127 protein-coding genes, 3 pseudogenes and 2 riboswitches (1 of these 132 running past the window's edge) are annotated in these 115343 nt (G+C 39.8%); of the genes and pseudogenes, 108 read left to right on the plus strand and 22 right to left on the minus strand.

Annotated elements, in window-relative coordinates; translation table 11 throughout:
• Window positions 1-87 (plus strand): IS3 family transposase (locus AC3WR0_RS10445; protein ID WP_492552393.1); only part of this gene is annotated, 87 nt, incomplete at its 5' end.
• A 64-nt stretch (window positions 88-151) separates the two neighbouring features.
• Here the strand turns inward: AC3WR0_RS10445 and AC3WR0_RS10450 are convergent.
• Together AC3WR0_RS10450 and AC3WR0_RS10455 are read right to left on the minus strand one after the other, a co-directional pair.
• Window positions 152-628, minus strand: a complete 477-nt coding sequence (locus tag AC3WR0_RS10450; RefSeq protein ID WP_492552265.1) for a hypothetical protein — start codon at window positions 626-628, stop codon at window positions 152-154.
• On the minus strand, window positions 621-1013 hold the full coding sequence (locus tag AC3WR0_RS10455) for a hypothetical protein (RefSeq protein WP_492552266.1): 393 nt from the start codon (window positions 1011-1013) through the stop codon (window positions 621-623). Before AC3WR0_RS10455 ends, AC3WR0_RS10450 begins: the two co-directional genes overlap by 8 nt.
• Before the next feature lie 326 nt (window positions 1014-1339).
• On the opposite strand from AC3WR0_RS10455, the gene AC3WR0_RS10460 reads away from it, so the two are divergent.
• The 8 genes from AC3WR0_RS10460 to AC3WR0_RS10495 all read left to right on the plus strand — a co-directional run bounded on the left by AC3WR0_RS10460 (window position 1340) and on the right by AC3WR0_RS10495 (window position 6816).
• Window positions 1340-1975, plus strand: a complete 636-nt coding sequence (locus AC3WR0_RS10460; protein ID WP_051270439.1) for a hypothetical protein — start codon at window positions 1340-1342, stop codon at window positions 1973-1975.
• Between the two features lie 56 nt (window positions 1976-2031).
• On the plus strand, window positions 2032-2181 hold the full coding sequence (rpmG, locus tag AC3WR0_RS10465) for a 50S ribosomal protein L33 (protein WP_081679947.1): 150 nt from the start codon (window positions 2032-2034) through the stop codon (window positions 2179-2181).
• 59 nt (window positions 2182-2240) lie between these two features.
• Complete coding sequence (locus AC3WR0_RS10470) at window positions 2241-2807, plus strand: 5-formyltetrahydrofolate cyclo-ligase (RefSeq protein ID WP_492552267.1); 567 nt, start codon at window positions 2241-2243, stop codon at window positions 2805-2807.
• 14 nt (window positions 2808-2821) lie between these two features.
• Window positions 2822-3586 (plus strand): DUF92 domain-containing protein, encoded by a 765-nt coding sequence (locus AC3WR0_RS10475; protein WP_492552268.1) that lies wholly within the window; start codon window positions 2822-2824, stop codon window positions 3584-3586.
• A gap of 25 nt (window positions 3587-3611) precedes the next feature.
• The gene (locus tag AC3WR0_RS10480) at window positions 3612-4562 is read left to right on the plus strand and encodes an L-lactate dehydrogenase (protein WP_492552269.1); all 951 of its coding nucleotides are present in this window, start codon (window positions 3612-3614) and stop codon (window positions 4560-4562) included.
• 94 nt (window positions 4563-4656) lie between these two features.
• Window positions 4657-4851, plus strand: coding sequence for a protein YqgO (gene yqgO, locus AC3WR0_RS10485; RefSeq protein ID WP_027320048.1), 195 nt, complete (start codon window positions 4657-4659; stop codon window positions 4849-4851).
• Between the two features lie 401 nt (window positions 4852-5252).
• Entirely contained in the window at window positions 5253-5870 is a 618-nt protein-coding gene (locus AC3WR0_RS10490; protein ID WP_492552270.1) for a hypothetical protein, read from the plus strand.
• Window positions 5871-5985: 115 nt separating this feature from the next.
• Window positions 5986-6816 (plus strand): rhomboid family intramembrane serine protease, encoded by an 831-nt coding sequence (locus tag AC3WR0_RS10495; protein WP_492552271.1) that lies wholly within the window; start codon window positions 5986-5988, stop codon window positions 6814-6816.
• Here AC3WR0_RS10495 and AC3WR0_RS10500 read toward each other — a convergent pair.
• Entirely contained in the window at window positions 6779-7645 is an 867-nt protein-coding gene (locus AC3WR0_RS10500; protein WP_492552272.1) for a hypothetical protein, read from the minus strand. The genes AC3WR0_RS10495 and AC3WR0_RS10500 overlap by 38 nt on opposite strands.
• Before the next feature lie 190 nt (window positions 7646-7835).
• On the opposite strand from AC3WR0_RS10500, the gene AC3WR0_RS10505 reads away from it, so the two are divergent.
• Both AC3WR0_RS10505 and AC3WR0_RS10510 read left to right on the plus strand, forming a co-directional pair.
• Window positions 7836-8039: a YqgQ family protein gene (locus tag AC3WR0_RS10505; RefSeq protein ID WP_492552273.1), complete on the plus strand. Its 204-nt coding sequence runs from the start codon at window positions 7836-7838 to the stop codon at window positions 8037-8039.
• A gap of 20 nt (window positions 8040-8059) precedes the next feature.
• Entirely contained in the window at window positions 8060-9040 is a 981-nt protein-coding gene (locus tag AC3WR0_RS10510) for an ROK family glucokinase (RefSeq protein WP_492552274.1), read from the plus strand.
• 132 nt (window positions 9041-9172) lie between these two features.
• Here AC3WR0_RS10510 and AC3WR0_RS10515 read toward each other — a convergent pair whose 3' ends face one another.
• Complete coding sequence (locus tag AC3WR0_RS10515; protein ID WP_492552275.1) at window positions 9173-9415, minus strand: hypothetical protein; 243 nt, start codon at window positions 9413-9415, stop codon at window positions 9173-9175.
• 48 nt (window positions 9416-9463) lie between these two features.
• Here AC3WR0_RS10515 and AC3WR0_RS10520 point away from each other — a divergent pair, with 48 nt between their 5' ends.
• The 3 genes from AC3WR0_RS10520 to AC3WR0_RS10530 all read left to right on the plus strand — a co-directional run bounded on the left by AC3WR0_RS10520 (window position 9464) and on the right by AC3WR0_RS10530 (window position 12652).
• The gene (locus AC3WR0_RS10520) at window positions 9464-10690 is read left to right on the plus strand and encodes a M14 family metallopeptidase (RefSeq protein WP_492552276.1); all 1227 of its coding nucleotides are present in this window, start codon (window positions 9464-9466) and stop codon (window positions 10688-10690) included.
• 180 nt (window positions 10691-10870) lie between these two features.
• The gene (locus AC3WR0_RS10525) at window positions 10871-12010 is read left to right on the plus strand and encodes a YqgU-like beta propeller domain-containing protein (RefSeq protein ID WP_492552277.1); all 1140 of its coding nucleotides are present in this window, start codon (window positions 10871-10873) and stop codon (window positions 12008-12010) included.
• 327 nt (window positions 12011-12337) lie between these two features.
• Entirely contained in the window at window positions 12338-12652 is a 315-nt protein-coding gene (locus AC3WR0_RS10530; protein ID WP_492552278.1) for an MTH1187 family thiamine-binding protein, read from the plus strand.
• Window positions 12653-12702: 50 nt separating this feature from the next.
• Here AC3WR0_RS10530 and AC3WR0_RS10535 read toward each other — a convergent pair whose 3' ends face one another.
• Together AC3WR0_RS10535 and AC3WR0_RS10540 are read right to left on the minus strand one after the other, a co-directional pair.
• Window positions 12703-12879, minus strand: coding sequence for a DUF2759 domain-containing protein (locus AC3WR0_RS10535; protein ID WP_492552279.1), 177 nt, complete (start codon window positions 12877-12879; stop codon window positions 12703-12705).
• 109 nt (window positions 12880-12988) lie between these two features.
• Window positions 12989-13468 (minus strand): hypothetical protein, encoded by a 480-nt coding sequence (locus AC3WR0_RS10540; protein ID WP_492552280.1) that lies wholly within the window; start codon window positions 13466-13468, stop codon window positions 12989-12991.
• 81 nt (window positions 13469-13549) lie between these two features.
• Here AC3WR0_RS10540 and AC3WR0_RS10545 point away from each other — a divergent pair, with 81 nt between their 5' ends.
• Together AC3WR0_RS10545 and AC3WR0_RS10550 are read left to right on the plus strand one after the other, a co-directional pair.
• Window positions 13550-14185 (plus strand): MBL fold metallo-hydrolase, encoded by a 636-nt coding sequence (locus AC3WR0_RS10545; RefSeq protein ID WP_492552281.1) that lies wholly within the window; start codon window positions 13550-13552, stop codon window positions 14183-14185.
• An 85-nt stretch (window positions 14186-14270) separates the two neighbouring features.
• Window positions 14271-15380: a class I SAM-dependent methyltransferase gene (locus AC3WR0_RS10550; RefSeq protein ID WP_492552282.1), complete on the plus strand. Its 1110-nt coding sequence runs from the start codon at window positions 14271-14273 to the stop codon at window positions 15378-15380.
• Between the two features lie 22 nt (window positions 15381-15402).
• On the opposite strand, the gene AC3WR0_RS10555 is transcribed toward AC3WR0_RS10550, so the two are convergent.
• Window positions 15403-15657 (minus strand): DUF2626 domain-containing protein, encoded by a 255-nt coding sequence (locus AC3WR0_RS10555; RefSeq protein ID WP_027320059.1) that lies wholly within the window; start codon window positions 15655-15657, stop codon window positions 15403-15405.
• A gap of 83 nt (window positions 15658-15740) precedes the next feature.
• Window positions 15741-16445, minus strand: a complete 705-nt coding sequence (locus tag AC3WR0_RS10560; RefSeq protein WP_492552283.1) for a helix-turn-helix transcriptional regulator — start codon at window positions 16443-16445, stop codon at window positions 15741-15743.
• A 215-nt stretch (window positions 16446-16660) separates the two neighbouring features.
• On the opposite strand from AC3WR0_RS10560, the gene AC3WR0_RS10565 reads away from it, so the two are divergent.
• From AC3WR0_RS10565 to AC3WR0_RS10610, 10 genes are all read left to right on the plus strand, one after another.
• Window positions 16661-17014, plus strand: coding sequence for a Spx/MgsR family RNA polymerase-binding regulatory protein (locus AC3WR0_RS10565; RefSeq protein WP_492552284.1), 354 nt, complete (start codon window positions 16661-16663; stop codon window positions 17012-17014).
• A 105-nt stretch (window positions 17015-17119) separates the two neighbouring features.
• Window positions 17120-17668, plus strand: coding sequence for a CBS domain-containing protein (locus tag AC3WR0_RS10570; RefSeq protein WP_492552285.1), 549 nt, complete (start codon window positions 17120-17122; stop codon window positions 17666-17668).
• 254 nt (window positions 17669-17922) lie between these two features.
• Window positions 17923-18978 (plus strand): competence type IV pilus ATPase ComGA, encoded by a 1056-nt coding sequence (comGA, locus tag AC3WR0_RS10575; protein ID WP_492552394.1) that lies wholly within the window; start codon window positions 17923-17925, stop codon window positions 18976-18978.
• A complete protein-coding gene (gene comGB / locus AC3WR0_RS10580) occupies window positions 18959-19996 on the plus strand; it encodes a competence type IV pilus assembly protein ComGB (protein WP_492552286.1) in 1038 nt (345 codons plus the stop codon). The genes comGA and comGB overlap by 20 nt, the downstream gene beginning before the upstream one ends.
• Before the next feature lie 15 nt (window positions 19997-20011).
• On the plus strand, window positions 20012-20317 hold the full coding sequence (comGC, locus tag AC3WR0_RS10585; protein WP_492552287.1) for a competence type IV pilus major pilin ComGC: 306 nt from the start codon (window positions 20012-20014) through the stop codon (window positions 20315-20317).
• Window positions 20301-20765, plus strand: coding sequence for a competence type IV pilus minor pilin ComGD (gene comGD, locus AC3WR0_RS10590; RefSeq protein WP_492552288.1), 465 nt, complete (start codon window positions 20301-20303; stop codon window positions 20763-20765). Before comGC ends, comGD begins: the two co-directional genes overlap by 17 nt.
• Window positions 20766-20775: 10 nt before the next feature.
• Window positions 20776-21069, plus strand: coding sequence for a hypothetical protein (locus tag AC3WR0_RS10595; protein WP_492552289.1), 294 nt, complete (start codon window positions 20776-20778; stop codon window positions 21067-21069).
• On the plus strand, window positions 21026-21487 hold the full coding sequence (gene comGF / locus AC3WR0_RS10600; protein WP_492552290.1) for a competence type IV pilus minor pilin ComGF: 462 nt from the start codon (window positions 21026-21028) through the stop codon (window positions 21485-21487). The genes AC3WR0_RS10595 and comGF overlap by 44 nt, the downstream gene beginning before the upstream one ends.
• Window position 21488: 1 nt before the next feature.
• Window positions 21489-21869, plus strand: a complete 381-nt coding sequence (comGG, locus tag AC3WR0_RS10605) for a competence type IV pilus minor pilin ComGG (RefSeq protein ID WP_492552291.1) — start codon at window positions 21489-21491, stop codon at window positions 21867-21869.
• Window positions 21870-21937: 68 nt separating this feature from the next.
• The gene (locus AC3WR0_RS10610; protein ID WP_492552292.1) at window positions 21938-22123 is read left to right on the plus strand and encodes a YqzE family protein; all 186 of its coding nucleotides are present in this window, start codon (window positions 21938-21940) and stop codon (window positions 22121-22123) included.
• 331 nt (window positions 22124-22454) lie between these two features.
• Here AC3WR0_RS10610 and AC3WR0_RS10615 read toward each other — a convergent pair whose 3' ends face one another.
• Both AC3WR0_RS10615 and AC3WR0_RS10620 read right to left on the minus strand, forming a co-directional pair.
• Complete coding sequence (locus AC3WR0_RS10615; RefSeq protein ID WP_492552293.1) at window positions 22455-23243, minus strand: YqhG family protein; 789 nt, start codon at window positions 23241-23243, stop codon at window positions 22455-22457.
• A complete protein-coding gene (locus AC3WR0_RS10620) occupies window positions 23221-24909 on the minus strand; it encodes a DEAD/DEAH box helicase (RefSeq protein ID WP_492552294.1) in 1689 nt (562 codons plus the stop codon). Before AC3WR0_RS10620 ends, AC3WR0_RS10615 begins: the two co-directional genes overlap by 23 nt.
• Before the next feature lie 159 nt (window positions 24910-25068).
• Window positions 25069-25156: riboswitch (glycine riboswitch) on the plus strand.
• Between the two features lie 3 nt (window positions 25157-25159).
• Window positions 25160-25241: riboswitch (glycine riboswitch) on the plus strand.
• A gap of 161 nt (window positions 25242-25402) precedes the next feature.
• Here AC3WR0_RS10620 and gcvT point away from each other — a divergent pair.
• From gcvT to gcvPB, 3 genes are read left to right on the plus strand one after another with little or no spacing between them, the layout of a single operon-like run.
• Window positions 25403-26509 carry a glycine cleavage system aminomethyltransferase GcvT gene (gcvT, locus tag AC3WR0_RS10625; protein ID WP_492552295.1) on the plus strand — a complete coding sequence of 369 codons (1107 nt, stop codon included), beginning with the start codon at window positions 25403-25405 and terminating at the stop codon, window positions 26507-26509.
• 18 nt (window positions 26510-26527) lie between these two features.
• Window positions 26528-27874: an aminomethyl-transferring glycine dehydrogenase subunit GcvPA gene (gene gcvPA, locus AC3WR0_RS10630; RefSeq protein ID WP_492552296.1), complete on the plus strand. Its 1347-nt coding sequence runs from the start codon at window positions 26528-26530 to the stop codon at window positions 27872-27874.
• Complete coding sequence (gcvPB, locus tag AC3WR0_RS10635) at window positions 27867-29327, plus strand: aminomethyl-transferring glycine dehydrogenase subunit GcvPB (RefSeq protein ID WP_492552297.1); 1461 nt, start codon at window positions 27867-27869, stop codon at window positions 29325-29327. The genes gcvPA and gcvPB overlap by 8 nt, the downstream gene beginning before the upstream one ends.
• Before the next feature lie 367 nt (window positions 29328-29694).
• Here gcvPB and AC3WR0_RS10640 read toward each other — a convergent pair whose 3' ends face one another.
• Complete coding sequence (locus AC3WR0_RS10640; protein WP_492552298.1) at window positions 29695-30078, minus strand: rhodanese-like domain-containing protein; 384 nt, start codon at window positions 30076-30078, stop codon at window positions 29695-29697.
• Window positions 30079-30272: 194 nt separating this feature from the next.
• Here AC3WR0_RS10640 and AC3WR0_RS10645 point away from each other — a divergent pair, with 194 nt between their 5' ends.
• The 6 genes and pseudogenes from AC3WR0_RS10645 (at window position 30273) to AC3WR0_RS10670 (ending at window position 36920) form a co-directional block, all read left to right on the plus strand.
• Window positions 30273-31109: a lipoate--protein ligase family protein gene (locus tag AC3WR0_RS10645; RefSeq protein ID WP_492552299.1), complete on the plus strand. Its 837-nt coding sequence runs from the start codon at window positions 30273-30275 to the stop codon at window positions 31107-31109.
• A 399-nt stretch (window positions 31110-31508) separates the two neighbouring features.
• Window positions 31509-32327, plus strand: a pseudogene (locus AC3WR0_RS10650) (ribonucleotide reductase barrel domain-containing protein); the annotation flags it as partial.
• A 431-nt stretch (window positions 32328-32758) separates the two neighbouring features.
• Window positions 32759-33895, plus strand: a pseudogene (locus AC3WR0_RS10655) (ribonucleotide reductase barrel domain-containing protein); the annotation flags it as partial.
• 289 nt (window positions 33896-34184) lie between these two features.
• Window positions 34185-34787: pseudogene (locus AC3WR0_RS10660) on the plus strand (ribonucleotide reductase barrel domain-containing protein); the annotation flags it as partial.
• A 135-nt stretch (window positions 34788-34922) separates the two neighbouring features.
• The gene (gene splB / locus AC3WR0_RS10665) at window positions 34923-35948 is read left to right on the plus strand and encodes a spore photoproduct lyase (protein ID WP_492552300.1); all 1026 of its coding nucleotides are present in this window, start codon (window positions 34923-34925) and stop codon (window positions 35946-35948) included.
• An 87-nt stretch (window positions 35949-36035) separates the two neighbouring features.
• Window positions 36036-36920, plus strand: a complete 885-nt coding sequence (locus AC3WR0_RS10670) for a patatin-like phospholipase family protein (protein ID WP_492552301.1) — start codon at window positions 36036-36038, stop codon at window positions 36918-36920.
• A 22-nt stretch (window positions 36921-36942) separates the two neighbouring features.
• On the opposite strand, the gene AC3WR0_RS10675 is transcribed toward AC3WR0_RS10670, so the two are convergent.
• Together AC3WR0_RS10675 and AC3WR0_RS10680 are read right to left on the minus strand one after the other, a co-directional pair.
• Complete coding sequence (locus tag AC3WR0_RS10675) at window positions 36943-37326, minus strand: SA1362 family protein (protein WP_492552302.1); 384 nt, start codon at window positions 37324-37326, stop codon at window positions 36943-36945.
• Between the two features lie 56 nt (window positions 37327-37382).
• Entirely contained in the window at window positions 37383-38327 is a 945-nt protein-coding gene (locus AC3WR0_RS10680; RefSeq protein WP_492552303.1) for a DUF1385 domain-containing protein, read from the minus strand.
• A gap of 239 nt (window positions 38328-38566) precedes the next feature.
• Here AC3WR0_RS10680 and AC3WR0_RS10685 point away from each other — a divergent pair, with 239 nt between their 5' ends.
• From AC3WR0_RS10685 to AC3WR0_RS10770, 18 genes are all read left to right on the plus strand, one after another.
• Window positions 38567-39067, plus strand: coding sequence for a YqhR family membrane protein (locus tag AC3WR0_RS10685; protein ID WP_492552304.1), 501 nt, complete (start codon window positions 38567-38569; stop codon window positions 39065-39067).
• Window positions 39068-39145: 78 nt separating this feature from the next.
• Complete coding sequence (aroQ, locus tag AC3WR0_RS10690) at window positions 39146-39592, plus strand: type II 3-dehydroquinate dehydratase (RefSeq protein ID WP_027320086.1); 447 nt, start codon at window positions 39146-39148, stop codon at window positions 39590-39592.
• Window positions 39593-39595: 3 nt separating this feature from the next.
• A complete protein-coding gene (locus AC3WR0_RS10695; RefSeq protein ID WP_492552395.1) occupies window positions 39596-40657 on the plus strand; it encodes a M24 family metallopeptidase in 1062 nt (353 codons plus the stop codon).
• Between the two features lie 24 nt (window positions 40658-40681).
• Entirely contained in the window at window positions 40682-41239 is a 558-nt protein-coding gene (efp, locus tag AC3WR0_RS10700) for an elongation factor P (RefSeq protein WP_027320088.1), read from the plus strand.
• Window positions 41240-41419: 180 nt separating this feature from the next.
• On the plus strand, window positions 41420-41917 hold the full coding sequence (locus AC3WR0_RS10705) for a DUF6803 family protein (protein ID WP_492552305.1): 498 nt from the start codon (window positions 41420-41422) through the stop codon (window positions 41915-41917).
• A 159-nt stretch (window positions 41918-42076) separates the two neighbouring features.
• Complete coding sequence (locus tag AC3WR0_RS10710; protein ID WP_492552306.1) at window positions 42077-42523, plus strand: PCYCGC motif-containing (lipo)protein; 447 nt, start codon at window positions 42077-42079, stop codon at window positions 42521-42523.
• 10 nt (window positions 42524-42533) lie between these two features.
• Window positions 42534-43187 carry a c-type cytochrome gene (locus tag AC3WR0_RS10715; RefSeq protein WP_492552307.1) on the plus strand — a complete coding sequence of 218 codons (654 nt, stop codon included), beginning with the start codon at window positions 42534-42536 and terminating at the stop codon, window positions 43185-43187.
• A gap of 767 nt (window positions 43188-43954) precedes the next feature.
• A complete protein-coding gene (locus tag AC3WR0_RS10720) occupies window positions 43955-45019 on the plus strand; it encodes a hypothetical protein (protein WP_492552308.1) in 1065 nt (354 codons plus the stop codon).
• Window positions 45020-45034: 15 nt separating this feature from the next.
• Entirely contained in the window at window positions 45035-45487 is a 453-nt protein-coding gene (locus AC3WR0_RS10725) for a cytochrome c maturation protein CcmE (RefSeq protein WP_492552309.1), read from the plus strand.
• A 26-nt stretch (window positions 45488-45513) separates the two neighbouring features.
• On the plus strand, window positions 45514-47496 hold the full coding sequence (locus AC3WR0_RS10730) for a heme lyase CcmF/NrfE family subunit (RefSeq protein ID WP_492552310.1): 1983 nt from the start codon (window positions 45514-45516) through the stop codon (window positions 47494-47496).
• A gap of 1 nt (window position 47497) precedes the next feature.
• Window positions 47498-48001: a cytochrome c-type biogenesis protein CcmH gene (locus AC3WR0_RS10735; protein ID WP_492552311.1), complete on the plus strand. Its 504-nt coding sequence runs from the start codon at window positions 47498-47500 to the stop codon at window positions 47999-48001.
• Between the two features lie 12 nt (window positions 48002-48013).
• Window positions 48014-48388: a hypothetical protein gene (locus AC3WR0_RS10740; RefSeq protein WP_492552312.1), complete on the plus strand. Its 375-nt coding sequence runs from the start codon at window positions 48014-48016 to the stop codon at window positions 48386-48388.
• Window positions 48385-49383 (plus strand): hypothetical protein, encoded by a 999-nt coding sequence (locus AC3WR0_RS10745; protein ID WP_492552313.1) that lies wholly within the window; start codon window positions 48385-48387, stop codon window positions 49381-49383. The genes AC3WR0_RS10740 and AC3WR0_RS10745 overlap by 4 nt, the downstream gene beginning before the upstream one ends.
• Window positions 49384-49405: 22 nt before the next feature.
• A complete protein-coding gene (gene ccmA, locus AC3WR0_RS10750) occupies window positions 49406-50110 on the plus strand; it encodes a heme ABC exporter ATP-binding protein CcmA (RefSeq protein ID WP_492552314.1) in 705 nt (234 codons plus the stop codon).
• Window positions 50107-50781 carry a heme exporter protein CcmB gene (locus tag AC3WR0_RS10755; protein WP_492552315.1) on the plus strand — a complete coding sequence of 225 codons (675 nt, stop codon included), beginning with the start codon at window positions 50107-50109 and terminating at the stop codon, window positions 50779-50781. Before ccmA ends, AC3WR0_RS10755 begins: the two co-directional genes overlap by 4 nt.
• Window positions 50782-50784: 3 nt before the next feature.
• A complete protein-coding gene (locus AC3WR0_RS10760) occupies window positions 50785-51546 on the plus strand; it encodes a cytochrome c biogenesis protein (RefSeq protein ID WP_492552316.1) in 762 nt (253 codons plus the stop codon).
• Window positions 51547-51558: 12 nt separating this feature from the next.
• Complete coding sequence (locus AC3WR0_RS10765; protein WP_081679950.1) at window positions 51559-51684, plus strand: CcmD family protein; 126 nt, start codon at window positions 51559-51561, stop codon at window positions 51682-51684.
• A gap of 76 nt (window positions 51685-51760) precedes the next feature.
• Window positions 51761-52270 (plus strand): TlpA family protein disulfide reductase, encoded by a 510-nt coding sequence (locus AC3WR0_RS10770; protein ID WP_492552317.1) that lies wholly within the window; start codon window positions 51761-51763, stop codon window positions 52268-52270.
• A 241-nt stretch (window positions 52271-52511) separates the two neighbouring features.
• On the opposite strand, the gene AC3WR0_RS10775 is transcribed toward AC3WR0_RS10770, so the two are convergent.
• Window positions 52512-53183, minus strand: coding sequence for an SIMPL domain-containing protein (locus AC3WR0_RS10775; RefSeq protein WP_492552318.1), 672 nt, complete (start codon window positions 53181-53183; stop codon window positions 52512-52514).
• Window positions 53184-53349: 166 nt separating this feature from the next.
• Here AC3WR0_RS10775 and spoIIIAA point away from each other — a divergent pair, with 166 nt between their 5' ends.
• The 22 genes from spoIIIAA (at window position 53350) to spo0A (ending at window position 74059) form a co-directional block, all read left to right on the plus strand.
• On the plus strand, window positions 53350-54267 hold the full coding sequence (gene spoIIIAA, locus AC3WR0_RS10780; protein WP_492552319.1) for a stage III sporulation protein AA: 918 nt from the start codon (window positions 53350-53352) through the stop codon (window positions 54265-54267).
• Complete coding sequence (gene spoIIIAB / locus AC3WR0_RS10785; RefSeq protein WP_027320104.1) at window positions 54268-54783, plus strand: stage III sporulation protein SpoIIIAB; 516 nt, start codon at window positions 54268-54270, stop codon at window positions 54781-54783.
• Between the two features lie 11 nt (window positions 54784-54794).
• Window positions 54795-54998, plus strand: a complete 204-nt coding sequence (spoIIIAC, locus tag AC3WR0_RS10790; protein ID WP_027320105.1) for a stage III sporulation protein AC — start codon at window positions 54795-54797, stop codon at window positions 54996-54998.
• A gap of 17 nt (window positions 54999-55015) precedes the next feature.
• Entirely contained in the window at window positions 55016-55405 is a 390-nt protein-coding gene (gene spoIIIAD, locus AC3WR0_RS10795; RefSeq protein ID WP_196814276.1) for a stage III sporulation protein AD, read from the plus strand.
• A gap of 33 nt (window positions 55406-55438) precedes the next feature.
• On the plus strand, window positions 55439-56635 hold the full coding sequence (gene spoIIIAE, locus AC3WR0_RS10800) for a stage III sporulation protein AE (protein WP_492552320.1): 1197 nt from the start codon (window positions 55439-55441) through the stop codon (window positions 56633-56635).
• Window positions 56636-56646: 11 nt separating this feature from the next.
• The gene (gene spoIIIAF / locus AC3WR0_RS10805; protein WP_027320108.1) at window positions 56647-57279 is read left to right on the plus strand and encodes a stage III sporulation protein AF; all 633 of its coding nucleotides are present in this window, start codon (window positions 56647-56649) and stop codon (window positions 57277-57279) included.
• Entirely contained in the window at window positions 57272-57925 is a 654-nt protein-coding gene (gene spoIIIAG, locus AC3WR0_RS10810) for a stage III sporulation protein AG (protein WP_027320109.1), read from the plus strand. Before spoIIIAF ends, spoIIIAG begins: the two co-directional genes overlap by 8 nt.
• 15 nt (window positions 57926-57940) lie before the next feature.
• Window positions 57941-58498 (plus strand): SpoIIIAH-like family protein, encoded by a 558-nt coding sequence (locus AC3WR0_RS10815; protein WP_492552321.1) that lies wholly within the window; start codon window positions 57941-57943, stop codon window positions 58496-58498.
• Between the two features lie 561 nt (window positions 58499-59059).
• Window positions 59060-59557, plus strand: coding sequence for an acetyl-CoA carboxylase biotin carboxyl carrier protein (accB, locus tag AC3WR0_RS10820; RefSeq protein WP_492552322.1), 498 nt, complete (start codon window positions 59060-59062; stop codon window positions 59555-59557).
• A gap of 17 nt (window positions 59558-59574) precedes the next feature.
• Window positions 59575-60927, plus strand: coding sequence for an acetyl-CoA carboxylase biotin carboxylase subunit (accC, locus tag AC3WR0_RS10825; RefSeq protein ID WP_492552323.1), 1353 nt, complete (start codon window positions 59575-59577; stop codon window positions 60925-60927).
• A gap of 23 nt (window positions 60928-60950) precedes the next feature.
• Window positions 60951-61364: an Asp23/Gls24 family envelope stress response protein gene (locus tag AC3WR0_RS10830; protein ID WP_027320113.1), complete on the plus strand. Its 414-nt coding sequence runs from the start codon at window positions 60951-60953 to the stop codon at window positions 61362-61364.
• 406 nt (window positions 61365-61770) lie between these two features.
• Entirely contained in the window at window positions 61771-62163 is a 393-nt protein-coding gene (gene nusB / locus AC3WR0_RS10835; RefSeq protein WP_492552324.1) for a transcription antitermination factor NusB, read from the plus strand.
• A 47-nt stretch (window positions 62164-62210) separates the two neighbouring features.
• Window positions 62211-63074 (plus strand): bifunctional methylenetetrahydrofolate dehydrogenase/methenyltetrahydrofolate cyclohydrolase FolD, encoded by an 864-nt coding sequence (gene folD / locus AC3WR0_RS10840; protein ID WP_492552325.1) that lies wholly within the window; start codon window positions 62211-62213, stop codon window positions 63072-63074.
• Window positions 63075-63213: 139 nt separating this feature from the next.
• Window positions 63214-64566 carry an exodeoxyribonuclease VII large subunit gene (xseA, locus tag AC3WR0_RS10845; protein WP_492552326.1) on the plus strand — a complete coding sequence of 451 codons (1353 nt, stop codon included), beginning with the start codon at window positions 63214-63216 and terminating at the stop codon, window positions 64564-64566.
• Complete coding sequence (locus AC3WR0_RS10850) at window positions 64563-64796, plus strand: exodeoxyribonuclease VII small subunit (protein ID WP_027320117.1); 234 nt, start codon at window positions 64563-64565, stop codon at window positions 64794-64796. Before xseA ends, AC3WR0_RS10850 begins: the two co-directional genes overlap by 4 nt.
• A 2-nt stretch (window positions 64797-64798) precedes the next feature.
• Entirely contained in the window at window positions 64799-65689 is an 891-nt protein-coding gene (locus AC3WR0_RS10855; RefSeq protein ID WP_492552327.1) for a polyprenyl synthetase family protein, read from the plus strand.
• Between the two features lie 224 nt (window positions 65690-65913).
• Window positions 65914-67806: a 1-deoxy-D-xylulose-5-phosphate synthase gene (gene dxs / locus AC3WR0_RS10860; protein ID WP_492552328.1), complete on the plus strand. Its 1893-nt coding sequence runs from the start codon at window positions 65914-65916 to the stop codon at window positions 67804-67806.
• Window positions 67807-67809: 3 nt separating this feature from the next.
• A complete protein-coding gene (locus AC3WR0_RS10865; protein ID WP_492552329.1) occupies window positions 67810-68688 on the plus strand; it encodes a TlyA family RNA methyltransferase in 879 nt (292 codons plus the stop codon).
• Between the two features lie 686 nt (window positions 68689-69374).
• Entirely contained in the window at window positions 69375-69824 is a 450-nt protein-coding gene (gene ahrC, locus AC3WR0_RS10870) for a transcriptional regulator AhrC/ArgR (RefSeq protein ID WP_027320120.1), read from the plus strand.
• Window positions 69825-69839: 15 nt separating this feature from the next.
• A complete protein-coding gene (gene recN, locus AC3WR0_RS10875; protein ID WP_492552330.1) occupies window positions 69840-71528 on the plus strand; it encodes a DNA repair protein RecN in 1689 nt (562 codons plus the stop codon).
• Between the two features lie 120 nt (window positions 71529-71648).
• A complete protein-coding gene (spoIVB, locus tag AC3WR0_RS10880) occupies window positions 71649-72932 on the plus strand; it encodes a SpoIVB peptidase (protein ID WP_492552331.1) in 1284 nt (427 codons plus the stop codon).
• Window positions 72933-73267: 335 nt separating this feature from the next.
• Window positions 73268-74059, plus strand: a complete 792-nt coding sequence (spo0A, locus tag AC3WR0_RS10885) for a sporulation transcription factor Spo0A (protein WP_027320123.1) — start codon at window positions 73268-73270, stop codon at window positions 74057-74059.
• 297 nt (window positions 74060-74356) lie between these two features.
• Here the strand turns inward: spo0A and AC3WR0_RS10890 are convergent, their stop codons facing one another.
• From AC3WR0_RS10890 to AC3WR0_RS10900, 3 genes are all read right to left on the minus strand, one after another.
• Window positions 74357-75247, minus strand: coding sequence for a CsxC family protein (locus AC3WR0_RS10890; RefSeq protein ID WP_492552332.1), 891 nt, complete (start codon window positions 75245-75247; stop codon window positions 74357-74359).
• A gap of 123 nt (window positions 75248-75370) precedes the next feature.
• The gene (locus AC3WR0_RS10895; RefSeq protein ID WP_492552333.1) at window positions 75371-75958 is read right to left on the minus strand and encodes a hypothetical protein; all 588 of its coding nucleotides are present in this window, start codon (window positions 75956-75958) and stop codon (window positions 75371-75373) included.
• Between the two features lie 154 nt (window positions 75959-76112).
• The gene (locus tag AC3WR0_RS10900) at window positions 76113-76253 is read right to left on the minus strand and encodes a YycC family protein (RefSeq protein ID WP_492552334.1); all 141 of its coding nucleotides are present in this window, start codon (window positions 76251-76253) and stop codon (window positions 76113-76115) included.
• Between the two features lie 38 nt (window positions 76254-76291).
• Here AC3WR0_RS10900 and AC3WR0_RS10905 point away from each other — a divergent pair, with 38 nt between their 5' ends.
• Window positions 76292-77020, plus strand: coding sequence for a glycerophosphodiester phosphodiesterase (locus AC3WR0_RS10905; protein ID WP_492552335.1), 729 nt, complete (start codon window positions 76292-76294; stop codon window positions 77018-77020).
• Window positions 77021-77029: 9 nt separating this feature from the next.
• Here the strand turns inward: AC3WR0_RS10905 and AC3WR0_RS10910 are convergent, their stop codons facing one another.
• Entirely contained in the window at window positions 77030-77269 is a 240-nt protein-coding gene (locus AC3WR0_RS10910) for a DUF2627 domain-containing protein (RefSeq protein WP_027323643.1), read from the minus strand.
• 177 nt (window positions 77270-77446) lie between these two features.
• Here AC3WR0_RS10910 and AC3WR0_RS10915 point away from each other — a divergent pair, with 177 nt between their 5' ends.
• From AC3WR0_RS10915 to AC3WR0_RS10995, 17 genes are all read left to right on the plus strand, one after another.
• Window positions 77447-79504, plus strand: a complete 2058-nt coding sequence (locus AC3WR0_RS10915) for a sigma-54 interaction domain-containing protein (protein WP_492552336.1) — start codon at window positions 77447-77449, stop codon at window positions 79502-79504.
• 151 nt (window positions 79505-79655) lie between these two features.
• Window positions 79656-80561, plus strand: a complete 906-nt coding sequence (gene yqiS, locus AC3WR0_RS10920; RefSeq protein ID WP_492552337.1) for a phosphate butyryltransferase — start codon at window positions 79656-79658, stop codon at window positions 80559-80561.
• Between the two features lie 28 nt (window positions 80562-80589).
• Entirely contained in the window at window positions 80590-81690 is a 1101-nt protein-coding gene (gene bcd / locus AC3WR0_RS10925) for a branched-chain amino acid dehydrogenase (RefSeq protein ID WP_492552338.1), read from the plus strand.
• Window positions 81691-81918: 228 nt separating this feature from the next.
• Entirely contained in the window at window positions 81919-83025 is a 1107-nt protein-coding gene (gene buk / locus AC3WR0_RS10930) for a butyrate kinase (RefSeq protein WP_492552339.1), read from the plus strand.
• A 15-nt stretch (window positions 83026-83040) separates the two neighbouring features.
• Complete coding sequence (lpdA, locus tag AC3WR0_RS10935) at window positions 83041-84462, plus strand: dihydrolipoyl dehydrogenase (protein ID WP_492552340.1); 1422 nt, start codon at window positions 83041-83043, stop codon at window positions 84460-84462.
• 31 nt (window positions 84463-84493) lie between these two features.
• Window positions 84494-85489 (plus strand): thiamine pyrophosphate-dependent dehydrogenase E1 component subunit alpha, encoded by a 996-nt coding sequence (locus AC3WR0_RS10940; protein ID WP_492552341.1) that lies wholly within the window; start codon window positions 84494-84496, stop codon window positions 85487-85489.
• 12 nt (window positions 85490-85501) lie between these two features.
• A complete protein-coding gene (locus AC3WR0_RS10945) occupies window positions 85502-86485 on the plus strand; it encodes an alpha-ketoacid dehydrogenase subunit beta (protein ID WP_492552342.1) in 984 nt (327 codons plus the stop codon).
• Window positions 86486-86837: 352 nt separating this feature from the next.
• Window positions 86838-88142, plus strand: coding sequence for a dihydrolipoamide acetyltransferase family protein (locus AC3WR0_RS10950; RefSeq protein ID WP_492552343.1), 1305 nt, complete (start codon window positions 86838-86840; stop codon window positions 88140-88142).
• Window positions 88143-88698: 556 nt separating this feature from the next.
• Window positions 88699-90537, plus strand: coding sequence for a methylmalonyl-CoA mutase family protein (locus AC3WR0_RS10955; protein WP_492552344.1), 1839 nt, complete (start codon window positions 88699-88701; stop codon window positions 90535-90537).
• Window positions 90538-92730: a methylmalonyl-CoA mutase gene (gene scpA / locus AC3WR0_RS10960; protein WP_492552345.1), complete on the plus strand. Its 2193-nt coding sequence runs from the start codon at window positions 90538-90540 to the stop codon at window positions 92728-92730.
• Window positions 92731-93849, plus strand: coding sequence for a methylmalonyl Co-A mutase-associated GTPase MeaB (gene meaB / locus AC3WR0_RS10965; protein WP_492552346.1), 1119 nt, complete (start codon window positions 92731-92733; stop codon window positions 93847-93849).
• A gap of 272 nt (window positions 93850-94121) precedes the next feature.
• Window positions 94122-94559: a BrxA/BrxB family bacilliredoxin gene (locus tag AC3WR0_RS10970; protein WP_492552347.1), complete on the plus strand. Its 438-nt coding sequence runs from the start codon at window positions 94122-94124 to the stop codon at window positions 94557-94559.
• A 262-nt stretch (window positions 94560-94821) separates the two neighbouring features.
• Window positions 94822-95613 carry a transporter substrate-binding domain-containing protein gene (locus AC3WR0_RS10975; RefSeq protein ID WP_492552348.1) on the plus strand — a complete coding sequence of 264 codons (792 nt, stop codon included), beginning with the start codon at window positions 94822-94824 and terminating at the stop codon, window positions 95611-95613.
• 173 nt (window positions 95614-95786) lie between these two features.
• Window positions 95787-96446, plus strand: coding sequence for an amino acid ABC transporter permease (locus AC3WR0_RS10980; RefSeq protein ID WP_492552349.1), 660 nt, complete (start codon window positions 95787-95789; stop codon window positions 96444-96446).
• The gene (locus AC3WR0_RS10985) at window positions 96439-97161 is read left to right on the plus strand and encodes an amino acid ABC transporter ATP-binding protein (protein WP_492552350.1); all 723 of its coding nucleotides are present in this window, start codon (window positions 96439-96441) and stop codon (window positions 97159-97161) included. The genes AC3WR0_RS10980 and AC3WR0_RS10985 overlap by 8 nt, the downstream gene beginning before the upstream one ends.
• 178 nt (window positions 97162-97339) lie before the next feature.
• Complete coding sequence (locus AC3WR0_RS10990) at window positions 97340-98305, plus strand: aromatic acid exporter family protein (RefSeq protein ID WP_492552351.1); 966 nt, start codon at window positions 97340-97342, stop codon at window positions 98303-98305.
• 52 nt (window positions 98306-98357) lie between these two features.
• Window positions 98358-98876, plus strand: coding sequence for a L,D-transpeptidase (locus AC3WR0_RS10995; RefSeq protein WP_492552352.1), 519 nt, complete (start codon window positions 98358-98360; stop codon window positions 98874-98876).
• Between the two features lie 107 nt (window positions 98877-98983).
• Here AC3WR0_RS10995 and prli42 read toward each other — a convergent pair whose 3' ends face one another.
• Window positions 98984-99079 carry a stressosome-associated protein Prli42 gene (gene prli42, locus AC3WR0_RS11000; RefSeq protein WP_155900201.1) on the minus strand — a complete coding sequence of 32 codons (96 nt, stop codon included), beginning with the start codon at window positions 99077-99079 and terminating at the stop codon, window positions 98984-98986.
• A 225-nt stretch (window positions 99080-99304) separates the two neighbouring features.
• Between prli42 and mce the strand changes: the two genes are divergently transcribed.
• The 8 genes from mce to gnd all read left to right on the plus strand — a co-directional run bounded on the left by mce (window position 99305) and on the right by gnd (window position 107813).
• Window positions 99305-99727: a methylmalonyl-CoA epimerase gene (gene mce, locus AC3WR0_RS11005; protein WP_492552353.1), complete on the plus strand. Its 423-nt coding sequence runs from the start codon at window positions 99305-99307 to the stop codon at window positions 99725-99727.
• Entirely contained in the window at window positions 99720-101270 is a 1551-nt protein-coding gene (locus AC3WR0_RS11010; protein WP_492552354.1) for an acyl-CoA carboxylase subunit beta, read from the plus strand. The genes mce and AC3WR0_RS11010 overlap by 8 nt, the downstream gene beginning before the upstream one ends.
• 239 nt (window positions 101271-101509) lie before the next feature.
• The gene (locus AC3WR0_RS11015) at window positions 101510-101968 is read left to right on the plus strand and encodes a hypothetical protein (protein ID WP_492552355.1); all 459 of its coding nucleotides are present in this window, start codon (window positions 101510-101512) and stop codon (window positions 101966-101968) included.
• A gap of 325 nt (window positions 101969-102293) precedes the next feature.
• Window positions 102294-103415: a tripeptidase T gene (locus AC3WR0_RS11020; RefSeq protein WP_492552396.1), complete on the plus strand. Its 1122-nt coding sequence runs from the start codon at window positions 102294-102296 to the stop codon at window positions 103413-103415.
• 182 nt (window positions 103416-103597) lie between these two features.
• A complete protein-coding gene (locus AC3WR0_RS11025) occupies window positions 103598-104065 on the plus strand; it encodes a chemotaxis protein CheW (protein WP_492552356.1) in 468 nt (155 codons plus the stop codon).
• Between the two features lie 80 nt (window positions 104066-104145).
• Entirely contained in the window at window positions 104146-104994 is an 849-nt protein-coding gene (locus AC3WR0_RS11030) for a P-loop NTPase family protein (RefSeq protein ID WP_492552357.1), read from the plus strand.
• Between the two features lie 52 nt (window positions 104995-105046).
• Window positions 105047-106333: a DNA polymerase IV gene (locus tag AC3WR0_RS11035; RefSeq protein WP_492552358.1), complete on the plus strand. Its 1287-nt coding sequence runs from the start codon at window positions 105047-105049 to the stop codon at window positions 106331-106333.
• A gap of 70 nt (window positions 106334-106403) precedes the next feature.
• A complete protein-coding gene (gnd, locus tag AC3WR0_RS11040) occupies window positions 106404-107813 on the plus strand; it encodes an NADP-dependent phosphogluconate dehydrogenase (RefSeq protein WP_492552359.1) in 1410 nt (469 codons plus the stop codon).
• Window positions 107814-107864: 51 nt separating this feature from the next.
• Here gnd and AC3WR0_RS11045 read toward each other — a convergent pair whose 3' ends face one another.
• Entirely contained in the window at window positions 107865-108197 is a 333-nt protein-coding gene (locus tag AC3WR0_RS11045; protein WP_492552360.1) for a hypothetical protein, read from the minus strand.
• 102 nt (window positions 108198-108299) lie between these two features.
• Here AC3WR0_RS11045 and AC3WR0_RS11050 point away from each other — a divergent pair, with 102 nt between their 5' ends.
• Window positions 108300-108995: an HAD family hydrolase gene (locus AC3WR0_RS11050; protein ID WP_492552361.1), complete on the plus strand. Its 696-nt coding sequence runs from the start codon at window positions 108300-108302 to the stop codon at window positions 108993-108995.
• Window positions 108996-109126: 131 nt separating this feature from the next.
• Here AC3WR0_RS11050 and AC3WR0_RS11055 read toward each other — a convergent pair whose 3' ends face one another.
• Together AC3WR0_RS11055 and zwf are read right to left on the minus strand one after the other, a co-directional pair.
• Entirely contained in the window at window positions 109127-109525 is a 399-nt protein-coding gene (locus AC3WR0_RS11055; protein ID WP_492552362.1) for a DoxX family protein, read from the minus strand.
• A 181-nt stretch (window positions 109526-109706) separates the two neighbouring features.
• A complete protein-coding gene (gene zwf, locus AC3WR0_RS11060; protein WP_492552363.1) occupies window positions 109707-111209 on the minus strand; it encodes a glucose-6-phosphate dehydrogenase in 1503 nt (500 codons plus the stop codon).
• A 215-nt stretch (window positions 111210-111424) separates the two neighbouring features.
• On the opposite strand from zwf, the gene rnz reads away from it, so the two are divergent.
• From rnz to AC3WR0_RS11090, 6 genes are all read left to right on the plus strand, one after another.
• Window positions 111425-112348, plus strand: a complete 924-nt coding sequence (gene rnz / locus AC3WR0_RS11065; protein WP_492552364.1) for a ribonuclease Z — start codon at window positions 111425-111427, stop codon at window positions 112346-112348.
• A 15-nt stretch (window positions 112349-112363) separates the two neighbouring features.
• Window positions 112364-112912, plus strand: coding sequence for a histidine phosphatase family protein (locus tag AC3WR0_RS11070; protein ID WP_492552365.1), 549 nt, complete (start codon window positions 112364-112366; stop codon window positions 112910-112912).
• A gap of 141 nt (window positions 112913-113053) precedes the next feature.
• Window positions 113054-113338: a hypothetical protein gene (locus AC3WR0_RS11075; protein ID WP_027323679.1), complete on the plus strand. Its 285-nt coding sequence runs from the start codon at window positions 113054-113056 to the stop codon at window positions 113336-113338.
• A 158-nt stretch (window positions 113339-113496) separates the two neighbouring features.
• Entirely contained in the window at window positions 113497-114285 is a 789-nt protein-coding gene (locus AC3WR0_RS11080) for an ABC transporter ATP-binding protein (RefSeq protein WP_492552366.1), read from the plus strand.
• Window positions 114269-115024: an ABC transporter permease gene (locus AC3WR0_RS11085; RefSeq protein ID WP_492552367.1), complete on the plus strand. Its 756-nt coding sequence runs from the start codon at window positions 114269-114271 to the stop codon at window positions 115022-115024. The genes AC3WR0_RS11080 and AC3WR0_RS11085 overlap by 17 nt, the downstream gene beginning before the upstream one ends.
• 18 nt (window positions 115025-115042) lie before the next feature.
• On the plus strand, window positions 115043-115343 hold the beginning of the coding sequence (locus AC3WR0_RS11090; RefSeq protein ID WP_492552368.1) for an ABC transporter substrate-binding protein. 695 nt of this gene lie beyond the right edge of the window; only the first 301 of its 996 coding nucleotides appear in the window; it begins with the start codon at window positions 115043-115045; its stop codon lies beyond the right edge, outside the window.

The following is a 115343-nucleotide window of genomic DNA, read 5'->3' on the forward strand; positions in this document are numbered from 1 at the left end:
TATTACAATAACAAGCGTATAAAACAAAAATTGGCTGGCATGAGTCCAGTACAATACCGGATTCATACCAGCCAATCGGCTGCTTAATATAAAACTCTAACTTTTGGGGGTCACATCAATTTAAGAAGTCCCTTTTTGTTCTATTAAACACTTATTGTTTAGTGATAATCCTTGCAATTTTTTCATAATCCATACCGCTTGTGACTTCAAAGCTTCCAAGCTGTACCTTTGACTCATAGTGATGCTGGGTTAGGTAAAACGCAAATTCCTTTTCATTTTCAATAATTTTTTGAACTGCTAGTTCGTGTACGATATCCTCTGTATTCATTCCTGACTTTATTTCCAGGCGGTAGGAAGATTCTTTTTTAGCCGGCTCCTCGGTTTTTGTTTCAGCTGTCCCTTTTTTGCCGGTTACAGATGAGCTTTTAGTTAGTGAGGCCTTATTTTTTAATGCTGTATATTCATTTTTTTTCATTACAACATAGCCGTTTTTTTCTACTTGAACCTTTGCAGCCTGGTTACTAAAAGAAGTTGTTTCCTTTGGAAGAAAAGAATAATAAAAAGTTCCCAATATACCTAATGCAAAAATGATACCAGTAGCAAAACCCCTCAGACTGCGTTTATCCATTGTTTTTTCCCCACTCGGAAAATTCTTTTAAAATAGCATATACTTCATTAATCGAAAGAGAGGATTGCTGTGCGATCTGTTCCATTGGTTTCCCCTGCTGTGCAAGAGCCAAGACCTGATTTTTAATAATATTATGAATTTCTCTCTGGTTTCGGCTGCCCTCTTCCTTGAATTTTAACGGAACGGAAGGAGCCTCAATGTCATTGACCAATAGTTCTTCTTCTAAAACCCTTAGCTTCTTTTTTAGCAAATAATTCTCTTGTACTTGCTGCATCGTAAATTGGTCAAATTCATCTTTTAAGGATTTATATGAATCTCTTTGAAAAAAAGAGATGATGAATAAAATAATAGAAAAGCCAAGCAATCCAAGCATGATTACTGCCATAAAAAAACACCTCATTCCTATATACAAAAAATATTCTATCATTATTTAAATGGATTTTCGATATTTTCCAAAAAAAATGGCGCTGAAGGTCGAAGGGGAGTTTGAAAATTTTACTTGTTTCTGTCGAACAGGAACAAAGTTGTTTAATCAGAAAAAAATATTGCACCTCAAAACAAGCCCCCTCAATAGAAAGCAGAATCCGACAATTTGCGTTTATTGTACCGCGTCTGTAGCGGTGCTACGATAAGAGTAATAAAAACGAAATGTGAGCATATATTATCTGTTTAAAGAAAAATACTGTAGATATACTTGAAGAGGGGCAGACCATGACAAATTTAAAAATGGAGTTTAGAGATGCAGAAACGCCCTTGAAATCGGCTGAGGGGGAACAATTACACTTTATCCCGGGAATATGGGTCGACGGCAAAGCATGCTGGATTACGAATGCAGGGGAAAAGATTTTTTATGAAGAACAAGTTTTAATAAAAACTCACATGGAACAAATCCATTCAAAAATTCGCTTTTTTAATATTTATGTTAGCAGTCAAAGCACAAAGCCGCTTAATATTAAAATTTTAATGATGAACCATCATCCTCATCCAGGAAAGGGACATTTTGCCTTCATTTCCCCGACTGATTCGGTAACGTATCATCTCGCCGATCAAAAGCTTAACTTAGTTAATGCATACAGCAAAGGGGCTTTTAAAAAACAAAGTACTATTTTGCCATACTGGAATGTGTACACCGATCAAATATGGGCTAATCTTGAAAAAGGGAGCTTAAAGTATCAGCCAATGGTAAAGGGAGATGCTGCCAGCATTATTACTTACGAAAAAATTTTCGCTCCAAAAGAAACCGTGAAAATCCACTGCTGGTCTATTATGGGGGATAGTAAGACGGAACTTTTTTCATTAGATCGCTCACTTTTAAAAAACAGACTAGCATTTCCTTTTGAAAAGTGATATTATAGAAAAGTCGTATGAACGAACTTAGCTGCAAATTGTTTGGAGGGAAAAACATGCGTGTAAATATTACGTTAGCTTGCACAGAGTGTGGAGATCGTAACTATATTTCAACAAAAAATAAACGAAATAATCCTGATCGTCTTGAGCTTAAGAAATATTGCCCAAGAGAAAAGCGATCTACAACTCATCGCGAAACAAAATAAACAGCAGGTGTATTCCTGCTGTTTTTTTTATGCATAAATATATGAAGGAGGGTCTCCTAATGAAAGAAAAATCTGAGCTGAGACAAGAGATAAAGGAAAAATTATCAGCACTGTCTAAACCCCTCTATGAACATTGGTCCCTGGCCATTGCGCGGGCTTTATATGAAACAAAAGAGTGGAATGAAGCAGCCGTCATCGGACTGACGATTTCCAAGGCACCTGAAGTAGATACATACCAGATTATCCGTAAAGCCTGGGAGCTTGGAAAGACAGTTGTCATTCCTAAATGCAACCCTAAGGATAAAAGCATGACATTTAGAACATTAACATCCTTTACACAGCTTGAATCAGTTTATTTTGGATTGTACGAACCAATTGAAAAGGAAACAAAAGAAACAGTCTCTTCAGAGATTGATTTATTAATTGTTCCTGGCGTAGCCTATAACCTCCAAGGATACAGAGTTGGATTTGGCGGAGGATATTACGACCGTTATTTATCTGCCTATACTGGTAAAACAGCTTCTCTCGCTTTTACACCCCAAATTAATGAAAACCTTCCTGTTGAACAGCATGACCTTCCGGTTTCAAAACTCATTACGGAAAAGGGGATTATTGAACCAGGATGATGGGAAATTTAATAATGGTATCAGTAATAGTCATTATTGCATTGACTGGATATTATTTACAATCCTTAACTGTGTCGGGGACTGCAGCAGCTATAATCACTGGAATTGCCATTTATGCTGGTTTTGGAGTAAGAGGACTTATCCTGCTCGGTGTCTTTTTTGCCTCTTCCAGCCTATGGTCCAAATACAAGAGTTCACAAAAAATAAGGATTGAAGAAAAATTGGCTAAAGGGTCCAGAAGGGATTGGCGGCAGGTGGCTGCTAATGGAGGCTTGGCTGCAGTACTTGGGATAATAAATTCTTTTTATGAGCTTCCCGTCACACTAATCTGCTTTCTTACCGCTTTGGCAAGTGCAAACTCGGATACCTGGGCTTCTGAAATCGGATCCCTCAGTAAAGGCATGCCTATTAGTCTAAAAACGTTAAAACCGGTTGATAAAGGAACTTCTGGGGCAGTCAGTCTGCTTGGCACAATCGCAGCTTTGGCGGGTGCTTTTCTTATAGCTGCAACAGGAGCCCTGCTATTTAAGATTTCTGCCTCCCTGGCATTTCTAGTTTTTTTCTTGGGTTTCGCAGGAAATCTGATTGACACTTTTTTAGGTGCATATTTCCAGAAGGTATATAAATGTCCCTCTTGCGGGCTGGAAACCGAAAAAGCTTTTCATTGCGGACAAGCTGCGGAAAGAATACGCGGCCTTGCGTTGTTGGATAATGATTTTGTTAACTTTCTTTCAGGAGCCTTTGCTGTTATATTGGCTGTGGCTGTATACGGTATTTAACTTTAATAGTGACGGAGGAGAGAATATGTTAAATAGAGTAAACCGGGTAGCTCTTATTGGAACAGGTTTCGTTGGCTCAAGCTATGCTTTTGCCCTTCTAAACCAGGGGATAACAGAAGAATTGGTTCTGATTGACTTAAATAAGGAAAAGGCCGAGGGCGATGCAATGGATTTGAATCATGGACTTCCTTTTGCCCCCTCCAGAACGAAGATTTGGTACGGAGATTATTCCGACTGTAAAGATGCTGACCTTGTAGTAATTACAGCTGGGGCGAACCAAAAACCTGGAGAGACAAGACTTGATCTGGTTGAAAAAAACTCGCGAATTTTTAAAGGAATTGTAGATGAAATAATGGCAAGCGGGTTTGATGGCATTTTCCTTGTTGCTACCAATCCGGTTGATATTTTGACCTATGCAGTGTGGAAATATTCCGGATTGCCGAAAGAGCGCGTTATTGGCTCTGGAACGATTCTTGATACAGCCCGATTCCGTTTTCTTCTTGGCCAGTATTTTGATGTGGATACTAGAAATGTCCATGCCTATATTATCGGAGAACACGGTGATACTGAGCTGCCAGTGTGGAGCAATGCTTATATTGCTGGAACAGCTATATCTGAATGGACAAAAAATAAACAAGACTTTAAACAGGAAGATCTAGAAAACATTTTTACAAATGTAAGAGATGCTGCCTATCATATCATTGAACGAAAAGGAGCTACCTATTATGGAATTGCTATGGGCCTTGTAAGGCTTACGAGAGCAATTCTCAGAAATGAGAACTCTGTGCTGACCGTATCAGCTTATCTAAACGGTGAATATGGCGAAAAGGATATTTATGTGGGTGTTCCTGCAGTTGTAAACCGTAACGGGATAAGAGAGGTAGTAGAACTTGAATTAACGGAAGATGAGATACAAAAATTCAGCCATTCTGTAAATGTGCTCAAGAAGACAATGGAACCGGTCTTCAATAGGTAGATTTTTTCAGCTTATTTTGGCAGCCTATTTCTCCAGCTTTTTTCTATGGATAAAAACAGAATAAGAATACAAACTATAACTGGGAGGGATATAAATGCCACGTATGCTGAAATCGATACTTATGATCGGATCAGTCGGATATTTTGGCTACCGCTACCGCTACCGGTTGATGAATGTGCTTCTTGGAACCGGATGGATTCGGAGGATGGCTGTGGGGTCTGTTATGAATATTCCGGGTATAAGAAACAAAATGATGCAATCAATGTTTGGAGGACCATCTGAGAGGTGAAAACCGCAGATGGTTTTTTCTTTTTGCTAATCAGAATTTAGCTCCCTAAATTTTGAACGCACGACAGCCAGGACAAGGAAAATTCGTCAACTTTGCCTCGCACGAAAAAGCAAGCTTTTTTCGAGGATGCGGACTTTGGAGCGTGATAAGCGCAACATCGGCTCTGCTCTCACTTAAAGGCCTCGCCAATCGCACAGTTTTCTCTAATGGAGAAGGTAAAAACTTTTACCTTTTAAATTGTCTAGCTCCAGCGAACGGGAGCTAGCTCTTTTCTTAATTGTAATAATGTATTCATATAATAATGGTTTATAATGAAGTTTAAGAGGAAAAAATGAATTAATATTGTTATGAGCACCATACAAAAAAGCTCACTGGCTAACAGGGAGAAGGTAGGGGAAACTTTGAGCTATCAAGAAGAGTTTGTTTTTTGGAGATTGGCCTATTCTTTTATTCATGATCATGGATATAGAGTGATCCAGCTTTTTCAAAATCAAAAGGAATTATGGCTTGAAAAGCTGAATCAAAAAGGTGCGCCCATAATCCGGCTGCTATGCCAGGATCTCAATTGGGGCAGCACCATGCAAAGGGATATAGAACTAGTCGCGGCTAATGGGGAAAGGATACGCAAGCAAGTATCCAGAGGAAATATTCATATTGTCAATATATATTCGAGCACTTACCCACCCGTAGACGAGTATGAATTTCGAATAAATAAACCATTCATTTTTCCAGAGAGCAGCCGGACCTCTGTCAGCACGGTCATTATGGCACGCGAGGAATATGAGGGTGCTCTTAATAAACTTTCTGATTTAATGGGAACAAAGGTCTCATTTCCCATCCAGGGAGAATATGTTCCAGAAGAGATTGATAAGGTTAAGAATGCAGCTCTTCAATTATCTGCTAAAAGAGTTGAGCAGGAAAGAGCCATTTACAATCAGGGAAAACCATTCCTTACATATTTGCTGATGGCTATTCAGATTCGCTGTTTTTATTTTTTTAGAATTTCATGGCGGAAGTAAAAGTACTTCCACGCTAATAAAATATGGTGCAAAATATAATCCCTTGATTCTTCAGGGAGAATGGTGGCGGTTTATTACTCCTATTTTCCTCCATATAGGTTTTCTTCACCTGGCCATGAATACATTAGCTTTATATTATCTCGGCACGGAAGTGGAAAGACTTTTCGGAAGAGCACGCTTTTTATTTATTTATCTGATTGCAGGATTTACTGCTTCTATAGCAAGCTTTTTATTCAGCCCACAAGTTTCTGCTGGTGCGAGTGGAGCCATTTTTGGCTGTTTTGGTGCACTTCTCTATTTGACTGTCATTTATCCGAAGCAGTTTTTTAGGACCATTGGTATGAATGTTATCGTTCTTTTGGTAATAAATTTGGTATTTGGATTTACTGCTCCTGGGATTGATAACGTGGGCCATCTGGGAGGGCTGGCAGGAGGATTTTTGGCAACCGGAATTGTACATTTTCCAAAAAGAAAAAAGCTCCTGCTGCAATTATTATTTTTGGTTGCAACAGCAGCTGTAATTTGGTTTTCCCTTTCCTATGGTTTTAGTGGAAAGGCAGCAGCACGTGATGAGAACACTGTTTTTATGCTCGCACAGGAGTATGTGAAAAAGGGAGATTACCAAAAAGCATATAAGGAATTAGATAAGCTTGAGAAAGAATCGGATCATCCTTCTGCCAAGGTTTACTTCCTTTTATCCTATACTGAGATAAAACAAGGGATGCTCGCAGAAGCTAAGCAACACTTAGAAAAAACCATCCGACTAGAACCGGGCTTCCATGAAGCCTATTACAATCTTGCTCTCATTTCCCTCGATGAAACGGACTGGAATAAAGCTTTTGAATATGCGAAAAAGGCTGCCAAACTAAATCCGAGTAATAAGGATTATTCCAGCCTGGTAAAACAGATTAACGATCACCTTCAATCAACTGGCGGAGGTATATAGGTTCACCGTCAGCAGCTTCAAATAAAACAAGCAAATGAGAATGATCTTTTGCAATCATAATAATCGGAATGGTACTGCCAACAGGGTCGGTAGTGGCACCATTCCTTTTTTTTATTCCCAAAAAATAATTTTTATAGATTCCTTCCCACAGATTTCCCAGTATCCTGCTGGTGACAGCCTGGGAAAAGCCAGGTATGGTTTCGTTCCTTCCAAAAACAAATTTGGTAAGAGGGTAACTGTTATAGCGGTCAGAAGGGATTGAAAACCTCCTGACACCCTTTGCGAAAGCATGGTCCAGTACATTTTTCTCATTGACTTCCAGCTGTGTTTTCCATTTTTGTTCTTCCCGTGTTTTAGGTTTTGAAAAAAAATGTGGCAGCTGTTTAGAAGACTCGAAAAAATAAAGAATATCCGAAGTCATTGTTTGGGCACTGAAAATTCGCCCGCCTTTTGGATGGAGTTCAGAATAATGAAATGTAACACTATCAAGTTTGCCACTTTGTTTTATAGGCACCGTTTTTTTCTGAAAAAGCTTTTGAGTGTCGGTTCGCCACTCTCCCATTTTGTTAATCAATCTTCCATTTGAAAAAAGCAGTGAGACATCCTGTCGCAGGTATGCCTTTCTGTCCAGAACTGAACTAGTATTCCACTCAACATCATATTTTGGCGTCTCTATTAGAGTAGTATACGCTGAAAGATAATAGGCATTGGGGTCGATGGGAAAAAAGGTGATGGTTTCCTGAACAGGTTCTTTATTTTGAGAAAAAAATTGCATAGATGCTGATACTATTAGGGCTATACCAAGAATAATGAGAAGTAGCTTCTTCATTGGGCAACCATCCTTTTCAACTTTCTATCTTATTTAAATATATGGGACAAGTTTGGAAGTAATGTATAAAATAGCGTCATAGAATGTTAATAGGCTTGCCTATAATTCCCTTGAGAGCGAAGAATGTTTCGATTATACTTATTTTGTTGTAAACAAAATGTTCTCTATATCATGAACGAAGGGACATCTCATGAGATCAATTTATGAAATCCAGCAATTTTTAAAAACGTATGGAACAATTATTTATATTGGGGAAAGGGTTGCGGATCTCGAATTAATGGAAGCCGAAATCACAGAGCTGTACAATGCGCAGCTGATAGAACAAAAGGACTTCAATAGTGCCCTATTATTACTGAGACAGGAAATACAAAAAGAAATAGATAAGAAAAAATAAAGAGAAGCAGGTGCTAAGAGATGGCAGAGAAATGGATTGTAGGAGTAGATTTAGGTGGAACAACAACCAAACTTGCTTTTATTAATTTATACGGAGAGATCATTCATAAATGGGAGATTCCCACTGATAATTCCAATGTAGGGAAAAACATTACAATCAATATAGCTAAAGCCATTGACCATAAGCTTGAGGAGCTCGGACAGGAAAAAACGAAGCTTGCAGGTATTGGAATGGGTGTGCCTGGTCCTGTTAACTACGGAACTGGGGTCGTTTATAATACAGTCAATTTAGGTTGGGAAGATAATTATCCAATAAAAGACCTTCTTGAAGTGGAAACTTCGCTTCCCTCTGTAATCGATAATGATGCCAACTGTGCCGCACTAGGCGAAATGTGGAAGGGTGCCGGAAACGGTGCCAAGGATTTGGTATGTGTAACGCTCGGTACTGGTGTAGGCGGCGGGGTTATTGCAAACGGAGAGATTGTTCAGGGCACAACTGGTGCCGGGGGAGAGATCGGACATATTACCTCTATTCCTGAAGGCGGGGCACCTTGTAATTGCGGAAAAACAGGATGTCTTGAGACCGTTGCCTCTGCGACAGGAATTGTAAGACTTGCTGTAGAAGAGCTAAGCAAAGGAAGCTCTAGCGGTACATTACAGGAGCTCTACTCTCAAACAGGACAGTTTACCGCGAAGGATGTTTTTGATGCGGCACGTAATGGTGATGAAACTGCTGGAAGGGTAATTGATAAGGTAGCTTTCCATCTTGGGCTTGCTCTTGCTAATATTGGAAACACCTTAAACCCTGAAAAAATTGTCATTGGCGGTGGAGTTTCAAAAGCAGGAGATTTCCTTCTGGATAAAATAAGAGTCCAATTTGAACAATTTGCTTTTTCGAGAGTAAAGGCGTCCACTGATCTTGCTCTAGCTACTTTGGGCAATGATGCAGGGGTAATTGGGGCTGCATGGCTTATCAAAAATAATCCAGCATTTATTCAATAAGGATAATGAGACCGTAGATCTATTCGCTAAAGTTTAGAAATAATCGTTTTAAGCGTGAATTCACAATTGAGTTCACGCTTTATTTTCGTTTTGAATTATTGATTTTTACCTTATGGATAACTCCGAACTAGGTTATTGTAACCCAGCTCCATCGCCCTGCCAGTTTTCCGCGAGAATATGCTTCTTTGAATATCTTGTGAGGACCATGGCCGATAGCGATGATTCGAACAGCTTGAGGTCATAAGCGGAAACGACTTCAGAAACCAGGACAAGGAAAGTTTCCGAGGCATCCGCATCGCACGAAGGAAAAGCTTTATGAAAAAGGCAAATTTCCAAGTTTTGTTCCCCGTTTTCATTTTTAGATTGGATACTCATCTTTCCTCTTTTTTATCATATGTTTTTATGACAGAGAGGAGGGAGAGAGTGAAGATACAAGCACGTAAACACGATACGTTTTGGCAATTAAGCCAATTATTTAAAGTGCCTGAAAGGCTGTTAATTGATTCCAATCCAGGCATCGAATCTGAAAATATTAAGGTTGATGAAGCCATTCATATTCCAGGATATGATCAGATTCAGTTGAAAATAAAGGAAGGGGATTCTTTCTGGAGGATTTCCACCTTAACAGGTGTGCCAGTGGGTCTGCTGTCATTTTTGAATGGAAAGGGGGAGAAGGAAGGATTAAGGAAGGGCGAAACGATTATTGTCCCACACAGGGTTTCTGTTCCACAGGTTCCTTTGTCAAATGCATATGATTCCCAAAGTCTTGCCAGGGATTTGGAACGTTTGCAATCTATCTATCCTTTTCTTTCAGTCAAGACAATAGGAAAGAGTGTACTAGGCAAGCCCATTCAGGAATTAAGGATTGGAAAAGGACGGCGAAAGGTTCATATTAATGCCTCCTTTCATGCAAATGAATGGATTACCTCGCTGGTGTTAATGAATTTAATTGATATGTATTTGCTATCTTTGGGGAACAGTTTTCAAATGAGAGGCATCGATCCTTTTTCATTTTACAATACGATTGAATTATCAGTAGTACCAATGGTTAACCCGGATGGCGTAGATTTAGTAGTTAAAGGACCGCCTATGGAATTGGCTGATCAGCTGCTAAAAATGAACGAAGGCAGTACTGAGTTTTTTCACTGGAAGGCTAATATAAGGGGAATAGATTTGAATAATCAATTTCCTGCAAAGTGGGAAATTGAGAAGAAAAGAAAGCTGCCCAAAGCTCCTGCACCTAGAGATTATCCAGGTGAAGCCCCTTTGACTGAACCTGAGGCAATTGTACTTGCAGAACTGGCAAAGGAAAATGATTTTGATAGTGTGATTGCTTTTCATACACAGGGAAAGGAATTCTACTGGGGATATGAGGGGTATGAGCCTGAGCATTCAGAAATAATAGCCACAGAGCTTGAAAAAGCCAGTGGTTACAAGGCAATAAGGAATGTAGACAGCCATGCTGGATATAAAGACTGGTTTATTCAGGAGTTTCGCCGTCCAGGCTTTACAATTGAACTTGGCAAGGGGATTAATCCACTGCCACTTTCTCAAATTAATCAGATTATCCATGACGTAAGCGGCCTATTTATAGCTCTTTTAAATAATCATTCAATAAATGACTACACCTCAAAAAATAAGGGTAAATAAAAATGCGATGGTTGACAGGGAAAAGCCGTCCTTTAGGCTTTTCCTGTTTGTTTTAGAAAGCAAAAACAAATTAATCTAGGTAATTACTATCATTTTTTTTATTACTACAAAAAGTTGAAACATTCTAAAGCTCGGAGTCGTCTTATTCTATAATTATAGTAATGTAAAGGAGTGGACCAATTGTTAGGAATTAACTGCTGCAGGGCAGTAGTTTGTTGTATAGTTCCTTTTTTCCTGTTGGCTGGCTGTACGGGAACAAACCAAGGTACTATTAATACCGTTGTGGAAAAAAACAAGGTCCATTCTGAAAAACGTGCCGAACAACCCCTTGCCAGGCAGTGGAAGCTTCCAATAAAAGCTCCGGAAGGGGAGATTTTTAAAATAAGCGGCTGGGCTTCGAATGACGATTTTATCTATATTGCCAATACTGTATCAGGGTCTAACGTGTATGAGTACAATTTACCCACCGGAAAAAGCAGTCTTTTGTATAAAAGTGATTTTCCCGTCGCTGCCGTTCAAGTCAGCCCGGATAAAAAATATTTTTTGATTCAATCCTCACCTTCCTCCTTTGAGGGCAACTTAGCCATTATCGACAAAACTGGCCACGAGATTTGGAGTAAATCCATACCTTCTTTCGAACTTCAATTTGAATGGAATCCTTATAATACTTCAGAAATTTTCATTTCAGCATTTAAGGAGGACTGGAGCTTTAACACATACCTCTTAAATCTTGAAAAGCAGGAATTCAAGGAATTATCCTTGCCCCAGCCCTTTGTTAAATGGAATCATCGGAATAGTTTTGTGTATTTGAATTGGGATAATAATAGTCAGCAATTATTTGCTCCCCTAATATCACAACAGTTAGGATCACTGGAAGCTGCTACTTTATTTCCGAAGGTTTTCCACTTTTCCGCTTTTAAAGATATGCTGGTGACCATTTCCCTAAAGGATAATAATACAAAGAATGCTATTTACTCTTTTTATGATAGCAACTTAACCGAAATACTTACTTTTTCAATGCCCCAACTGGCAAAATTCTCAGGCTGGCTTGTCCCCTTTTATGACTATAATGAGAAAACGAATCAGTTTATAACGTTAAAACCTTTAAAAAGCGGTGAAGCTGACACCTATAACGAAGGATTTCAACTAGTTTCCTATCAATTGGAAAAGCAAGAGACAAACGGAAAGGTAATTATTGATAGGCTTGAAAATGCCCCTATTAATTGCAGTCCTGAAGGGAATTACTGTTTATATGGAAACAGATTTGAAAAAGTAATTGATTTAAATTCTAAAAAAATATACAGTATCATATCAGAATAACGGGAAGCCGTTATTCTTTTTTAGCTAAATTTATATCCATAAATTCTGAACGCACGACGGACAGGATAAGGAAGGCTTCGTCAGCAATATCATCGCACGAAGGAAAAGCACTAGCTTTTCCGAGGAAGTCCTAGTCAGGCGAAAGGCACAGGATGTGCCGATTTGAGCGTGATAAGTAAAACTTGGGCATCCGCCAAAGGAACTTGGCGAATGCCAATTTTCTAATCGTTTCTAAAAAGAGTAAAAGACAAGGAAGCAAATTTTCTTTGTTTTTTGGGTTATGATAAAATTTTCGGGTAAATAAAATTTCAAAAGGTGGAGTTTATAATGGCAATCGTTGATGTAACGGTCATTCCAATTGGGACAGAATCCCCAAGTGTCAGCAAATATGTTGCAGAAATCCAGAAGGTTTTGAAAAGGTATGAAAACGAAGGGAAAATCCGATACCAGCTGACACCAATGAACACAATTATTGAAGGAGATCTTCCTGTTCTTTTTGAAGTCATTCAGGCGATGCACGAGGTGCCATTTCAGCAGGGGCTTCAGCGGGTTGCAACAAACCTGCGTATTGATGACAGGCGAGATGTAAAACGGAAAATGGAAGACAAAGTTGAGAGAGTTAACAGCCTGTTAAAGGAATAGTAAAAAAGAAAGACTGCCACCAGTGGCAGTCTTTCTTTTTGCTTTTTAGTTTAATGTGCTTCTGTTGGGAATCCGTGGTGCAGTAAAGTCATGATGACGAAAAACCCAAAAACCAGGAAAGCCCCTCCGCCAAAAATAATGCCCATTACGTTTTTATTTTTCAGTGCAGTAAGAGTGGCGTAACCAGCCAGTAGACAAACTAATGCAAAAATGACGACAAGTCCCATTATAAAGCCCCCTTTATCATTTAATCTGCAGGAAAAAACCTGTTCGTTATCAGATAACCCTATGTACCAATAGTGTTTACATTCGCTTCTTATTTTATATTTTTTTAAATCATTTGTCGAGAATTAAAAAGTTGATTTCTGTTTTATAGGCTTTAGCAGTCCTAATCATCAGCTCTTGGTTATGGGATTCTGTGAAATATACAGCCTTTTCGGGACCGAAGCTTGTAAAAACAAGATTTTCTTCCATCTGGTATTCTGCCATTTTCCTATCTGTTCCAGATCCAGCCTTAAATGAAAAGGAGGCTAGGTTCTCCGTAAAAAGAAAAATATCCCCATTTTCCATTGTCCATTCAAAATCATGAAAAAGTGGTCCCTCTTTTCCAGGCGACACCTTTGTTAAGGGATGTATTTCCTCAAATATGCCCCCAATAATGAGAAGTTCCTTTGCAAAAGAAGCATCTTCTAATGAATGATAAAGGAAGAAGTTCCTCTGTTCCCCCATAATATTTGTTTCCTCATACAGCAGATTTTTAAACTCATTATTATCATTAATTTTATATGCGGCTTCAACAGCAAATATGGTATTCATAAACAGCCAGCACGCTCCTTTATTATAGAAGTAAGAATAGTGTAAAATAAAACTAAGTTTCAATCAAACGGAGGTACAAGAATGAAGTGGTTTAGAATGCCCTTGGGGGCTATACAGACTAATTGCTATATTTTATCGGAGAACGACGGCTCATGCCTGATTGTGGATCCGGGTGATGAAGCAAAGAAAATAATAGAGTGGGTGAACAGCAGGAAGTTAAAGCCTGCAGCTATTTTGTTAACACATGCTCACTTTGACCATATTGGTGCGGTTGACAAAGTGAGAGAGACATATAATATTCCTGTCTATCTGCACGAGAAAGAGAAGAAATGGCTTGGTGACCCTTCATTGAATGGTTCTCAATTTTTTCCGGTAGGTGAGCTTATCCGTGTAAAAGATGCTGACGTTCTTATTCAAAACGAAGAAGAAATGCAAATGGGAAGTTTTAAATTTTCAATTTTGGAAACACCTGGTCATTCACCTGGAAGTATTTCATTTTATTTTGAGAAGGAAGGATTTGTTTTCTCAGGTGATGCACTTTTTCAGAGAAGTATTGGACGTACTGACCTTCCTGGAGGAAATGAATCTCAGCTATTAAAAAGCATTCATGATAAACTTTTAAGTTTGCCGGAGGATACTTGGGTACTGTCTGGACATGGACCAGAAACCACCATTGCGGAAGAAATGGATGGTAATCCTTATTTGAACGGTTTTTAAATTCTTTTCAAAGACCCCTTCTTCAAATAGAAGGGGTTTTTGGGGGATTAATATGTTACCAAATGAATAATTCAAAGGAGCTATTATGATTCCAAAATTAAAAGATATGATTGAAAAATCACCTGCAGGAATGATTACTTATGCTGATTACATACAGTTTGCACTTTATGACCCTGAGTATGGTTATTACATGAGAGAAAAAGTAAAGATTGGGAAGGAGGGGGACTTCTACACTTCAAGCAATGTTTCCAGTATCTATGGAAAAACATTTGCCCGCTGGTTTGCAATGTTAGCTGAAAAAGGAATGGCAGCATCAGCTGTTTGTGAAATAGGAGGGGGGAATGGACGGTTTGCAAGGGCCTTTTTAGAAGAATGGAAAGAGGTTTCTAATGAACCAATTACCTATTATATTGTTGAAACTAGCCCGTATCACAGAAAGCTTCAAAAAGATTTGCTAAGTCCTGGATTTGAGATTATACAATTGGAAAGTTTGAAGGAATTAAATTATTTTGAGGGTATGATATTCTCAAATGAGCTTTTTGATGCTTTACCGGTCCATTTAATAGAAAAGCAAAAGGGCGAGCTTTTTGAACTAATGGTGTCATTAGTTGGAGATCAGTTAACGGAACGAAAAGTCCCTCTTACTAATCCGGAAATACTTGCATTTTTGCAGGAAAGCGGATTAAAGCTTTCAAACAGTCAAAGGATCGAGATACCGCTTCAGATGGAAAAAATGATACAAGGAATAGCCGAGAGACTAAAAAAAGGGGTTGCCGTAACGGTTGACTATGGCTATACAAAAGAGGACTGGGGTCATCCTTCAAGAAGGAATGGCAGTTTGAGAGGGTATTATAAGCATCAGATGGAGAACAATGTATTAAACCATACAGGAGAGATGGATATTACCTCTCATATACATTTCGATTGGCTGATTAACAGGGGAGAAAAATATAGCCTTCAGTTTGTTGAAAAGCTAAGGCAGGATGAATTCCTTTTAAAGTCCGGGATTTTGAAGGAGCTGGAAGAAAATTATGATCCTAATCCCTTTTCAGAAACAAGCAAAAGGAATCGGGCCATACGAAGTTTGATTATGCCTTCCGGAATAAGTGGAAGCTTTCATATTTTAATCCAGCAAAAGGGACAGGATTATACAATAGACGATTATTTTAGTAATAATAAAAAAACGCCGGAATAATTCCGGCGTTTTTTTGAGGATTTTATTGTCCTCCTCCAAGTGGAGTACCTAGTGGCATCATAAACGTCGTCCAATAAGTGAAACCTGCAAAGAAGACTGTTAAATATGCCCCAAAAACATACATATACATACGTTCGGAAAGCTTTAAATAGCTTAGCAAAATGAAGAAACCGGTTTGTGCCAGGAATAGCATAGCTGTTTTATTCATGTCTCCAAGATAAAACATTACTGTAAAAATCCCGGTCCAGAACCCTAGTACTCTGAACATGCGCTCCATATGTATCCCTCCTTTTACCCTGCAATACCATCAATACAATATTATAAGGTAAAAGTAATGGAAATGTAAACAATGGTTTCCTTTTAGTTTGTTACCAGGGCCTGGTAGGAGCATGTGTCACAGCAGCCAGAGATCATATTTTCTTTTTCCACTAATTCCACTGAGTCAAATAAAGCTTCAAACATGCCTTTCAGGAATTCATGATGCATATTGCAAACGGTTTCTGTATGCGCCTGAGCAACTTCTCTGAATGGGCAATTGAAGATCTGAAAATAGATTTTTGTTTCATCACCATTTACTTCAAATTCCGGATAAAACCCGGCTAAAGTAGCGGCACTTTTGAGGATGTTCATCTTCTGTTCAAAATCCAGTTCTGCTCCCGACTGCGATTTCTTGGCAAGATCTTGTTCAATAATTTCAGCACCAAAACGCTTTCCGGTCATATATAGAGCTTTTTTTCCTTCCTCACCCAGAGAAATCATGGTCTGAATTGCTACTTTGGCAAGGAGCATATAATCCCTGAATGGGAAGTGCAGCTGAATAACATCATCGGAAAGGCGATACAATCTGCTTGGTCTGCCGCCCTTTCCTGTTTTCTTTGTTTCTGAGGCCAGCATGTTGACATCTTCCAGTTTGGATAAATGAAGCCTTGCTACGTTTGAATGAATACTAAAATTATCTGCTACTTCCTGAACAGTTACTTCCTGATGACGTTTAGTGATGTATTGATAGATGTAGTATCTAGTTGGATCTGATAAAACATTTGTGATTTTTAAAGTTTGTTCCATCTCGTTTCACCTCGGACCCCCGTAATTTATTTCATTATAATACAGTGCTTTTGGCATGTGAATGAGGTTAACAATATTAACACCATATGTTTAGAAATTGTTCACAAATAAGCTATTGGACAAGGCTTAAAACTGTACAAAGGTTATACAAATATCATACAATCTAATTGTCAAATAATTCTTTTTTAAATAATTTTTGGCTGGGAGGGATTTATTTGCAACAAAGTTTAACATTTTTCACATACCCGAGCTGCACATCCTGCCGAAAAACGAAGAAGTGGCTGGCAGCTCATTCAGTTTCGTATCAGGAAAGGCATTTGTTTAGAGAGACACCTACATTCGATGAACTAGTAAAGATTTTAGCTCTGACAACCGAGGGACTTGATGAAATTCTCGCGAAAAGAAGCCAGAAATTTAAAGATATGAATATTGATCTTAACGAAGTTTCTCTTTCACAAATGGTAAATATCCTAATTGAGGATCCTGTCCTTCTAAGAAGACCTATCTTAACTGACGGGAAAAAACTTATAATAGGACATAATCCAGATGCTCTTAACAGTCTTATTTAAAATTAAATAGTTCTTATGGAAAGGAAAGGAAAGGATACAAAAATGGTTCCTTTCCTTTTATTTTTATAGGACATTTCATCTTGACATTTATTGGATTTATACGGGTTGACTTTGTACAGGCGCAGTGAAATACTTACAACATACAATGTTACAAATATTTCAATAAGAAAGGTCGCCGGTATTATGCAAGTAAAAGACTTTATGATTAAGGATGTTATTAGTGTCGGACCGGATGCCAGTATTAAGGATATTATAAAAGTATTTGTGGAGAAAAAAATAGGCGGACTGCCAATTAACAGTAAAGACGGCAAATTGCTTGGAATGGTAACCGATGGCGATATATTAAGGGCGGTTAAGCCTATTGATGACCATGTTATTGATTTCTTTATGTATATGACTCATATCGCAGGCCAGGATGTACTAACCCGTCTTAAAGAAATGGCAAGTGTGAAATGCTTGAAAATAGCCACAACTAAAGGAATTGTCACCGTATCGCCGGAAGACAATATGAACAAAGTTGTTTCCCTTCTTTCCAAACACCATTTTAAGAAACTGCCAGTTATTGACCGTGATAACAATGTGTTAGGAGTAATCAGCAGGGGAGATGTTGTTCGTTTAATCCAGGCTAAAATTTTAGAAGAACTAGGTTCATAATTTCAAATCCCCTTTGCTGATTTTAAGCAAAGGGAATTTTTTGGTTTTTAAGATACAATAGATTTTTACCTTTAATAACTCCGACTAGCCAAGTTTTTCTATTAGTTGGAGTTGGGATTAGCCATTTAACAAATATGGACATTTTATGACAAATGCTTATTTTTGCAGTAAAGGGGAAGGAGGAAGAGGGAAATTGTCGAATACCTTACTGACAAAAAAGAAAGGTGGTGTTTCCCATTGTAAGTGCAACTGAAATGCTCGCAGACAGAATTGTAGCCGATGCCTTCCGAAACCAGGCCACAGACATCCATATTATCCCCCGGAGAAAAGATACTCTCGTACAGTTTAGATTAACAAGTAAACTTATTCCCAGGCTTTGTCTCCCCAGAGAAGATTGCGACAGGCTAATTTCCCATTTTAAGTTTTCAGCCAATATGGATATCGGAGAGAAGCGACGCCCTCAAAGCGGAGCATTAATTTGCGAATTGGATGGCAAAAGGCTCGGACTTCGTTTATCCACTCTTCCTTCAAATCAAACTGAAAGCCTTGTGATTCGCCTTCTGCCCCAAAATGAACAGATTCCCTTCCATCAGCTATCCTTGTTCCCTTCTATAACAAGAAAATTACTTGCCCTCCTAAAACATGCCCATGGTCTAATCATTTTCACGGGACCTACTGGATCGGGCAAAACGACTACTTTATATTCCCTTTTAAACGAAACCGCTCATATGTTTCAGCGGAGCGTGATTACCCTAGAAGATCCCATTGAAAAAAGCTATGATTCTGTTCTCCAGGTACAGGTTAATGAAAAGGCAGGCGTAACCTATGCTGCAGGACTTAAAGCCATTCTCAGGCACGATCCGGATATTATTATGGTTGGGGAAATCCGTGACTCTGAAACAGCTAAAATTGCTGTCAGAGCTGCGCTTACAGGCCATCTGGTTCTTTCAACTATGCATACGAGAGATTCGAGGGGAGCTGTTTACCGTCTTCACGAATTTGGGGTAAACAGTCTGGAGGTCGAACAAACTTTGATTGCTGTCACAGCGCAGCGCCTTGTTGAATTAACATGTCCGTATTGTGGAGAGGACTGCTCGCCCTATTGTTATTCTTATGGGCGATGGAAAAGAGCCAGTGTATTTGAACTGTTAACCGGACGGAATCTAAATGGTGTAATGAGAGAGGTTAGGGGGGAATCCGCTCTAATTAACTATCCCACTATAAAAGATACAATCAGGAAAGGGATTGCGCTGGGATACATTAAGGAAACAGAATACGAGCGTCTGGTATATGAAGATGAGAAGGCGTAAATGGCCTGTTTCTGAACAAGCATTGTTTTTGAAGAAAATGGCAGAGCTTCTTACAAGGGGTTATCCGCTGACAGAGGCAGTGGAATCTTTAGCATTTCAGCTTCCTGCTTACCGAAAAGAGGAATTAAATCTTTGTCTTGATATGCTGAAGAAAGGGCATCCCTTTCATTATGTGCTTGAAAAACTCCATTTTAACAGGGAATTGACAGGCTATGTATTCTTTGCCGAGCAGCACGGGAGCTTTGCTCCTTCTTTACTCGAGGGCAGCGAGATTGCCATCAAGCGTGAACTAGACAGGGAAAAACTGGTTAAGCTTCTCCAATATCCTATATTGCTGATTCTAATTACAGGATTTTTGTTTGCCTTTGTGGAGAAAACATTATTGCCTAAATTCACAGCTTTATTTAAAACTATGAATCTTGAAAATAATATGTTTACATCTATTGTTTATTCTTTTTCGAAATATACCCCTATTTGCCTTGTAGTACTCCTCCTTATCGCAGGTATCTCATTGATATATTACTTCCTCATTTTTCGAAAGCAGCCAGCTCTATCTAGGAATAAAAGTTTAGTCCGATTGCCGTTTGCGGGTAAATTCATTCAGCTATGGAATACCCAGTATTTTGCCGTCCAGTTAAGCTTCTTGCTAAGCGGAGGACTTTCTATAACAGAAGCACTCCGGCTTTTTGAAAATAACAGTTCTCATCCCTTTTTTTCAGAGCTGGGGAAAGTAATGACACAAAAGCTTTTAACTGGAGAAGGGCTTGAGGACATACTCAGCGAGTTTCCTTTCTTTGATAAAGAGTTTTCTAGAATCGTTAGGCATGGCCAAAATAACGGAAAGCTAGAACAGGAATTATATTTATACAGCAGATACTGCATTAGCCGATTGGAAGAGAAGATTGACAAATATTCAAAAATTGCTGCACCTGCTATTTATTTATTCATCGGTTTTATGGTGGTTTCAATGTACTTGTCCATCTTGCTGCCCATGTTTCATTTGATGGACGGATTTTAAAAAGGAGATATGTTAATGAAAAGAGAAGCAGGTTTCACTTTAATAGAAATGATGATCGTTATGCTGATAATTTCGGTCCTGTTAATCATCACTATCCCTAATATTACACAGCACAACGCAAATATAAATAAAAAAGGATGTGAAGCCTTTGTCGATATGGTTCAGGCACAGGTCCAGGCATTTGAAATGGATAAAGACCATTTTCCCGCAGACATAAATGAATTAATTGAAGAAGGCTATCTAAAATCGGGTACAAAAGGATGTCCGGATGGAAAAACAACAGTAGTGATAGGAACTGACGGCAGTGTCACGACCCAATAACAAAGATACTTTTGGCCTTGAAGGTGGATTTACCCTTCTTGAGATGCTCATTGTCATGGCGGTAATGATGGTTATGGCTTCTGTTACATCGGTTTATATTGGACCGATCAAGCAAAACATTGAAGCCGAAGAGTTTATCCTTAAACTGGAGACAGATTTGCTGTACGCACAGCAATATGCCATTTCTCATCAGCATGAAGTATATGTGAATATTATGGCTGAAAAAAATTACTACTATATCCGTGAACGGGATTCATATCCACTACTGGCGGAGAGGACATATTCAGAGGATATTATTATTACGGGCGCTCCTTCACTTTTATACTTCAAATACACACCGGATGGAAACATCAGCAAGTTCGGCAGCTTTTATATAACCGTTGGAAAAGAAAGATACCGTTTTACGATTTCAATAGGAAAGGGCCGTTTTTATGTTTCGAAAGAATGAGGGTTTTTTTATGGCGGACCTGTTACTATCACTTACCGCACTGTTCCTAATTGGATTAATACTAACACCTGAACTCATCTTTCTCAGGGAACAGACAGAGAAAATGCTGAAGGAAAAAGAAACCTGGCGGATTATTTATCAGGAATTGGAAATGGCGGAAGAAGGAATGCCTCCTGAGGATCATGTTGTGAATATAGGTAAGAGAAATTTCTATGTTACATGGAGGAATCTTGAAATAGGAAAACAGGAGGTGTGTGTATATGGGCAAAGTAGGGAGGAACAATTGTGCGACGTACTTGAATGAAAGAGGATTTACCCTAATTGAAGCCCTGACAGCCTTATCCTTTTTTCTTTTACTCGTTTTTTTTCTGTCCCCAGTTTTTCATATTGTACTTAATAAGCAGGACATCTCTAATCAAATACAGCAAATGGAATGGACTGTATTTTGCAGTCAGGTCCAAAAAGAAATTATGACCTGCAGCAAAGGTGAAGTTATAGGGAGTAAACTAATGCTGACAAAGGATACCGATAGCATCCTATACGAAAAGTATGGTACATCGTTAAGAAGGCGCGTTAATCTAACCGGTCATGAAATCCTTCTTCAAAATGTTCAGGAAGTATCTTTTGTCAGACTCAAAAATGGAATAATGTTGACGGTTACAGACTTAAAGGGAAAAGTCTTCAGTGCAACCTTTCATTCAGTAATTAATTGGGACAGCTGACATGAAAAATAATGAAAAAGGATTTACCTATCCACTTACATTATGTCTCTTAATCATCTTCCTTTTGTTTGTTACATCTCGCATGGAACTGCTGGTAAGAGAAAGGCAAATTAGTAATGAAACGAAAACGTTCCTCAAGAAAGAATATTACCTTTTGGCAGCGGTTAAAAAGTCGGAAAGAATCCTTCAATCCGATGAAAGTTTTCAGAACTCCGGAATCTATCAGTTTCAAAACGGAAAAGTGAGCTGGATTCAGGAGACACAAACAGGAGGAGGTTTTAAAATCACCTTTAATCTTTTGATGGATAGCGGAGAAACATCAGTAGGGGTTGCCACCTATGATTATGTGGCAAAAAAAATGATAAAATGGGTGGAAAAGTAGTGATATGTGCCTATAAGGTTAAAAGTGATTGAAAAAGGACATACTTTTTGATAAAGGAAGGTGTGTCCATGAAAACAAATGATTATGTAAAATATATGATCCAAACCTTTGTAAAGTATATGGACCAGCCAAAAAGCGAACGGAAGAAATTAAAGCTTGAACGCAAAGAAGCAAGGGCAGCTTTTTGGTACCGGTGGTTTGGTATCGTTCCCTACGTACTTTATACAGAAGTTAAGAAAAGAAAGAGGCAGTAAAGAAAACTGCTTCTTTCTTTTTGTGTTTTTAATAAATAAGAAAATATATAGTTTTACCTTTTAAAATTGGCTAGCTCCAGCGCCCAGCGAGTTTTCATCTCTGTAAAGCACCCGTGAGTATCTTGCACCAAGTATGACCTTTAGGTGATACTTGGTGCAGCTAGTGTCCATCCCGCTTCTCCCTACGATAAGTCAACATCGAACTCCAGTGCTCCTGCGCCACAGCTTTTTCAAAGAAGCGTATGTTCAGCTCGTCGCAAAGCTGCATGTCGTCTATTCAGAGAAGCAGTTACAGGAAGTTTACTCAGCTGAACGGGCGCTTGCTCTTTTCTTATATAGCCTGCTCGGACAAATAAAAGAGTCCTACGTTAATAATGGAAATATTAATCCTTGGTTCATATTGTTCCTTAAGAGCTATTTTTTCAATCTCGTAGCTATCATTCTGCTCCTCTTCATCCTTATAAAAATGATCCAGCAAACGTAAATCTTTGTCCCATCTTTCCCTCGCTTCATCAGCCCAGGTGTGGTCTTCCGCCTCAATCTCATTTTTAAGGTAGTTCTCAATTCTTAAGATCCCGCTCGCAGGTTTAATTAATGAGGACATCGTAAACGAATAGTCCGGTATTTTAGGAGTGAGAGGAACTTGTAAAAGGCGATCATGAAAATCCTTCACCATTTTTCCGTTTATTAAATGAAGACCGATTGAAACAAATAGGTCTCTTTTCCGGTCACACTCATAGGAAATTTTTAAATTCATTCCCAGCCATGGGTATAGTGGCGTTTGTCTGTTATTTAACTTATTCTCATAAAGACGAATATAGCCCGCAAGCCGTTTAGAGGATTCGAAAATCTGATGCAATCTTGGGGAGCCAAAATGAACTATCTCTCCTTTTAAATCCTCAGGGGCAAGCTGGTTATTGGTTATAAAAGTAAGGGTCATGGGTTTTGGTATACCGCCGACCTTTTCAAGGTAATGCCAATAAAAAGGACGATTCATCAGCTCCTTGTCCAATTCCACCGTAAGCTGAACGGTCATATATCCAGGCGTGTTTTCTAATAGCTCGCAATCATTAGCCTCAAAATAACGCCTCAGAAAATTATGGATTTCCTGCTGCTGCATGGCTGCCTTCCTCCTTAACGCCTTTTGCAAACTCAATCATCGATGCCAGATTATCCATTTTGATCCTCATTTCTCCTTCAGAAATGGATTGTCCAAAAATCTCAATTAGATGATCTTCAATATTTCCAAATTCAAGTTTTGTAAGAATATCATCCAACTCTCCCACTACTTTTTCGAATAATTGGATCTTTTCATATAAGAGCTTTAAGACATGTTCCTCAACAGTATTCCTTATAGCGAAATTATAAATCATCACGTCCTTTTCCTGGCCAAGGCGATGAATCCTTCCGATTCGTTGTTCAAGTCTCATTGGATTCCAGGGTAAATCAAAATTAATAATATGGTTGCAAAATTGAAGGTTAATTCCCTCTCCTCCCGCCTCAGTGGCAATTAGAACCTGGGCATGCTTTTGGAAAAGTTCACGCATCCAGTCCTTTTTCCCGCGTTTAAATCCGCCCCTGAACGGTACAGATGAAATCCCGTGCTGTTTTAAATACCATTGTAAATAAAGCTGTGTGGCACGGTATTCTGTGAAGATAATGACTTTATCATTAATTTTTTTAATCAATTCAAGAGCTTTTTCCGCTTTGGAATTTTTTTTGACTCCTTCCACTTTTGAAATTAAAGAAAGAATCTGATCCTGATAAGCCTGTGACGGATTTTCTTTTCTTTGCAGCATATTTCTTAAGGTGTAATATACTGCTTCCCGACTGCTGCAGGCTTCCCGCTGGAGGGTCATCATAGAAAAGGCGCTGGTTTGAACCCAGTTCTCTTCATTCCGTAAGTTGTTTATTGCCTCGTAAAGCTCTTTTTCGGTTGGCGAAAATTCAATTGGAATTGTTTCTACATACCGCTTTGTCCATTCTATCCCGGTATCAGCCCTGCGGTTCCGAATCATAACTTTGTTTACTAATTCTTTTAAATGTTCATCATCCTGTACAGAGCGTCCAGCTTTTTTATATTTATCGTAAAAATCAGTCTCACTGCCTAGGTGGCCGGGCTTTAATAAAGAAACAAGGTTAAATATTTCTTCAATTCGATTTTGAATAGGAGTTGCAGTTAAAAGCAGGCAAAATTTCTTCTTAAGGTTTTGAACAAATTCATAGTTTTTCGTTTTATTATTTTTAAGTTTATGTGCTTCATCAATAATGATTAAGTCATAGTTTTGTGCATAAATGATATCTCTGTGTGGATTCCGTTTTGCTGTATCAATGGAAGATACAATGACATCGCATTGGTCCCAGACATAGCTTTTACGCTGTGTAACAGCCGGAATAAAGAATTTGCTGTTTAGTTCTGATGCCCATTGAGTAACAAGGGAAGCAGGAACAAGTATTAATACTTTTTTGACAAGTCCCCTAATCATATATTCTTTTAATATAAGTCCTGCCTCAATTGTTTTACCTAATCCAACTTCATCAGCAAGAATGGCTTTCCCATGCATATTTTCAATAACCTGTTTTGCTGTTTCGAGCTGATGCGGAAGCGGTGTAAGCTGAGAGAGATGGCTGGGTGCCTGCAATCCCTCAAATTCAGGAATGACTAAATGCTTTTCTACTTCAATTGCCAGCTTGAAAAGTTCCCAATTTCCCCAGGGTCCATCGTTCTCCATTCGATGCATCAATTCATCCTTCCAGGAGGAATCAAAGTTAATTTGGACAGGCATATGTTCAACTCCTATTTATACAAAATTAATGTATTCCCAAACTTGCGGTTTAATGGTAGGATGAAAGTAGTTTTTAAAGTTTTAAGTATTCAAAAAAATGGACTTTAAATGCCTATTCAACTTTTAGTATGACCCATTTGGAAAATTTTATAAATGCGGATGATGATAAGGGGAGAGACTACATTAAGTAGCGCCGAAGGAGCAAGCATTACGTGAATCTCTCAGGCAAAAGTACTCTTATTGGACGCAGCTCTGGAGAGAGTTTCTTTTAAAAAGGAAACCACCAAAGGGGAAAGCCGAACCAAGGTAAACTTTCAGGTGCAAGGACAGAGACCTTCTTTTTATTAAAGGGGAGGGCTCTGTCCTTTTTTACTGCCGGTTTTTTGAATCCGGACAGAGCATCTTCTTTCTGCCCTTTATTTTTGGCAGGGAGCAGGCCTATATATGCAATTTTCAAACAGCAGTCATTTAGAGATGTGAAAGGGGACAAACAATGACAGAATTAAAGCGAACTCCATTATTTGACACCTATAAGGAGTATGGAGCAAAAACCATTGATTTTGGTGGCTGGGAATTGCCAGTTCAGTTTTCAAGCATTAAGGAAGAGCATGAAGCGGTACGCACCAGGGCTGGTTTGTTTGATGTTTCACATATGGGAGAAATTGATGTTAAAGGAACAGACAGCTTACGATGCCTGCAAAAAATGATGACAAATGACATTTCCAAATTATCTGACGGCGGTGCCCAGTATACAGCTATGTGCTATGAAAACGGCGGCACAGTGGATGATTTGCTTGTTTATAAATTAAAGGATAATCATTATCTTCTTGTAGTAAATGCTTCTAATATTGAAAAGGACTATGCATGGCTAGCTGAACATACTGAGGGAGATGTGCAGCTAGAGAATCTTTCAGAGAAAACAGCACAGCTAGCGCTTCAGGGGCCACTTGCTCAGAAGGTTCTCCAAAGACTAGCATCAGAAACTGACCTTGCAAGTATTGGTTTTTTTAAATTTAAACAGGAAGTCGGCTTAAACGGCAAAAAAGCCCTGGTTTCAAGAACAGGATATACCGGTGAAGACGGCTTTGAAATATATTGTGACTCCAATGATGCTGCAACACTTTGGAAAGCTATTCTTGAAGCTGGACAAAAAGATGGAGTCGTTCCATGCGGCCTGGGTTCACGCGATACACTCCGCTTTGAAGCAAATCTGGCTTTATACGGCCAGGAGCTTTCGCCTGAAATATCACCTTTGGAAGCAGGAATCGGCTTCGCCGTAAAGCTAAATAAAGAGGATGATTTTATCGGTAAAGAGGTTCTTAAGCAGCAAAAGGAAAATGGGCTGCCGAGAAAGGTAGTCGGTATTGAAATGATTGACAGAGGAATTCCACGCCATGGATATCCTGTTTATAAAGGTGAGGAACTGATCGGAGAAGTAACAACCGGTACACAATCTCCAACTTTAAAGAAAAATATCGGTTTGGCCCTGCTCCAATCGGATGAAGCATCATTGGAAAATGAGGTAGAGGTTGAAATCAGAAGCAAACGCCTTAAAGCTCGGATCGTGCCGATTCCTTTTTATAAAAGAGAAAAGAAATAACAGAGGGGAGATAAGATAATGAAACATCGCTACTTACCGATGACAGAAGAAGATAAAAATTTAATGCTGAAAACAATCGGTGTATCCTCTATTGATGAACTTTTCAGTGATATTCCCGAAAGTGTAAGGTTCAGAGGAGAATACAATATTAAACCAGCAAAACCTGAAACAGCTTTAATGAGAGAACTGACCCAGCTTGCTGGCAGAAATGCTGATTTGAGAAGCCATGTATCTTTCCTTGGTGCAGGGGTTTATGACCACTATATTCCGGTGATTGTAGATCATGTTATTTCCCGTTCGGAATTCTATACAGCCTATACTCCTTACCAGCCTGAGATTTCCCAGGGTGAGCTGCAGGCCATCTTTGAATTTCAAACAATGATTTGTGAACTTACTGGAATGGAAACAGCGAATTCCTCTATGTACGACGGCGGTACTGCTCTTGCTGAGGCAGCAATGCTTAGCGCAGCCCATACAAAGCGGCAAAAAGTTCTGATTTCTGGTGCCGTCCATCCGGAGGCAAGGGAAGTTGTGAAAACTTATGCCAAAGGACAGAGAATCGACATTGTTGAGATACCCATTAAAGACGGTGTAACGGATCTGGATGCTTTAAAAGAACTTTCAGGTGACGGCGTGGCAGCAGTTATTGTGCAGTATCCTAACTTTTTTGGCAGGATTGAGCCATTAAAAGAGATAGAAGAAATCGTACATGCCAATAAATCATTATTTGTTGTTTCCAGCAATCCTTTATCTCTTGGAGTACTAACTCCTCCTGGTAAGTTCGGTGCGGATATTGTAGTAGGCGACGCACAGCCATTCGGTATTCCAACTCAATTTGGAGGCCCGCACTGTGGATATTTTGCGGTTACAAATAAATTAATGCGAAAAGTCCCAGGTCGGCTTGTCGGCCAAACAACGGATGACCAGGGGCGCCGTGGATTTGTTTTAACTCTTCAGGCACGTGAACAGCATATCCGCCGCGATAAAGCGACATCCAATATCTGTTCAAACCAGGCACTTAATGCTCTTGCCGCTTCTGTGGCAATGACTGCTCTTGGTAAAAAGGGAGTACGGAGCATGGCTGCATCAAATGTCCAAAAAGCCCACTACGCTAAGACAGCTTTTAAAGAACAAGGCATTGAATTAGCTTGTGAAGGATCTGCCTTTAATGAATTTGTTGTTAAATTAAATAAACCAGTTAAAGAAGTGAACCAGGAGCTTTTGAAAAAAGGAATTATAGGCGGATATGATCTTGGACGAGATTATCCGGATATGGCCAATCACATGCTGATTGCTGTTACTGAAGTCAGAACAAAAGAAGAGATTGATACTCTAGTCAAAGAATTGGGGGATATTCATGCATAATCAAGACCAGCCGCTTATTTTTGAACAAGGCAGACCTGGCAGGGTTGGCTTCAGCCTACCGGATCTTGATGTTCCGGAAGTGGATCTGTCCCAGTTATTGCCGGAAGGCTATATTCGTGAGGAAGAGCCTGAACTTCCTGAAGTTTCTGAGCTTGATATCATTCGCCATTATACAGCTCTTTCAAAAAGGAACCATGGCCTTGATTCAGGATTCTATCCTCTTGGCTCTTGTACAATGAAATATAATCCTAAAATTAATGAAAATGTAGCCCGATTTAATGGGTTTGCACATATTCACCCACTTCAGGATGAAAGTTCTGTTCAGGGGGCAATGGAACTGCTGTATGATTTGCAGCAGCACTTAATAGAAATTACAGGTATGGACGAGGTTACATTGCAGCCGGCTGCTGGTGCACACGGAGAGTGGACCGGGCTAATGCTTATCCGTGCCTATCATGAGGCAAATGGTGATTTTAACAGAACAAAGGTAATCGTTCCGGATTCCGCTCATGGAACAAACCCTGCTTCAGCTTCAGTTGCGGGACTTGAAACTGTTACTGTTAAATCTAATGAACATGGTCTGGTAGACCTGGAAGACCTGAAAAGAGTCGTTGGAGAAGATACCGCTGCATTAATGCTGACTAATCCAAATACCCTTGGCTTATTTGAAGAAAATATTCTGGAAATGGCTGAAATCGTTCACGGAGCTGGAGGAAAGCTTTATTATGATGGAGCCAATTTAAACGCAGTTCTTTCAAAAGCCCGCCCTGGAGATATGGGATTTGACGTGGTCCATTTAAATCTTCACAAAACCTTTACAGGCCCGCATGGCGGCGGAGGACCCGGTTCAGGCCCTGTAGGTGTTAAAGTTGACTTGATTCCGTTCCTGCCAAAACCAGTGATTACAAAACGTGGAGAAGAATATGTGTTTGATTACGATCGTCCGCAATCTATTGGACGCGTTAAACCGTATTATGGCAATTTTGGAATCAATGTCCGTGCCTATACTTATATCCGCTCAATGGGTCCCGATGGGCTTAAGGCTGTTACTGAGTATGCGGTATTAAATGCAAACTATATGATGAGACGCCTTGCTCCATACTACGACCTTCCGTTTGACAGACATTGTAAGCATGAATTCGTATTAAGCGGAAGACGTCAGAAAAAGCTGGGGGTTCGTACACTGGATATTGCCAAGCGACTGCTTGACTTCGGCTATCATCCGCCAACCATTTACTTCCCGCTTAACGTGGAAGAGTGTATTATGATCGAACCAACTGAAACTGAATCAAAGGAAACATTGGATTCATTTGTAGATACAATGATTCAAATTGCTAAGGAAGCAGAAGAAAATCCTGAAATTGTCCAGGAAGCGCCTCACACAACAGTTGTAGGCCGACTGGATGAAACTACTGCAGCCCGTAAGCCAATTCTGAGATATCAAAAGAACTAATATAAATTCCCTGCTCCTTAAAAAGGTGCAGGGTTTTTTGTTAGGAAATAGAACACCTGCCGGACTAAGGAAAAGGGTTTTTAAAAAAATGTGACCCCATATGGATGAAAAAGAGGAGAAAAGGGGGTAACCAAAAGGCAAACATATTGACCCCAATACTCAAGAGGCAAAGGGGTAACAATAGGGCTGGTATCGTGCACCTAAATGATTTTCAAAAGGCAAAAGGGGTAACAATAGTGCAGGTATCGTGCACCTAAATAATGTTCAAAAGGCAAAAGGGGTACAATAGGCAGCTTCATAGTTGCCTCCATCTAGCAGATAATACAAAATAAAAAGGCCGCTTTGCGCGGCCTTTCAAAAGTTTATCTTATTTCTTTGCCTTTACCTTTCCGGTCCATTGCTTAAATCCACCCTTAAGGTGTGAAAGGTTTTTATATCCTCTTCTGTATAAAAATTGTCCGGCACGGCCGCTGCGCATCCCACTTTGGCAGTATAGGTATACTGGAAGGTCAGGACGAATTTCTTTTGAACGCATTTTCATCTGCGATAAAGGAATGTTTCTTGCCCCTAATATATGGCCAGCTTCGAATTCGTTTGGCTCGCGCACATCAATAAGCTGGGCTTTTCTATAGCCTGCTCGGAATTCTTCTTCGCCCAGGGTTTTGATAATTCTCTTTTGCAATAGCATGGTCGTAAGAGAATAAACACCAAAAGCAGCTAAAATAATTAAAAGTAAATAAAGAGTATTCAACTGTATATTGCTCCTTTCAGGCTGTACTGCAACATTTATTATTATATAAGTCCAATCTTTCGCGGTAAAGAGGACGATAGAGAAAATTTTTATTTTTTATTACTCTATTATACCAGATTCATCTTGCTTTGTTTTTCTTCATGAATTTGATAGACTAAAACTCGCATTGAATTTATACAAAAAGAGGGTTACATATGAAAAAAGAAGTTTGGCGCTTTATCGATTCAGGGAATGGCTCTCCGTCTTTCAACATGGCGCTGGACGAGGCGCTTCTCGATTGGCATAGTGTTAGTAAAATACCTCCAACTATTCGCTTTTATGGCTGGGACCCTGCTACACTTTCAATTGGTTATTTTCAAAAAGTAGAGAAAGAAATTAATATGGAAGCAGTAAAGGAACATAAACTTGGCTTCGTCCGACGCCCGACAGGAGGACGTGGAGTTCTTCATGAACACGAACTGACTTATAGTGTTATTGTTTCAGAGGATTATCCTGATATGCCTAAAACCGTTACAGAAGCATACCGGGTTATTTCTGAGGGGATTTTGAAAGGATTTCACCACTTGGGTCTGGAGGCATATTTTGCAGTCCCTAAAACTCAGGATGAGAGAGATTCATTAAAAAATCCTCGCTCGGCTGTTTGTTTTGATGCACCTAGCTGGTATGAACTAGTTGTTGAGGGCAGAAAAGTAGCTGGCAGTGCTCAAACTAGGCAAAAAGGGGTTATCCTCCAGCATGGTTCCATTTTGTTAGATTTGGAAGAAGACAAGCTTTTCAGCCTGTTTAAATATCCTAGTGACAAAGTTAAGGAAAGAATGCAGAGAGCATTCAAAAGCAAGGCAGTGGCGATCAATGAAATAAGTGCAAGAAGGATTTCTCTCGAGGAAGCAAAAGAAGCATTTTTCAAGGGATTTTCAGAAGGGCTGGATATTGAGCTGGTTCCCTATGAACTTTCAGAGGAAGAGCTCGAGTATGTTAATAAAATCGCCAAAGAGCGATACGAAAATGATGAATGGAATTTTAAAAGGTAAAAGCAGGAACATTTCTGCTTTTTTCTTTTTTTTGTTTAAAAAAGGTGAGAAATTTCGACAAAAAATGACGTTGTTTTTACCTGAAAGCCTATATAACAACTTTTGACAAGGGAATGCAAAACGGCAACCTTCGAAATTTGTTAAATAAACCCGAATTTTAGGGGAAAACCCTAACTATCTTTCTTTTTCTCTTGATTCTGGTATTTTTCAGGTTTGACAAAATTATGTCTTATTGTTCAAAACACAATATATAGTATTTGTAAAAATATATTAAACACTATATATTGATTTTATGTGTTTATATGTGATAACGTAAGGGTATTCCAAAAACAACTAGATCTAGTATTATAAAGGATTTATCTAGTAACAGAGAGAAAGAATTTTGAAGGAGATGTGAGCATGTCTGTTGCGTTAAAAGGAAAAGTGAATATTAATTTTGAAAGACTGAACGAGGATATCCGTCTGTTTTCACAGGTACACCCAGTGACTCCGGATATGAAACTAACCCATAAAGGAGTTTCCCGTTTAGTCATGCTCGACAGGTACACCTTTAAGGACACTGAGAAAATTACTCTCACTGCCGGTGACTTTGTTGTTCTTACCATCAAAGAGGATCCAAAGTTTCCCGCTCGCGGACTTGGCTTTATTTTAGAAATTGATTGGGAGAAGAAGACAGCAAAAGTTGTGGTAGAAGAGGAGTTTAGAGGTGTATTGGGTAATCCGGAAGAGGCCGAAACTGGAATCATAACCGCCTCTCTTGATGTGATCGAAAAACCGCTCGAAGTTTTTTATGAGCAGATTGCGAAACGCAACGCAACAGGCTTGGCCTCAGTAGAGACAACAGAAGAAAAACGTACAGAATGGTTCGAAAAGTTCTATCAGGAGCTTGTCAGCCTGAACTTTATTCCTGCCGGCCGTGTTCTTTACGGAGCTGGAGCAGGAACTGAAGTTACTTTCTTCAACTGCTATGTAATGCCTTATGTTCAGGATTCACGCGAAGGAATTTCTGATCACCGCAAGCAGGTAATGGAAATCATGAGCCGCGGAGGCGGAGTAGGAACAAATGGTTCTACCTTAAGACCTCGAGCAACCCTTGCGAAAGGAGTAAATGGCAAATCTTCCGGTTCCGTATCCTGGCTGGATGACATTGCAAAGCTGACTCACTTAGTTGAGCAGGGCGGATCCCGCAGGGGAGCTCAAATGATAATGTTGGCGGATTAAAACATGTGACATCTCCCTAAACAAGAACGTACGTTCTAATTCTATCTTACTGAAGTTTATTTATGGTAAGAAATGCCATGAAAAAACATTTGGTAAAGAAGCACTTTTTATAGATGCATTAGTCCGCGTCGTTCAGAAAATGAACGACTAGAAAATCGGGTGAATTGCAGGGAAATCCTTAGAGGCTGGCAAGCCACAACGTGACTGGAAACGGTGAGCGTGAAGGCTATAAAAATTGCCATGCATTGGACAATCTGCAGCCAAGCGTCATCGGGCCAAGGTGATGGCGAAGGTTCAACGACTAGAGAGTGAGTCCCAACAATAAACTCTCATAAGCGCCCGGCCCCTAACAGGTTAAGCTGAGGGTGATGATATAGTCTAGTCCGGCTGCTCTGCAGCGAAATATTCCGAAAGGAACGGTATGAACGTGGCATCCTGATATTGTAGAATTTATCATTTCAAAAATGCAAAACCCTCGTATTCTGCGATTCCTTATTGAAAATACGCAGGATGAAACAATTAAAAAGCATGCGAAGGACAAGCTGAAGTTCACACCACTAACTCTGCAGGAAGAATCAATGTACCAAGGAATTGTAAACTATAAAAACATCCCTGGTTACGGTGGTTTCAGTGCTGAGATTATTAAAAATGCTGAGGAAAAGCTTGATGAAGGTGGAAATTACTCCGTTCATAATTCTGAATTCTTAACAGGAGCAAATATTTCCGTATGTCTGACAAAAGATTTCATGCAAGCTGTTGAAAATGATAGAGAATATGAACTTCGCTTCCCTGATGTTGAAAGCTATGATGCTGAAACAATGCGAAAGTATAATGAACAGTGGCACGAAGTTGGCGATGTCCGTGAATGGGAAAACCTGGGCTATAAAGTACGCACTTATAAAAAAATTAAGGCGAAAGAACTTTGGAACCTGATTAATATTTGTGCAACTTACTCAGCAGAACCAGGGATCTTCTTTATCGATAACGCTAACGACATGACCAATGCCCAGGCATATGGACAAAAAGTTGTTGCTACAAACCCATGTGGTGAGCAGCCGCTTGCACCATTTTCAGTGTGTAACCTCGCTGCCGTAAACTTGGCAGAAATGGCAGATAAGGAAAACAAAACAGTTAACTTTGAAAAATTAAAGCGCACAGTTGAAGTTGGAGTACGTATGCAGGATAACGTAATCAACGCAACACCATACTTCCTTGAGCAAAATAAAAAGCAGGCTCTTGGGGAACGCCGTGTTGGGCTTGGTGTAATGGGCCTTCATGACTTGCTGATTTATTGTGAAACTGTGTATGGTTCCGAAAAAGGAAATGTACTTATTGATAAAGTATTTGAAACGATTGCAACAACTGCTTATAGAGCTTCAGTTGAACTTGCAAAGGAAAAAGGAAGCTTCCCATTCCTTACTGGTGAAACAGAAGAAGAAACAAACCTTCTTCGTAAGGCATTTTCAAATACAGGATTTATGAAGAAAATGCCTGAGGACATCCGTGAATCAATTCTTGAAAACGGAATTAGAAATTCACATTTGCTAACTGTGGCTCCGACGGGTAAACTGCTTGCCCCCTATATTCGTAAGAATGTAGCGTAAACTTGGCTATATGCGGGAAACTCTGGCGTATCTTTTGCTACCTTGGATTTGCCATCCTAATAACGGTAAAAATGCAAAAGTGTTGGTTTTACCTACCAGACAATCCGCAGGGAAGTCGTGGCTGACCCCTCAACGACTACATGCCGAGCAACCATCTTAGGGTTGATGATATAGTCTGACCCATATGGCGACATATGGAGCAGGTAATGATAATCCTGCCCTCTATGAATTATAGAGAGTAACAAAAGTGAGCACCGGAACAATGGTTGGCGTATCTACGGGACTTGAACCATACTTCTCCTTCTCATACTTCCGCAGCGGAAGATTGGGTAAGTTTATTGAAGTAAATGCTGATATCGTTCAGGAGTATTTGGAAAAGCACCTTGAAGCAGATAAAGACAACTTGCCAAGCTGGTTCATTAGTGCGATGGAACTTGCACCTGAGGCCCACGCTGATGTACAGTGTGTCATCCAGCGCTGGATTGACAGCTCAATCAGTAAAACTGTTAACGCACCAAAAGGTTACAGTGTTGAACAGGTTGAGAAGGTTTATGAGCGTCTTTACAAAGGCGGTGCAAAAGGCGGTACCGTTTATGTAGATGGATCTCGTGACTCCCAGGTATTGACGCTTAAAGCCGAAGAAAATTCTAATCAGGAAACAACGCCTGTAAAAGAAAAAGCTAAACAGCATGTCGTATTAGTAGATACAATTGCTGAACTAAGATCAACTAAAGTTACAATAGGTTCTGAAGTAGGCGATACTTGCCCAGTTTGCCGTAAGGGGACTGTTAAAGATATCGGCGGCTGTAATACATGTACAAACTGTAATGCACAATTAAAGTGCGGATTATAATAGTAATTCTCAGGATGGAAGGTGTCTTCCATCCTTTTTCCTTTTCATAAATGCTGTTGGAAATATTTCTTTTTTATTTCCCCCATCGATAGTGTTCATACTAACAAAAAGGACTTAAAGAAATGGGGAAATAAAATGAAACCGTTTGTTCCACAGCTTGTTTATATTGAGCCAAATGCCCTGGAATATCCATTGGGCAGGGAGCTCAAGGATAAGTTTGAAAAAATGGGGCTTGAGATAAAGGAAACAACCTCTCATAATCAGGTCAGGGGAATACCAGGCGATAATGAACTCCAGCAATACCGAAATGCAAAGTCCACACTGGTGGTAGGAGTGCGGAGGACACTTAAGTTTGATACATCCAAGCCTTCCGCAGAGTATGCGATACCGCTCGCAACCGGCTGTATGGGCCACTGCCATTACTGCTACCTGCAGACTACGCTTGGAAGTAAGCCGTATATTCGAACCTATGTAAATCTTGATGATATCTTTGAACAGGCTCAAAAATATATCGATGAAAGAAAACCTGAAATTACCCGATTTGAGGCTGCCTGTACATCAGATATTGTTGGTCTCGATCATTTAACACATTCGCTCAAAAAAACAATTGAATTTATCGGTAATACTGAGTATGGAAGACTTCGTTTTGTAACGAAATATCATCATGTGGATCATTTGCTTGATGCCAAACATAATGGGAAAACCCGATTTCGCTTTAGCGTGAATTCCCGCTTTGTAATTAAAAATTTTGAACCAGGAACCTCTAGCTTTGACGAGAGACTGGAGGCAGCCCGAAAAGTAGCAAATGCTGGTTATCCACTAGGCTTTATTGTAGCGCCAATCTATATGCATGAAGGCTGGAAGGAAGGCTATGAAGAGCTATTCCAAAGACTTCAGCATTCCCTTGAAGGAATGGATTTGCCAGATTTATCATTCGAATTAATACAGCATCGCTTTACTAAGCCTGCTAAAAAGGTAATTGCGAAACGATACCCTAAAACAAAACTGGAGATGGATGAAGAAAAAAGAAAATATAAATGGGGACGATATGGAATAGGAAAATATGTTTATCCCACAGAACAGGCTCAGGACTTGGAAAGCACAATTCGCGGCTATATTTCCACTTATTTTCCAAACGCAAAGGTTCAGTATTTCACCTAAAAATATTTTTAGCATGTACGCCGTACTATTTTATTCAAAGCCCGCTTAAAGATGTAAAAAGGACTGCATCTGAGGGGAGTGGCCTGAATGGATATAGACGGCGTTTTCTCTGGCGGGGGTGTAAGGGGACTGGCGATTATTGGTGCCCTTAATGAAATTGAACAAAAAGGATTCCGTTTTACAAGAGTGGCAGGAACAAGTGCCGGATCTATTGTGGCCGCGCTTGTTGCAGCTGGTTATACAAGTAATGAGATTTTTCAGCAACTCGATGAAATGGATCTGACGAAATTTCTCGATACAAGAAAAACGCTGTTACCTTTTCCCTTTGCCAGTTGGCTGCTTGTATATTGGAGATTAGGGCTTTATAGGGGAAAAGAACTTGAAAAATGGATAGCACAAAAACTGGCTGCGAAAGGAATTCGTACTTTTTCTGATCTGCCGCCACAAAGCCTAAGAGTAATTGCCTCGGACCTTACAAACGGCAGGCTGGTAGTCCTGCCGGATGACCTCGATAAATATGGTATTCTTCCAGGATCTTTTCCAGTTGCCAAAGCAATACGGATGAGCTGTAGTATTCCTTATTTTTTTGAGCCAGCCAAATTGAGAGTAGCAGGAAAAGCTAATATTCTGGTCGATGGCGGAGTATTAAGTAATTTCCCAATGTGGCTCTTTGACCAAGAGAACGTTAAAATGACAAGGCCAGTTCTTGGAATAAAGCTGAGTTACAGTGAAACGGAACATAAACCCCATAAAATCAATAATGCTATCCAAATGTTTGCTGCTTTGTTTGAAACAATGAAGGATGCACACGATACTCGTTATATTTCAAGAAAGCATGCAAAAAATATTATTTTTATTCCTACAGAGGGAGTAGTATCGACTGAATTTATTTTAACTGATGAAAAGAAGCATGCCTTATTCGAAGAAGGAAAGAAGTACGCTAAACAATTCTTTAGAACTTGGGGATATTAAAAGTAAAAAAAATCGGGCCCTCCTAAAAGGATGCCCGATTTTTCTTTTTGGCTTTTTTTCCCTCTATTACTGTTAGATGGGATGGGGTAGTTTTTTTCTTCATCTTTTTCTTGCCTGCAGACAAAATAGAAGTGGGATTGCCGTGATGCTCCCCGCTTTTTTGCTGAAGCCTTTTTTTAGATCTTTTTGCGGCTTTAAGAAAAGCACGCTGCTCTTTTTTCTGGGGGCTTGCTTTGTGAAAACGCCTGTAAAGTAAGTATATCGCCATACCGATCAATGCAATGACAGCTATTCTTTGGAGAAAACCGGCAGGATTAGAAATAGCCATTCCTGCTGTACCAACAGCAGCAAGAATGAAAACTAAAACAATAAGAATTAAGGGAACCCGATTTTTCAAGAAAGCCACCTCCCTAAGAGCATCTTAATCATTTTTTTTATCTTTTAAACACTGGATAAAAAGATTTATACAATTTCTTCCGTTTTCATTTGGTCATTTGTTTCTTTTTCCATTCTCAATAGCTCTTTAAAAGACAGAATGGCTACTTCAACCTGATCATCTGCTGGTTCTTTCGTAGTTAGCAGCTGAAGCCATAGACCAGGAAGCCCTAAATATTTAAGGACAGGAACCTCCCGCAGTTTATTTGTAAATTGTAATACCTCAAATGAAATTCCAAGGACTACAGGAATTAATGCAAGTCTGTCCACGACCCTTAACCATAGAGGGGAAGTCGGGACAAGCAAATAAACAAATACCCCTACAATGACGGTAAACAGAATAAAACTGCTTCCACAGCGATAATGGAGGCGGGAATGAGCCTGAACATTTTCAATGGTTAGTTCTTTTCCATCCTCAAAAGTATTAATTACTTTATGCTCAGCACCATGATATTGAAAAACTCTCTTTACAATTGGTGTAAGTGAGACAAAGTAAATATACGATAGCAGCAAAATTAATTTAAAGAAACCTTCGACTAATACTTGGGCAAAATCGGACGGGAAGATTGGCTTAGTTGCTAGCGCCAAAAAAACAGGAACTAAAGTGAAAATAAATTTTCCGAAAAGGAATGAAATAACCCCTATAGCCGCTACACCAAGATACATAGACAGCTTTGAAACTTCCTTTTCCTTTATTGTATGATCATCTTTCGGATCAAGATCAAATCGTTCTGTAGAAAAGTTTAAATGTTTTGAACCGTTTGCACTTGCTTCAATTATCGCAGCAATCCCTCGCAAAAAAGGAATTTTTTTTAATAAAGTAAATGCCTGTATGGATTTGCGGGGCATTCGGAAGTAATCAACCGAGCGGTCTTTTCTTCTAATTGCAGTTACATAATGATGTTTGCCGCCAAACATAACACCCTCAACTACTGCCTGGCCTCCATAAACAGGTTTTTGATTATTTGACATATCTGTTACACCAGCCTATTTCAAAGTTGCACAATCAGCTTATATCGAAAAACTGTATGTACTTTATTTTATTCTACTAAAAAAAAGAAAAAACCTCTATATGGCATATAATATCTTCATTAACTTTCCAATAATCCTTCTAATATTGTAAAGCCCATGCAAGGGAGGCAGTATTTAGGGGCATACTAAAAGGAAAATTCCTCAAAGAAGGAAAAATATTGGTCGAGGAGGTAAAGCAAATGGATGAAGAAAAAGTAAAGGACAGACAAATGGCAATGATTGCGTATGTGGTATATACGGGTTTGTTTGCCGGGATTTTTTGGAGTTCAATCGGCTGCCTGGCATATTTTTTAAATTTTACCGAAATTCGTTCTAATGTCATTCTTGAACCATGGGCAATTGGGGATTGGAAAACAGGCTGGCTTGGAACTGTTATTTCCATTATTCTTATGGGAGTCTTTTCTATCGTAGCAGCCTTGATTTACTACGCTGTTTTAAAAAATATTAGTAACAGATGGATTGGGATCATTTATGGACTAGTTCTTTTTTCTCTTGTTTTTCTAGTTCTGAATCCTATTTTTCCGGGAATAAAGCCTTTCCAGGAAATAGACAGGAATACAATGATTACATCAGGCTGTCTTTATGTAGTATACGGAGTTTTCATTGGATATTCGATCTCATATGAGCAGCAAAATCGAAAAGGAACGGTTCAGAGACACACAAATGAACATAGTCAATAATAGTGTACTTTCCTGATTCTGTGATAGAATAAACATTGGAAAATGTTTAAAAAACATAGCTGCAATGGAGAGTCTTAAATGAAAAAAATTATGCTGCTGAATGGCCCTAATTTAAACATGCTTGGCAAGAGAGAGCCAGGAATTTATGGAACAGGAACACTTGCTGAGCTTGAAAAAAGAATTACTCAGCTGGGAATGGAGAATGGAATTGAAATTATTAGTTTTCAGTCTAATTCTGAAGGAAAACTAATCGATAAAATTCAGGATGCCTGGGAGTCGGGGATTCAGGGCATTATTTTTAACCCAGGGGCTTATACACACTACAGCTATGCTCTCAGGGATGCGATTGCAGGAATTGATGTCCCAGTTATTGAAGTACATATGACAAATGTCCACAAACGCGAGTCATTCCGCCATGTTTCGGTTATAGCACCTGTAGCTATGGGACAAATAGTTGGCTTGGGCTTCAAGGGATATGAATTGGCACTGTTAGCCTTGCTGGACAAGGAAAAGGAGAGGGGATAATCAATCATGAAATTAGAAAAATTACGTTCTGAATTCTCGAAACGGGGTATTGACGGATTACTAATCACCAGTGCCTATAACAGACGCTTTATGACAGGCTTTACAGGTTCTGCAGGTGTGGTTTTGATAAGTGGAGAAGGAGCACAGTTCATTACAGACTTCCGATACATAGAACAGGCCTCCAAGCAGTGCGAAGGCTATGAGATTGTAAAACACACAGGAACTATTCCTGAAGAGGTAGGAGTACAGGCAAAAAAACTAGGTATTACTAAACTTGGCTTTGAAGAAGACCATCTGACATTTTCTTCATTTAAGATGTTTGAAAATGCTGTTGAAGCTGAGCTTGTTGCTGTTTCAGGCGTTATTGAAAAGTTACGCTTGATTAAGACGGAACCAGAGATTAAGATATTAAAGGAAGCAGCTGACATTGCTGATGCTGCATTTAAATATATCCTTGACTTTATTCGTCCAGGAAAAACGGAACTTGAAGTTTCGAATGAATTAGAGTTTTTTATGAGAAAAGCGGGTGCCACATCCTCTTCTTTTGATATCATTGTTGCATCTGGATACCGTTCTGCTCTGCCTCACGGTGTCGCCAGTGATAAAGTGATTGAAACAGGAGATTTTGTGACATTGGATTACGGAGCCTATTATAAGGGGTATGTATCTGATATCACCAGAACTGTTGCAGTTGGCCAGCCTGATGCAAAACTGAAGGAAATTTACGACATTGTCCTTGAAGCCCAGCTTCGTGGAATGGCGGGAATCAAACCAGGAATGACCGGTAAAGAAGCTGACGCATTAACCAGAAATCTGATTACTGAAAAAGGTTATGGGGAATACTTCGGACATTCTACTGGACATGGCATCGGTTTGGAAGTCCATGAAGGGCCTGCCCTTTCGTTTAAATCAGACATAGTCCTTGAACCTGGAATGGTTGTTACAGTTGAGCCGGGAATTTATGTTCCTGGACTTGGCGGGGTGCGTATTGAAGATGATACTCTGATTACTTTGGATAGCAATGACGCACTGACTCACTCAACTAAAGAACTCATCATTTTGTAATGAATTACTAGGAGGATTTTTAACATGATTTCTGTTAATGACTTTCGTACAGGATTAACAATTGAAGTAGATAATGGAATCTGGCGAGTTATCGATTTTCAACACGTAAAGCCAGGAAAAGGAGCTGCTTTTGTTCGCTCGAAGCTTCGTAACCTTCGTACAGGTGCTATTCAGGAAAAGACTTTCCGTGCCGGTGAAAAAGTAGCAAAAGCGCAAATCGATAACCGCAGAATGCAATACCTATATGCTAGTGGTGACCAGCATGTATTCATGGACAATGAATCTTACGAGCAAATTGAAATCCCATCAACGGCTCTTGAGCATGAACTGAAATTCCTGAAAGAAAACATGGAAGTATCGATCATGTTGTTCCAAGGAGAAAATCTGGGAGTGGAACTTCCTAATACTGTTGAACTTGAAGTAACAGAAACTGAACCAGGTATCAAAGGTGATACAGCTTCCGGTGGAACAAAGCCTGCTATTTTGGAAACAGGTCTTTCTGTTCAGGTTCCTTTCTTCATCAATCAAGGCGACCGTCTCATTATCAATACAACAGATAGCAGCTATGTATCTCGTGCGTAATTAATATTTATTTTTTAAAAGCCCCTATTGTGCTCACTGCGCAATAGGGGCTTTTTTTGTTTAACAGGCGGGTCTGCCTTTCTTCTTGTGAAGGGTTTAACAATATTTACATACTTTCTGCAAAGTTTCTGCACACATTTTTTTTATTCTTAAGGTATCAAAATAAAGGAGTCGATCGCAATGAATATGACCCACTATATGGGATTGCTGGCTGACAACCAACCGTGGAATTTAATTATTTTTATGGCAGTACCAGTGATCATGGCAGAAACAATTGCTATTACAGAACTTGCAATTCTTTTCACAAGAGATATGAACGGCTGGATGAGAAAGCTAAATAGAATGTGCAGTATCTTTGTTGGCCTTTATTTTACTGGTATCTTTATTTACCTAATGAAAACCGCTTTTATTCCACTAACTGTAAACGGAGAATGGAAAGGCTGGATTGACGTTGTTGCTGTGACCTTTTATTTGCTCGGTATCGTTCCTTTGCTTGGCATGGCACTACTTGACATGGGACTCATCGGAAAAAACAAAACAGAAGAACAAAAACTTAAAATGCACGTCTTCTTTGTTGGGCTCTTTCTTGTAGTAGCTCATGTTGCGATGATTTTCGGTATGGTTGATCCAAGTCTGGGTTCCCATAGCGGGAATGACATGATGAATATGAAAATGTAAGAATTGGCCGGGAAATATTTTTTCCGGCTTTAATTAAATGGAAGCGAGTAATTAAATTTCATTCACTAAATAGTAAGATTTATACAATATTTACCTTGCTTTTTTTTGCTAAAATAAATGAGAAATTGAAAGAGTAAAGGATTGAAAGGGGTGACAGAAATGAAAAGAATCACTTCTGTGCTGCTTTCCGCTCTGCTTTTAGCAGGGGTTGCGTCGGGATGCAGCTCAAATAAGGAAAAGTTAGTGCTTGATAAAAAGCATAAGCCATTGCCAGATTATGTTCTTAACTCCACTGAAAAAGTACAGGAAACCTATATAATGGCTTCCAAATATCCACAAGTTCTTGCTTCAGTGCCTTGCTATTGCGGTTGTTATAAGGAGCAGGGGCATGAAAGTAATTTAGATTGTTATGTAGATAAGCTGGGTCCAGGAAACGCAGTAGAAGAATGGGACTCTATGAGTATATCGTGAGACGTTTGTATCGATATCGCCCGGGAGGCGGTAAAAATGAAACAAGACGGTAAAAGCCTAAAGGAAATTAACCATTTAATAAAAGAAAAATATAAGGACTTTGGTGAACCAACTCCAACGCCGGATCCAAAGTAAGGGGATTCCCATGAAAAAACTACTAATCGGCATATATATTCTGATAATAGTAGGGATTGTTTTTATCATTAATAATAATAGTTTAAAAGATAACAAAAACGACAAGGCGATAAGCGCAGGTGAGCAAATATATAAACAGCAATGCTTTGTATGTCATGGAGATACAGGGAAGGGGGAGGGTGCTAAAACAGGTACTGCCATCAATAACCAGCATTTCCTGAGCTCGGTCTCCAATAAGGACTTGTATAATTACGTGAAGTTCGGCAGGGAAGGAACAGCTATGCCTGCCTATCAGCAAAGTGTATCTGAGAAGGATTTGAAAAACCTGGTTGCCTATATGAGAGATTGGCAGAAAGATGAATTAAAATTAAAGGTACCTGCATCCATTTCTGGTGATGCCGAAAATGGAAAGAGGGTTTATGGTCTATATTGCATGAGCTGCCATGGTGAAAATGGTGCAGGGAGAGACAAAATGGGGACAGTTCTCTCGAATCCGCAATATCTTAAATACACGACTGACAGACAAATTTGGATTAGCACTGCCTATGGAAGAGAAGAAACCAGAATGGGCCCCTCTCTTAAAGGTGAGGAGGGTGTCAGACAGTTAAAAGAAAAGGACATTTCTGATGTTGTCACCTATATTAGATCTCTTCAGATAAAATAAGGAGTAACCCTTCACATGTTGTGAAGGGTTTTTTTTGATTGTTAAGAAAGCATAAAGTTTTACCTTTTAATTTGTCTAGCTCCAACGCCCTGCAAGTTTTCATCTCTGTAAAGCTTCCTTGAGTATCTTGCTTCAAGTATGACCTTTAGGTGATACTTGGTGCAGCTAGTGTCCATCCCGCTTCTCCCTACGATAAGTCAACATCGAACTCCAGTGCTCCTGCGCCACTGCTTTTTCAAAGAAGCTTATGTTCAGCTCGTCGCAAAGCTGCATGTCGTCTATTCAGAGAAGCAGTTACAGGAAGTTTACTCAGGTAGTTGCTTCGCTGAACGGGCGCTTGCGCTTTTCTTAAACCGGTACTCCGGATTGCCCCCTTACTATGGCATAAGCCAAAATTCCTATGACAGAAAATTGATGAGGAAATTGTATCTCATTTATTAAAAAGGCCAACCACTCATAAGTTAACAAAATTTTCAATTTCAACTCATCGGGCTAAATTGGAAAAGGCTTATAGTATTCATTAGAGAGATTGTTAGTCATTGAACAAGGCAAAGTATTAAATTCCGACTGGTAAAAACGTCCTTAAATGTAAATGTGAACTTTGTGTGGTTTTTTCTTGTCAAAAAGGTAACGAATCTTGCCCTTTAACAAAATGTTCAAGAGTGCTTCATCTTTTAAGGGCCGGCAACGATTATATTTATTTCAAAGATTACTATGTTGGAAATTAACCAGTTAGTGAGAAGTTTTCTAGGTCAAGGAGGATTTATATGCTAAAGAGGTTTTTAGTTGCAATAGTAACTGTTGCAGTATTTTTATCCGGTTTTACCATCAAAAATGCCAAAGCAGAAGGAGTGTTCCAGCCAGAGCAATTTCCTTACAAAGAATTGCAAATCCAAGTTATGCCGGAGTTTGATTATCCGGACAATTGGCCAAAGGAACAGCCGTCCCTGCTCGTGGGACAGTACGGGACAATCGTTAACAAGAGCGGAACAGACTTTGATGGAAAAATAGAAATACCTGTACCTGCAAAAGAAAAAGGCTTTCAGATATACCTGGTTGCGGAATTCCCATCTGAAGATAAACCTGAAGTCCAGCGGCCGTATGACGTAGATAAAGAAAAAGGAATGGTTAGCTGGAAACCCCAAAAACCAATAAAAAATAATGAGAGTTACAGATTTGTAGTTGAATATTATTCAAATCCTATAAACGTAAAAGATACAAAAAGTTTTTCTTATAGTTTTAAAAACCCAGCTGATGCTGACCTAATGGATGTTATTTTTTATGCACCTATTAATGCAAAAGAAATCCAGCTGACCCCAAAGCCTCAAAATTCATCAAAAAGCGAATATGGTGAACCAATTTATTATTATTCATACAAGAAGGTAAAAAAAGGAGACAGTCTTAACTACAAGGTTTCCTATAAAAAGAAAGATAATGAATCCACATTGGCTGCTATTGATAAAAAACAGCCCCCAAGTGATACCACTCATAGCGGTGTTAAAGGGGGAGGAACAGCTACCGATCAGATTCTCAACAGCTCCAAAAGCAGCGAAAATAGCAAGGAGAAACAGCCTTTTATCAGCAATGCAGGTGCAGTTATCATAGGAATTTCCCTTATCATTGCTGCCGCTTTTGTTTATTTTGGATTAACCGGAAGAAACAGAGTGAATGCCAGGAATCTGACAGCTTCCAAAAAGAAACCAAAATCAACTGCACCCAAGAAACCAAGCAAGTTAGCTAACGAAAATGAAAAGAAAGAACTTCGCAAGAAATTACTGAATGGAAAGATTGATCAGGAAACGTACGAAGAGGAAATGAAAAAATTAATTTAGAGGAGCGGAGCAAGAATGAAGAAGAATACTTTAGTCATGCTTGGAGGCTTTATTATAGCAGGAGCAATTGTCTTCCTGCTGATGGCGGCAACTCCTGGTTCCAGTGGAATTGAACTGACTATGAAACAGCTTCTTGCAACTCAGGATCAGCATAAAAGTGATTTCGTAACAGTAGAGGGCTTACTTATTGAAAAATCGATTAAATGGAACCCCGACAAGATTCAGCTGAAATTTGATGTTAAAGATAACGACGGAAACATCATGCATGTCGTTCACAATGGAATAAAGCCTGATAATTTTGCAGAAGGTGTTATTACCATTTTACAAGGATCACCAACCACAAAAGATACTTTCAAAGCCGAAACAGTTAAAACAAGATGCCCTTCAAAATATGAAGGCAAGGACATGAAAGATTATGATCCTAAGAAACATGAGGAATTGCTCAATAAAACACCACATGAAAAATAAGATGCAAACCAAAAGAAGGTGACGACATGTATTTATTCGCTAATGCAACAATTTATATTGGCCTGGCGATCGCTATTTATTCACTGCTCATTATGACACTGGGGATTAGTACAAAGAATCAAAAATTGGTCAACAGCGGAAAAGGAGGAGCACTGGCGTTATTTATATGCGCAGGAATGGCAATGCTTTCATTGTTTTACCTGCTGGGCACTTCCCAATTCAAGTACGAATATGTAAGAGATTATACAAGCAGCGAGCTTCCTGTCATTTATAAATTAACCGCTCTTTGGGCAGGCAATGCTGGATCATTGCTATTATGGACTTTCTTCCTCACTCTTTACATGCTCATGATTATCTACTCGAGAAAAATGAAGGGAAACCCAATGATCCCTTACATTATCTCCATTTTAATGGCAAATGCCATATTCTTTTTCTTTATCCTTGGATTTGTAGCAAAACCATTCCTTTTGCTGGATCAGATTCCAACTGAAGGTAAAGGTCTGAACCCGATGCTTCAAAATCCGGGTATGATTATCCATCCAGTGACGTTGTACCTCGGCTATGTAGGGCTTTCAGTACCATTTGCCTTTGCGATGGCTGCATTAATTATGAAAAACATGGACGATTTCTGGATAAAGATGACTAGACGCTGGACCATTATTGCCTGGCTCTTCCTAAGCCTCGGCAACATATTTGGCGGTCAATGGGCATATGTAGAGCTTGGATGGGGCGGATACTGGGCATGGGATCCTGTTGAAAATGCATCCTTTATGCCATGGCTTACTGCAACCGCATTCCTTCACTCCGTAATGATTCAGGAACGCAAAAACATGCTGAAGGTTTGGAATATCAGTTTAATTATCATCTCTTACGCCTTAACATTATTCGGTACTTTCCTTGTGCGAAGCGGCGTACTAACTTCGGTACATGCTTTTGCGAACTCTAATCTCGGATTGTACTTCCTGATTTTTATGGGCTTTGCAGTAATTGCTTCATTGTATGTGCTAATGAGCCGTTACAACCTGATTAAACGAAGTGCAGGAGAATTTACTTCCTTTGTTTCTAAAGAAAGCAGCTTTTTAATTAATAACCTTCTGTTAGTAGGAGCAGCATTCGCCGTTTTCTGGGGAACAATTTTCCCATTGGTTTCTGAAGCTGTTCGCGGAACCAAGGTTACAGTAGGAACGCCATTCTTTAATAAGGTTGAGGCACCGATTTTGTTATCAATGATGTTTGTGATGGCAGTTTGTCCACTGCTTGCATGGCACCGATCAACCATTAAAAACCTAAGGAAAAACTTCCTGCTTCCGGCAATTGTGGCCGTTATTGCGATGATTTTAATGGTTGTGCTTGGAATGACCAAAGCCTGGGCTGTAATTGGTTACGGTGTAATCGCTCTATTGCTTGTTACTCATTTTTTGGAATTCTATCGCGGAGTAAAAGCAAGAAGAAAGATGACCAAGGAAAATCCAATGCTTGCTTTATACCATTTGATGGTAAAAAACCGCCGTCGGTATGGAGGTTACTTAGTTCACTTGGGTATCGCTTGCATCACCATGGGTATTATCGGTTCACAAAACTATGATGCACAGACAATGAAAACTATTGAACTGGGCAAATCTATTGAGATTAATAATTACCGTATTAACTACGATAAGCTGGACCAGAAAAAAGAGGGTATTAACGATATTGTTTACGCTCAAGTAACAGTTTTCAGAGATGGAAAGCGGCTGGGAACCTATGAACCTGAAAAAGTCTTTTATGGCCATTGGGATCAGCCATCATCTGAAGTAGCGATTCTATCATCCTTTAAAGAAGATCTGTATATTGTCTTAAGCGCATGGGAAGATGACGGCCGGGCCACCTTTATTGTTAAGGTAAACCCAATGATGTCTTGGCTGTGGATCGGTTCTTTCATGATTGTAATCGGCTCGCTGTTTGCCGTTTGGAATGGCAGATACCAGAATGTGACTCCAAAATACACAGGAGTCCGCAGAGAGGTGATTTAAATTGAAAAACAAATTTATGGTTTCCTTGCTGGTATTGTTAGTCGCCCTCCAATGGCCATTCGTTCGTACAGAAGCGAGGCAGATAGATTATAAATCTCCCGAATTTCGGGCTGTAGCATCTCAGTTTGCCTGTACCTGCGGATGTGGCCAGGACCATTTTGAATGTGATCCGAACACATGCAATTTGACAAAGGAATTTAAAAAAGATCTTGTTGGTATGATGAACAAGGGAATGAATAAAGACCAGATTCGTGATTATTATGTAAAGATTTATGGCGAAGAAATTCTTACAGCTCCAGAAAAAAGCGGATTTAGCCTGGCCGCATGGATTCTGCCCTTCGCAGCATTGGCTGCAGCAGCAGTAGGGATCTATTTCATCATAAGAAAATGGGTGAGGCAAAAAGGTGAAACCGAACATTCCGCTGAGCACGTTGACAACGGTGATGAAGTGGAGGGTGAAATCCTTTCTTCCATTATTGATGAGGAACGTAAAAAGTATCTTTAGGATGTGAACAAAATGCAGGATATATCAATCATTTCGATGGGTTTCACAGCAGTTCTTGCCCTTGGCTGCCTTTTTCTGGTCCTCACTCCATTTTTTAAAATGGATGGTTATCTGAAACTTGGGACACAAATCCCGGAAGCAGCCAGTACGAAGGAAGCACTCTTAACAACACTAAATGAAATTGAGTTTGAGTATAAGATGGATAAAATCTCTGATAAAGATTATAAAGTGCTAAAACGTCAGTACGAAAGCCAGATTGCAAGCCTGATGAAGGAAGAAGAACAGCAGTCATTTAAGGCTGTAGATAAAGATTTAATGGATGAGGTTGAAAGAGAAATCGAAGTAACTATGAAAAGTTATAAAAAGAAAAAGGAGGGAGAAAAGTGATTAAAAAAATCACCCTCTTCCTCCTGGGTCTTCTCATTTTAATACCAATAAGTGCAATGGCTGCAGGAGATACGAAAATATCCATTGATATGCATTACCTGGTAGTGAGCCCTGCCGAAGATGGCAGTACAAATATGATGAACATGGTTAATTACACCAACCCATCCGCCGAGGCCTACAAGGGAGATGGAAAAAGTAAAGCGGTTTTAAATGTTTCACTCCCAGTTGGAGCAACGGATTTAAACTTCCTGGACAATAAAATAGCGATAGAACAAATCGATGGCGGTTTTATTACAACAGATCCTTTTCCGGGAAATCAAACACTTGTACTTCCATACAGCTATCGCATTCCAAAGGGCAAGGAAATAAACCTAAAATTTGACTATCCTGTTCAGATGATGCAAGTGCTTGTGCCAGAAGGAATGGGCAGTGTGGAGTTTAAAGGAGTTCAATCTACTTATCAGGGCCAATTTAAATTTGAAGACCAAAAATATGTTGGCTACAGTGTGGAAGGAATAAAGGCTGCCCAAGCATTTTCTATGGTTTATAACAAGGATAAACAGCCTCCTGCAGAAAGTACTGCACAGCAAAGCCAAACACAGAGTGAAAAAGCCAAATCTGGAAATGTAACACACTCTGCACCGCCTTTCCATAATCCAGGACATTTACGGATGTGGTCCCAGTCTCCATTACACCGATTTAATCCGCACATCTTTTTAATAATTATGCTGGCTATCCTTATCGGAGGGCTTTATTCTTACTTCTATTTTAGGCGAAAAGCAAGAAGGGAGGAAGAAAGATTAAATTCCGATAAAGAGGAACAGGCATTTAAGCATCTAATGGCCAAGCAAAAAGCAATTCTGGATAAGATACTTGAACTGGAAGAAATACATGAAAATGGTGAAATGAACGAAACAGCTTATCAGGCCAAACTGCAGGCCTACAAACAGCATTTAGTACAGGTGAAATTAAATCTGCGCCAATTTGTAGAGTGAAGCTGGAATGGAGGTGCAGCAGATGATTGAATTAAAAAAGCTTGTTAAACAGGCTGATAACAAATTAATTCTGCGGGGAATCGATCTCAAAATCGACAAGGGAGAAACAGTTGCCATTCTGGGGCCTAACGGAGCTGGGAAGAGTACCTTGCTGAAAGTATTGGCTACCCTTATCAAACCTACTTCAGGATTAGTGAAAATCAATGGCCTGGAGCTTCGGAAAAACCAATTGGAGATTAAAAAGCTTCAGGGATATTTGCCTCATTCCAGTTTGCTTTATGAACACTATTCACCGCTTGAAAATCTTGTTTTCTTTGGAAACCTGTATGGAATTAAAAATGCTCAAGAAAAGGCAATAGAACTCGTAAAAGAGGTAGGATTATCTTTCTTTTTAAATGAACCTGTGAAGAATTTTTCTAGGGGAATGATACAGAGAATTGCGATTGCCAGGGCCATTATTCATGAGCCCCCGCTTCTATTGCTCGATGAGCCACACACAGGTCTGGATCAGGGGGCAATATCAATATTAAATAATGTTATTCTCTCAATGAAAGACAAAGGAACTACTACATTAATGGTTACACATGACTTTAAGCAGGCAGCAGAGATATGTGACAGAATAATCATAATTAAAAATGGAAAAGTAGCTGACGATTTCCGCCTGGAAGAAAAGGAATTGGATACCGTATCGGAAAAATACCAGCTGCAGGTGGAGGGAGTCTCATGATTCGATCAGCCCTCTTAATTGCAAAGAAGGATTTATACTCTGAACTTAAGACGAAACAGGTATTAGCTACCATGATTATTTTTGCAGGGCTGGTTATCCTGGTTTTTAGCTTTGCATTTGACCCGGCTAATAATACAACGAAGGCGGTTATACCAGGTGTAATCTGGGTAATTATCGTTTTTTCCGGAATTCTTGGCCTTAACCGATCATTCATAAGTGAGCAGCGGAATGATACCATGCAGGGTCTAATGATAGCTCCATTGGATGCTTCAAGTATTTTTCTGGGAAAATTCCTGGCAAACTTCTCTATGATACTCGTTGTCGAACTGGTTTCACTGCCATTTTTATTTCTATTGTTTGATTTCAAAATGTATGGCGGTTTTGGCTATCTAATTTTGGTCCTGGTTATAGGAAGCTTTGGATTTATCAGTATAGGGACTTTTCTGGCAGCCCTTGCGGCAAATTCCAAGAGCAGTGAAATGCTGCTTCCGCTATTGTTGTTTCCCGTAACTAGTCCAATCTTAATTGGTGCCGTACAGGCTACTAAAATCATACTGACAAATATTGAAAAGCTATCAAGCGCTATGGCATGGATTCAGTTGATTTCAGCCTATGATGTTATATTCTTTGTACTTTGCTTTATATTAATCGATTATGTTTTGGAGGTGTAGAAGATGAGTGCAAATCTTGAGCGGGAAAAAGCCGCATTGCTGGCAGGCCAATCAGCGGCAGAAAAGGCCAGCCTGGTTCCTAAAATACTATTTGGCACCACTGTTGTCTCGATCTTGGCTTCTATATATTTTATATTCATATTTTCTTCTATTGAAAAAACAATGGGGGTAGTACAGAAAATTTTCTATTACCACGTTGCATCTGCATGGTGTGCGTTTCTTGCATTTTTCGTAACCTTTATTTTCAGTATCCTTTTCCTTGCAAAACGAAAAAGAATTTTTGATACTTATGCCTATGTGTCTGCTGAGATAGGGGTTGTGTTTACTACGATTGTTCTTACAACTGGTCCAATCTGGGCAAAATCTTCCTGGAATACCTGGTGGGCCTGGGAGCCGCGCCTTACTACTACGTTAATTCTGTGGTTCATTTATATGGCGTATATCATGATTCGCCAAATGGATGGTGTATGGGATAAAAAAGCGCGGCTGGCTTCTGTATTTGGCATTATTGGATTTATTGACGTACCGATTGTCTTCTTTGCCATCCGCTGGTGGCAATCCAAATTCCATCCAATTGTTTTCGGTAATGGCCCTTCACAAAAAGGAGGTGGAATAGAGCCTAATATGTTAGTAGCACTGCTGGTATCTATTACGGCATTAACACTTCTATACAGCTATCTCTTGCAAAAGGGAGTAACCCTTGAAAATATGAGAATTAAAGTTACACAGTATAAAGAAAAATTAAGAGAAGATCTCGAAAATTAGGAGGAGAAGGAAATGAACTTTGTATATGGAGCATACTCCGTTATCTGGCTAATTATTTTTGGGTATATGGTGATTTTAGGAAGACGCCAAAACAAGCTTAAGAAAGAAATCGAATTTTTAAAGCAACTTGACCGATAATCGGAAAGATCGGGCGTGCTTAAGCTGAAGTTTAACCCAGTAAGCTAAGCTCCGCTGCAAATCAGGAGGAAGAAAAATGAATCAGCGGATTATTAAATTGGTTATTATGATTTTGGTTGTTGGTATGTTTGCCTTTTTCGGTTACAGCATGGTGAGTAAAGCGAAGAAAACGGATGTCGGAGATAAGGCGTATAATTTTCAGCTTGAAAATTTAGAAGGAAAGCAGACTAAGCTTTCAGATTTTGAAGGGAAAATAATCGTACTCAATTATTTTGCCACATGGTGTGCTCCTTGCGTTGAAGAAGCGCCCGAACTTGGAGCCTTTGAGAAGGAATATGGGGATAAATATAAACTATTGATAATAGATAGAGGAGAAACCAGGGATAGAGTCAAAAAGTTCGTAGAAAAAAATAAAACAACGTCTACCTATTTATTCGATTACAATGCAAAGGTTTCTAAGGTTTATAATGTTACGGCCCAGCCAGAAACCTTTGTAATTGATAAAAAAGGAATTATCCGGGAGCACTACAATGGCCCGCTGACCGAAATGGAACTGTATAATATGGTCAAGAAATATGACAAGTAATAGCAAAAAGGATTAACTCTTAATGGGTTAATCCTTTTGTTATTTGACAGCTGTCTACTCGTTGCAAAGTGGCAGTAAGTGATTTCAACGCGGAACGGCCATTTTTGCTAAAAAGGCACTGCCACCTTTCTATATTGGACATGGCTAAAATATAGTGCCTGTTTCAAAATTAAACTAAAACGGCTAAAATCCGCGAATGGGAGTGGGTTTTTGCATATTAACAATGGGGTTTATCTATCCTTTAATAATAAAATTCCGCATGTACTGTGGCTTTGATTGAGATCTCACCCGGTTCGAAGGTTGTAGTGCTGACTCCTTTAACAAATGAAGTTTGCTCCTCAAAAACAGGTGAGGGACTTCCAGTTATTTCTGAAACTAAATAAGGAATCCTATTTAACTGTACTCTCAAAACCCCAGCAATTACCTCAGCCTTTTCAATAGCATCCGTAACAGCAGCTGCTAACGCTTGTCGATAATATTTCTGCTTTTGGCTGCTTTTAAATTCAATACGGGAAACATAATTCGCCCCATTCTTCACAGCAGTGTCAACAGTTACCCCAGCCTTCTCCAATTCATTAAGCCTTATTTCCAGTAAATGGGTCACCTTATATCCTCTGAAAATCTGCTGTCCATCCTTAAAATCATAATCTGCATCAATGCGGTAGTCATAGGTCCTTATCTTATTATTGGGAATACCAAGTGCTAAAAGTGACTGAATAACCATTTGGGATTTCCGCGCATTCTCCTGCTGGGCGCTAATAAGATCTTTATTTTCCGAGATAATTCCCAAATTAATCTGTGCTATATCAGGTTTAAGACTGACTTCTCCTTGTCCCTGAACTTTAATAGATTGTTTTCCGTCTGATAGCTGGCTTGGAACGCCCACAGGGTTTGGATAGTAGCCTCCGTACACAACAATCTCCTCCTCCATGTTTCCTCTATATAACTATGCGAAGACTTCCCCTTAAAATGACAGCCAAAAGAAGCAGAAGTTTATAGAATTGCTTGATTTGAAAGTCATAATGTGTACAGGCAGGCATACATTTTAAATAATGAGACAAGCGCCAGGGAGGAACTCTATGGAATCTATTCTTCGCTTTTTACCTAAAAATATCGCCGAAATGATTGACAAGATCCCGGCAGCCCAAAAAAGAGAAATAGAAGAAATCAGAATTCGTATCAATCGGCCTATAGAAATTACCATGAAAGGAATACCGCGTTTTATTGCCTATGTTATTCAACCTGAGGATGCCGCCCAGCTTTTGAATAAAATCAGTCAGTTTTCTCTTTATACCATGGAGGAAGAATTGAAGCGAGGTTATATCACAGTAGCCGGTGGCCACCGTATTGGACTTGCGGGAAAGGTGATTTTAGAGGCCGGAATGGTAAAAGCCATTCGAGATATTTCCTCTTTTAATATTAGGATTGCAAAAGAAAAAATAGGAATCGCAGATCCGTTAATCCCTTTTATAAGAGAGGGCAACTGGCTTCATGCCATGATTATTGGTCCTCCCCAGACAGGCAAAACAACCTTGCTGAGGGATATCGCAAGGGTTATATCAACAGGCGACCAAAATATCCGTGCTGAAAAGGTAGGAATAGTGGATGAGCGCTCAGAGATAGCTGGATGCATTAATGGAGTTCCACAATTAACCTTTGGCCCAAGAGTAGATATCCTGGATGCATGTCCAAAGGCTGAAGGCATGATGATGATGATACGTTCCATGAGTCCTGATGTACTTATTGTTGACGAAATCGGAAGGAAAGAAGATGCAGAGGCAATTATGGAGGCAGTCAATGCTGGCATAAGGCTTATTATGACCACGCATGGAAGTTCCCTTCAAGAAATAAGAAACAGACCATCATTAAAGGAAATCCTTGAAAGAGAAATTTTTCAAAGATTTATCCTGTTAAACCGTGATCAGGGACCCGGTACCATAACCAAAATACTCGATGGGAGCGGTAAAGAAATGACTTACAGAGTGAGCAGAAGTTAAATGATAAAAATTATTGGAGCCATTTTCATTATTTGCGCGACAACCTGGACTGGTTTTGAGGCATCAAGGCATTTGAGCGAAAGACCGAAACAGCTTCGGCAGTTAAAATCAGCACTTCAGTCATTAGAGGCAGAAATAATGTATGGGCATACACCCCTTCATGAGGCGGCGAGGAGGCTGAGTGCTCAGCTTACAAAGCCTTTGTCCTGGTTTTTTGAAACCTTTGCAAACAAATTAACCAGTACCGAAACTACTGTGAAGGATGCTTGGGAGGAAAGTTTAAGTGAAGTCTGGAAAATGACAGCATTAAAGCAGGGGGAGTACGAAATCATGAAGCAATTCGGTGAAACCCTTGGCCGCCATGATCGCGTCTCTCAGCAAAAACAAATTATGCTTGCTCTGACCCACCTTGAAAGGGAAGAAGCAGATGCGTATGAAAGGCAATCTAAATACGAAAAGATGGTGAAAAGTCTCGGATTCCTGTCCGGATTATTACTCATCATTTTATTAATCTAGGAGGAAAAACGATGGGATTGGAAGTCGATATCATCTTTAAAATTGCTGGAGTCGGAATTGTTGTTGCTTTTTTGCATACCATTCTCGACCAGGTCGGAAAAAAGGAATACGCACAATGGGTTACCCTTTTCGGGTTCATATATATCCTGTTTCAAGTGGCCTCCATCGTTGATGACCTCTTTCAAAAAATTAAATCCGTCTTTTTATTCCAATAGAAAGGGGGAGATCCGCCATTGAAATCCTAAAGATTGTTGGAATTGCATTGGTTGCTACTTTTCTGGCTCTGATAATAAAAGAACAAAAGCCTAATTTTGCTTTTCTCCTTGTTGTCTTTACTGGCTGTTTTATTTTTCTTTTTCTGGTAGATAAGATCTCTGAAGTAATTTTAATGCTCGAAAAGCTGGCCATTAATGCAAAGGTCAATATGGTTTATGTGGAAACAATATTAAAAATTATTGGGATTGCCTATATTGCTGAGTTTGCCTCGCAAATAACAAAGGATGCTGGACAGGGAGCAATTGCATCAAAAATTGAGTTGGCTGGAAAAATTTTAATTCTTGCCATGGGTATTCCAATCCTGACTGTCATGATTGAAACCATCATAAAAATGATTCCGGGATAAGAGCTGGGCTAATTGATAAAACGAGGTGAAAAAATGAAGCAGCGGATGCGGATTATTCCTATTATCATACTTGTATTTTTATTCTTACACATTCCCGGTGTACAAGCAGCAGAAAAAACAGAGGGTGCTAATCCCGTTTCTACAGAAGCTATGGTTGATTCCCAGTTGAAGACTCTCGATTTTACTGAGTTGAAAAGCTACTGGGAGGAGATCACCGACAAATACGGGGGATTTTTGCCAGAAAGCCAGAAAGGAAGCCTATACGATTTTATCAAAGGTGATAAAAAATTTTCCTTTAAGCAATGGTTTAATGGGATCTTCAAATTCGCATTCCAAGAATTTCTAGCAAACGGAAAGCTGCTAGGATCTCTTGTTATGCTGACGGTTTTCAGTATGCTTCTCCAGTCCATGCAAAATGCCTTTGAAAAAAGCACAATCAGTAAGGTAGCCTATTCCATTGTTTTTATGGTTCTGGTCATTATAGCCTTAAACAGTTTTCACGTTGCCATTGATTATACAAATGAAACGATCGGAACCATGATTTCCTTCGTACTTGCACTTATTCCGCTGCTTCTAGCGTTAATAGCATCCTCTGGCGGAGTCGTTTCAGCAGCTTTTTTTCATCCAGTAATTCTTTTCCTTATGAATACTTGCGGATTGTTTATTCAATATGTTGTCTTACCCCTGCTCTTTTTGGCAGCCCTTCTCAGTATAGTCAGCACAATGTCGGAGCATTACAAGGTCAGCCAGTTAGCCAATCTACTCAGAAATTGGAGCATAGGTCTTCTTGGCATGTTCCTGACAATCTTTCTCGGTGTTATTTCTGTTCAGGGGGCTTCTGCTGCTATCACAGATGGAGTAGCAATTAGGACAGCTAAATTTGTTACAGGTAACTTTGTTCCTGTCATTGGACGAGTATTCACAGATGCTGCCGATACAGTTATCAGTGCCTCTGTTCTTTTAAAAAACACAGTAGGAATTGCTGGTGTTGCTATTCTATTAATCATCGCTGCTTTTCCGGCAATTAAGATATTAATGATTGCCTTCACATATAAATTTGCAGCGGCGATTCTGCAGCCGCTCGGTGGCGGGCCGATCATTTCCTGCCTGGATATTATAAGTAAAAGTGTCATTTATGTATTTGCTGCCCTTGGTATCGTGTCACTAATGTTCTTTCTGAGCATTACGGTCATTGTGGCGGCGGGGAATTTGACAATGATGATGAGGTAGGAGGGATTAACGTGAGTTATTTAATCGAATGGGTTACTAATATTATCATGTTCATTCTGCTTGCTACCGTTATTGACATGCTCCTTCCCAGCTCCAGCATGCAAAAATATATCAAAATTGTCACAGGCCTTCTATTAATTGCGATCATTCTTACTCCTGTTTTAAAGCTAATTTCAAAGGATTTCGAATCCTCTTTCTCTTCCATTACTAGTCTTAAGGCACCAGGGGAAAAAAATAATATAGAAAATTTAATAGAATTCAAGAAAAAAGAAATACAAGCCTCACAGCGTGCATATATTTTAGAACAAATGGCTGTCCAGCTAAAAAAGGGTGTAGAGGGGGAATTGATGGACCAGTTTGGGTTAGAAATTGCAAAAATAGATATTTTAGCAGATGAAAAGACCAAACAAACCTTTCCTGATAACCTTCAAAGGGTTTCGGTTCTTCTGAAGCATCCAGATAAACAAATTGAGACGGTTGAAGCAGTAAAGCAAATCACCATTGATACAGAAACGCCTCTTTCAACAAAACAAGACTCAGAACCGGCAAAAAAGATCGCTGCTTTTCTTTCGCAGGAATGGAATGTCTCTGAAAAAGCTATCCAAGTTTCAATTGAAGGGGGGCGGACCAACAAAAATGGATAAAGATAAAGGCCCATTATCATGGTTAAAGAAATGGACAGCAAATCTAAACAACACGGAAGGCAAAAAAGGAAAATACCAATATATGATTTTAGTTCTCTGTATTGGTGCGGCATTTATGCTGGCTGGAAATATGCTTTTTAAAAATAAAAACGCCGAATCAGCACTTCCGGCAATGAAACTAAATTCAACACAAAAAACAGAGGATGTACCGACCTTTGGTGTGAAAAAGGATTCCTCCGGTACGAGCATTGCGGATTATGAACGGGCATATGAAAGACAAATTAAAGAAGCCCTCAATTCCATGCTCGGCGTTAGAGATGTGACGGTGGTTGTTAATATAGATTCCTCAGAATCAAAGGTTTTGGAAAAAAATAAAGTACTTAAGAACCAAACTACAGATGAGATCGATCGGGAAGGCGGAAAACGAAAGGTTGAGGACTCTTCTGTTGATGAACAGTTGGTTATCATTCGCAACGGTGACAAGGAGGTCCCGATTGTTATAGAAACAAAAAAACCAACCATTCGGGGTGTTCTGGTAGTAGCAAAAGGTGCCCAAAATATACAAGTGAAAAAATCAATAATTGAAGCAGTAACGAGGGCACTGGATGTTCCAAGCCATCGTGTGGCCGTAATGGCTAAAAAATAAAAGGGGGATTTATAAATGTTATTGAAAAAACAAACTGTCTGGCTGTTAACAATGTTGTCTTTAGTAGTGGTACTATCGGTTTACTATATTACGTCTCCTGAGCAAAAGGGTTCAGATCTGGCAACAGTAGAACAGAAAGCCAAAGACCAAACAATTAAAAAACAAACTCCTATTGCAGATAAAGCCGAAGGGAAAACAGTGGTTTCTACAGAAGCAAGCGATGAGGTTTTTGAAACACTCCGCCTTGAGCTTAATGACAAACGCAACCAGCAGCTTGAATCCTTAAGGGATGAAGTAGGCTCCACAGATCTTCCGCCTGCCAAACGCAGTGAAGCTTACGACCAAATGAAGAAATTAAACGAAACAGCCCAAAAAGAAGAAGTACTAGAAACATTGATCAAAGCAATGGGGTATGAAGATGCACTGGTACGTGCTGATGGCGAACAGGTACGTATTACCGTAAAGTCCAAAACAAAGCATTCAGCTAAAGCTGCCAACGAAATTATCCGTCAGGTTAAGAGCGAATTCAGTGACATGAATTATGTTGCCGTAGAATTCCAGCCATCAAAATAAAACAATAATGACTGTGCCAAAGATGGGACAGTTTAGACTGTAGACAAACTCGAAGATAATCGAGCTTGCCTACAGTCTTTTTTCTTTTTAAAATGATATTAAGTAAAAGACTCTTTGATTTGCGCTGTGGGTGGACGCTTTCCGGAAAGCAAGAACCTGGAGCGCAAATCACTCCTTCCAAATGAATTTTTCTAAAAATTAAAGGCAGCGAGTTCTGTCTCGCTGCCTTTTGCCGACACTCTGGGCTTTCCCAAAGATGGGAAAGCTTTTTTTATATGTTTTAAACCTTTAATTCTTGTAAACTTCTCTACCTAACAAGCGCTATAAACTTGATAAAAAAACAAGAATATTTCACATTTATTGCAGAAAAGGTTAAGATGGAAATAAGTGATTTTTCAAAATGGATTACAGAAAAAAGTAACCCAAGATTGAACAGTTACAAGGAATTATCGTATAGTATTAGTATCTAGTCATAATACATAGGGTAATAAAAGCAACACCTGACTGGATCCTTTTCAAATCAAAACTATTTTAAAAAGGTAGACAAGGAGTGCTTTGAAAATGTTAAAGGTACAAGAAATCCGTGAACTAATAAAACTGGTTGATCAATCCTGTATTGACGAGTTTGTATTTGAGCATGAAGGCTCAACAATTAAAATGAAAAAGAACGCAACCGCAGTTACTCCAGCAGCAGCACCAGTAGCAGCAGCTCAGCCCGCACCGGCGGTCCAGCAAGCAGCAGCTCCAGCCCCTGCTCCATTACAGCAGGAAACAACTCAGGAGGCGGCTCCAGAAGCGGTTAAAGAACAGGAGAACGCAAATCTTCATAAGATTACCTCTCCGATGGTCGGAACCTTCTATGGATCTCCATCACCAGAAGCAGATGAATATGTAAAAGTCGGATCAAGAGTTACAAAGGACTCCGTTGTTTGTATCGTTGAGGCAATGAAACTATTTAACGAAATCGAAGCTGAAGTTGACGGGGAAATTGTAGAAGTGCTTGTGAAAAGTGGCCAGCTTGTAGAATATGGTCAGCCTTTATTTTTAGTAAAAGCCTGAATAAGGAGCGGTAATAAATGATAAAGAAACTGTTAATAGCAAACAGAGGGGAAATTGCAGTAAGAATTATCCGTGCCTGCCGCGAGATGGGCATTGAAACAGTTGCTGTATTTTCCGAAGCAGACAGGGAAGCCCTGCACGTTCAGCTTGCTGATGAAGCATATTGCATCGGTCCTGTTTCCTCCAAAGACAGCTATTTGAATTTTACCAATATAATTAGTGTAGCAAATATGACTGGGTGCGACGCGGTTCATCCTGGTTACGGATTTTTGGCAGAGAATGCAGACTTTGCTGAGCTATGCCGTGAATGTAATATTACATTCGTTGGTCCAAGTCCCGAAGCTATTACAAAAATGGGAACAAAGGATATTGCCCGTGAAACAATGAAAGAGGCAGGAGTACCAATCGTCCCTGGATCGACTGGCATTATCAAAGATACAGACGAGGCTTTGGAACTTGCTTCAAAGATTGGTTTCCCGGTTATTATCAAAGCGACTGCCGGCGGTGGAGGTAAGGGTATCCGCGTGGCTAGAGATGAACAAGAATTAATTAAGGGTATCAATATTACCCAGCGGGAAGCCTTAACTGCTTTTGGCAATGCGGGAGTATATATTGAAAAATACATTGAAGACTTCCGTCATGTTGAAATTCAGGTAATGGCCGACTCCTACGGGAACACTATTCACCTAGGAGAACGGGACTGCTCCATTCAGCGAAGACTCCAAAAATTGCTAGAGGAATCACCTTCGCCAGCACTTGATGGAGAAATTCGGGAAGAAATGGGAAATGCAGCTGTAAAAGCTGCAAAAGCAGTTGATTATACAGGCGCTGGCACGGTAGAATTTATTTATGACTATCGCAATCGTAAGTTCTACTTCATGGAAATGAACACGAGGATCCAGGTAGAACACCCAGTTACTGAAATGGTTACTGGAGTTGACCTGATAAAGGAACAAATTAAAGTAGCCTCCGGGGAAAAGCTGAAATTGTCACAGGAGGATGTCACTTTTTCAGGATGGGCAATTGAATGCAGGATAAATGCGGAAAACCCTGAAAAGAATTTTATGCCTTCCGCAGGAAAAATCAATATGTATCTCCCTCCTGGAGGTCTTGGGGTACGTATCGATTCTGCTGCCTATCCGGGGTATTCAATTCCTCCGTATTATGATTCAATGATTGCGAAGGTTATTGCGTACGGAAGCACTCGTGAGGAAGCTATTTCAAGAATGAAAAGGGCTCTTGGCGAGTTCGTAGTAGAAGGAATCCATACGACCATACCATTCCATCTTAAATTGCTTGATCACGAAAAATTTGTGGAGGGGCAATTTAATACTAAATTTCTTGAAATGTATGATGTGATGAAGTCTTAACGAAATAACTGGAGGTGTTTTGGATGTCAGAGAATAATATTCTTGAAATGAACCCTGGAAACAGCGGACATGGTAAAGTGGAAATAGCTCCTGAAGTTATTGAAGTCATCGCCGGCATCGCTGCGTCAGAAGTGGAAGGCGTATCCCAAATGCGAGGTAATTTTGCAACAGGTGTAGTAGAACGCCTTGGCAAAAAGAACCATGGAAAGGGAGTAAAAGTAGAACTTACCGAGACTGGTATCAAGGTTGATGTTTATTGCCTGATGAAGTTCGGTGTTTCCATTCCTACTGTAGCGCAGAAAATTCAAGATAATATCAGGCAGGCTCTTTTAAACATGACAGCCCTTGAAGCCGAAGAAGTAAACATCCATATTGTCGGCATTCAATTTGAAACTCAAAAACAGGAAATATCTGCAGAAATTGAGCAGGAAATTTAATTAAAAAGCCAGAGGGGGATCGTGTGCCTTTCTGGCTTTTCTTTTTGTGGAGTTATTAAATTCAGTTACATACACTGCTAAATTCATACAATCTCGCTTAAAATTTCTCTTTCTTGCCGTGCGCATGCTTTTTAGATATGCTATTATCTTTTTATGTGTTAAAATATGCCTTTCCATCCTTATATTTAACCAATAAGGTTTGAAGGCTGTTTTAGCAAATTCCAGGCAGCCGTTATAAAATTGCTGTATTTGGATAAACAATGAATATGAATGCAGTCTAATTACCCACATCCTCGAACTTTTGCCGAGCGATATTTAAGCTGAAGAAGCTTTCCTTGTCCTGTGGGACCAGATGATGAAAATTGGACAAAATTGATTTGTTCGTTGAAAAGGAGATAAATGTATAATGAAAAGAAGAACGGCAAGAGAGAAAGCATTGCAGGCGCTTTTTCAAATTGATGTAAGCGAAACAGAGCCAGCTGCAGCTATTGAGCATGTGCTTGAAGATGAAGCTGGAGATAAGTATTTGACTCGGCTTGTCACTGGTGTTGTAGAGAACAAGGAAGCGATTGATGCTCTTATAAAGGTGAACCTCGAAAAATGGACATTGGAACGCCTTGCAACAGTTGACCGGAATCTGCTCAGAATTGGTACCTTTGAATTAAAGTACTGCAGTGAAGAAGTACCAGTAAACGTCGTATTGGATGAAGCAATTGAAATTGCTAAGCTTTACGGAGATGACCAATCAAGCAAGTTTATAAATGGAGTACTCTCAAAAATTAAGCAGCAGTTATCTTAATTCTTCTATCAGTTGGTCATCTCCTCAATACAAAGGAGGATGGTAGTGTGGAAGCAAAAATTATTGACGGGAAAGAAATTGCCAGAGTAACGAGAATGGAAATTGCGGAAAAAGTGCTGAAGCTAAAAGATGAGGGCATTACACCAGGTCTGGCTGTTATCCTCGTAGGGCACAACCAGGCATCAAAGCTCTATGTAAAAAATAAAGAAAAAGCCTGTAAAGAGCTGGGTATGAATTCCTTTATGATTGAATATCCAGAGAGCCTTACCCAAAAGGAACTCCTGGATAAGATTTCGGAACTTAACCAGGACAATATGGTTCATGGCATTCTTGTTCAGCTGCCTCTTCCCAGTCATATAGAAGAGAAAAAAGTTATTGAAGCCATCACTCCATCAAAAGATGTGGATGGATTCCACCCCATCAGCATTGGCCGGATGATGACCGGGCAGGACACTTTTTATCCCTGCACACCATACGGCATTATGGTTATGTTAAAACAAATGGATATTAAGCCTGCTGGAAAACATGTTGTAGTTGTTGGCCGAAGCAATATTGTCGGCAAACCTGCCGGACAGCTATTTCTAAATGAAAATGCAACTGTTACATATTGTCACTCCAGGACAAAGGATCTAAAGCAATTCACCAGACAGGCAGATATCATCGTTTCTGCTGTCGGAAAAGCAAACTTTATTACAGCGGACCATGTAAGCGAAGGAGCCGTCGTAATTGATGTCGGTATGAACCGGGATGAGAATGGAAAGCTTTGCGGTGATGTAAGCTTTGACGAAGTGAAAGAAAAAGCGGGATACATAACGCCTGTACCTGGCGGAGTAGGCCCCATGACAATTACCATGCTAATGTATAACACCATGAAGGCGGCAAAAAATGCGTCAAAAATGCAGCATGCCTAATAGTATATGAGTAATAAAAATTGTCCTTATCTTTGGGTTTAGCTTCCATTTCTTATTCGCGTGACGAATGGAATTTCTAAACTTATAATAGATAGGGACAGTTTTTATTTTTGCGAAAAAAGCATTGAAGGAGTTCGATATGCAGGAACACCATTATTTAACAGTCAATGCATTAACCAAATATATAAAAAGAAAATTTGATGCAGATCCTCATTTGCAGGATGTTCATGTTAAAGGGGAAATCTCAAACTTTAAACAGCATTCAAGCGGCCATATGTATTTTACTCTTAAGGATGAGAAAGCACGAATTCTTGCCGTAATGTTTGCCGGTAATTCAAGAACAATGAAGTTTGTTCCCGAAAATGGAATGAAAGTAATTGTTAAAGGCGATATAAGCATTTACGAACCCAGTGGACAGTATCAAATCTATATTAAAGAAATGCGTCCCGATGGTATCGGCGAATTATTTTTGGCTTATGAGCAGCTGAAAAAGAAACTCGAAGACGAAGGGTTATTTGCACCAGAAAGGAAAAAAAGAATTCCTGCATTTCCCCAAACAGTAGGAGTCATTACCTCTCCTACCGGGGCAGCAATTAGGGACGTTCTGACAACCATAAAAAGGCGCTATCCCATCGCACGAATACTAGTTTTTCCAGCTCTTGTTCAGGGGGGAAATGCAGCATCTTCAATTGCAAGAGCGATTGAAAAGGCGAATTCGATAGTAGGCATGGATGTTTTGATTGTCGGACGCGGAGGCGGCTCTATTGAAGAGCTTTGGGCATTTAATGAGGAGCTGGTAGCCAGGGCGATTTTTAATTCTTCCGTCCCAATCATCTCCGCGGTGGGCCATGAGACGGATTTTACTATCGCTGATTTTGTAGCCGATTTAAGGGCTCCTACTCCGACCGGAGCAGCAGAATTAGCAGTTCCTCATATTGATGAGCTTATGGAAAGAGTACTTCAGCGGCAGACTCGGCTTCTGCGGGCCATGCAGGAAAGATTCCGATTTGAAAATGAGAGGCTCGGACGCATTCAAAGGTCGTATGCATTTCGCTACCCGCAAAGGCTTTATGAACAGAAGCTTGAGCAGGTAGATAAGCTTACTGAGCAGCTGGCAAGAGGAGCAAGTCGGCTTTCCCAGGCCAAAACGGAACAGCATCAGGCAATTCATGACCGACTGCTTCGCAGCCATCCAAAACAGCTTTTGTCAAATGCAGAAGAGAATTTTTCAAGGGCTCAACGAGAGCTTTACCGCTCTATGTCTCTTATTTTTTCAAAAAAACACACTGAATGGAAACACATGATTTCTACTTTGGAAGCTTTAAGCCCGCTTAAAATTATGGATCGGGGATACAGCCTTGCATATTCAGATGATGGCAGGCTTGTGAAAAGTGTTAATCAGGTGAAAAAGGATGAACAACTACAAATTAAGCTAACTGACGGAAGCATTCTTTGCAAAGTTCAGGATATTGAGGAGGATGAAAAGTCTTGAGTGAGGAAAAAAAATTAAGCTTTGAAGAAGCAATGAGCAAGCTTGAACAAATTGTTGACAGGCTTGAGGAAGGCGATGTGCCTCTTGAAGAAGCAATTGCCTTTTATAAAGATGGAATGGAACTTTCCAAGCTGTGCCATGATAAATTAAAGAGTGTTGAAGAGCAATTAACGCAAATCATAACGGAAGACGGACGGACGGAAAGCTTTTCAATTGACGAGGAGGAATAGTCTTGGGTAAAGGGCTTGATGCGTTTATAAAAGATTACAAACAGCTTTTGGAAAAAGAGCTCAGGACCCTTGTGGAAAAGCTGGAAGCCCCAAAAGAGGTTAAGGATGCAATGCTTTATTCCCTTGAAGCAGGCGGAAAAAGAATTCGGCCGATGCTTTTGTTTGCATCTCTTAATTCTTTTGGAAAGAATCCTCAGGCCGGTATTCTCCCGGCAGCGGCGATTGAGATGATACATACTTATTCACTTATTCATGATGATCTTCCAAGTATGGATAACGATGATTTAAGAAGGGGAAAGCCTACCAACCATAAAGTATTCGGTGAAGCCTTAGCCATTTTAGCTGGTGATGCCCTTTTAACCTATAGCTTTCAGGTAGTCGGCAGCATTCCAGCCGAATACGTGTCGGATGCAATTAAAATCAGGTTAATAACGGAAATGGCCAAAGCTGCAGGAGCTGAGGGGATGGTCGGTGGCCAGACGGCTGATATGGAAGGTGAAAAAAGGCAACTTTCTCTAGACGAATTGGAATATGTCCATATCCACAAAACCGGTAAACTGCTTGAGTACAGTGTAATTGCTGGCGCACTGATTGCTGGTGCTAATAGAGAACAGCTTGAATTATTATCAGCTTTTGCCTGCCATTTGGGACTTGCTTTTCAAATTCGTGATGATATTTTGGACCTTGAAGGTAATGAGGAGGTTCTCGGAAAGCCTGTTGGAAGTGACACAGCTAACCATAAAAGTACCTATCCTTCTTTGTTGACAATGGAGGGTGCAAAAGAGGCTTTGCAAAATCATATTTTCCTTGCAAAACAAGCTCTTTCTAAAACAGGACTAAGAACCGCCCTGCTGGAAGAAATAACAGACATGGTAGCATCAAGGGACCATTAATGGCCGACTGTTTGAGACAAATTCCGACTTATGATATAATCTTTTTTAACTAATATAAGTATAAAAATGCTGATGCCGTTAACGCCTGTGTTAGCGGCTTTTTTTCAGATGATTATAATGAAAAGGCTATATTTTCTTGTAGTACCCACCCTATTTATTATAATTAAAGTGACTTTGAAGATGATTTTATTCAGAAATAGAGATGAAAGTGAGTGGTCCAAGAGATGGATCTGTTATCAATAAAAGACCCTTCCTTCTTAAAAAGCTTATCAAATAAGGAATTGGAAACATTAAGTGAGGAAATACGCCAGTTCCTGATTGAGAAGCTTTCTGTGACAGGAGGCCATATAGGACCCAACCTCGGAGTAGTAGAATTAACAATTGCATTGCATAAGTGTTTCAACAGCCCTAAGGATAAAATTATTTGGGATGTTGGACATCAGTCATATGTCCATAAAATTTTGACCGGCAGGGCTTCTGAATTTGATACGCTTCGCCAATTTAAAGGGTTATGTGGCTTTCCTAAAATGGCTGAAAGTGAGCATGACGTTTGGGAAACAGGGCACAGTTCAACCTCGCTGTCTGCCGCAATGGGAATGGCTATTGCACGGGATCTGAAAAAGGAAGATTCCTTTGTGGTCCCTGTAATTGGAGATGGTGCATTAACCGGAGGTATGGCGCTTGAGGCATTAAACCATATCGGACATGAAAAGAAAAATATGATTGTTATTCTTAACGATAATGAAATGTCCATAGCTCCAAATGTCGGAGCACTTCATAACGTTCTTGGAAGACTGAGAACAGCAGGTAAATACCAATGGGCTAAGGATGAATTGGAACTGCTGCTGAAAAAGATTCCTGCTGTTGGTGGCGTACTTGCCGCCACTGCGGAAAGAATTAAAGACAGCTTGAAATATTTGCTGGTTTCAGGGGTGTTCTTTGAGGAACTTGGCTTTACCTATTTAGGACCTGTGGATGGACATGATTATGAATCCCTATTTGAGAATCTGGCTTATGCAAAAAAAACCGAAGGTCCTGTACTTCTTCATGTTATTACCAAGAAGGGGAAAGGCTATAAGCCGGCTGAGAGTGATAAAAAGGGAACATGGCATGGAACCGGCCCTTATAAAATGGACACTGGCGATTTTGTAAAACCTGCAATTGCACCACCCGCATGGAGCAGCCTAGTAAGTGAAACCGTTCGTAAGATTGCCCGTACGGATGAGAGAATTGTAGCCATTACTCCAGCAATGCCAGTTGGATCAAAACTTGAAGGTTTTGCAAGCGAATTTCCTGACAGGATGTTTGATGTCGGTATAGCGGAACAGCATGCTGCAACTGTATCAGCAGGTCTGGCAACTCAGGGAATGAAACCGTTCCTTGCGATTTATTCTACTTTTCTTCAGAGAGCATACGATCAGGTTCTGCATGATATTTGCAGGCAAAATCTTAATGTATTTATAGGGATTGACCGTGCCGGCCTTGTTGGAGCGGATGGGGAAACACATCAGGGAGTATTTGATGTCGCTTTTATGAGAAGTCTTCCTAATATGGTATTAATGATGCCTAAGGACGAAAATGAAGGACAGCATTTGGTAAATACAGCACTAAAATACGATGACGGACCTATAGCGATGAGGTTTCCACGAGGAAACGGCTTGGGTGTTCCACTTGATGAAACGTTGCATACGATTCCAATTGGGACCTGGGAGGTTTTAAAGGAGGGTACTGATGCGGCAATCCTTACTTTTGGAACCACAATTCCAATGGCCTTGGAAGCTGCCATCCTTCTTGAGAAACAAGGAATCTCCATTAAAGTGGTAAATGCAAGATTTATTAAGCCTCTCGATGAAAAAATTCTTTCAGGTATTTTGGCTGAGGGGATGCCAATATTAACAATAGAGGAAGCTATATTAGAGGGTGGCTTTGGCAGCGCAGTTCTCGAATATGCACATGATCATGGATTCCACAGATCGGTCATTGACCGAATGGGTATTCCTGATCAGTTTATTGAACATGGTGATGTTGACCTTCTGTTAAATGAGATTGGAATGACAACTGAAGAAACCATAAGCAGACTATCCATTCTTGCGAGAAAAAAACAAAAAAGGGCTTAGACAATGAAAATCAAAAAAGAACGACTTGATGTTTTGCTAGTAGAAAGAGGCCTTGCTGAAACCCGGGAAAAGGCTAAAAGATCCATAATGGCCGGACTTGTGTACACAAATGAGGAACGCCTTGACAAACCGGGCGAAAAGGTTAATGCGGATATTCCGCTTACTGTTAAGGGAAATGTACTTCCCTATGTAAGCAGAGGCGGTTTAAAGCTTGAGAAGGCTTTAAAGGTGTTTGAGGTTGATGTTAAAGATAAGGTGCTGCTGGATATTGGCGCTTCTACCGGCGGTTTTACTGATTGTGCCCTTCAAAACGGTGCAAAAATGTCATATGCCCTCGATGTAGGGTATAATCAGCTTGCCTGGAAGCTTCGGCAGGATGATCGCGTTGTAGTAATGGAACGGACTAATTTCCGATATGTTACTCCAGCAGACCTTTCTGGCGAAATGCCGAACTTTGCTTCAATTGATGTGTCATTTATTTCTTTGTCATTGATCCTCCCTGTGCTTAAAACATTGCTGGTCGTGGGCAGTGACATTGTTGCTCTAGTTAAGCCGCAGTTCGAAGCAGGCAGAGAACAGGTAGGGAAAAAAGGCATCGTCCGTGATCCAAAGGTCCACTTGCAAGTATTAAAAAAGATGATTGATTTCTCCTTAAACCAAGACTATAAAGTCAAAAACCTTTCTTTTTCTCCGATTACCGGAGGAGACGGCAATATTGAATTTCTTCTCCATTTAAGATGGGATGGAGACGGAAAGGGAGAGAATCAGTTAACCTTTGAACCTTTGGCTGTTGTTGAAGAGGCTCATCGTGAATTAAAACAAAAAGCTAATACAGATAAAGATACCGGCAATGAAGAGAATTCTGAATTGCCGGCAGAATAAAGGGCTGGCCGTATAGGCCGGTCTTTTTTTGGCTAATCAGAATTATATCCCTAAATTCTGTACGCGCGACGGACAGGATAAGGAAGGCTTCGTCAGCATTATCATCGCACGAAGGAAAAGCACCTGCTTTTCCGAGGAAGTCCTAGTCAGGCGAAAGGCACAGGACAAGGAAAGCTTCGTCAGCTTTGCCTCGCACGAAGAAAAAGCATAGCTTTTTCGAGGATGTGCCGATTTGAGCGTGATAAGTAAAATTAGGGCATCCGCCAAAGGGACGTGGCGAATGCCAAGTTTTTCTAAGCTAAAAAGTACCTTTGTGGAAAATTTTTATCTTACGACTGTTTTTTTAGATTAGTTTAGTTAAAACGCGACACTTTCGGAAGTGACGAGTTTAGCCTTTCCTTTAATAAAAGGAGCTTACATTCATTTTTTTAAAAAGGCTCTGCATATTTCCCTCAAATTTGATTGAAGCAAAAGGCTAGGGACTCCCGCGGAAAGCCACGCCTGGAGCGGAAGTCAACAGGCAAGATTAACAAAGTCTTTTTAAAAACACAGTAAAAGTTAAGAGGGCCAAAATAATAAATGTACATATTCGACAAAATCGGCTAACATATGTTTAGGAACTTAAAATTTTACAAACGATTACAAATAACATAGATGTTTTGAAAGTTTATCGGGGTGATAAATGGATGAATAAAGGTCAGCGCCATATTAAAATAAGAGAAATTATCGCCAGCAATGATATAGAAACACAGGATGAATTAGTGGATGAACTTAAGAGTGCTGGATTTAATGTAACCCAGGCAACGGTTTCACGTGATATTAAAGAGCTCCATTTAGTAAAGGTTCCTCTTTCAGACGGAAGATACAAGTACAGTCTGCCTGCCGATCAGAGATTTAACCCGCTTCAGAAACTGAAAAGAGCGTTAATGGATGCATTTGTAAGAATTGACTCTGCGGGGCATTTGCTAGTGATGAAAACATTACCAGGAAATGCAATGGCAATTGGCGCTTTAATTGATAATTTGGTGTGGGATGAAATACTTGGGACCATTTGCGGAGATGATACACTGTTGATTATTTGCCGTTCAACAGATGATACGGAAGTAATTACAAACCGTTTCCTTGAAATGCTTTAATTGGGGGAATGCTTTTTGTTAAGTGAATTATCGATAAAAAACTTTGCCATTATAGAAGCATTAACGATATCGTTCGAAAAAGGGCTTACTGTTCTTACAGGAGAAACAGGAGCAGGAAAGTCAATTATTATTGATGCTGTTAATCAGTTGGTTGGCAGCCGCGGATCTGCCGAGTTTGTGAGGCACGGAGAGGACAAGGCCGAAATTGAGGGTCTTTTTCAGCTTGATAATGATAACCATCCCTGCTATGAAAAAGCTCTGGACTTTGGTATTGAAATCGAAGATGGTATGGTTGTTTTACGCAGAGATATTTCTCGCTCCGGTAAAAGTGTCTGCAGGATAAACGGCAAACTGGTCACCATTTCTACATTAAGGGAATTTGGGAGTTCGCTGATAGATATCCACGGACAGCATGAACATCAGGAGTTAATGGACGAGACTAAACATTTATCACTGCTTGACCAGTTTGGCGGCCCGGAGATTATTTCTGCCCTATCTGAATATGAGAGTATTTACCGCAAATATGAGCAAACGGTAAGCAGATTAAAGCAATTAAGTGAAAATGAGCAGCAAACTGCTCACCGCCTTGATTTAATCCGTTTTCAGCATGAAGAAATTCAAAATGCTCAGCTTAAGCTTAATGAAGATGATGAATTGTTTGAAGAAAGAAGAAAATTGAATAATTTTGAGCGAATCTTTGAATCTGTCCAGTCAGGATATAATGCATTGACTGGTGAACAGCAAGGCCTTGATTGGATAAGCCTTGTAATGGGCCATCTAGAGGATGCTGCTGCTATTGATCCAGCCTACAAAGAGCTTTCGGAATCAGTCTCCAGCAGTTTTTATGCTTTGGAGGACGCAGCCCATTCTCTGCGGAATGAGCTTGATTTACTTGAATATGACCCACAAAGGCTCGATGAAATAGAAACAAGGCTCAACGAAATGAATCAGCTTAAACGAAAGTATGGGAAAACGATTCCCGCAATTCTTGAATACGCAGCGAAGATTGAAGAAGAACTTGAAACTCTTCAAAATAAAGAAACCCATATTGGCCAGCTGGAACAAGAACTTGCTTCTTTAAGAAAAGATCTTTCGATCGAAGCCAGAAATTTATCCGGCATTCGCAAAAAATGGGCAGAAAAACTAACAAAGCTAATTCATAAGGAATTAAAGGATCTTTATATGGCAAAAACGGTATTTGAAATCCGATTTGAATCGGAGGATAGGAAATTTTTGCGAAACGGGTATGACATTGTGGAATTTTATATTTCAACCAATCCAGGCGAACCCTTGAAGCCTCTTTCTAAAGTTGCTTCAGGAGGAGAACTTTCAAGGATTATGCTTGCCTTAAAAAGTATTTTTTCCAAGCATCAGGGTGTTACATCCATTATTTTTGACGAGGTAGATACTGGTGTTAGTGGCAGAGTTGCACAGGCCATTGCTGAAAAGATTTTTAAAGTTGCAATTAATTCACAGGTATTATGTATTTCTCACTTGCCTCAAGTGGCTGCAATGGCAGATACCCATTTATATATTTCCAAGCTCACAAAGGCGGGAAGGACCAAAACATCTGTTACTGCCTTAAATGTGGATGAAAAGATTAGCGAAATCGGCAGGATGATTTCGGGCGTTGAAATAACCGATTTGACTAAAGAACATGCAAAGGAATTATTGCAAATAGCTGAAGAAATTAAGAAATCATGAAAAGCTATCCATTCTGGGTAGCTTTTTTATGTTCATCGATGTTATAAATGCTTCCCAAGCAGGCAAAATTAAAGATGTAGCCATTTGTATTGCGGAATAGAAGCGAGGAGAGTGAAAAGATTGAAATTAGATTTACTAAGAAAAATCATTGGTGGAATTCTCCTTGTTTCATTATTGGCATTTGTTCATTTTCAGCCATTTCATGACTATTTTAATACACCTAAAAAAATAACAATTTTTGAAGGACAAAAAATTTCCTTTCATAAGGCTGCTCCGGTTACAGCCTCTTTGAAAGACAATACTTCAGGTATTTCGCTTTCCCAGGGAGACAATACAGTTACATTAGATGCAAAACGTACAGGCGAACATGAGCTGGTAATGGATATTGCCGGTTTTCCAGTTAAAAAAGTAGATGTTAACGTTTTAAAGGATTTTAAAGTAATACCTGGCGGCGAGTCAATTGGCGTCAAACTAAACACTGTTGGAGTTCTTGTCGTTGGCCACCATCAAGTAATGACGGTTGATGGTAAAAAGTCACCCGGTGAAATTGCGGGTATAAAAGTTGGGGATATCATAACAGAAATTAACGGCACAAAAATTGAAAAAATGGAAGATGTAGCACCTTTTGTGCAAAGTGCAGGCAAAAGCGGCAAAGCACTAAATGTTATGATTAGCCGAGATAGTGGAAAATTTGCAACGAAACTTACTCCTTTAAAAGAAAAAGGAGACGATATATATAAGCTGGGTCTTTATATAAGAGATTCTGCTGCAGGCATAGGCACCATGACGTTTTATCATCCACAATCTAAAAAATATGGTGCTTTAGGCCACGTTATTTCTGATATGGATACAAAGAAACCAATTGTTGTTGAGGACGGTGAAATCGTCAGATCAACTGTAACATCGATTGAAAAAGGAAGTAACGGAAATCCAGGTGAAAAACTCGCACGCTTTTCAGATGATCATCAAATCATCGGTAATATCCAGCGCAATAGCCCATTTGGAATCTTTGGCAAATTAAATCAAACCATGAAAAATGGAATTATGGACAAACCGCTTCCAATATCTCTCTCTCACCAAGTAAAAGAAGGACCAGCTCAAATTTTAACAGTAGTTGATAATGACCAAGTCGAACTATTCGATATTGAAATTGTCAGCACGATTCCTCAAAAGTTCCCTGCAACAAAGGGAATGGTTATCAAGGTAACAGATCCAAAGCTGTTAAAAAAGACAGGCGGTATCGTACAGGGGATGAGCGGAAGCCCGATTATTCAAAATGGCAGACTAATTGGTGCAGTAACACATGTATTTGTAAATGATCCTACTTCGGGTTATGCAGTCCATATCGAATGGATGCTAAACGAAGCAGGCATTGATATTTATGAAAAAAATAAAGCAAGCTAAGTATTCTATTTATAGGCGTTTTTAACGCCTATTTTTTTTTTAGATGAGGTTGTTAAAAAAAGAACAGATTTAATAAAAAAATCAATTATCATTAAAAGCGGTAAAATAGGATAATAAAAAAGTTTTTTCGACAAATATCATTCAAAAATTTAGAAAACGGCGAATTAAGTCGAATTCAGAAGAAAAAATAAGATTTCATAGGATTTTTAATACTTTTTAACAAATTTTAAAAATTAGAAAGGATTTTATGTTGCATTGTCGAATTTCTCCTTTAGAATAAAGATAAAAGAAAAGATAGATTAGAGATCATTATTGGACCTTGAGGAGGAAAAGCAGTGAAGAAAATTAAAGTTTGTATCGTGGATGATAACCGCGAGCTGGTTGGATTATTAGAGGACTATATTTCGTCCCAGGAAGATATGGAAGTTGCAGGTATTGCTCATAATGGTCAGGATTGTCTTGAAATGCTGGAAAGTACAGAACCGGATGTACTTATTTTAGATATAATTATGCCGCATCTTGACGGTCTTGCTGTGCTAGAAAGACTTCGGGAAGAAAGAAGAAGCTCCCTGCCAAATGTAATAATGCTGACTGCTTTCGGTCAGGAGGATGTTACAAAAAAAGCGGTTGAGCTTGGTGCTTCTTATTTTGTCCTTAAACCATTTGATATGGAAAACCTCGGCAGTCAAATTCGTCAGGTAAGCGGAAAAAGCAGCTCCATTTCAAGAAAATCTCCTGGTACAAACTATCGTCCTCAATCGGAACAAAAGCCAAAAAATCTTGATGCTAGTATTACAAGTATTATCCATGAAATTGGAGTACCTGCACATATTAAGGGATACTTATATTTGCGTGAAGCCATTTCTATGGTTTATAACGACATCGAGCTTTTGGGTTCAATAACAAAGGTCTTGTATCCTGATATTGCTAAAAAGTATAATACTACAGCAAGCCGAGTTGAAAGAGCCATCCGCCATGCCATAGAAGTGGCCTGGAGCCGCGGTAATATTGATTCTATCTCTTCTCTTTTTGGATATACCGTCAGCATGACAAAAGCAAAGCCTACCAACTCGGAGTTTATTGCTATGGTTGCCGATAAGCTGCGCCTGGAGCATAAGGCTTCTTGAAAGAGTTAGGATTATTTAAGGATACTTATATGTAAATTAAATATACACTTCAGAAGTTTTTCTCCCTTGTGAATAATCAGAATTATATGTTTAAATTCTAAATGTACGACGGATAAGGAAGTATTTGTCCACTTTGCATCGTACGAAGAAAAAGCATAGCTTTTTCGAGAATTTGCCGTTACGAGCGTGATAAAGCGTAACACTGCTCTGTATCGCTAAATGCTCGGCTGCCTCCTAGTTTTCTAAAAAAGAAAGAGCATATTTCGTTCAGGAATATGCTCTTTGGGTTTATTAACTTTAAAATCTCCAGCCGCCGCCTCTTCCATGGTTTTGGGGTCCCTGAGGTCCTTGGTATCCCTGAGGCCCCTGAGGTCCTTGGTGTCCTTGTTGGCCACTGTCGTAACTTGGATTAATTTCCTCATAATTGCATGAAGATTCATGCCTAGTAGGTTCTTGAATGTGAACCTGCTGGTTTTGAAGAACTTTTAAGGTTAATTCAATTACCATTTTTTCTTCCATTTCAGTGAAGGTTCCTTCTTCAAATGGTGCGCAGATTTCGCCATCATGGCTCCAGACATGGCCCATTTCTCTGTTTAGAGCTTCATCCATTTCAATAAACCTGCTGGAAAGCAGTTCGCAGAAAGGAAGCTCGTTAAAGACTTCGCCGCTGATTTGATTGTATTCTGTAAAGTCTCCTGAAAGCAGGTGTTCTTTAGAAGAGAATCCAGTAGGAAGCGGGCTGGATTTAAAATATTTAAATTCTGATGTTTTAGGTCCCATCTTGAATACCGGCTGGCTAATAAAATCAATTTGAGTAACAACCTGGAATGGAACATCCACTGTTAAAGATTTGATGGTAGAGGATACATGATCTTTTCCGCCCTTGTTTGGAGTGGCGTATTGAATATTTTTGCGGACAAAGCCTTTTAAAAATAATTTATTTGTAGGCAGTAAAAGTCTGCATTGAACCAATTTCAGGCTTTTCTTGATTACTTTGATTTCTAGAACAGGCTCTGGAAAAGTAATAGTAGAATCTAAATCAATTTGTACAGTAACTTCCCCAAGTACCACTGGAACTTTTATAAATGGAAAAGCATTGGCTACTTCTGGTGTAACATTTACATTAGTTGCCTCCTGTTGTACAGAGGATTTTACAACCTTCTTATCGTTATGTCCAAAAAATGACATTTACATTTTCCCCTTTCGCTTCTTTTTCCATTTCAGCATATGCCGGCAAAAGGTTCTGGTATGGACACATTCACCGGGTAAATTCCCCAAATTAAGAAAAATACCCGATTTTTTCCTGAAAGCCTAAAAAGAGACAATTTGATTCTGAAAAATTGAGTATTCCATTTCACAATTTATATCCAAAATAAGATAAGCTGAATTCTGAATGATGGCTGTTTGCTGTGAAGTCAGTAATTTTGTGGTTTCTATGGTGAGTTCTGGGGAATCGTGATGATAAATAGTTTGTTCATAATGAACTTGATTGTCTTGCGGAAGATTATAATGGACTATTTCATCGTTTAAGGGCATTACGGGTGGGTACAAAAAAGTTATGCCAAAGGTTTTTTTCCAGGGAAGGGAGATGCTTTGCTGGTGGACAAGCGAATCACTTGTTTTTGTATATGTAATTTGACCCGTAAAAGTACCTGCAATCCATAGCCGGCTGGCTAAGATGTTTATTTGGTACTTGGATGGCCCTGTCTTCCATGTAAGATTACTTATTTCATTTACCTTCGAGCTCATTTTTATTTTTTTGCTAATTTGAAACTCAAGCTGAGAATGAGCAATTTCAATACTCGCTTTTATTCTGCGGGAGGAAGAATTTTGTTCGGAGCCTTTATTTATATCAGTATTTTGACTAGAATAAGGGTTTTGTCCATTGTAATGTCCCATTTTGACTCCCTCCCGATCCGGCCACTTTATTTTAAAATATGATAAAACAACCTTGTCTAAAACTTTTATGAAAATAAATTGATTGTTTTCCTGCAATATATCATAAGGACAAAAAAACGCAGTCGTTTGTGACTGCGTGAGGAGCATTTCAAATTTACTCTTTTTCCTTCTTCTCCAGTTCTAGCATCTTTTGCATAAGAATATGTTGTGGCATATGCATAAGCTGTTCAACAGGGATTTTTAACTGTTCGGAAAGTTTAATTGCTGTTTCAGCGGATATAGGTAATGGTCTCATTTTAATCCTCCAATTTTTTAAAGTTAGGAAGTGTTCATATGACGCAAATTTTCGCTCACAGAGGCTACTCAGCCCTTTATCCGGAAAATACCATGCTTGCATTTCTAGAGGCAGGTAAAACGGACTGTGACGGCATTGAGCTGGATGCCCAGCTGACAAAAGACGGCGAAGTCGTTGTCATCCATGATGAAAAGGTAGACAGAACTACAAGCGGCAGTGGATTTGTAAAAGATTTTACATATAAAGAGCTTCGGACCTTGAATGCGAATAAAACTGGACTAAAGAAAGAGCCGATTCCTTCCCTTATTGAAGTTCTGGAGTGGATGAAAACCAATAAACTAATTTGTAATATCGAATTGAAAAATAGTATTTTGCCTTACGATGGAATGGAAGAAAAAGTGATTGGTTTGATTCGTGACTATGGTTTATCCCACCGAATCATCCTTTCTTCTTTCAATCATTATAGCATCGTCCATTGCTATAGGCATGCACCAGAAATTGAAACGGCTCCCCTTTATTCGGAGGGGCTGTATATGCCCTGGATTTATGCTCAGTCAATACGAGCAGGAGGAATTCACCCAAAACACATAGCGGCGACAGATGAAATCGTTCGTCTTTCAGAACAGCATGGTATTGCAGTAAGGCCCTATACAGTAAATAAAGAATCAGATATGCAAAGGCTATACAAAGCAGGCTGTTCAGCTATAATTACCGATGATCCTATAAAAGCGTTAAGAATAAGGAAACAATATGAAAAGAGACCATAAATGGTCTCTTTAATTTTTGTTTTGAAACCTAGTCTGTACTTTGTTTCGTTTCCTGTCACGATGCAAAATAAAACCACCAACAAACCATAAGCCGACTATAAATAAAACGAGGCCGGCTAAAAATTGGAGCGGAAGTGACGGGATTGGAGCCATTAGTCTTCCAAAAATCATATCTCTCATTAATTTAATCCCGAATGCGGCTAGAAAACCTGGGATAAGCATTATTATTAATGCGATTATTCGCTGCATGGTGATCCTCTCCCAAAAATATTCCTTCCCAAAAATCATATTATATTAATCAAATTTGTCAAGCCGCTCAAATATTTATAAAATGAATATGAAAGAATTTGCAGATTTAATTTTTAAAAGTATGAAAAATTTCTCATTACCACTATTTTTAATAAAAACTCAGAAGGGGTGTGAGACATGCAAAATGTAATGATAATTGGGGCTGGCAAAGGCGGAACAGCCATATTAACCATATTAAAAGAAACGGATGTTCTGAATGTAGTAGCTGTTATTGACCGAAATGAGGACGCAGCTGGTATATTGCTTGCTCAAAGTCTTGGTATCAGGACGGGAATTGATTGGCATCTTTTTATGAATGACCCGATTGATATTATCATTGAAGTAACGGGAGATCACAAAGTTTTTCAGGAACTGATGGAGGTCCGTAAAAAGGATACAGTCGTAATACCGGGCAGTGTGGCCTACTTAATGGCTAAGCTAATAGAAGAAAAGGAAGACCTAATAGATAAACACCGAAATGTATCTTATCAGCAGGATTTAATTTTCAATTCCATCGATGATGGTATGGTGGTTATTGATAATAAGGGCATTACCATCCTGTTTAACCGCAGAGCTCAGGAAATGATGGAAATCCGTAAAGAAGATGCGATCGGGAAATACATAAGAGAAATTATTCCACAAAGCCGCCTTCCTCGTGTACTTGAGACTAGAAAGGCTGAAGCCAATCAGGAAATGCTTCTTAATGATGGGCTGAAAATTATTACAACCCGTATTCCAATTATCGATGAAAAAAATAATTTGATCGGAGCTTTTGCTGTTTTTAAAGATATTACTGAGGTAGTAAATCTTGCAGAAGAAATTACAAACCTTAAAGAAATTCAGACCATGCTCCAGGCGATTATTCAATCTAGCGATGATGCCATATCGGTAGTAGATGAAGAGGGAAAAGGTATTCTAATAAATCCAGCCTATACACGAATTACTGGGCTGTCACAGGAGCAAGTTATCGGAATGCCTGCTACTGCTGATATTTCCGAAGGGGAAAGTATGCATATGAAGGTCCTCCAAACTAGAAGGGCTGTCAGAGGTACCGCAATGCGTGTTGGTCCTGCGAAAAAAGAAGTGGTGGTCAACGTTGCCCCTATTATTGTTAAAGGGAAATTAAAGGGCAGTGTAGGCGTTATACATGACATGTCGGAAATAAAATCGCTCAGCAGGGAATTAAGCAGAGCAAGACAAATTATTCGGACATTAGAGGCAAAATATACTTTTGAGGATATTATTGGTACCTCGGAAGAAATGAGGCTGGCGATTGACCAGGCTAAGCTGGGAGCAAAAACACCCGCTACTGTACTTCTTCGAGGGGAATCTGGAACTGGTAAGGAACTGTTTGCCCATGCCATCCATAATGCAAGTGATCGGAAATACAATAAATTTATCCGCGTGAATTGTGCTGCTATATCTGAATCACTCCTTGAAAGTGAATTGTTTGGCTATGAAGAAGGAGCTTTTTCCGGTGCTAAAAGGGGCGGAAAAAGAGGCTTGTTTGAAGAAGCAAACAATGGAAGTATTTTTCTTGATGAAATTGGAGAAATCTCACTTAGTACACAGGCAAAGTTGTTAAGGGTTCTGCAGGAAAATGAAATTACGAGAGTCGGAGGTACTAAAGCACTTACGATTAATGTAAGGGTAATTGCTGCGACTAATGTTAATCTTGAAAAAGGAATGGCAAACGGTACATTCAGGGAAGATTTATACTATCGGCTTAACAGAATGCCAATCCATATTCCACCTTTGAGAAAACGAAGAGAAGAAATTCCCTTGCTCTGCGATAAATTAATACATAAAATCAATCAGGACTATGGCCGAAATGTAGAATATGTTACTGAGGGGGCGCTGGCTCAGTTAAAGGAATACGATTGGCCTGGTAATGTAAGAGAACTTGAAAATATTCTCGGAAGGGCCATTATTTTTATGGGTTACCATGAAGTGGCTATAGACGTAAAGTACCTTCCAGAGCTTAAGAGTGGTTTGAAAAAGGAACAAGCCGATTTTAAAAACACTTTAACAGGACAAAACAATGTACCCTTAGGTGAGTTACTAGAAGCGTATGAGAAAAAATTAATCCGTGAAAAACTCGAGCAAATGAACGGAAATAAAACTTCTACGGCAAGAGTATTAGGACTGTCAGTGAGAAATTTATATTATAAACTGCAGAAATACGAGATTGATTGAAAAAACTAGCATGCAAAAAATTTCGTACTGTGAAAAAACTTGCAGGGTACCTCACAGGAAAATAAAGCGCTTTCATTGGTTTTTTCATTTGGCACGAAACTTGCATTAATTAAATTGGATGCTTAAGTTTTGAAAAGGGGTTGAACAGAATTTGCAGCTCAAAACGTACATTGACAGAGCAGCCCGGCTTGATACCAAAACCGTAGCGGTAGCGGCAGCTGAAGACGAAGAAGTAATCGAAGCTGTGGCCCATGCTCTCGATTCTAATCTGGCCCGTTTTATCTTATTTGGAAACAGGGAGAAAATCCTTGCTCTAATAAAAGAAAAATACCCGAAAGGGGAAGAAGACTGCCGGATTAAGATTATACATGTGGATTCAAATAATGCTGCTGCAGAGGAAGCTGTAAAATCCGTTAAAAACAGTGAGGCACATGTTTTAATGAAGGGTAATATACCGACCTCCTTGCTTTTAAAAGCAGTATTAAATAAAGACTATGGCTTGAGAACTGGAAACATCCTTTCACATACAGCTGTATTTGAAATTCCTGGTTACGACAAGCTGATACTTATTACAGATTCAGGAATGAATATTGCTCCCGACCTGGAGCAGAAAGTACAAATTATCAAAAATGCCGTTTCAATAGCTAGGTCTATTGGGATTGAGAATCCAAGAGTAGCGCCACTTGCTGCCGTAGAGGTTGTAAATCCAGCTATGCAGGCAACTCTGGATGCCGCTGCCCTGACTGTTATGAACATGAGGGGGCAAATAAACGGCTGTATAGTAGAAGGGCCGCTTGCCCTTGATAATGCCGTATCAGTTTTTGCGGCCGAGCACAAAGGCATTACGGGAAAAGTGGCAGGAAAAGCTGATATTCTGTTAGTACCAACTATTGAAGTTGGGAATGCACTATATAAATCCCTCGTTTATTTTGCAAATGCAAAAGTGGGCGGAGTCATCGCGGGTGCCAAGGCGCCAATTGTACTAACGTCAAGATCAGATACAGCAGAAAGCAAACTATACTCACTTGCTTTGGCATTATGCTCTGTTTCAAACTAGTTTTTTCTAATTTGGGGAGGAATCATAAATGGAAATTTTCAAGTATCTAGAGAAATATGATTATGAACAAGTAGTATTCTGCCAGGATAAATCATCAGGTTTAAAAGCTATTATTGCTATCCATGATACAACATTAGGACCGGCACTTGGCGGAACGCGTATGTGGACTTATGAATCAGAAGAAGCAGCTATCGAGGATGCACTTCGCCTTGCAAAAGGAATGACATATAAAAATGCAGCAGCTGGTTTAAACCTTGGCGGAGGTAAAACCGTTATTATCGGGGACCCCCGCAAAGATAAGAACGAGGAAATGTTCAGGGCTTTCGGGCGCTACATTCAAGGCTTGAATGGCCGGTATATCACAGCTGAAGATGTAGGAACAACAGTAGCAGATATGGATTTAATTCATGAGGAAACCGATTATGTAACTGGTATTTCACCTGCATTTGGGTCCTCAGGAAATCCTTCTCCTGTAACAGCCTATGGAGTATACCGCGGTATGAAAGCAGCTGCAAAAGAAGCATTCGGAACTGATTCTCTTGAAGGAAAAGTGGTCGCAGTTCAGGGTGTGGGAAATGTAGCCTTTAACCTGTGCCGACATCTCCATGAAGAAGGAGCACAGTTAATTGTTACTGACATTAATAAAGAAGCCGTTCAGCGTGCAGTCGAAGAGTTTGGTGCAAAAGCTGTTGAACCTAATGAAATTTATGGTGTTGAATGTGATATATATGCACCATGTGCACTTGGTGCTGTAATTAATGACCAAACAATTCCCCAAATTAAAGCAAAAGTTATTGCTGGAGCTGCAAATAATCAGCTGAAGGACACTCAGCATGGTGATATCATCCATGAAATGGGGATTGTCTATGCACCTGACTATGTTATAAATGCCGGCGGTGTAATTAACGTAGCGGATGAGCTTTATGGCTATAATCGTGACCGTGCAATGAAAAAGGTTGAGCAAGTATATGCGAACGTTGAAAAAGTAATTGATATTGCTAAACGTGACGGTATTCCAACTTATGTTGCAGCCGACCGCATGGTAGAAGAAAGAATTGAAAGAATGCGTAATTCCCGAAGCCAGTTTTTACAAAACGGCCATCATATTCTAAGCCGCAGACCTAAATAAAGAGCGGAGGAATATAAGGGAGCCGCTTTAAAGGGAAAGCTGTTCCAAATAAAAGGCCAATTTTTTAAATAGAAGAGCGCTGAATTAAGGTTCAGCGCCCTTTGCTTTAGAGAAACAGGCGGATAGGGTGGAATTTGATCAGTCTTTAAGCTCTCCTTTACCGGAAAAGCAGTAAGGGGAAATCCTGCTTTACGGACGTTAAAATGAAACCTTCGGGAGGTTTATACTTTGCAAGAAAACAACTATCGAATTCTCGTCATCAATCCTGGCTCAACCTCAACAAAGATCGGGGTTTTCGATAATGATATATCTATTTTGGAGAAAACCATTCGCCACGATGCAGATGCGGTTAAACACTTTGAAAATATTATTGAACAATATGATTTTAGGAAAAACATGATTTTGGAAACACTTGATAGTGAAGGCATCAATATTTCAAAACTCAGTGCGGTTTGCGGCAGAGGCGGTTTGTTAAGACCGATTGAAGGCGGTACATATGCTGTTAATCAGGCAATGCTTGAAGATCTGCGGGCTGGATTTAGCGGCGAACACGCTTCCAATTTGGGAGGCATTATTGCCAATCAAATTGCTTCTGGGCTAAACATCCCCTCCTTTATTGTAGATCCTGTGGTGGTAGATGAACTGGATTCAATTGCACGGATTTCTGGCTTTTCTTTGATAGAAAGGAAAAGCATCTTCCACGCTCTAAATCAAAAAGCAGTTGCAAGAAGAGTTTCAAAGGAACTGGGAGCGAGATATCAGGATCTGAATCTGATTGTAACTCATATGGGTGGAGGCATTACCGTCGGGGTCCACAAAAAAGGAAGAGTTATAGATGTAAATAACGGCCTCCATGGAGATGGTCCATTCAGCCCTGAACGTGCAGGCACTGTCCCTGCCGGAGACCTAGTCGCACTTTGCTATTCCGGAGAGTATTTCCGTGAAGAAATCATGAAAAAACTGGTTGGTCAGGGCGGTCTTGTCGGTTATCTGGGAACAAATGATGCGATAAGAGTAGAAAAAATGATTAAAAATGGAGAAGAGAAGGCAAAGCTGGTATATGAGGCAATGGCCTATCAGGTTGCCAAAGAGATAGGAGCAGCAAGTGCCGTGCTTTCAGGAAAAGTGGATGCCATTATTTTAACTGGAGGTCTTGCATACGGAAAAGGCTTTGTAAGGCAGATTTCAGACAGAGTGAACTGGATTGCAGATGTCATTGTCCATCCGGGTGAAAATGAACTCCAGGCTTTGGCCGAAGGGGCATTGCGTGTATTAAAAGGTGAAGAGGAAGTAAAGGAATATCCCAATACGATTCAAACCCAAAATGTAAGGTGATGAGGAGGGGTTTTTATGTCCCAGGAATATGATTTAGTCATACTAGGCGGAGGAACAGGCGGATATGTTGCTGCAATCCGTGCATCCCAGCTTGGCTTAAAAACGGCTATTGTAGAAAAAGGCAAGCTGGGCGGAACTTGCCTCCATAAAGGATGCATTCCCAGCAAAGCACTTTTAAGAAGTGCAGAAGTATTTGCTACAGCAAAAAAAAGCGAAGAATATGGAGTTGTAACAGGCGAGGTATCGTTTAATTTTGCAAAAGTCCAAGAGAGAAAAAATAAAATTATTGACCAGCTGCATAAAGGTGTTCAGCATTTAATGAAGCAGGGGAAAATAGACGTTTTTGAGGGTACAGGACGCATTTTAGGTCCTTCCATCTTTTCTCCAATGCCAGGTACAATCTCAGTGGAAATGAACAGCGGCGAGGAAAATGAAATGCTAATTCCGAAAAATGTAATCGTGGCTACCGGTTCACGCCCTCGTTCATTGCAAGGCCTTGAGATTGATGGAGAAATCGTCATGACTTCCGACGAGGCACTATCTATGGAAACCTTGCCAGATTCTATAATTATTGTTGGCGGAGGAGTCATTGGAATCGAATGGGCCTCCATGCTGTCTGACTTCGGAGCACAAGTAACGGTGATTGAATATGCAGATAGAATTATTCCAACAGAAGATAAAGAGATTTCAAAGGAAATGCAAAGACTGATGAAGAAAAAAGGCATAAAAATTGTAACAAGTGCCAAGGTATTGCCTGAAACATTATCAAAAGAAAATGGAGTATCCATTTCCGCAGAAGTAAAAGGTGAGGTAAAGGAGTTTAAGGGAGAAAAAATTCTCGTCTCTGTTGGACGCCAGGCTAATGTTGAAGGAATTGGCATAGAAAATACCGAAATTCTGGTTGAGAGAGGATTCATCCAGACAAATGAATTTTTCCAGACCAAAGAATCACATATATATGCAATCGGGGATGTTATTGGAGGACTTCAATTAGCTCATGTTGCCTCACATGAAGGAATTATTGCAGTTGAACATATTGCCGGAGAAGATACTCATCCACTAGATTACAATCTAGTGCCAAAATGTATCTATAGCAGTCCGGAAGTGGCCCAGGTTGGACTTACAGAAGATCAGGCGAAAGAACAGGGCTTTAATATAAAAACAGGGAAGTTTTCATTCCGGGCGATAGGTAAGGCACTTGTTTTTGGCGAGTCTGACGGTTTTGTGAAAATTGTTGCAGATAAAGATACCGATGATATCTTAGGTGTGCATATGATCGGTCCACATGTCACAGATATGATTTCTGAAGCTGGTCTTGCAATGGTTTTGAATGCAACACCTTGGGAAGTGGCGAATACCATTCATCCACATCCGACATTGTCAGAAGCAATCGGCGAAGCTGCCTTGGCAGTTGATGGCAAAGCGATCCATTCTTAAATTTGTTACGAACAAATGGGAGGTTTATTGAATGACTGAAAATCGTCATCATGCACTTGATTTAAGTGATGATAAAGTTTTGGAGATGTATGAAACAATGCTTATGGCTCGCCGCATTGACGAACGTATGTGGCTTTTAAACCGTGCGGGGAAAATTCCGTTTGTTATTTCCTGCCAGGGACAGGAAGCGGCGCAAATTGGTGCTGCCTTTGCTCTTGACAAGGAAAAGGATTATGTCCTTCCATACTATCGTGATATGGGAGTTGTATTAACTTTTGGAATGACTCCAAGAGAATTGATGCTTTCCGGTTTTGCAAAAGCGGAGGACCCAAACTCTGGAAGCCGCCAAATGCCGGGGCACTTTGGGCAAAAGAAAAACCGTATTGTTACAGGTTCCTCGCCAGTTACCACTCAGGTGCCGCATGCAGTCGGAATTGCGCTTGCAGGTAAAATGGAAGGAAAAGACCTTTTAACGTTTGTTACGTTTGGTGAGGGCTCCTCGAACCAGGGAGATTTCCATGAAGGCGCAAACTTTGCCGGTGTGCATAAATTGCCTGTTATCTTTATGTGTGAAAACAATAAATATGCTATCTCTGTTCCAATTGAAAAGCAATTGGCTTGCGAAAAGGTTTCTGACCGGGCGATTGGTTATGGGATGCCGGGATATACAGTGGATGGTAATGACCCTCTTGAGGTGTACAAAGTAGTAAAAGAAGCGGCAACCCGTGCACGAAGCGGAAAAGGCCCTACACTAGTAGAAACTGTTTCTTACCGGCTGACACCGCACTCTTCAGATGATGATGACCGCAGTTACCGTGCACCAGATGAAGTCGCAAAAGCTAAAACGCTTGACCCCATTATCACCTTTGGAGCTTATCTGAAAGAAACAGGTGTCATGAGCGATGATTTGGAAAAAGAAATCAATGACCGTGTCATGAAGATTGTTAATGAAGCAACCGACTATGCCGAAAACGCACCATACTCACCTGGTGAAGATGCGTTGAAGTATGTGTACGCGGAAAAGTAAGGGGGAACTAAGATGGCTGTAATTTCTTATATAGATGCAGTAACAATGGCAATTCGTGAGGAAATGGAAAGAGATCAAAAGGTATTCGTACTTGGCGAAGACGTAGGATTAAAAGGCGGAGTATTTAAAGCCACACAAGGCTTATACGAACAATTTGGCGAAGAACGAGTGATTGATACACCGCTTGCTGAGTCTGCAATAGCAGGTGTAGGTATCGGAGCCGCTATGTACGGATTACGCCCAATTGCTGAAATGCAGTTTGCTGATTTTATTATGCCAGCGGTAAATCAGATTATTTCAGAAGCGGCGAAGATTCGCTATCGTTCAAATAATGACTGGAACTGCCCAATCGTTATCCGTGCTCCATATGGCGGTGGAGTTCATGGTGCCCTTTATCACTCCCAGTCGGTTGAAGCTGTATTTGCCAACCAGCCTGGATTAAAAATTGTGATGCCTTCAACTCCATATGATGTAAAAGGCTTGCTAAAGGCTGCTATTCGTGATGAAGACCCTGTTTTATTTTTCGAGCATAAACGGGCATACCGCCTAATTAAGGGGGAAGTCCCTGCTGATGATTATGTTCTTCCTATAGGCAAAGCCGATGTAAAACGCCAGGGGGAGGATATCACTGTAATCACATATGGTCTCTGCGTCCACTTTGCCCTACAGGCTGCCGAGAAGCTTGCTAAGGACGGTATTTCTGCACATATCCTTGATTTAAGAACTGTGTATCCTCTTGATAAAGAAGCAATTTTGGAAGCTGCCTCCAAGACAGGAAAAGTACTGCTTGTAACGGAAGACAACAAGGAAGGCAGTATTATTAGTGAGGTATCAGCTATTATCGCTGAGAACTGTCTGTTTGATCTTGATGCACCGATTATGCGTCTTGCGGGTCCGGATGTCCCAGCAATGCCTTACTCGCCAACAATGGAAAAATTCTTTATGATAAATCCGGATAAAGTAGAAAAAGCAATGCGCGAACTAGCAGAGTACTAGGAAATGCGGAAGCGTTCGTTAAGAGCTGTAGGGTATTTGAAGAAAGGCTGATTCCGCCAAGTCTTATGGCAGCACCTTTCTGACCTGCATCGTACAGGCCCCCGCTTCGACTGAGATAAAGGAAAATGAAAAGCGTAAGTGCCTTGTACAGGGCCGACAAGTATAAGACGAGCGGCGAGAAGGTTGTTCTGTAACTTCCGACGGATTGGCTTATGACCTCGATCCCCTAGGCGCTGAAGCTAGACAACACGAAGAGTGAAACGATTCGTTGATGCCTTATCGCAGGGAGGAGTGGGATGGACACTAAGCGCTGAACGCAGGAACTAGACAGTAAAAAAGGAGGCTGTACCCCTTGGCAATTGAACAAATAAAAATGCCGCAATTAGGCGAAAGTGTTACCGAAGGAACAATCAGCAAGTGGCTCGTTTCTGTCGGTGATAAAGTAAATAAATACGATCCTCTTGCAGAGGTTATGACAGATAAAGTAAATGCAGAAGTGCCATCTTCCTTTGAGGGTGTGATTAAGGAACTAATCGCTGCTGAAGGTGATACCCTTTCCGTGGGCGAAGTCATCCTGACAATCGAAGTAGGCGGAAAAGGAACTGAAGATTCCACTTCAGCAGAAGCCAAAGGAAGAGAGACAACACAAGAAGAAGTTAAAACAGGGGGAGAGGCACCAGAAGCAGAGCAAGCAAACAAAGCTCGTTATTCTCCAGCTGTTTTAAAAATTTCTCAGGAAAACAATATTGATTTGACTCAGGTAAAAGGTACCGGGGCCGGTGGCCGAATTACAAGAAAAGATCTTTTGAAGCTAATCGAATCAGGAAATATACCAAAGGCTGGGGAAAAACAAGCTGTATCGCAGCCACCTGCAGTAGAAGAACGCACGGAAGCACAAGCTGCTCAACCTGTTAGACCTGCCACTCCCGCACCAGTAAATGTGCCTGTTACTCCTGGTGATATTGAAATCCCAGTGAATGGTGTGCGGAAAGCCATCGCTGCCAATATGCTTCGCAGCAAGCACGAAGCTCCCCATGCCTGGATGATGATGGAAGTAGATGCTACAAATATGGTAGAGTATCGCAACAGTATTAAAGATGACTTTAAGAAAACAGAAGGCTTCAATTTAACGTTCTTCGCTTTCTTTGTTAAAGTAGTGGCCCAGGCACTAAAGGAATTCCCTCAAATTAATTCCATGTGGGCCGGTGATAAAATTATTCAGAAGAAGGAAATTAATCTGAATATAGCAGTAGCAACAGATGATGCACTGTTTGTACCTGTAATCCGGAATGCTGATGAAAAAACAATTAAAGGCATTGCCCGTGAAATTACTGAGCTTGCCGTTAAGGTAAGAAAAGGACAGCTTAAGTCTGAAGATATGCAGGGTGGAACCTTCACTGTCAATAACACTGGATCCTTTGGCTCTGTCCAATCCATGGGTATCATCAATTATCCGCAGGCAGCCATTCTCCAGGTGGAGTCAATTGTAAAACGCCCAGTTGTTATGAATAACGGAATGATTGCAGTTCGTGATATGGTTAACCTTTGTATGTCACTCGATCACCGTGTACTGGACGGATTAATATGCGGAAGATTCCTGCAGCGAGTTAAAGAAATCCTTGAAAATACATCAAAAGCAACAACTTCTATATATTAACCATTTAGGGTGCTCCGAGAGGGGGCATCTTTTTTTTGCGTTTTAAATGGGGATGGTGTTGAACTCCCCTTGGGTTATTGATAAAAAGGGTTTTTCTTCGTAGGTGAGTGACACGCTGGTGCAGGTCCTTTCTGGATCAAAAGTAGAAGATTTTGAAAAAGAGGGTGAAGTTTTGCGAAAAGAGGTAGAAGTTTCCGAGAAATAAGTAGAAGTTCTGCCTAATAAGGGAGAAGGATAGGTAAGAGGGATCGGCAGCAGCGGTCCTTTCTGGATCAAAAGTAGAAGATTTTGAAAAAGAGGGTGAAGTTTTGCAAAAAGAGGTAGAAGTTTCCGAGAAATAGGTAGAAGTTCTTCGTCTAAAGAGAAAAATCGGGTAAATTAGATGATAAAACTATAACTTATTAATAAGTTTCCATCCCTTTCAGGTAAGCAGAAGGCTCATTCGAATTGCTAGAATAATAGGTCTGTACTAAAATAGAAGGGAGTCAGAATTTTAGTGCAATTATGCAGGTTATCCGCTTTCGGCGGTAAGCAGTCTTCATAGGAGGCAGATTGGATGGAATTAAAAGATATTATCCAGCAATCATTTCCAGAAAAAACGGACAATGATTGGAGAAGTGAAGCGGAAAGGGCCCTTAAGGGGAAATCCGTGGAATCTTTAAACAGCAATACATATGAAAACATTATTTTGAAACCGCTTTATTCTTTACCTTCTAAAAACCATAACTCAGATTATCCGGGTGGTCCCAATTACAGACGAGGGATTAACCCTGCTCCATCAAAATGGAAGGTGGCTCAAACGTTAAAAATAGAGTCAGCCAGTGAATTGGAGACTGCCCTTCAAGCTGCATTTAAAAAAGGACAAACTACAATTTCCTTTGACCTGACACCAGAACTAGTAAAAGAGAAAGACCTGCTATTAAAATCCTTAAAAGAGGTTTACCAGGATTACCCTTTTGCTATTAATGCCGGGGATATGCAAGAGGACTTTTTAGAAGTTCTAGCTCCTCTTGGGGATAAAGCTGCAGGATATATTGGATTTGATCCGTTATCCTTTTATTTAAAAGAGGGCATGATCCCGGCGAGTCTTGAAAGTAATTTCAATTGCTGGATAAAATATCATGACAAAATGCCATCTCTTCAAACTATTTTGGTTAACACAACACCCTATCATAATGGTGGAGCAAACGCGGTACAGGAGCTAGCTATTTCTATTGCAGAAGGTACGTTTTATTTACAGAAGCTGCTTGAACGGGGAATGGATCTTGAAGCTATTTTATCCAAAATGGTTTTTCAATTTTCTATTGGTGCAAATTTTTTCATGGAAATTGCCAAGTTCCGTGCGGCGCGTCTTCTTTGGGATAAGGCAGCAGAAGCATATAACGCTCCTGCATATGCTAGGAAGATGCATATTTCTGCTGAAACCTCTTCGTTTACAAAAACGATCTATGATAAGCATGTAAATATTCTCCGGGCAGGAAATGAGGCTTTCGCAGCAGCCATTGGAAATGTTCAATATCTTCATGTCAGTCCGTTCGATGAACTGCATGGGGCAACACCACTTTCAAATAGAATCGCCAGAAATACTCAGCTAATTCTCCAGGAAGAGGCTCACTTGACTAAGGTTGCTGATCCTGCTGGAGGTTCATGGTATATTGAGGAACTTACAAACGAACTTGCTGAAAAGGCTTGGGCTCTATTTCTTGAAATAGATTCAAAGGGCGGAATAATAGAGTGTTTAAAATCAGGCTGGATTCAGCAGGAAATACAAGAAGTATGGGAAAAAAGAAAACAGGACGCTCTTACAAGGAAACAAAGTATCATTGGAACTAACGCATACGCCAATCTTTCGGAAACAGCGGCTGAAGGTAAAATGAAACAGCAACAGCCATCAGCTTTGATGAAGCTTGAAAGTATACAGCCGATAAAGCAAATCCGTTTGGCGGAGCCATTCGAGGAACTGCGCAGAAGGTCTGAAAAACTGGCATTGAATTCTGGAACAAGTCCTTCAATAGGATTAATTTGTCTTGGAGAGTTAAAACAGCATAAACCTCGTACTGATTTTATATCAGGATTTGTATCCTCCGGCGGAATAAAAGCTGATAAAAGCGAACCTCTCTTTACAGAAGAAGAAGCAAAAAAATTCATATCATCTTTAGGTACAAATCATTTTTGCCTCTGCGGGCAAAATGAGCAATACCAGGAGTCCGGATTTGCTATGCTTAAAGCTCTTAAAGCTGATTTTCCAGAAATGCATTTTTATCTGGCTGGACTGCCGGATAAAGAGGAACAGGATAAATGGCTGGCGGCAGGAATAAATCAATTTATTCATATAAGAAGTAATTGCTATCAAATCCTTTCTTCAATTCTGAAAGAAAAGGAGGGTGAAAATTAAATGAAAAAGCCAGACTTTCGAAATATATCACTCTTTGAAAACAAAAATTCCTTTTCAAAAGAACAATGGAAGGAAAAAGTCAAAAAAGAGGTAAGTGATTCTCTTGAAAATCTCTTGTTCGAAACAAATGAGCAAATTGCTCTTAAACCTTTATATACCAGTGAAGATATTGAAGGAATGGAACATCTGAACTCGAAACCGGGAATCGCTCCATATACAAGAGGCCCTTATTCAACGATGTATGTTAATCGTCCTTGGACTGTTAGGCAATATGCAGGTTTTTCAACTGCCGAAGAAAGCAACGCATTCTACCGCCGAAATCTAGCCATGGGCCAGAAAGGGCTATCAGTAGCATTCGACCTGGCAACACATAGAGGCTATGATTCAGACCATCCTCGTGTCGTAGGAGATGTAGGTAAAGCAGGCGTAGCAATTGATTCCATTCTCGATATGAAAGTACTCTTTGATGGTATTCCGCTGGATCAGATGTCGGTTTCAATGACAATGAACGGGGCGGTCCTTCCGATATTGGCTTTCTTTATCGTTACTGCCGAAGAACAGGGCGTCAGCCAGGAAAAACTATCAGGCACAATCCAAAATGATATTTTAAAAGAGTATATGGTGAGGAATACGTATATCTATCCGCCGGAAATGTCGATGAAAATTATTGCGGATATTTTTGAATATACATCAAAATACATGCCAAAGTTCAATAGCATTAGTATTTCTGGATACCATATGCAGGAGGCGGGAGCCCCTGCGGATCTGGAACTGGCGTATACCTTGGCTGATGGTCTGGAATATGTTAGGACTGGATTGAAGGCAGGAATCGAGATAGACTCCTTTGCTCCTAGGCTGTCATTTTTCTGGGCAGTTGGGATGAATTACTTTATGGAAGTAGCGAAAATGAGAGCAGCCCGATTCATTTGGGCAAAAATGATGAAATCCTTTGATCCGCAAAATCCCAAATCAATGGCCCTTAGGACACATTCACAAACTTCCGGATGGAGTCTTACAGAACAAGATCCATTCAATAACGTAACAAGAACACTTATTGAAGCTCATGCCGCAGTCATGGGGCATACCCAATCCCTCCATACCAATGCACTGGATGAAGCTATTGCACTGCCTACCGATTTTTCTGCAAGAATAGCAAGAAATACCCAGCTTTTCCTTCAGGAAGAAACAGGTATTACAAAGGTAATTGATCCTTGGGCTGGCTCTTATTATGTAGAAACTTTGACAAATGAGTTAATTGAGCGGGCTTGGAAACATATTGAGGAGATAGAAAACCTTGGAGGTATGGCAAAAGCAATTGAAACAGGTCTACCGAAAATGAAAATTGAAGAGGCAGCAGCCAGGAGACAGGCGCAGATTGATTCAGGCAAGGAAGCGATCATAGGGGTAAACCGATACAGACTGGAAAAAGAAGAACCGATTGATATTCTGGACATAGATAATACAGCCGTTCGACGGAAACAAATTGAGAGACTTCAGCAGTTAAAAGATGGAAGAAATGAAAACCAGGTACAGGAAGCACTGGCTGCCCTAACGAAGGGGGCAGAAACAGGAGATCAAAATCTTCTGGAACTTGCTGTAAAGGCGGCAAGGGTGCGTGCAACACTCGGAGAAATTTCTGATTCGATTGAAATTGTAGCGAAGCGGCATAAAGCTGTCATTCGCTCAATAAGCGGAGTATACAGTTCTGCATTTACTAATGAAGAGGAAATTGCAGAAGTAGTTAAAATGACAGAAGAGTTTCTGGGAAATGAGGGCAGGAGACCGCGTATCCTGATTGCGAAAATGGGGCAGGATGGACATGACCGCGGTGCCAAAATTATTGCTACAGCTTTTGCCGATTTAGGCTTTGATGTGGATATCGGTCCGCTATTCCAGACACCTGAAGAAACAGCTTTGCAGGCAGTAGAAAATGATGTACACGTTATAGGAATAAGCTCGCTTGCAGCAGGACATAAAACGCTTCTTCCTCAGCTGGTGTACGAACTGAAGAAGCTCGGCAGGGAAGATATTTTAGTGGTTGTTGGAGGGGTTATTCCTGCTCAGGATTACCCATTCCTATTGGAAAACGGGGCTTCAGCTATTTTCGGCCCTGGAACAGTTATTCCTGTAGCGGCTCAGAAAGTAATCGAAGAAATTTATAAACAGCTTGGTTATGAGGAAGTGGCTCAATAAATGACTGAAGGCAAAAAGCCGGAATGGAGTGACCCTAGCAGGCCGGATGTTTTTTCAAGCCTAATAAAAAAAGGTACTGAGCAGCCAAGTCAGAATCAGATAATTCATAAAGGTTTGCGATTTCAAAAAAAACGAAACCAAGAGCTGCCGATTGAGGAATTATACGAAGGGGTTTTAAAGGGAGACAGGAAATATATCGCCAGAGCAATCACTCTAGTAGAGAGTAATGCTGAGCACCATTTCGAGGAGGCTCAGCGTCTTCTGCAAAAGCTCCTGCCCCAATCGGGGAAATCTGTTCGAATCGGAATTACCGGAGTCCCGGGTGCCGGAAAAAGTACTTTTATCGAGTCATTCGGGCTCTATCTCTGCAGTCTTGGCCATCGGGTGGCAGTCCTCGCAATAGATCCCAGCTCGAGTATTAGCGGAGGAAGTATCCTTGGGGACAAAACACGAATGGAGAAGCTTTCAAGAAATCCCTCTGCATTTATCCGACCTTCTGCTTCTGGTGGGAAGCTTGGAGGAGTCCACAGGAAAACTCGCGAGGCAATGCTGATCTGTGAGGCAGCCGGCTTTGATGTCATTCTGGTGGAAACCGTTGGTGTAGGCCAAAGTGAGGTTATTATCCGGGAGATGGTGGATTTCTTTATGCTTCTGGTTCTGACAGGGGCAGGTGACGAGCTTCAGGGCATGAAAAAAGGAATTATGGAACTTGCTGATGCCATTATTGTCCATAAAGCAGATGGAGACAATAAATTACCCGCTGAAAAAACGAAGCATGAATACAATAAGATTCTGCATTTCCTTCAGCCAGCTACAAAGGGTTGGACTTCTAGGGCTTACACATGTTCATCACTTGATAATACGGGAATAGATAAAATCTGGGAAGTTATCCGTGACTTTAAACATACCGGGGAGAACTCGGGAACCTTTGAGGAAAGAAGAAAAAAACAGTCAAGAGAATGGATATATTCCATGATAACGGATCAGCTGCAGTACAGTTTTTTTCATCATCCAGAAATAAAAGCACTGCTTCCAAAAGTAGAGAATGAGGTTATTGCTGGAGACAGAACCGTAGCAGCTGCCGTGGATACACTTTTTAAGATCTTTTTAAATAAATGAAGCGGGGGGAATTCGCTTTTTTTTCGAATTTCAGTCGTGCTCCTTCAAGCTAACATGTTGGATTTAAACAAAAAAAACGGATAGTATCTTATGATACTATCCTCAATTTAGGGAGTTTAGGGGTATGGATCTAGCTGTACTTTAATACTTCCCTCTTTTGGAAGTATTAAACTTTTTTCTTAAATAAATTTCAGTTATTTGAAATTAGGTAATTTCTCTTGGTATCATGTATGTATACCTAAAAGAAAAATACAGCACAAGGAGTGAACTTTATGAATATGGATTTTAATTTATTTATGAACGACGTGGTTCGCCAGGCACGCCAAGAAATCGTTTCTGCAGGATATTCAGAACTTAAAACGCCTGAAGAGGTTGAAGAAGTACTAGCTCAAAAAGGAACTACTCTTGTAATGGTGAATTCGGTTTGCGGATGTGCAGGCGGAATTGCCCGTCCTGCTGCAGCGCATGCAGTTCATTTTGACAAACGTCCGGACCAGCTTGTAACTGTATTTGCCGGACAAGATAAAGAAGCTACTGAAAAGGCAAGAAGCTTTTTCACTGGTTATCCGCCATCCTCACCTTCATTTGCATTATTAAAAGATGGTGAGTTATGTATGATGGTGGAAAGGCACCAAATTGAAGGTCATGATCCAATGTCTGTTGTATTAAAATTGCAAGAAGGTTTCGAGAAATATTGTGAAGAACTATAATTAGGAAAGAGAAGGGCTGCCCCTGATGCTATGTTGGCAAAGGGTGCAGCCCTTTTTTATTATTAACATAATAGGAATATATTATAATAGCAAAATTAATTTTTAAAAATATATTTGCATAAATATAAATATGTGTTAAAATCCATTACAGTGAATAATTATTAATCCAAGTTATTGCTTGATAAAAACTATTCACATCGGATAAAATATCATTAATTACGCAATAGTATTAATCTTCAGAAATATTATAGGGGGAAAGTATATGAAAAAGGGATTTGTATTATTTTTAACAACTATCCTGCTTGTTGGAATTTTGGCAGCATGCGGTACATCCGATAAAAAGGATGGGGCAGCCGGGGACAAAAAGGATAATAAAGTATTGATTATGGGTACATCTGCAGACTATAAGCCATTCGAATATATTGAGACTGGCAAAGATGATGAAATTAAAGGTTTTGACGTTGACCTTGCAAAAGCCCTTGCCGGTAAGCTTGGTTATAAGGTTGAAATTAAAGACATTGATTTCAGTGGACTTATTCAGGCGTTGAAATCCAAGCAGGTTGATTTTGTACTTGCAGGTATGACTCCGACTGAAAAAAGAAAGAAAAACGTGGATTTCAGTGACATTTATTATAAGGCAAACCAAATGCTCGTTACTAAAAAAGGCAGCGGTATAGAGAAGCTTGAGGACCTGAAAGGAAAAACTGTCGGCGTACAGCTTGGCTCAATTCAGGAAACAAAAGCAAAGGATATCAATAAAACTGTCGCAATTAAAATTGAAAATCGTAATCGTATCCCGGATCTAATCCAGGAAATGAAAGCTGGCCGTTTCGATGCAGCAATAATTGAAGATATCGTAGCAAAAGGATATATGAAAAAGGAAACAGAACTAACTGGTTTCACATTGGACGAGGGTTCAGAAGAACAGGGATCTGCAATTGCTTTCCCTAAAGACAGTAATCTGACAGTGAAATTTAATAAAGAACTTAAGAAAATGCAAGATAATGGTGAGCTTGACAAGCTTGTTGTAAAATGGTTTGGCGGGGAACAATAACATTAATTCCGCAGAAAAATGAGGTGAACGTTCAGAGGGCATTGGCTTTCTGAACGTTTTTATCTAATCAGAATTTATTTGCAAAAATCTGAAAAACAAAAAAGCTGCGGCCTTGCCAACGCCGAGCTTTCTTTATGTATTGGCTAGTTTATATGGAGGGGTGGATCACTCGAATGAATCTGGACTTTGGACAATTTATACCCTCAATCCCCTATATATTGAAGGGTATAAAGGTAACACTGCAAATTGTTATATTGGCAGGTATTTTAGGCTTTGCGCTCGGTATTATTTTAACTTATTTCAAAATTAGTACGTTTAAAGTGTTGGGCTGGCTGGCAGATGCCTATACTTCTGTATTTAGAGGTACGCCGCTCGTGCTTCAATTGATGCTTATTTACTATGGTTCACCACAAATTGTCGGCTACCAAATTGAACCGTATACAGCTGCCATTTTATCGTTCGCGATGAATTCAGCTGCATATATATCAGAGATTATCCGTGCCGGTATATTAGCAGTGGATAAAGGGCAAAAAGAAGCGGCTATGGCACTTGGAGTTCCCTATGGAAAAATGATGTGGGATATCATTATGCCGCAGGCCTTAAAAAATATTTTGCCTGCCTTAATGAATGAATTTATTACTTTAACAAAAGAATCAGCAATCGTTACTACTATTGGTGTAACAGATGTTATGCGCCGTTCTTACCAGGCTGGGGCAGATAATTTTTCTTTCTTTGAGCCATTAATTATTGCAGGCTTGATTTACTACATCATGGTTATGGTTCTTACACTTCTTGGCAAAGCGCTTGAAAGGAGAATGAGACGCAGTGATTAAAGTGGATGATTTGCATAAGAATTTTGGCAAGCTTGAGGTCTTAAAAGGAATTACAACATCCATTAAAGAAGGAGAAGTTGTAGCGATTATTGGTCCTTCGGGTTCAGGGAAATCAACCTTTTTACGCTGTTTAAATCTCCTTGAAACTCCTACAAGCGGACATATTTGGATTAGTGATCATGAAGTAACCAATAAAAAAACAAATATAATGAAAATAAGGCAGAATGTCGGGATGGTTTTTCAGCATTTTCATTTGTTTCCTCACAAAACCGTAATGGAAAATCTGACGTATGCACCTATTAAGGTAAAAGGTTTATCAAAGCAAGAAGCAGAAAAAGTAGGTATGGACCTGCTAGACAGAGTAGGGCTATCAGATAAAGCGAAAGAGTATCCAACCCGTTTATCAGGAGGCCAGAAACAGCGTGTGGCAATTGCAAGGGCACTCGCAATGCAGCCAACTGTCATGCTTTTTGACGAGCCAACTTCTGCTCTTGACCCTGAAATGGTAAAAGAGGTTTTGGACGTTATGAAATCATTGGCTCATACTGGAATGACCATGGCTATCGTAACTCATGAAATGGGGTTTGCCCGTGAGGTGGCAGACAGAGTACTATTCCTTGATGGTGGCCAGCTTGTGGAAGATGCGCCCCCTATAGAGTTTTTTGCAAATCCAAAAAGCCAGCGTGCTCAGGACTTCCTTCAGAAAATGCTATGATTAGGTAATGGAAAGCTGAACTTCAAATTAAAAAAGAACGGAAACAACAAATAGTTGTTAGACTCAGCAACTGGACATAAACAATAATTCAAGGTTATAATTTTTTCACGGAAAAAGGTGATCCTCGGGTCATCTTTTTCTTTTATAAGAGATTAGAAGTTGGGCAGGAGATGAATAAGTGAAATTTAGAATTGGTTACCGGACATTAAAAACAGCTGCAGGGACAGCCATTTCAATAATCATTGCCCAAAAACTTGGTCTTCATAATTTCGTATCGGCAGGAATTCTTACAATTTTATGCATTCAGGTTACGAAAATGCGATCAATTAGGACTGCATGGGACCGGTTTCTAGCCTGTATGCTTGCTATGCCTTTTTCGGCTATTTTTTTTGAAGGAGTAGCCTATCATCCTGTTATGATAGGGGTCTTGCTCCTTTTTTTCATCCCTACTATTGTTTTATTAAAAGCAAAAGATGGTGTTGTGACCAGCAGCGTTATTATACTTCATATATATTCTGCCGGACATGTGACGGCTGGTCTATTCCTAAATGAATTTGGGGTTATTGTGACAGGGATAGGCGTTGCTTTATTCATGAATTTGTATATGCCGAGTGTTGAAAAGAGGATGGACGAACTTAGGAGAAAGGCAGAGGATAACTTTCAAAAAATATTATCCGAAATGGCGCTATTTCTTCGAAATGGGGAAAGCGACTGGGATGGACGTGAGATTACCGAAACGGCCGAAATACTAGAAGAGGGTAAAATTACTTCATCCCGCCATAATGAAAACCAGCTGTTAACCAATGAAAATATCTATTATCAATATTTTAAAATGCGGGAAAAACAGTTTGAAATTATTGAAAGGGTCCTTCCTTTAGTAACCTCCCTGGACCTTCAGGTTGAACAGGGAAAGATGATAGCAGAATTTTTGGAGGAGCTTTCAGAGAATGTACATCCCGGAAACACCGCAGTCTTATATATTGAAAAACTTATGAGGATGAAGGCTGAATTTGAGGAAATGGAACTTCCAAAAACAAGGGAAGAATTTGAAACAAGAGCAGCACTTTTTCAGTTAATAAATGAAATAAAAGATTATCTTATTATAAAAAGCTCTTTTAAAGGATTAAAAACAGCAGGAAAGTGAATGAAAAGAGTAAGATAGAAGCACACTAACGGGAAAAAAGCAGGTGACAGAGATGCTAATTCTGAAAATGCTTTCCCCAATTCTACTTTCTATTTTTCTTTCTCCCCTTTGGCCGCTTGGCCCTAATCCTGTTCCAGGGGATCCTTTTTTAATTGTTAATAAAAAAACCAATGAAATGGCTTTTGTAGAAGATAATCGGGTTCAAACGGTTGTCAGTATAGGCACGGGCAAGACGATGAAACTGACACCTGAAGGGATGTTTACAATTACAGTAAAAGCAAAAGATCCATATTACCGAAAGAAGAATATCCCAGGTGGCAGTCCTGCTAATCCGCTCGGAGCTCGGTGGATTGGTTTTGATGCTAAAGGAACGGATGGCCGTTCATATGGAATCCATGGAACCAATCAGCCTGAAACGATCGGAAGATATGTTTCAAAGGGCTGCATAAGAACGCAGAACGAAGTCATCAAGTCGCTCTATCCATTAATTCCTCTTGGGACTAAGGTTCTTGTGCTTTCATCGAAGAAATCTTTTAATACACTGGCAAAAGAATATAACGCCATTCAATAAAAGGGACTGTCCATTACCGGACAGTCCCTTGTTTTGGCTTTTATTATAGAATTTTTCTAAGGTAAGTAACCAGCATTGTAAAAGTCACAACTGGAGTTGTTTTTTTATTAAAAGAACTGTGCGATCCCTAGCAGGAGGGTGGAAGCAAGCATGGCAAATAGCATTAGGTACACAACGATTTTTCTGGATTTCCGATTTCTCAATGAACTCTCCTCCTTGTGAAGGCGAAATGTTTATTCCTATTGTAACTTGAATTTCTCTTTCGGACAATGTCCCTTCCTCATAATTTAGGAAGGATTTATGACATTTTTCACGAATATAGATTTGTTTAATATTTTCCTCAAATCAGAATTTATATTAAAATAATTGTAAACGCTTAAAAGTTAGACAAAAGATTGTTCATGCCTGATAAAAAAGAGGGGATTAAAATGATAAAAAAAGTCGATCATATTGGAATTGCCGTAAAGTCACTGGATAAAACCCTTCCTTTTTATACGGAAGTGTTACAACTCCCCTTGTTAGGGATAGAAGAAGTAGTAAGCGAGAAAGTTAGAGTTGCTTTTTTAAAAGCTGGTGAAACAAAGCTCGAGCTTCTTGAACCATTAAATGAGGAAAGTGCTATTGCAAAGTATATTGAAAAGCGGGGAGAAGGAATCCATCATGTCGCCCTGGGGGTGGATTCAATCGAAGAGAGAATTAGAGAAATCAAGGAAAAAGGTATCAGAATGATTAATGAGGAGCCAAAGACAGGAGCTGGCGGTGCGCTGGTGGCGTTTATGCATCCTAAATCCACAGAAGGAATTTTATACGAGCTTTGTGAAAAGAAGGGGTTGGAGAGACAGCATGGTTGATATATACGAAAAAATTAACGAATTGTACGATAGACGCCGTGAGGTAGAAATGGGCGGCGGCGATGAGCGAATTGAAAAACAGCATCAAAAAGGAAAGCTGACCGCAAGGGAACGGATTGAACTATTGGTGGATAAAGGGAGCTTTATCGAACTAAATCCATTTATTGAGCATCGGAGCACCGATTTTGGACTGGAAGACCAAAAGGGGCCAGGGGATGGAGTTGTAACAGGGTACGGAAAGGTGAATGGCCGTCCGATTTATTTATTCTCACAGGATTTTACCGTTTTTGGCGGAGCTCTTGGTGAAATGCATGCAAAAAAAATTGCCAATGTTATGGACCTGGCCGCCAAAAATGGAGCACCTTTTGTTGGTTTGAATGATTCCGGAGGTGCTCGAATCCAGGAAGGTGTAGTATCACTGGATGGATATGGGCAAATTTTTTATCGGAATTCTATTTATTCGGGAGTTATTCCTCAAATATCCGTCATTATGGGACCTTGCGCAGGCGGAGCAGTTTATTCCCCGGCAATTACCGATTTTGTTTTTATGGTGGAGAACACAAGCCAGATGTTTATCACAGGGCCAAAGGTTATTGAAACTGTAACAGGAGAGAAAATTTCGGCTGAAGACCTCGGAGGCGCTAAAGTCCATAACTCGATCAGCGGCAATGCACATTTCAGCGGGACGACAGAGGAAGAAGTTCTGGGAAATGTAAGAAAGCTGCTAAGCTATCTTCCTCAAAATAATGAAGAAAAGCCCGGTAGATTGGAAGTACCGGAGGAGGATGATTATCGTCCGGATTTAACGGATATTATTCCATTTGATGCTATCAGGCCTTATGACGTACGCAAGGTAATTGAGCAGGTAGCGGATCGAGACTCATTTATGGAAATACATAAAGATTTTGCGAAAAACATTGTTGTGGGATTTGCTAAAATTAAAGGAGAGACTGTGGGCCTTATTTGCAACCAGCCTAAGTTTATGGCAGGAGGACTCGATATCGATTCCTCTGATAAAGCCTCCAGATTCATACGTTTTTGTGATTCCTTTAATATCCCGCTCATCACTTTTGAAGATGTTACAGGTTTTTTTCCTGGGGTTAAACAAGAACACGGTGGAATCATTCGCCACGGTGCCAAGATCCTGTTTGCCTACTCCGAAGCAACAGTACCAAAACTGACCGTTATTTTACGAAAAGCTTACGGCGGTGCCTATGTGGCTCTTAACAGTAAATCGATTGGAGCGGACCTTGTATTTGCCTGGCCGAACGCCGAAATAGCCGTAATGGGACCACAGGGAGCAGCAAATATTATCTTTGCAAGGGAAATTCAAAATAGTGAAAATCCTGAAGCGGTCAGGCAGCAAAAAATTGAAGAATACCGTGAGAAATTTGCCAATCCTTATGTTGCGGCGAGCAGAGGCATGGTCGATGACGTCATTGACCCGCGGGAAACACGGATTAAAATTATTCAGGCTCTTGAAATGCTCCGTAATAAAAAGGAAACTAGGCCTGGGAAAAAGCATTCTAATATGCCATTATAAAGCTAGAAAAAAAGGCGTACAAACTGGCAACAGTTTTGGAACGCCTTTTTTATTGGTATATTAAGTTTCCTTTAGATTTGAAATGAAAATTGTCAGGGAATATTTAATTAGATTAGAAATTATAAATAGAAGATATTAATCGTCAATTTTAAGGTCAAAATGAATGCCAAAACTATTGTCAATTTCATTTGCAACCATAACGGAATTAAATCGTCTAATTCTACAAAGGGGGGGTGTAATTGAGGAAGATAATAAGTCTATTTTTCATTTTTCTAATCGGTTCTGCTTTTCTTATAAGTACAACCTATGCAAAATGGGCATATGCCTTTGTTGTCTACGATGGTAATCTTTATATTATTTCAGAGTCTCATATTGAACCTAAGCAAATTGGTATGAAAATCGGTGAGGTAACTAAGTATTCTGACATAGAAGGTACTTATAGCGGCAATTTTTCAAATCAGTTTCCAAAAGGTACTGAGTATTACGAAATCAAAGGTGTAACTGCAAAAGAAGCAATCGCCATTAAAGAAAGCAGAGAATCATTTATTAAAGCAAAATATGATGGCAAATATTCTGGTAGCGACGAAATTGACCATAAGCAATATATAGTAAAAAAATTATCATTTTATTTTATTGTAATCATTTTATTATTTAGTATTATTTATTTGTTTAAAATGAGAAGACGCACCAATCACTAACTTTTTGTCTGAATTTCTGTCAAAAGTTTTCTTTATATATATTAGTTTTAGCTCCATTTTTTTATGAGCTGAAAATTCACGATACTCCTGTGGAAAAACGAGCCAGCCGATACCTCGCAGTGAGGAACGGGTTCGGTGGTTTGTCCCCGGAAAGGGAGTGGACTTAAGTGAAGATCAACATTCAGCTTTACAAAGCATTTTTAAAAGAATTCACTTTTTTAAGAAAGGTTTTATCCAATATTTTCGATTCTTTCATTTGATGAAGAATTATTGTAGGGGTATACTGAAAAAGCGAGTACATGTACATAACGGAGGGATCATGAGAATGATTAACCAGGAACGTCTTTTAAATGAATTTTTGGAGTTAGTCCAAATCGATTCAGAAACAAAATATGAAACAGAAATAGCAAAAGTGCTGAAACAAAAATTTACTGACCTTGGTGTTGATGTATTTGAAGATGATACTACAGCTGTTACAGGTCATGGCGCAGGAAACCTGGTTTGTACGCTCAAGGGTACAAAAGAGGGCGTAGATACGATTTATTTTACTTCCCATATGGACACAGTAGTTCCAGCAAGAGGAGTAAAGCCTTCTATCAAGGATGGATATGTAGTAACAGATGGAACTACTATTTTGGGTGCTGATGATAAAACAGGCCTTTCAGTAATGCTTGAAACAATTCGAGTGCTAAAAGAACAAAATATTCCGCATGGAACTATCCAGTTTGTTATTACTGTTGGTGAAGAATCTGGTCTTGTTGGGGCAAAAGCATTAGATCGCAATTTAATGACGGCGAAGTATGGCTATGCTCTTGACAGTGATGGCCTTGTAGGGAATGTGGTTGTTGCAGCACCTACACAGGCTAAGGTATCAGCTGTTATTTATGGTAAAACTGCTCATGCAGGTGTGGCTCCAGAGAAAGGGATTTCTGCTATTACAATCGCTTCCAAGGCTATTGCGAGAATGCCTCTTGGCCGGATTGACGAAGAAACAACGGCGAATATTGGCCGCTTCGAAGGCGGACAGCAAACAAATATCGTTTGCGACCGTGTTGACATCCTATCTGAAGCAAGGTCACTAGTTCCTGAAAAAATGGAAGTACAAGTAGCTAAAATGAAAGAAGCTTTTGAATCTGCTGCTAAGGAAATGGGCGGAAGAGCAGAAGTGAGTGTACAGGTTATGTATCCTGGATTCAAATACGGTGAAGGCGACCATGTCGTTGAAGTAGCACGTAAAGCAGCGGCAAAAATTGGGCGTAGCTGTGAGCTTCAAAAGAGCGGTGGCGGCAGTGATGCCAATGTAATTGCCGGCTTTGACATTCCAACCGTTAACCTTGCTGTTGGTTATGAAGAAATCCACACAACAAATGAGCGTATGCCTCTTGAAGAATTATACAAGCTTGGAGAAATGGTCTTAGCGATCATTGAGGAAGTAGCTAATCAATAAGAAATAAGATCGACTGAAAGGAGAGCCTAATGAGGGTTCTTCTTTTTTTATCTAATCTCCGAGCGTTTAAGCACCTTCCAATCTTTGCATATTTTTCTTCTTCTGTTAAATAAGTCATGCTATATTAATAGTAATACATAATGCAAAAAAGCCCGCTGGCAAAAAGGAAGGGAACTTTTGACATGAACGAAACGACAAAAGCGGTAGTTTTTCAAATCGCAAATGAGGAATATGCACTGCCAATCGAAAATGTTATATCAATTGAAAAGCTGGAGGATGTAACTCCAATTCCTCACTTGCCCTCTTACGTAAAAGGAATTGTCGAGGTTAGGAATGAACTTATACCCATACTTGACTTAGAAGACATTCTTTATAACCGTCCGCTTTCCCTTAATGAATCAAGCCGATTAATTGTATTGCAGGCTGGTGAATTTTCATATGGTGCTCTTGTAGGGGAAGCAAAAGAAATTCTTGATATCCCGTCTGATAAGCTTAAACAGGTAAGCTTTTTAACATCTCCTAAAACAGCGTATTTAACTGGGATAGCAAATCTCAACCATCGTCTAATTGCTCTCTTGAATCCAGCTCTTCTTGCAGATTCCGTCGAAGGCGTAAATCAAGTAAAAGAGTATATAAAAAGCCGCCAATAGAAGGCGGCTTTTTCTAATTCAAAAGGTTAATTTGCTAATCTTGTAGAATAAAAAAGTAAATAGAAATAGGAGGAATGCGTGTGGCTGGAAAATTAATCCTTATCGAAGGACTGCCAGGATCAGGTAAATCAACAACGGCAAAGATTGTAAACGATATTGTTAAAGAAAAGGGGTTACAAGCGGAATTATTTTTAGAGGGAAATCTTAATCATCCAGCGGACTACGAAGGTACTGCTTTTTTAACTCATGAGGAATACGGAATCCTTCTAGACAAAGGGCTTTCCGATTTGCAGGATTATTGTCTGGAAAACGGCGATGGCTGGATTGTTCATTATAAAAAAATGATGGAGTCTAAATTATTTCCCGAGGAACTAACGGAGTACTCATTGAGGAAGGATATCTATGAACTTCCATTCAAACAGCATGTCCGACTAATTACACAAAAGTGGCAGGACTTTGTGGCAAAAGCTCTGATAGAGGATAAAACCTATATTTTTGAATGCTGTTTTATCCAAAATCCTGTGACTATGGGGATGGTGAAGTATGGAGAAGCAAATGAGAGAGTTTTGAATTATGTTGAGGAATTAGCATCCATAATAGAACCGCTAAATCCCTTATTGATATATGTCGATCAGAAGGATATAGAAAGGTCTTTTAAAAAGGCGATTCAGGAAAGGCCCTCCGAGTGGTATGAAGGCTTTAACCATTATTATACCAGCCAGGGATACGGACAAAAAAACGGTGTCTATGGTCTTGAGGGGACCTTGACAGTTTTAAAGAAAAGGAATGAACTTGAAAAGCAAATCTTTGAAGGATTGAATATTAAAAAAGTGAAACTAGATAGCTCACTATTTAATCAAGAAAATCACAAAGAGCAATTATCTGGAATCCTTAGCGAAGCTTTGAATACTCCGTTTACTTTATCCTGATATGAAGTTTTGCTAAAATGAAAGGTAGCTTGAGCCAAGGAAGTGCCACTTTATGAAAGAGATGTATCCGAAAAACGGGCGGGTTATATTACATGTGGATATGAATAGTTTTTATGCTTCAGTGGAGATGGCTTATGACCCAACACTGAAGGGTAAGCCTCTTGCAATTGCCGGAAATGTCGAAGAACGCAGGGGAATAATTGTTACTTGCAGCTATGAAGCACGGAAATTTGGGGTAAAGACTACTATGCCCCTGTGGGAAGCAAAAAAATTGTGTCCGCAATTGATTGTAAAAAAACCAAATTTTGAACGGTACAGATCAGCTTCACTTGGCATGTTCGAGATTTTAAGACAATACACAGAACTGGTTGAGCCCGTTTCCATTGATGAAGGATACCTTGATATAACCGATAGTTATGAATTCGGAAGTCCATTGGAAATTGCTCGTTCCATTCAAGACAGAGTTAAAGAACAGCTGGATCTGCCCTGCAGCATAGGGATTGCACCCAATAAGTTTTTGGCAAAAATGGCATCGGACATGAAAAAACCTATGGGTATAACAGTACTTAGAAAACGAGATGTCCCTTCTGTTCTTTGGCCGCTTCCTTCTGGGGAAATGCACGGAGTGGGTTCCAAGACAGCTGAAAAACTAAAAACAGTTGGTATTCAAACAATTGGTGATTTAGCTAAAGGAAATGAAATTCAGCTGAAAGCATTGCTTGGAATTAACGGAGTTCGATTAAAGGATAGGGCCAATGGAATTGATTCACGTCCGGTCGATCCAGAGTCTGTCAGTGATTTTAAAAGCATTGGAAATTCTACAACTCTGCCGAAAGATGAAACGAATCAAAAGGAATTATTCAAGGTTATGGACATGCTTGCAGAGAAGGTATCGGTACGTTTAAAAAGAAAAAATGTAGTAGCCTCAAGTCTGGGTATTACAATAAGGTACAAGGACAGAAAAACCATTACTCGAAGTAAAAAGCTCACTAACCCGGTCAGCAAGGAGCACGAGATTTCAGCTATGGCTAAACAAATGTTCCTGAAAAACTGGAATGGAAACCCAATTCGACTTCTCGGAATTACTGGCAGTGACTTAATCGATTATGACCATGCAGTTAAGCAGCTTGATATTTTCTCATTTGAGAAGGAGGCAAAAAAAGAACCATTATTGAAAACAGTTTCGATACTTCGGGAAAAATATGGGAAGAATATCATAGAAAGTGCCGGATCGCACAGCAAGGACTCTTCAGGAAGCATTGGAACAGAAACAAGCTTTAATAAAGACTTTCTCCGTTCTTTTCCACAGAAAAACGGAGAAAATAAAGAAAATGAATAAAACAGGCTTTAATAATATCTTCTTAAATATTTAACCAGTCAGAACTTCCAAATCGAAAGGATGTTGAAGAATGACAAAACAGCAAATTGGTGTTGTCGGTTTAGCAGTAATGGGGAAAAATCTTGCTTTCAATATTGAAAGCAGAGGTTATACAGTATCGGTTTATAATCGTTCGCGTGAAAAAACAGACGAAATGATGAAAGAATCGGAAGCAAAACAAATTTTTCCTACATATTCGATTGAGGAGTTTGTTAATTCACTTGAGTCCCCCCGAAAAATTCTATTAATGGTAAAAGCCGGGGCAGCAACGGATGCTACAATTGAACAATTAAAGCCTCACCTAAATAAGGGAGATATTTTAATTGATGGAGGGAATACATTTTTTGTAGATACACAAAGGCGAAACAAGGAATTGAGCGAGCTTGGATTCCACTTTATAGGCACTGGAGTATCCGGTGGAGAAGAGGGTGCTCTTCATGGACCTTCTATCATGCCAGGGGGCCAAAGGGAAGCCTATGATTTAGTAGCGCCAATTTTTAAGGACATCGCGGCAAAGGTAGATGATGAACCATGTACAACCTATATCGGACCGGATGGAGCCGGCCATTATGTGAAAATGGTGCATAACGGTATTGAGTATGGTGATATGCAGCTGATTTCAGAAGCATATTTTTTATTGAAAAACGTGCTTGGACTTAACGCCAGCGAGCTTCACTCTGTGTTCTCTGAATGGAACAAGGGAGAACTTGACAGCTATCTTATTGAAATTACTGCTGATATTTTTACTAAAATAGATGAAGAAACTGGGAAACCACTGGTGGATATGATTCTTGATACTGCTGGACAAAAAGGAACTGGTAAATGGACAAGCCAAAGTGCTCTTGATCTGGGAGTACCACTGCCGATTATTACAGAGTCTGTTTTTGCTCGTTTTATATCAGCCATGAAGGAAGAGCGGGTTCACGCCAGTAAAATCCTGAACGGTCCACAAGCCGGGGGCTTTAGCGGGGATAAAAAAACATTTGTAGAATCAGTGCGTAAAGCTCTTTACTTTAGTAAAATTTGCTCATATGCACAGGGATTTGCCCAAATGAGGTCGGCATCCGAGGAATATGGCTGGGATCTGCAGTATGGTGAAATAGCAATGATTTTCCGTGGCGGCTGTATTATCCGTGCTCAGTTCCTTCAAAAAATCAAGGATGCCTATGATAGAGATCCAGGCTTAAAAAACCTCCTTCTTGATCCTTACTTTAAGGACATTGCAGAGGAATACCAAAGCGCTCTCAGGGAAATTATTGGTTCTGCTGTCCAGAATGGTATTCCGGTTCCCTGTTTCTCTGCGGCCCTTGCATATTATGACAGCTATAGGACTGCGGTACTGCCGGCAAATCTTCTGCAGGCACAGAGGGATTATTTCGGAGCCCATACCTACCAGCGGACGGATAAAGAAGGTATATTCCATTCAAATTGGATGGAATAAAACTAAAAAGTGTGCTCTTTGATAAAAAGGGCACACTTTAATATGGACATTCTATTTGGTTTCTGGCGGAATAATTCCAGCTAAAAGCAGAATGAAGAAAACAAGACCGATTATCGTAAAAATAACGGAAGCATTAAAAAATGGCCCTCGGTTAAACTTAAGCGGCTGATAGTTTTGGATAAGACCAGTCTCTGCACTGGTGTGTGTATCAATGTATCTTGTTATAGCACCGCCACTGCTTGAAAACCAAAAAGTTATTAGAGAAAATACAATACCAGAAAAAAACATAATCTCAATAAAACGAACAGAAAGCTTATCGGATACTAAATATGTGAGCAATGACTCTATAGATAGAACAAATAAAATAATAATTGCCTTCTTCAAATTACCTCATCCCCTTTTATGGAAATTTTACCATAAATTTGATAATTTAAGAGGGTTTTTTGGCGCGTAATTAGGATTATATAATGATGGGGGTAAGTAAAAGTGAAGATTAAAGCCATATTTTTTGATTTGGATGATACCTTGCATGATCATCTAAAGCCCTTTAATCAGGCATTAAAAGATGTGTTTCCTGAAATTAATAAATCTATTATTATTGAGGAAGCTTACAAGAAATTCAGGGAGGCAAGTGACGAGCTTTGGGAATCGTACAGTGAAAATAGGTTATCTTTAGGAGAAATGAGAATAAAGAGGATAATTCAAGCGTTAAAAAGCTTAGGAATAGTAATAAAGGTCGAGGATGGAGAACGGTTTCAGGCTCAATACGAAGAACGGCTCAAGCAGCTCGAGCTGTTTCCTGAAGTACCTGAACTATTAAATACTTTAAAAAGGAAAGGGTACACTCTGGGATTGATTACAAATGGTCCAATAAAGCATCAGTGGAATAAAATAAATAAACTTCGTCTTACAGATTTTTTTCCAAATGAATTAATCCTTGTTTCAGATGAAATTGGAAAAGCAAAGCCTGAACCTGAGATATTTATTGAAGCAGCAAAAAGACTAAATTATCAACCACACCAATTACTCTACGTAGGGGATTCCTGGATAAATGATGTGTCAGGGCCAGTTAAAGCTGGTTGGAACTCTTTTTGGTTTAACCATAGGAATAGGAAGGCAAGTACCGAGGATAAACCGATAGCGGAGATAAAATATTTGAAGGAAATTCTCCTTTATTTATAGAGTTATAACTTGGGTCTCAAAAGAAAAACTCAGTTGGAAGAATGAATGGCCCTGTGATCAAAACTCGGTTGTGTTCCCCTTGTGAGAGGTGCAAATATTCATATTAAATGCACCCCTAAAAATGGAAGTTTTTAAGGTCTGTAGATAAGAACATAATCTCCAGGCCCTATTAAAGCAACTCCTATAACAGCTGCTATAAGCACGAGATTATATTCAAATCCTCCCTTATCAGCCCAATAGCCGTTTTTGCCGTGTACTGTAAAAATAGCATCAATCATTACTATTGCAATAAGGGCGGCACCTAGCCATGTCATCAATCCAGCAGCAAATAGCAGACCACCCACAAATTCAAAAAGACCTGCAAGAATAGCAAAAGTCTTACCGCCGGACTTAATTCCAATAGATCCTAGCCAGTTTCCAAAGTCAGACAGGCCTGGTCCGCCAAACCAGCCAAATAGTTTTTGCGCTCCATGCCCCAAAAAAGTAATACCGATCACCAACCGTATAATTAGAAGACCTAAATCAGTCATTGTAATCCTTCTTTCAGTAAAATTAGAACTTATTCTATCACTATCTCCAAAAGGAGAAGAGATAAGCATTATGCAGGGAAAAAAATTCCCCTCTGCAGGTAACAGAAAGGGAGTAGTAGCACCTAAATTCGCAGGACAGACAGATTTCTTTGAGAATCCTGTCTGTCCTGCATTCTTTTCTTTAACATTTATCAACATCAAGCTCCATAATTGGCCACCAGAAGAAGCCATCTTTTTCAAGAAGTTCATCTGCGGCTTTTGGCCCTTTTGAGCCCGCCTCATAGTTCGGATAACTTTCTTCCTTGGTATTTTCCCAAACCTCAGAAATATTGTCTACAAAGCTCCATGAAAGGGCTACTTCATCCCAGTGGGTAAAGTTGGTTGCATCACCGCGCATGCAATCATACAAAAGTTTTTCATATGCTTCGGGAGTATTCATTCCGTTAATACCGCTGTTGGCATAGCTTAATTTAACCTCAGTAGCATCCAAGTGCTGTCCTGCTTTTTTGGCATTAAGGTGAAGGGTTATGCCCTCGTCTGGTTGAATATGGATAACCAGAAGATTTGGATTTAATTCTTTATCAGTCTGATAGTACAAGTTCATAGGTATATCTTTAAATTGAATGACAATTTTCGTTGATTTAGTTGTCAATCTTTTTCCGGTACGAATATAAATAGGAACTCCGGCCCAGCGGAAATTATCAATCATTAGCTTAGCCGCTACATAGGTTTCAGTGTTTGATTCAGGATTAACCATCTGTTCCTCACGGTATGCAGGCAATTCCTCACCATTAACTGTACCTTTGCCATACTGGCCTCGCACAAAGTAATCCTTAATTTGTTCACCTTCAGGCATCCTTAAGGCACGAAGAACCTTTACCTTTTCGGAACGGATTTCCTCGTCTGTCAGACGGATTGGAGGTTCCATGGCAAGAAGGGCAACCATTTGCATCATATGATTTTGAACCATGTCCCTTAGCGCACCGCTTGTTTCGTAATACCGGCCGCGCTCCTCGACGCCAAGTGTCTCACTGGAAGTGATTTGGATGTTTGAAATATAGCGGTTATTCCAAAGTGGTTCAAAGATGGCATTTGCAAAACGGATCACTTCTATATTACGTACCATTTCTTTTCCAAGATAATGGTCGATACGATAAACTTCTTCCTCAGAAAAAGCAGTACGAATTTGCTCATTTAATTCCTTTGCAGATTCAAGGTCATGCCCAAATGGCTTTTCGATAACAAGCCGTTTAAAACCTTTTACATCTGTTAAGCCATCAGATTTTAAATGTAAGGCAATTGTTCCAAAGAACTCTGGGGCCATTGCGAGATAGAAGATGCGATTTCCGCCAATATTGTATTTTTCATCCAGTCCTGCAGCCATAGTTTTCAAAGTAGCATATGAACTTGAATCCGTGACATCATGGGAATGATAATAAAAATGAGATACAAATTCATCGATATTGGCGTCTTTACCTAATGCAGATAAGACCGAATCCTTAACTGAAGCCTGAAACTCATCATTGGTCAGCGGCCTTCTGGCCACGCCGACGACTGCAAACTGATCTGTAAGGCTGCCTTTTTCAAACAATCTGTAAAGTGAAGGAAACAGCTTCCTTTTGGCAAGGTCGCCAGTTGCTCCAAATATCATTATTAATGAAGTTGGTTTTCCGCTTTTATTCACGTTATAAAGACCTCTTTTCAAAATTAATTATCTTTATGTAGTTACTATTATTTTCATACCTGTACAAATACAAAATTTTATCTGTTTCGACAGGATTTCGCAAATAATACGCAATAATGTAGTTGTTTGCAAAATTAACGATTCATATCCATTGAAAAGGTTATGGTATAGTAAAATAAATGCCATTTGAAAGGTAAAGGATTGGGGTGGTTTCATTGGATATCTTTTTTCTGGGAACTGGAGCAGGAGTGCCGGCGAAGCTTCGCAATGTTACCTCTATTGCTCTTAAATTATTGGAGGAACGTGGGTCAGTTTGGCTTTTTGATTGCGGAGAGGCAACGCAGCATCAAATATTACATACATCAATTAAACCTAGAAGAATTGAAAAAGTCTTCATAACCCATCTGCATGGTGATCACATATACGGCCTTCCGGGGCTTTTATCGAGCCGGTCCTTTCAGGGAGGAGAAACTGAAGTAACTGTATATGGGCCAAAAGGGATTGAATCATACATTAGAATAAGTCTTAATGTAAGTCAGACATACTTAAAATACCCACTTAAAGTCGTTGAGATAGAAGAGGGAACCGTTTTTGAAGACAGTCAATTTAAAGTAGAGGCTAAACTGCTGGAGCATGGAATTCCTTCCTATGGATATAGGGTTGTTGAAAAGGACAAGCCAGGAACACTTCTCGCAGACAAACTAACACATGCAGGCGTTTCACCGGGTCCTATTTATAAAAAAATTAAAGCAGGGGAAATAGTAATATTAGAGGATGGAACTATTATCAATCCAAAGGACTTCGTTGGACCGGCACAAAAAGGCAGGGTAATAGCCATACTCGGAGACACAAGAGTTTGCCACAATGCTGTAGAATTATCAAGAGATGCTGACTTCCTTGTACATGAAGCTACATTTTCAAAAGATGAATCAAAGCTTGCTAGGGAATATTATCATAGTACGAATATCCAGGCCGCTGAAACTGCTATTAAGGCAGGAGCAAAAAGGCTGTGTCTGACTCACATTAGCTCCCGCTACGACAAGCAATCATCCCAGGAGTTATTAAATGAGGCCAGGGATATTTTCCTTAATACAGAAATAGCAGAGGATTTTAAAGAATTTCATTTGCCATATAAATAAGGAGGAGGGCATCCTTTGAAAACGGTTTACCTTGTTAGACATGCGAAGGCAGAAGGTCAGGAAGCGTCAGCACCCTTAACTGAGATTGGGAAGGAACAGGCTGAAAAGTTGGTTGATTTTTTTAAAAATAAAAAGGTGGAAAGAATATACTCCAGCCCCTTTAAACGTGCAGTGGAAACAATTGTCCCAACAGCAAACCAAAAGGGAGTTAAAATCATTGAGGACACCCGCCTTTCTGAACGCGTCCTGTGCGGTTATCAGCTTGAAGACTGGCAGGAAAGGCTAAAGCAAAGCTTTGATGATTTCGATATGATTTTTGAGGGGGGCGAGTGCAACGCGGATGGAATGAAAAGGGCAGTTTCTATCCTTGAGGAAGTCCTTGAATCAGAAGATCATCATATAGTCCTCGTAAGCCATGGGAATATGACTGTTCTTTTGCTTCGTTATTTCAATGACAGCTTTGGATTCGATCAGCTAATGGAAATGACTAATCCAGACGTATTTGAAGTAGTAGTTTCTTCAGAACAGACTGTGCTGAACCGAATTTGGGATGAGCTGACTTAAAAGTATCCATGGAAGGTTTTCAGAATCACCAAATAGATTGCAAAATTCGGCATGTTTTTCCTTTAAAAGAGGATTAACTTACAAAATTATGGGGAATATGTTGAATGCAGCCTGTTTTACATCTATTTGGGAGGGAAAGCGATGGATTTAGTAATGCTCCTAATTTATACAATGTTCATGGGGTCCGTTGTTCTGTTGTTCAGCGGGTTAGTTGGTTTCTTTTTTCCGAAACTTCATTTTCTTGTTGTTGTGATCATTAGTGCGTTAATTGGCGGTATCTTTGGTTATACATACGGTTTAACAAAAATGATGCTATTCACTGTGATATTTAATGCAGCATTATCATTAACTGCAATTTCACTTGCAAGATTTGGGCGTTATTTGAAAAATAAAGCTGATTTTGAAATGGCGGCAGATGAGATTTAATATAAGTCCCCCAAGAAGCTGATTCATTGGTGATCCTATGAATCAGCTTTTTTGTGCTTTTATTTAGAATAGTTCCACTTGACAATGGAATCGAATAATTTATAATATTCCTATATTCCGAGTAAAATAATATGATTAATGAGAATAGGTGGTTTCAGGTGTTTATCGAGATCAATAATATAAATAAGCAGTATTTAAATAAAGAAAAACAACCAGTAGATATATTAAGTGATATTAACCTGAAAATTGAAAAGGGTCAGTTTGTTTCTATTCTTGGACCATCCGGGTGCGGAAAATCAACCCTGCTTTCTATTGTGGCAGGCTTAACAGGTGCAACAAGCGGTGATGTACTTGTAGAAAACAGAAAAGTCGAAAAGCCTGGCAAAGACCGGGGAATGGTATTCCAGCAAGCCGCGCTCTTTCCATGGCTTAATGTGACTGAAAATGTAACATTTCCTTTAAAAAAGGAAATGACAAAAGCAGATGCAAAAGAACATGCGAAACAATATTTAAAAATGGTTCAGCTTGGAAACTACTTATCTCATTATCCTCATGAGCTGTCAGGAGGCATGCAGCAAAGAGTGGCGATAGCAAGAGCACTGGCAATGGACCCGGAGATTCTGTTAATGGATGAACCGTTTGGAGCGCTTGATGAACAAACCCGCTCCCGCCTCCATACACAATTGGAGAATATCTGGCTTGAGACACAAAAAACCATCCTGTTTGTCACCCATAGTATCTCTGAATCTATTAAACTTTCAGACCGGGTTATTGTAATGGGTACTAAGCCGGGAACAATATTACAGGATATAAAAATTGACCTGCCAAGGCCCCGTGATGAGTACAAAAAAGAGATGTACGAAATCGAGGAGTACATAATGAGCTATCTCAAGAAGGAAATCGACAAAGTGGTAAGAGAGGAACTGGCAGATGAAACCAACCATTAAACGACTTATATTCTTTGCGGTACTTATCGTTTTATGGGCAATAGGCTCACATTTGAATCTATGGCTTCCGACCATTCTTCCGTCGCCTGCCCAGGTATTTAAAGCATTGGTTACCGGTATTAAAGATAAAACTCTTATATATGACCTTGTTGCAAGTTTTAAAAGACTTTTTCTAGGATTGGGAATTTCGATTATCATTGGCTCGGCAATTGGAATTCTGTTAGCAAAATCAAAAACAGCAGATGAAACCCTGGGCTCATTAATATTGGCATTACAATCCGTTCCAAGCATTGTCTGGCTTCCGCTGGCCATTATGTGGTTTGGTATGAACGAAGTTTCCGTTATTTTCGTTGTCATTCTTGGAGGAACTTTTGTAATGACTCTCAATATGAGAACAGGAATTAAAAACGTGGCTCCTTTATTTATAAAAGCAGCAAGAACAATGGGCGCCTCTGGTATGGACTTGTTTTGGAGGGTTAGTTTGCCTGCCTCAATCCCTTATGTGGTAACAGGTGCCAGACTTGCCTGGGCATTTGCCTGGCGTGCTCTTATGGCCGGAGAATTGTTAAGCACAGGACCAGGACTTGGCTATACACTTCGCTATGCATCAGATTTCGGCGATATGTCATTAGTTATTGCAGTAATGATAATTATTGGGGTTATTGGCTCTATAGTAGATCAGCTAATTTTTCAGCGAATTGAAAAATCTGTCCTTCATCGCTGGGGACTGGAATCATAAAAATACGGGGGTATTGAAATGAAGAAAAAAGGTTTATTATTAGCAGGATTGTTAGCTCTTTCCGGCGTGCTTGGCGGCTGTGGCAGTACTGGCGAGAAAGCATCTTCGGAACCAAAGAAAATTGTTATTGGATATTTTCCAAACATCAACCATGTTCCGGCAATGGTTGCGAAAGACAAAGGATATTTTGAAAAGCGTCTTGGCGACGGAACAAAGGTCGAATATAAAACATTTGCAGAAGGCGGATCCTTCATGACTGCCCTTAAAACCGGCGATATTGACGCAGGTCTTGTTGGCCCTGGACCAGCTATGAATAATT

It is taken from the genome of Neobacillus sp. FW104-15D2 (assembly GCF_058790155.1).

What these genes read in the sequence shown, in the direction of transcription:
- AC3WR0_RS10910 (WP_027323643.1), bottom strand. Translation starts at nt 77,269, where the DNA reads ATGCAGCGAATAATCGCATTAATAATAATGCTTATCCCAGGTTTTCTA.
- AC3WR0_RS11055 (WP_492552362.1), bottom strand. Translation starts at nt 109,525, where the DNA reads ATGACTGATTTAGGTCTTCTAATTATACGGTTGGTGATCGGTATTACT.
- xseA (WP_492552326.1), top strand. Translation starts at nt 63,214, where the DNA reads ATGCAGGAACACCATTATTTAACAGTCAATGCATTAACCAAATATATA.
- AC3WR0_RS10980 (WP_492552349.1), top strand. Translation starts at nt 95,787, where the DNA reads ATGAATCTGGACTTTGGACAATTTATACCCTCAATCCCCTATATATTG.
- AC3WR0_RS10740 (WP_492552312.1), top strand. Translation starts at nt 48,014, where the DNA reads ATGCAGGATATATCAATCATTTCGATGGGTTTCACAGCAGTTCTTGCC.
- AC3WR0_RS11020 (WP_492552396.1), top strand. Translation starts at nt 102,294, where the DNA reads ATGATTAACCAGGAACGTCTTTTAAATGAATTTTTGGAGTTAGTCCAA.
- accB (WP_492552322.1), top strand. Translation starts at nt 59,060, where the DNA reads ATGTTAAAGGTACAAGAAATCCGTGAACTAATAAAACTGGTTGATCAA.
- aroQ (WP_027320086.1), top strand. Translation starts at nt 39,146, where the DNA reads ATGAAAAAAATTATGCTGCTGAATGGCCCTAATTTAAACATGCTTGGC.
- AC3WR0_RS10475 (WP_492552268.1), top strand. Translation starts at nt 2,822, where the DNA reads ATGGTATCAGTAATAGTCATTATTGCATTGACTGGATATTATTTACAA.
- comGC (WP_492552287.1), top strand. Translation starts at nt 20,012, where the DNA reads ATGAAAAGAGAAGCAGGTTTCACTTTAATAGAAATGATGATCGTTATG.
- AC3WR0_RS10470 (WP_492552267.1), top strand. Translation starts at nt 2,241, where the DNA reads ATGAAAGAAAAATCTGAGCTGAGACAAGAGATAAAGGAAAAATTATCA.
- comGA (WP_492552394.1), top strand. Translation starts at nt 17,923, where the DNA reads ATGCTCGCAGACAGAATTGTAGCCGATGCCTTCCGAAACCAGGCCACA.
- scpA (WP_492552345.1), top strand. Translation starts at nt 90,538, where the DNA reads ATGAAAAAGCCAGACTTTCGAAATATATCACTCTTTGAAAACAAAAAT.
- AC3WR0_RS10450 (WP_492552265.1), bottom strand. Translation starts at nt 628, where the DNA reads ATGGATAAACGCAGTCTGAGGGGTTTTGCTACTGGTATCATTTTTGCA.
- AC3WR0_RS10530 (WP_492552278.1), top strand. Translation starts at nt 12,338, where the DNA reads ATGGCAATCGTTGATGTAACGGTCATTCCAATTGGGACAGAATCCCCA.
- dxs (WP_492552328.1), top strand. Translation starts at nt 65,914, where the DNA reads ATGGATCTGTTATCAATAAAAGACCCTTCCTTCTTAAAAAGCTTATCA.
- meaB (WP_492552346.1), top strand. Translation starts at nt 92,731, where the DNA reads ATGACTGAAGGCAAAAAGCCGGAATGGAGTGACCCTAGCAGGCCGGAT.
- spoIIIAG (WP_027320109.1), top strand. Translation starts at nt 57,272, where the DNA reads ATGGATAAAGATAAAGGCCCATTATCATGGTTAAAGAAATGGACAGCA.
- AC3WR0_RS10460 (WP_051270439.1), top strand. Translation starts at nt 1,340, where the DNA reads ATGACAAATTTAAAAATGGAGTTTAGAGATGCAGAAACGCCCTTGAAA.
- AC3WR0_RS10620 (WP_492552294.1), bottom strand. Translation starts at nt 24,909, where the DNA reads ATGCCTGTCCAAATTAACTTTGATTCCTCCTGGAAGGATGAATTGATG.
- AC3WR0_RS10955 (WP_492552344.1), top strand. Translation starts at nt 88,699, where the DNA reads ATGGAATTAAAAGATATTATCCAGCAATCATTTCCAGAAAAAACGGAC.
- bcd (WP_492552338.1), top strand. Translation starts at nt 80,590, where the DNA reads ATGGAAATTTTCAAGTATCTAGAGAAATATGATTATGAACAAGTAGTA.
- gcvPB (WP_492552297.1), top strand. Translation starts at nt 27,867, where the DNA reads ATGCATAATCAAGACCAGCCGCTTATTTTTGAACAAGGCAGACCTGGC.
- AC3WR0_RS10535 (WP_492552279.1), bottom strand. Translation starts at nt 12,879, where the DNA reads ATGGGACTTGTCGTCATTTTTGCATTAGTTTGTCTACTGGCTGGTTAC.
- AC3WR0_RS10940 (WP_492552341.1), top strand. Translation starts at nt 84,494, where the DNA reads ATGACTGAAAATCGTCATCATGCACTTGATTTAAGTGATGATAAAGTT.
- mce (WP_492552353.1), top strand. Translation starts at nt 99,305, where the DNA reads ATGATAAAAAAAGTCGATCATATTGGAATTGCCGTAAAGTCACTGGAT.
- AC3WR0_RS10510 (WP_492552274.1), top strand. Translation starts at nt 8,060, where the DNA reads ATGGCAGAGAAATGGATTGTAGGAGTAGATTTAGGTGGAACAACAACC.
- AC3WR0_RS10560 (WP_492552283.1), bottom strand. Translation starts at nt 16,445, where the DNA reads ATGGAACAAACTTTAAAAATCACAAATGTTTTATCAGATCCAACTAGA.
- AC3WR0_RS10760 (WP_492552316.1), top strand. Translation starts at nt 50,785, where the DNA reads ATGAGTGCAAATCTTGAGCGGGAAAAAGCCGCATTGCTGGCAGGCCAA.
- accC (WP_492552323.1), top strand. Translation starts at nt 59,575, where the DNA reads ATGATAAAGAAACTGTTAATAGCAAACAGAGGGGAAATTGCAGTAAGA.
- AC3WR0_RS10895 (WP_492552333.1), bottom strand. Translation starts at nt 75,958, where the DNA reads ATGGGACATTACAATGGACAAAACCCTTATTCTAGTCAAAATACTGAT.
- AC3WR0_RS10540 (WP_492552280.1), bottom strand. Translation starts at nt 13,468, where the DNA reads ATGAATACCATATTTGCTGTTGAAGCCGCATATAAAATTAATGATAAT.
- AC3WR0_RS10455 (WP_492552266.1), bottom strand. Translation starts at nt 1,013, where the DNA reads ATGGCAGTAATCATGCTTGGATTGCTTGGCTTTTCTATTATTTTATTC.
- AC3WR0_RS10890 (WP_492552332.1), bottom strand. Translation starts at nt 75,247, where the DNA reads ATGTCATTTTTTGGACATAACGATAAGAAGGTTGTAAAATCCTCTGTA.
- AC3WR0_RS10815 (WP_492552321.1), top strand. Translation starts at nt 57,941, where the DNA reads ATGTTATTGAAAAAACAAACTGTCTGGCTGTTAACAATGTTGTCTTTA.
- AC3WR0_RS10725 (WP_492552309.1), top strand. Translation starts at nt 45,035, where the DNA reads ATGAAGAAGAATACTTTAGTCATGCTTGGAGGCTTTATTATAGCAGGA.
- AC3WR0_RS10670 (WP_492552301.1), top strand. Translation starts at nt 36,036, where the DNA reads ATGGATATAGACGGCGTTTTCTCTGGCGGGGGTGTAAGGGGACTGGCG.
- spoIIIAC (WP_027320105.1), top strand. Translation starts at nt 54,795, where the DNA reads ATGGGATTGGAAGTCGATATCATCTTTAAAATTGCTGGAGTCGGAATT.
- AC3WR0_RS10975 (WP_492552348.1), top strand. Translation starts at nt 94,822, where the DNA reads ATGAAAAAGGGATTTGTATTATTTTTAACAACTATCCTGCTTGTTGGA.
- ccmA (WP_492552314.1), top strand. Translation starts at nt 49,406, where the DNA reads ATGATTGAATTAAAAAAGCTTGTTAAACAGGCTGATAACAAATTAATT.
- AC3WR0_RS10550 (WP_492552282.1), top strand. Translation starts at nt 14,271, where the DNA reads ATGATTCCAAAATTAAAAGATATGATTGAAAAATCACCTGCAGGAATG.
- AC3WR0_RS10685 (WP_492552304.1), top strand. Translation starts at nt 38,567, where the DNA reads ATGGATGAAGAAAAAGTAAAGGACAGACAAATGGCAATGATTGCGTAT.
- AC3WR0_RS10515 (WP_492552275.1), bottom strand. Translation starts at nt 9,415, where the DNA reads ATGAGTATCCAATCTAAAAATGAAAACGGGGAACAAAACTTGGAAATT.
- AC3WR0_RS10545 (WP_492552281.1), top strand. Translation starts at nt 13,550, where the DNA reads ATGAAGTGGTTTAGAATGCCCTTGGGGGCTATACAGACTAATTGCTAT.
- splB (WP_492552300.1), top strand. Translation starts at nt 34,923, where the DNA reads ATGAAACCGTTTGTTCCACAGCTTGTTTATATTGAGCCAAATGCCCTG.
- ahrC (WP_027320120.1), top strand. Translation starts at nt 69,375, where the DNA reads ATGAATAAAGGTCAGCGCCATATTAAAATAAGAGAAATTATCGCCAGC.
- AC3WR0_RS10830 (WP_027320113.1), top strand. Translation starts at nt 60,951, where the DNA reads ATGTCAGAGAATAATATTCTTGAAATGAACCCTGGAAACAGCGGACAT.
- AC3WR0_RS10500 (WP_492552272.1), bottom strand. Translation starts at nt 7,645, where the DNA reads ATGAAGAAGCTACTTCTCATTATTCTTGGTATAGCCCTAATAGTATCA.
- AC3WR0_RS11085 (WP_492552367.1), top strand. Translation starts at nt 114,269, where the DNA reads ATGAAACCAACCATTAAACGACTTATATTCTTTGCGGTACTTATCGTT.
- comGG (WP_492552291.1), top strand. Translation starts at nt 21,489, where the DNA reads ATGAAAAATAATGAAAAAGGATTTACCTATCCACTTACATTATGTCTC.
- lpdA (WP_492552340.1), top strand. Translation starts at nt 83,041, where the DNA reads ATGTCCCAGGAATATGATTTAGTCATACTAGGCGGAGGAACAGGCGGA.
- AC3WR0_RS10720 (WP_492552308.1), top strand. Translation starts at nt 43,955, where the DNA reads ATGCTAAAGAGGTTTTTAGTTGCAATAGTAACTGTTGCAGTATTTTTA.
- AC3WR0_RS10555 (WP_027320059.1), bottom strand. Translation starts at nt 15,657, where the DNA reads ATGGAGCGCATGTTCAGAGTACTAGGGTTCTGGACCGGGATTTTTACA.
- AC3WR0_RS10995 (WP_492552352.1), top strand. Translation starts at nt 98,358, where the DNA reads ATGCTAATTCTGAAAATGCTTTCCCCAATTCTACTTTCTATTTTTCTT.
- AC3WR0_RS10595 (WP_492552289.1), top strand. Translation starts at nt 20,776, where the DNA reads ATGGCGGACCTGTTACTATCACTTACCGCACTGTTCCTAATTGGATTA.
- AC3WR0_RS10610 (WP_492552292.1), top strand. Translation starts at nt 21,938, where the DNA reads ATGAAAACAAATGATTATGTAAAATATATGATCCAAACCTTTGTAAAG.
- spoIIIAA (WP_492552319.1), top strand. Translation starts at nt 53,350, where the DNA reads ATGGAATCTATTCTTCGCTTTTTACCTAAAAATATCGCCGAAATGATT.
- AC3WR0_RS10900 (WP_492552334.1), bottom strand. Translation starts at nt 76,253, where the DNA reads ATGAGACCATTACCTATATCCGCTGAAACAGCAATTAAACTTTCCGAA.
- AC3WR0_RS10705 (WP_492552305.1), top strand. Translation starts at nt 41,420, where the DNA reads ATGAATATGACCCACTATATGGGATTGCTGGCTGACAACCAACCGTGG.
- AC3WR0_RS10715 (WP_492552307.1), top strand. Translation starts at nt 42,534, where the DNA reads ATGAAAAAACTACTAATCGGCATATATATTCTGATAATAGTAGGGATT.
- AC3WR0_RS10945 (WP_492552342.1), top strand. Translation starts at nt 85,502, where the DNA reads ATGGCTGTAATTTCTTATATAGATGCAGTAACAATGGCAATTCGTGAG.
- AC3WR0_RS10505 (WP_492552273.1), top strand. Translation starts at nt 7,836, where the DNA reads ATGAGATCAATTTATGAAATCCAGCAATTTTTAAAAACGTATGGAACA.
- comGB (WP_492552286.1), top strand. Translation starts at nt 18,959, where the DNA reads ATGAAGATGAGAAGGCGTAAATGGCCTGTTTCTGAACAAGCATTGTTT.
- AC3WR0_RS10770 (WP_492552317.1), top strand. Translation starts at nt 51,761, where the DNA reads ATGAATCAGCGGATTATTAAATTGGTTATTATGATTTTGGTTGTTGGT.
- AC3WR0_RS10495 (WP_492552271.1), top strand. Translation starts at nt 5,986, where the DNA reads ATGAATACATTAGCTTTATATTATCTCGGCACGGAAGTGGAAAGACTT.
- rpmG (WP_081679947.1), top strand. Translation starts at nt 2,032, where the DNA reads ATGCGTGTAAATATTACGTTAGCTTGCACAGAGTGTGGAGATCGTAAC.
- yqgO (WP_027320048.1), top strand. Translation starts at nt 4,657, where the DNA reads ATGCCACGTATGCTGAAATCGATACTTATGATCGGATCAGTCGGATAT.
- AC3WR0_RS11025 (WP_492552356.1), top strand. Translation starts at nt 103,598, where the DNA reads ATGAACGAAACGACAAAAGCGGTAGTTTTTCAAATCGCAAATGAGGAA.
- AC3WR0_RS11010 (WP_492552354.1), top strand. Translation starts at nt 99,720, where the DNA reads ATGGTTGATATATACGAAAAAATTAACGAATTGTACGATAGACGCCGT.
- AC3WR0_RS10970 (WP_492552347.1), top strand. Translation starts at nt 94,122, where the DNA reads ATGAATATGGATTTTAATTTATTTATGAACGACGTGGTTCGCCAGGCA.
- efp (WP_027320088.1), top strand. Translation starts at nt 40,682, where the DNA reads ATGATTTCTGTTAATGACTTTCGTACAGGATTAACAATTGAAGTAGAT.
- AC3WR0_RS10755 (WP_492552315.1), top strand. Translation starts at nt 50,107, where the DNA reads ATGATTCGATCAGCCCTCTTAATTGCAAAGAAGGATTTATACTCTGAA.
- AC3WR0_RS10480 (WP_492552269.1), top strand. Translation starts at nt 3,612, where the DNA reads ATGTTAAATAGAGTAAACCGGGTAGCTCTTATTGGAACAGGTTTCGTT.
- AC3WR0_RS11075 (WP_027323679.1), top strand. Translation starts at nt 113,054, where the DNA reads ATGGATTTAGTAATGCTCCTAATTTATACAATGTTCATGGGGTCCGTT.
- gnd (WP_492552359.1), top strand. Translation starts at nt 106,404, where the DNA reads ATGACAAAACAGCAAATTGGTGTTGTCGGTTTAGCAGTAATGGGGAAA.
- AC3WR0_RS10865 (WP_492552329.1), top strand. Translation starts at nt 67,810, where the DNA reads ATGAAAATCAAAAAAGAACGACTTGATGTTTTGCTAGTAGAAAGAGGC.
- AC3WR0_RS10645 (WP_492552299.1), top strand. Translation starts at nt 30,273, where the DNA reads ATGAAAAAAGAAGTTTGGCGCTTTATCGATTCAGGGAATGGCTCTCCG.
- AC3WR0_RS10680 (WP_492552303.1), bottom strand. Translation starts at nt 38,327, where the DNA reads ATGTCAAATAATCAAAAACCTGTTTATGGAGGCCAGGCAGTAGTTGAG.
- gcvT (WP_492552295.1), top strand. Translation starts at nt 25,403, where the DNA reads ATGACAGAATTAAAGCGAACTCCATTATTTGACACCTATAAGGAGTAT.
- AC3WR0_RS10915 (WP_492552336.1), top strand. Translation starts at nt 77,447, where the DNA reads ATGCAAAATGTAATGATAATTGGGGCTGGCAAAGGCGGAACAGCCATA.
- AC3WR0_RS10730 (WP_492552310.1), top strand. Translation starts at nt 45,514, where the DNA reads ATGTATTTATTCGCTAATGCAACAATTTATATTGGCCTGGCGATCGCT.
- gcvPA (WP_492552296.1), top strand. Translation starts at nt 26,528, where the DNA reads ATGAAACATCGCTACTTACCGATGACAGAAGAAGATAAAAATTTAATG.
- nusB (WP_492552324.1), top strand. Translation starts at nt 61,771, where the DNA reads ATGAAAAGAAGAACGGCAAGAGAGAAAGCATTGCAGGCGCTTTTTCAA.
- AC3WR0_RS10765 (WP_081679950.1), top strand. Translation starts at nt 51,559, where the DNA reads ATGAACTTTGTATATGGAGCATACTCCGTTATCTGGCTAATTATTTTT.
- spoIIIAE (WP_492552320.1), top strand. Translation starts at nt 55,439, where the DNA reads ATGAAGCAGCGGATGCGGATTATTCCTATTATCATACTTGTATTTTTA.
- comGF (WP_492552290.1), top strand. Translation starts at nt 21,026, where the DNA reads ATGGGCAAAGTAGGGAGGAACAATTGTGCGACGTACTTGAATGAAAGA.
- AC3WR0_RS10615 (WP_492552293.1), bottom strand. Translation starts at nt 23,243, where the DNA reads ATGCAGCAGCAGGAAATCCATAATTTTCTGAGGCGTTATTTTGAGGCT.
- AC3WR0_RS11035 (WP_492552358.1), top strand. Translation starts at nt 105,047, where the DNA reads ATGAAAGAGATGTATCCGAAAAACGGGCGGGTTATATTACATGTGGAT.
- AC3WR0_RS10905 (WP_492552335.1), top strand. Translation starts at nt 76,292, where the DNA reads ATGACGCAAATTTTCGCTCACAGAGGCTACTCAGCCCTTTATCCGGAA.
- spoIIIAB (WP_027320104.1), top strand. Translation starts at nt 54,268, where the DNA reads ATGATAAAAATTATTGGAGCCATTTTCATTATTTGCGCGACAACCTGG.